The organism is Klebsiella sp. GB_Kp047 (genome assembly GCF_040065235.1).
In the GTDB taxonomy this organism is placed as follows: Bacteria; Pseudomonadota; Gammaproteobacteria; order Enterobacterales; family Enterobacteriaceae; genus Klebsiella; species Klebsiella quasipneumoniae.
This window is the reverse complement of sequence record NZ_JBEAJG010000040.1, coordinates 1-115,088: the sequence shown is the minus strand read 5'-3', so window position 1 is coordinate 115,088 and position 115,088 is coordinate 1. Positions and strand designations below refer to the sequence as shown.

Below are 115,088 nucleotides of genomic sequence, written 5' to 3'. Positions count from 1 at the left end.
CCGAAGAAATCGACGGTGTAGCCGACGATGGCGCTCGCGGCCACGGAGCCGCCGAGATAACCGAACAGACCGGTGAAGCCTGCCGCGGTGCCGGCAGCTTTCTTCGGCGCCAGCTCCAGCGCATGCAGACCAATCAGCATCACCGGGCCGTAGATCAGGAAGCCGATAATAATCATACAGGCCATATCCACGCCCGGGTTACCCGCCGGGTTCAGCCAGTACACGATGGTAGCGATGGTCACCAGGGTCATAAAGAACACGCCGGTGGCGCCGCGGTTGCCTTTAAACACCTTATCCGACATCCAGCCGCACAGCAGGGTGCCCGGGATCCCCGCGTACTCGTACAGGAAGTAGGCCCAGGAGGATTTATCCAGCGCGAAGTGCTTCACCTCTTTCAGGTAGGTCGGCGACCAGTCGAGAATGCCGTAGCGCAGCAGATAAACGAAGACGTTGGCGACCGCGATGTACCACAGCAGCTTGTTCGGCAGAATGTACTGCATAAAGATCTGCTTCGCCGTCAGCTCTTGTTCATGCTCTTCGCTGTAATCGTCCGGGTAGTCATTTTTATATTCTTCGATTGGCGGCAGGCCGCAGGATTGCGGAGTATCGCGCATCATCGCAAAGGCGAAAATCGCCAGCAGGATAGCGGCGAACGCCGGCATATAGAGCGCCGCGTGCCAGTCGTTAAACCAGGCCATACCCAACAGGAACAACAGCGGCGGGATCCCGCCGCCGACGTTATGCGCACAGTTCCACACTGAAACAATTCCGCCACGCTCTTTCTGCGACCACCAGTGGACCATGGTACGGCCGCACGGCGGCCAGCCCATCCCCTGGAACCAGCCGCAGAGGAACAGCAGCACGAACATGATCATGATGCTCGAGGTGGCCCACGGTACGAAGCCCATCACCAGCATCACCAGCGCGGCGAGGATCAGCCCCGCCGGCAGGAAAATGCGCGGATTCGAACGGTCAGAGACCGATCCCATGATGAATTTCGAAAATCCGTAGGCAATGGAGATGCCGGAAAGGGCGAAACCGAGGTCGCCGCGGGAGAAACCCTGCTCGATAAGATAGGGCATCGCCAGGGCAAAGTTCTTACGAACCAGATAGTAAGCGGCATAACCAAAGAAGATGCCGATAAAAATCTGCCAGCGTAACCGACGATAGAGCGGGTCGATCTCCGCGGCTGGCAAACGCGCTTTATGCGCGGCGGGTTTAAAAATACTTAACATATCAGCCTCCGTGGCCCTTGCTGTTTTTTACTGACGTCACGACAACAATCCCAGATTAATCACTAACTTCGAATCTGGCCGCGATGGTAGGCAATACGTAGAGCTGATACTGTGAAACATCGCACAATTTGTTACAGAAATATGACAAAAGGTTCCAATGTGAGCACGAAATCACATAACACGCTCAAATAACGCTCGAATGTGCTCGAAATCAAACAATAACCTTATAGACTGTGGCTAAATGGTGTTAAACGAAAGCAAAGGAGCTGAAGATGACGGGACGTCTGGATAGCGAGGTCATAATCATCGGCGGCGGAGCAACCGGCGCCGGTATCGCCCGCGATTGCGCCCGGCGCGGATTACGCACACTGCTCATTGAGCGTCATGATATCGCCACCGGGGCCACCGGCCGTAATCATGGGCTGTTGCACAGCGGCGCCCGCTATGCGGTGACTGACAACGAATCCGCCCGCGAATGCATCAGTGAGAACCGCATCCTGCGCCGCATCGCCCGTCACTGTATCGAACCTGCCGGCGGTCTGTTCATAACCCTGCCTGAAGACGATCTGGCATATCAGCAGACCTTTATCGCCGCCTGCCAGCAGGCTGGCATAGAGGCCACGCCGCTCTCTGCGCAGGAGGCGCTGCGCCGCGAGCCCGCCGTCAACCCGGCGCTGCTGGGGGCGGTGCAGGTTCCGGACGGCACCATTGACCCGTTTCGCCTCACCGCGGCCAATATGCTCGACGCCCGCGAACACGGCGCGCAGATCCTCACCGGCTGCGAAGTCACTGGCCTGCTGCGCCAGGGCGATCGCGTCTGCGGCGTCCAGGTGTACGACCGTCAGCTTCACCAGACCCGCACGCTGCACGCCGGGGTAGTGGTTAATGCCGCCGGGATCTGGGGGCAGCGCATTGCGGAATATGCCGACCTGCGCATCACCATGTTCCCGGCGAAGGGATCGCTGTTGATCCTCGACCACCGGATTAACAACCTGGTGATCAACCGCTGCCGTAAGCCGGCCGATGCCGATATTCTGGTGCCCGGGGATACCATCTCGCTGATCGGCACCACCTCGATGCATATTCCTTATGACGAAATTGACGACAACCGGGTCACGACCGCGGAAGTCGATACCCTGCTGCGCGAAGGCGAAAAGCTGGCGCCGGTCATGGGCCGCACCCGGATCCTCCGCGCCTACTCCGGCGTCCGCCCGCTGGTGGCCAGCGACAACGATCCCAGCGGACGCAGCGTCAGCCGCGGCATCGTCCTGCTCGACCATGCTCAGCGTGACGGCATGGAAGGCTTCATTACCATCACCGGCGGCAAGCTGATGACCTATCGCCTGATGGCCGAGTGGGCCACCGACGCCGTCTGTCGTAAGCTGGGAAACACTATCCCCTGTACCACGGCCGAGAGCCCGCTGCCCGGCTCACAGGAGCCGACGGAAAGCACCCTGCGAAAAATTATCTCCCTGCCTGGCCCGCTGCGCGGCTCTGCCGTCTACCGCCATGGCGATCGCACTCCGGCCTGGCTTGGCGACAGCCGCCAGCACCGTAGCCTGGTCTGCGAATGCGAAGCCGTCACCGCTGGTGAAGTGAAATACGCGGTGGAAAATCTGGCGGTCAACACCCTGCTCGACCTGCGCCGCCGTACCCGGATTGGCATGGGGACCTGCCAGGGGGAACTCTGCGCCTGCCGCGCCGCCGGGCTGCTGCAGCGCTTTAACGTCACCACCCCCGCGCAGTCGTTGGCCCAGCTGTCGGCGTTTCTCAATGAACGCTGGAAGGGCGTGCAGCCCATCGCCTGGGGCGACGCGCTGCGCGAAAGCGAATTCACCCGCTGGGTCTACCTCGGCCTGTGCGGACTGCCACAGGAGCATCAGGATGAAATTTGACTGCGCGATTATCGGCGGCGGACTGGCCGGTCTGCTGTGCGGCCTGACGCTGAATCAGTCCGGCCTGCGCAGCGTTATCATCAGCCGCGGGCAAAGCGCGCTGCATTTTTCCTCCGCGTCGTTAGATCTGCTCTCGGCGCTGCCGAACGGCGATAACGTCACTGACCTCGCGCAAGGTCTGCAGCAGCTCGCTGAACTGCTTCCTGAGCACCCTTATTCCCGGCTCGGTGCCGGGGCGGTGCTCGAATACGCTAAACAGACTGAAGCCCTGCTGACCACCTGCGGGGCGGTGATGCAGGGCGACGCGCACCACCCGCACCGGCGAGTAACGCCGCTGGGGACGCTGCGCGCGGCGTGGCTATCGCCGCAGGAGGTTCCTGTCGCGCCACTCCCCCGACAAGGGGTCTGCCTGGTGGGGATCAGCGGCTTTGCCGATTTTCAGCCGCATCTCGCCGCCGCCGCGCTCGGGCAAACCGGCGTTACCGCCGTGGCGGCGGAAATCGAGTTACCGCTGCTGGATGTGTTGCGTGACAACCCCACCGAATTTCGCGCCGCCAATATCGCCCGCCTCCTCGACGATGAAAACCACTGGCCTGCCCTGCACGCGGCGCTGCTGCCCCTGGCGCAGCAGCATGAGCTGCTGATCATGCCCGCCTGCTTTGGTCTCGCCGACGATCGCCTGTACCACTGGCTGCAGGCGCGCCTGCCCTGCCCGCTGCGTCTGCTGCCGACGCTGCCGCCTTCGGTTCCCGGGATGCGCCTGCACAGTCTGCTGCAGCGGCAGTTTATTCGCGGCGGCGGCACCTGGCTTGCCGGCGATGAAGTGGTGAACATCAGCCATCGACAGGGCGCCGTCGAGGCCGTCTGGACGCGAAATCACGGCGATATTGCGCTGCGTCCGCGTTTTACCGTGCTGGCCAGCGGCAGCTTTTTCAGCAACGGTCTTGTCGCCACGCGGGAGAGCGTGCGCGAACCCATTCTTGGTCTCGATCTGCAACAGACCCTGCCGCGCGACGACTGGTACCAGCGGGACTTCTTTGCCTCCCAGCCGTGGCAGCGCTTCGGGGTGAAAACCGATGCCCTGCTGCGTCCCCTGCTGGGCGGGCAGCCGTTCAGCAATCTGTTCGCCATCGGTTCGCTGCTCGGCGGGTTCGATGCCATTCAGCTCGGCTGCGGCGGCGGGGTCTGTGCCGTCACCGCGCTGCACGCCGCCAGACAGATCCACGCTCTTGCCGGAGGCCGGCCATGAACGATACCCGTTTTGAAAGCTGCATTAAGTGCACGGTCTGTACCACCACCTGTCCGGTAAGCCGGGTCAATCCGCGTTATCCCGGGCCGAAACAGGCGGGGCCGGATGGCGAACGCCTCCGCCTGAAGGATGGCGCGCTTTACGATGAGGCGCTCAAGTACTGCATCAACTGCAAGCGCTGTGAGGTGGCCTGCCCGTCGGATGTGAAAATTGGCGATATCATTCAACGCGCCCGGGCACAGTACGGCCAGCAAAAGCCGACCCTGCGCGACGCCATCCTCAGCCATACCGACCTGATGGGCACCCTTTCCACCCCCTTTGCCCCACTGGTTAATGCCACCACCGGCTTAAAACCGGTACGCCGCCTGCTCGACGCAGCGCTCCATATCGATCATCGCCGCACGCTGCCGAAATATGGCTTCGGTACCTTCCGCCGCGCTTACCGCCAGCTCGCGGCCCACCAGACGCAGTACCCTGAGCAGGTGGCCTTCTTTCATGGTTGCTACGTCAACTATAACCACCCGCAGCTGGGCAAGGACCTGATTCGCGTCGTCAATGCGCTGGGCACCGGCGTGCAGTTGTTATCAAGGGAAAAATGCTGCGGCGTGCCGCTGATCGCCAACGGCTTTTTTGACAAAGCGCGTAAGCAGGCGCTGAGCAACGTCGCCGCGATGCGGGAAAACGCGCTGCCGATCATTGCCACCTCTTCGACCTGCACCTTTACCCTGCGCGATGAATACCCTCACCTCCTGGATGTTGACAACAGCGACCTCCGCGACCGGGTGGAACTGGCCACTCGCTGGATCTGGAAACAACTGGATAGTGGCAAAACGCTGCCGCTGCGCCGGCTGCCGCTGAAGGTGGTCTATCACACCCCGTGCCATATGGAGAAAATGGGCTGGTCGCTGTATACCCTCGAACTGCTACGGCTGATCCCCGGCCTGCAGCTGGAGGTGCTGGATTCCCAGTGCTGCGGCATCGCCGGCACCTACGGCTTTAAGACTGAGAATTACGCGGTATCACAGGCTATCGGCGCCCCGCTGTTCCGTCAGATTGAGGAGAGCGGAGCCGACATCGTCGTCACCGACTGCGAGACCTGCAAATGGCAGATAGAAATGTCCACCAGCAAACGCTGCGAACATCCGCTGACGGTGCTGGCGCAGGCGCTCGCCTGAGTCCGGCGCCAGCCTGCGCCGTCAATAGCTCGCTTTCCCCTGCGGCTGAGCGCTGGCGGATTTAAACATCGCCAGCCGGCGGTCCAGCGCCTCGGTGTAGAGCATGGTATCGACCCCGACGGCGACGAAATTGGCCCCCCAGGCGAGACATTTTTCCGCCATCGCCGGGTCGACCGCCAGAAATCCGGCCGCTTTTCCCGCCGTGCGAATGCGCCGGATGCTCTGCTCAATCACCCGCTGCACGTCAGGATGGCCGGCATCGTCCGGGTGCCCCAGCGAAGCGGAGAGATCCGCCGGACCGATAAATACGCCGTCAATGCCCTCCACCTCGAGGATAGCGTCCAGATTTTCCAGCGCGGTTCGGCTCTCTACCTGAATCAGCAGACAGAGTTCGTCATTCGCCTCCGCCATATAATTCTCCACTCTGCCCCAGCGTGCCGCCCGGGCCACGCCGGCGCCCACGCCGCGGCTACCGACGGGAGGATAACGGGTTGCCGAGACGACTTCCCGCGCCTGCTCGGCGGTATCGACCATCGGCACCAGCAACGTTCTGGCGCCAATATCCAGCACCTGTTTTATCAGACTGCGGCTGCCCTCCACCGGTCGGATCACCGGCTGACTGGCATAGGGAGCGATGGCCTGGAGCTGATGATAAAGGTCCTGAATGGTGTTCGGGGCATGCTCGCCGTCGATCAGCAGCCAGTCATATCCTGAGGTGGCGGCAATCTCCGCCATATAGGAGGAGGTCGAGCTCAGCCACAGGCCAATTTGCGTCTCACCGCGTAATAATCCACGTTTGAAGGGGTTAGATAACAGTGCGTTCATAGCGATTCCTTTAATCAATGCTGTACGCTGCCGCGCTGAGGAACCGCGCGGGTGAGGCTTAATGAGAAGATGATGATCACCCCGACGATGGCCACACCGGCCAGGGTTAACAATCCGGCGGCGCTGCTGGCGAACAGCGTTTCGGCCTGCACGCGAACGATTGGCGCCAGAAAGCCGCCGATGGCGCCAAACAGGTTAACGAAGCCAATCCCGGCGGCCAGCGCCGTGCCGGAGAGCAGCTGCGTCGGCATCGTCCAGAAGACCGGCTGCACGGCAATCACCCCAACCGCCGCCACGCACAGCGCGATGATAGCCAGCACCGGCGCCACCAGTCCGGAAACCGCAATCCCGACCGCTGCCGCCAGCAGCGTCAGCGCGGCAATATTGCGCCGCTCGCCGGTGCGATCGGAGTAGCGAGGGATAAGCCAGGTGCCGAACAGCGCCGCCACCCATGGGATAGCCGTCACCACCGACGCAATGAAGCCGACTTTGGTGCCCAACAGCGCGGCGACCTGAGTAGGCAGGAAGAAAATCAGGCCATAGACCGCCACCTGAATGGTCATGTAAATCAGCGCCAGCTGCCAGACCCGCCCGTTACGCAGCGCATCGGACAGGCGCGAGGTGACCTTTTTCTCCTCCTCTCGCGCCAGCTCGCCGATCAGCGCCTGTTTCTCCGCAGCGCTCAGGAAGCGGGCATGCTGCGGCGAATCGTCCAGCCAGAAGAAGGTGAACGCTCCCGCGGCGACAGCAAGCAGGCCTTCAATCACAAACATCCAGAACCAGCCGGGATGGCCCATAAACCCATGCATCTCCAGCAGCGCGCCGGATAAAGGCGAACCGAGCGTCAGCGCCAGCGGCGCCCCCATATAAAAAAGCCCCATAATGCTGGCGCGGTTTTGCTGGGGAAACCACTGTGAAGTGAGGTAGATCATGCCGGGGAAGAAGCCCGCCTCCGCCGCGCCCAGCAGGGTGCGTACCAGCAGGAATTTCGCTTCCGTATCCGCCCACGCCATCGCCGCCGACAGCACGCCCCACAGCAGCGTGGTGCAGCCGATCCATTTTCTGGCGCCGAATTTGCGCATCAGCAGGTTGGCCGGTACCCCGAGAAAGGCATAGACCACAAAGAAAATCCCCGCCCCCAGCGCATAGGCTTCGTTGCTGAGGCCCGTATCCAGCTGGTAGGTCTCTTTGGCGAAACCGATATTCGAACGGTCAAGAAACGCCAGCACGTACAGCGCCAGCATAAAGGGGATTAAGCGGGCGCGGTTTTTCTTCACCACGCTCTCCAGCAGTGTGTTGCTCATCATAATATCCTCAGGCGTGGGCCGCCGGGCGGCCCGGGGGATCAGTGTTGATAAGGACGTTTCAGGTTGCAGTCGCGATTGAGCTCGACGCCAAAGCCGGGTTTATCCAGTACCGATTTATGAATGCGCCCCCTCTCAGGCACCGGCTCGCCGAGCAGGATCGGGTCGAACTGCGGACGCAGCGTGGCGCAGTCCGGACTGGTCATCAGAAACTCGCTGAACGGCGTGTTGGTGAAGGTGATCACCGCATGATGGGAGTACACCGACGAGCCGTGCGGCACCACCAGCTGCCCGCGCGCTTTAGCAATAGCCGCTATCTCCACCAGCGTGGTTAAGCCGCCGCACCAGCCGACGTCGGGCTGCATAATATCAATCCCGGTCTCCGACAGGGTGCGGAAGGACTGCAGGGTGCCGTGGTGCTCGCCGCTGGTCACCATCATCCCGGCCGGCGCCTGGCGCTTCAGCTCGCGATAACCTTCATACTGCTGCGGCGGCAGGCACTCCTCGATCCACTTAAGGTTGTAAGGGGCGCAGGCATGGGCAAGTTTGGTGGCATAGTTAACGTCCTGGCTCATCCAGCAGTCCAGCATTAACCAGAAATCCGGGCCGCATTTTTCGCGCATGTCCGCCACCATGGCGACGTCTTTGCGGATCCCGGCGTCGCCATCGTGCGGCCCCCAGTGGGTGGGCATTTTGCCGCCGATAAAGCCCATCTCCTGCGCCAGATCCGGACGAGCGCCGGTAGCATAGAACTGGATTTCGTCACGCACCGCTCCGCCCAGCAGTTTGTAGACCGGCAGGCCAACCACTTTCCCGAACAGATCCCACAGCGCGAGGTCGACACAGGAGATAGTGTTCATCACCAGACCGCCGGATCCTGCGTAGTAGAGGGTGGCGTTAAGCATCTGGTCATGGATCAGTTTGATATCGCTGACGCATTTGCCTTCGATAAAGCGGTTGAGATGTTTCTCCACGATAAAGCAGCCCATCTCTCCGGCCGTCGACACGGCAAAGCCGGTCTGCCCGTTGTCAGCCTCCACTTCCACAATCAGCGTGCCCAGCACGTTGATGCCAAACGACTGGCGGGACTGCTCATACTGTTTATATTTGCTCATCGGGGTAGCGATATGATCGTCAATCCAGTGGTTAGCCCCCTGATCGTGGTAATCGCCGCCGCCGACGCCCTGCTCTGCCGTGGCGCCGCCGGTAAACCAGGCACGGACGTGTTTAATTTTCGGTAGGGTCATGGTGTTCTCCTTATGATGAGGCGAGTTGTTCGAAGGGGCTTTTCCACCCCAGCAGTCGTGAAATATCTTTCGCGCAGGCAATCGCCTTACCGGCCAGATAATCGCGATTGTCTTCATTGATTTGCAGACGGGTGCCCACCACCGAGATGGCGGCGGTCAGGTCGTTATTGGCGTTAAACACCGGGGCGGCCACGCAGCGCACGTCCGGGTAGTCCTCGCCATTATCAAAGCTCCAGCCCCGGGCGCGGATCCGCCCCAGCTCCTCCCGCAGCTGTTGAGCATTGCTGATGGTCGTTGGCGTAGCCCGCTCCCACTGCAGTTCATCGATAATGAATGCCTGAACCCCGGCGGGCTGCCAGGCCAGCAAACATTTGCCGATCCCGGAGCGGTAAAGCGACAGGCTCTTTCCTTCGTGCGAACGCACGCTAATGGTGGCGGGTGATTCAATTTTCAGAATGTAGTAGGCGTTACCGTGATCGATAATGCCCAGATGGCAGAGCAGGCCGCACTCATCCATCAGCCGGGTCAGGCGTGGCCGCGCCAGCTCGCGCAGGTCCATTTTGCTTAGCGCCTGCCCGGCCAGCTCCACCAGTTTGGTCCACAGGCAGTAGTTATCCTGATTATCCATACTGATGAAGCGCTGCTTTTTCAGCTCGCCCAGCAGCAGATAAACCGTGCTTTTCGGGATCCCCAGCTCCGCTATTATCGTCGCCGCGCTGCAGGGTCCGATGCGGCCAATTAAATTGAGGATCTCAATCGCGCGGGTCAGCGCCGGGACTTTCGTTGATTCCAACATACTGGACTCCAATCCTGAATACTGGAATCAGTGTTGCGGTTGTCCGGGCGGTAAAGTGTGAGCGACATCGCGGGGCAATCGCTTTCCCGTATGCTGGACCGTTCGCAGCGGAAAATTGCGACTTAACGCACAGAATTTTTTCAGGAGAGTACAACAGGCTGGACAACCGGCGCCAGGGAGAAGCCCGTGCGCCGGGAAACGACTTACAGCGAGAGGGAATCCACCACGTTAATCCAGCCATGTTCGCTGGCCAGCGGTTGGCCATTCAGCCAGCGACGCAGCAGGTTTAATGCCATCATGGCGCAGACTTCCTGGCGTACCGCCAGGCTGTGGCGGGTGACGCTGAACTTCACCCGCAGCGCGAAGGTGCCGTCCGGGGTGGCCAGGGCCACGTTAAGATGATCGTTCTCCTGGCCGCTCACCGCCAGGGCCAGGCCGGCAAAATGGTTTATGCGCCGCTCGGCCGCCCAGCGGGCCGCCTGCGCCAGCGTCTCCTCCTGCGCCGGGACCACTTCGCTGGCCAGCAGCGGCGCGCCGGCGCGGGACAGCTGGAGCGCCAGCAGACCGCCGGTAAACTGCTCGCTGAGCGTCAGGCTCAGCTGCCGCTCCTGCAGGGAGCGTGCAATCTGCGCCGGTAACCCTTCAGTGCCTTCGAAAATCAGGCTGTCGCCAGCCACTTTACGCACTTCCGGCCACAGAGCCAGCATGGCGTCACGCTGCTCAGCCGGTCCGGTCAGCTTCAGCTCAATGATCGGCATCGACGAGCGGTAGCCCATCACGACGCCAGGCGGTAACGTCAGCGGATTGAGGTTTTGCGCCAGCTCGCTTTCCGAGCGGCCAAAAGTGGTCAGCCGCAGGCATACCGGCGGTTCCGGCAGCGTAAAGCGCTGGCGCAGGCGCGGTAAAATCTCCTGCTCGACCATCACTTTGAATTCAGAGGGAACGCCGGGGGTGAAAAACATCAGGCAGCGATTGAGCTGGATGGCAAAGCCGCAGGCCGTGCCCACCGGGTTATTGATCATCTCGGCGCTGGCGGGGATTTCCGCCTGCTTACGGTTGCTTTCCGCCATCGGCCGCCCGCGTTCAGCAAAGAAGCGGGTCATGGTATCCAGCCACTCCGGATGCAAAATAAGCCCTTCGCCTTTCGCGGTGGCCGCGGCCAGCGCGCTCAGGTCGTCGCTGGTGGGGCCGAGGCCGCCATTGACGATCAGCACATCCGCCTGTTCGCTGCGTTCGCGCAGAATCGCCACCAGCGCATCGAGATCGTCGCCGACGGTATGACGGCGCGTTAACGGTAAACCCTGATTAAAAAAGAAATCCGCCAGCCATGCTGCATTGGTGTCAACGATTTGACCATGCAACACTTCATCGCCAGTGGACAGCATTTCCACATTCAACATTGCTCACTCCTTGCCTGCCAGGTGGCAAATACTATAACGCAAAGCGGGAGGCTGACGAGGAGGAAAATCTGGCGCGGCAAGAAGAGACCGCGCCGGAGGAGATTAGAAGCTGGCGCTGGCGCCGATGTACGGGCCGTCGGCGATGGTGTTATCGCGGTTGCCATCTTTACCCGCCAGGTTCAGATAGCGATAGCCCGCCTGGATGCTGAGCGGACGCATAATGGTCCAGCTGGCGCCGACGTTGGCTTCCTGATAGCTGTCAATACCGCTGGAGAGGGAATCTGGAGAATAGTAGTAGTCGCCATACAGACGGAAGCTGTCGCCGATTTTCCACTGCAGGCCGCCGCCGACCGCGGCCGCATAACCTTCATCACCCTGTTTCGGGTTGGTGTATACCCCTTTACCGCCAACGGTCGCGAGGAACGGCCCCAGCGGAATATTCAGGCCCAGGCCTAAACCCGCGGCGTCGCCATCGTTATCGCTGTGCAGCCAGTTACCCGAAACAGCCAGACCGGTGGACTCGGTGCCGAAGCCGACCCCAAGGTTGGTGTAATGCTCGCCTGCTTCGCCGGTAACGCTGATCGCATGGGCCGCCGAAGAAACCAGCATGACGCCAGCCAGCGCCATAAAAATGCTTTTTTTCATTATTTACTCTATCCAGAAAATTAAAATCAAAGAAGTCCCGAAAAAACTCGAAAATTCTACTGCGCACTCGTCAGGAATCAATGACCTGGCGAAATGATTTTTCACAAGAGTGTAACCAGTTGCGTCTTTTTACAGCAATACCGCCGCGCATTTGCGAAAGAAAGTAAATTTCATCGCATTCAAATTCAGTGGAATTATATTTAATTAGGTTGTATTGATTAAATAAATCTATATTTACCTGCGCAGTCGCCGTCGCGCAGGCTGTTTGAAGGAAGCAGAAAAATTAATGGGCGAGCAGGGCCAGGCGCTCCGGCGCAAGCCCCGTCAGCTTCGCCACCAGCGCCAGATCAAGCCCGTTTTCCAGCATCGCCTGGGCAATACGTTGCGCAGCCAATTGTTCTCCCTGTTCAAGACCTTGCTGCAGGCCCTGCTCAAGGCCCTGCTGATGGCCGCGTTGTTCCAGAAACTGGGCAATGTTCATTAGCGTCTCCTTATGCAGCCGCCTGGGGACATTTTGCGCAAGATTACGTAAAAAGGCGACCGGATCGGCGGCATTTCCTGCCTGCAATAAATAGTGAAGCAGCGTCCTGAGCTGTCTGCGGCTAGTGTATCCCAGCGCTAACAGGCTGGCTAGTTGCTCCTGCAGTTCCATCATATCGCGTTGCCGGATATGCTTTTGCAGCAACTCAAGCATCGCGACCCGTCGGTGCTGCATTATTGTATCGTCAGGAAGCACCGTGATATCGATTAAGTGAAAATCCTGATTGTATACTTGCCGCGCGGTTTGCGGATGAGCAAATCCTTCCAGCCAGCACATGGGATACGGCCAGGGCGAGACTTGCCCATGATAAAAAAGCAGCGGGATCACCAATGGCAGTTGCGTATGTCCTTTATCCAGATGGCGCTGCATCGCTGCTATCGCATAACGCATCAGGCGAAATGCCATATGACGGTCCGCAGAGCTTTGATGTTCGATAAGCAGATAGATATATCCGTCCCCCGCCTGGGTTTGCAGCGAGTAAAGAATATCGGAATGGCTGGCGCGCAGGTCTTCATCGATAAAACTTCCGGACTCCAACTGCAGCGTTTGCAGATTGCATAATTCTCGCAAATGTTCAGGAAGGTGAATGTCCAGAAAATCCCGCGCCGTCGCCCGATGCGACAGTAGGTGTTTAAACACGGCGTCATGTGGGGAATGGGTGGTCCTTTCCATGGTGGCTCTCCATACGATAATTTTCGCTTAACTTATCACTCTGTAAAGCCAGCGCCGTATTTCCCTTGCGGTTTGCCGAGGCGCCTCGCAAACTGTTTCCTCGATACCCGGCCCGACTTACTGCGAAGGAGAAAAATCATGCGTCAAAGGACGATTGTTTGCCCGCTAATCCAAAATGATGGCCATTACCTGTTGTGCAAGATGGCTGCCGACCGCGGGGTTTTTCCCGGACAGTGGGCGCTGGCCGGCGGCGGCGTGAAGCCAGGGGAACGTATCGAAGAGGCGCTGCGCCGGGAAATCCGCGAAGAGCTCGGCGAAAAACTCATCCTTACCCATATTGCGCCGTGGAGCTTCCGCGATGATACCCGCGTTAAAACTTACCCCGACGGGTGCCAGGAAGCGATCTATATGATCTATCTGATCTTCGACTGCGTCAGCGCCAATCGTGACGTGACGATCAACGAGGAGTTTGACGATTACGCCTGGGTGAAAGCGGATGAGCTTAAAAACTACGATCTCAACGCCGCTACCCGCCTGACCCTGAGCATGAAGGGGCTACTCTAACGCCACGGTCGGCAGGCGCAGCGTCGCCTTCAGTCCGCCCAGGCTTTCGCTGCGCGAAAGCTGCAGGTGGCTACGATGCAGACGCGCGATATCGTTTACCAGCGCCAGCCCCAGACCGGCGCCGGGTATCGCGCCCGCGTTATCGAGGCGGCGAAACGGCATCAGCGCCTGGTGTACCTGCTGGTCGTCAATTCCCGGGCCGCTGTCTTCCACGCTGAGCAGCACGGCGTCGCCGTCGCGATGCAGGCTAAGCGTGACCGAACCATATTCCGGGGTATAGCGAATGGCATTGTCGAGCAGGTTAGCGCACAGTTCCCCCAGCAGAACGCTATCGCCTGCCACCTGTACCGCCGACTGCTCGCCCTCATAGCCAAGATCGATATGTTTGCTCCGCGCTTGCGCAATACGCGAAAAGCAGCTGTTGCACACAATTTCCGGCAAGTTAATCACCGCAAACGCCTGATCCCGCTGTTTTACCGTCGCCAGCTGCAGCAACCGCTCCGTTAACAAGACCGTATCGTCCAGCGTGGCGCGCATCGCCTGCAGGCTTTCGCGCCACAGTTGCGTATCGTCGCTGGCCAGCGCAACCGAAGCCTGCGTTTTCAGCACCGCCAGCGGCGTTTTCAGCTGATGGGACGCATCGGCGCTGAAGCGCTCCTGACGGGAGATCATCACCCGCAGGCGGTCGATATAGCGGTTGAACGCGACAATCAGCAGCCGCGTTTCTGACCAGGGCAGCAGCTCCGGCAGCGGCGTCAGCAGGCCGGGTTCACGGCGCACCATCAGCGCGGAGAGCTGGCGCATGGGCCGCAGCACGCGGCGCAGCAGCCAGGCTGCCAGCACCAGCGTCAACAGGACCAGTAACCCCTGCGACACCCAGGATGAAAAGAGTAACTGTCCAGCCAGCCAGCGGCGGGACTGCAGCGTTTCGGCAATATAGATCTCCGCCATGCCCACGATGCCCCCTTCGTTGATGGGCTGCAGCAGGCGCGCCACGCGAATTGCCTGACCGCGATATTCGGTATGATAAAACCATGCCAGCGCCGGATAGAGCTGAGTTCGCGAGGTGGATGGCGGCATCGCGGGCAGATCGTCATAGCCGGAAATAACCTTCCCCTGCGGGTCAAGCACCTTGTAATAGAGGCGATCGTTCATGTTGAGCTCGAAGCTGTCCAGCACCACCCAGGGCACATTCACCTCCAGTTGCCCTCCGCGCACCACCAGCCGCTCGGCCACCGTCCGCGCCGACGACAGCAGGGTACGATCGTAGGCTTGCGTCGCCGCCTGCAGCGCGCTGACGTAGCTATTAAACGCGGAGAGTCCCCACAGCAGAACCAGCGGCAGGCCGAGAAACAGCAACAGTTGGGCATAGAGCGATTGCGGCTTACCCCATCTCATTGCACTCGCACTCAAGCAGATAGCCTAACCCGCGCAGGGTGGTTATACGCACATTGCTCGCCTGAAGTTTCTTGCGCAGGCGGTGAATATAGAGTTCGATGCTTTCCGGACTGACGTCGTCGCTGAGACTGAACACCTGTTCGAATAACTGCTGGCGCGAAACCGGGCGGGTGCGGCGAAACATCAGCACCTTCAATAACGCCAGCTCACGCGGCGTCAAAGACAGCATCTGGCCACGGAGTAAAAAATAGCCTTCGTCACAATACGCCAGCTCACCAAGCTGCTGCACCTCATGCACCTGCCCTTCGCTGCGCCGGAGCAGCGCCCGCAGGCGGGCGTCGAGCTCTTCCAGCTCAAAGGGCTTGGGTAAATAGTCATCCGCGCCGGCATTTAAGCCCTTCACCCGGTCCGCTACCGCGCTGCGGGCGGTCAGCAACAGCACCGGCAGGGTCTGCCCGCGCTTGCGCAGCCGCTGCACCACTTCAAGGCCATCGAACCCCGGCATACCGATATCCAGCACCGCCAGCGCATATTGCTCACTTTGCAGCAGATGGTCGGCCGCACGCCCGTCAGCGACGCAATCTACGGCAAAACCGCCCTGCACCAGCGCTTTTTCCAGCCAGTGAGCCAGCTCACGATTATCCTCGGCTAATAAGAGACGCATATCACATCCTGTAACGTTGCTGCCGCATTGAAAGGGAAATGAAAGGTAACTGTTTTAACAATCATGCAACCGAATCGCCATATGTCGGTTCACATAATCAAAAAAACCTGCCCTGTACCTGCTGAGGAAGCCTATGAAAACGCCATTTTTCCGCCATCTGAGCGCCATCGCGCTGTGCCTTTGCACCACATCCGCCTTCGCCGCAGAGGCCCCGTCCCGCACCGAATGTATCGCGCCCGCTAAACCCGGCGGCGGCTTTGACCTGACCTGTAAGCTGATTCAGGTGAGCCTGATGGAAACCGGCGCTATCGAGAAACCGATGCGCGTCACCTATATGCCCGGCGGCGTGGGCGCGGTAGCCTACAACGCCATTGTCGCCCAGCGCCCGGCAGAGCCGGGGACCGTCGTCGCCTTCTCCGGCGGCTCGCTGCTGAACCTGTCGCAGGGTAAATTCGGCCGTTACAGCGTCGATGACGTGCGCTGGCTGGCGAGCGTCGGCACCGACTACGGCATGATCGCCGTGCGCGCCGATTCGCCATGGAAAGATCTGAAGTCGTTTATGACCGCGATGGAGAAAAATCCCTCCAGTATCGTGATTGGCGCCGGGGCCTCCATCGGCAGCCAGGACTGGATGAAAGCGGCGCTGCTGGCGCAAAAAGCCAACGTCGACCCGCATAAAATGCGCTACGTCGCCTTTGAGGGCGGCGGCGAGCCGGTGACCGCGCTGCTCGGTAACCATGTGCAGGCAGTCTCCGGCGATCTCAGCGAGATGGTGCCCTATCTGCAGGGCAATAAAATCCGCGTGCTGGCGGTCTTCTCCAGTGAACGGCTGCCGGGGGCGCTCGCCGATGTCCCCACTGCAAAAGAGCAGGGCTACGACCTGGTCTGGCCGATTATTCGCGGCTTCTTTATGGGCCCGAAAGTCAGCGACGCCGAGTACCAGTGGTGGGTCGATGAATTCACTAAACTGCAGCAAACCGAAGCGTTCAAAAAGCAACGTGAACTGCGCGGCCTGTTTGAATTCAATATGAACGGCAAGGCGCTCGATACCTACGTTAAGCAGCAGGTCAGCGACTACCGCGAACAGGCGAAAGCCTTTGGCCTGGCAAAATAAACCGCGGAGGCGCTCATGAGCGATCGTATTTTTGCCGGAGTATGGCTGTTGTTATGTACTGGCGGTCTGTTTATCGCCTGGCAGATCCATAGCGAATACTCCTATGAACCCGTCGGCCCGCGCCCCTTCCCGCTCGGGATCATCGGCCTGATGCTGCTGTGCTCGGCGTTAATGCTGTTGCGTCGCCCGGACGCCGTCGAGTGGCCGGGACGGCATGTGCTGCAGCGTCTGCTGACCATGGTCGTGGTGCTGGTGGTGTACGCCTGGGGGTTTGAATGGCTCGGTTTTCCGTTGGCCACCGCGCTGCTGACGGCGATCATTGGTCTGCTGTTCGGCGCGACGCTGCCGGCGGCGGGCATTGCCGGCGTCGCGATGGGCGTGTCGTTATGGTACGCCTTCGACACCCTGCTCGATGTCACCTTGCCCCTCGGCATCTGGTTTAATTAACGGAGGCGTTTATGGATACCTGGATCTATCTCTCGCAGGGCTTCGCCGTCGCCATGACGCCGGAGAACCTGTTGATCGCCCTGATCGGCTGCTTTGTCGGGACTATCGTCGGCCTGCTGCCGGGGCTGGGCCCTATCAACGGCGTGGCGATCCTGCTGCCGCTGGCTTTCGCCCTGCATTTACCCGCGGAGTCGGCGCTGATCCTGCTGGCGACGGTCTATATCGGTTGCGAATACGGCGGGCGTATTTCATCGATTCTGCTGAACGTGCCCGGCGATGCCGCCGCCATTATGACCGCCCTCGACGGCTATCCGATGGCCCAGCAGGGTCGCGGCGGCGTTGCGCTGTCGATTTCCGCCGTCAGTTCCTTCTTTGGCTCACTGATCGCCATCGGCGGCATTATTTTGTTCGCGCCGCTGCTCGCCCAGTGGTCGCTGGCGTTCGGTCCCGCGGAATACTTCGCGCTGATGGTCTTCGCCATCGCCTGTCTTGGCAGCATGATGGCGCAGAACCCGCTGAAGTCGTTCCTCGCGGCGTTAATCGGCCTGGGTCTGGCGACGGTGGGCGTAGACGCTAATACCGGGGTTTACCGCTTCACCTTCGACAGCGTCCATCTCTCCGACGGCGTACAGTTTATTGTGGTAGTGATCGGCCTGTTCTCGGTTTCGGAGATCCTGCTGATGCTGGAGAGCACCAGCGGCGGACAAACCCTGGTGCGGAAAACCGGACGGATGCTGTTTAACACCAAAGAGGCCGCACAGTGCGTCGGCGCGACGCTGCGCTCCTCGGTGGTGGGTTTCTTCGTCGGTATTCTGCCCGGCGCCGGGGCGACCATCGCCAGCGCCATTACCTACATGACGGAGAAAAAACTCAGCGGTAACAGCGATAACTTCGGCAAGGGAGATATTCGCGGCGTGGCGGCGCCGGAAGCGGCCAATAACGCCTCCGCCTGCGGTTCCTTTATTCCCATGCTGACGCTCGGCGTGCCGGGGTCCGGCACCACCGCGGTGATGATGGGCGCGCTGACGCTGTATAACATTACGCCCGGCCCGGCGATGTTCACCGAACAGCCGGATATCGTCTGGGGGCTGATTGCCGCCCTGCTGATCGCTAACGTGATGCTGCTTATCATGAACATTCCGTTGATCGGCCTGTTCACCCGTATGCTGACCATTCCGCTGTGGTTTCTGGTCCCGGCCATCGCCGCGGTCTCCGCCGTCGGCGTTTACGCGGTACACAGCACCACTTTTGACCTGTTGCTGATGGTGGGGCTTGGCGTGCTTGGCTACATCATGCGCAAAATGCACTTCCCGATGTCGCCGCTGATCCTTGGCTTCGTGCTGGGGGAGATGCTGGAGCAGAACCTGCGTCGCGCGCTGTCCATCAGCAACGGCAACCTGGCGATCCTGTGGCAAAGTGGAGTGACCAAAACGCTGCTGGTGCTGGCCATCGCCGTGCTGGTGGTGCCGCCGCTGCTGCGTCTGCGGCGTAAACAGCGCCAGCGTCGCGCCGAAGCCAATATCGGCTAAGCCGGCGAATTGACCCATTCGCGCAGCGCCCGGCGCGAGATCTTAATCCCACCGTTCTTTAACGTTTCCGGCAGCCGCAGCCAACGCACCGGCTGCTGGAAACGCGCCAGCCGCTCCGCGCTCCATGCCGCCAGCACGCTCATCTCGCAGCCGTCATCGCATTCCACCACCGCGACCGGACGCTGGCCATATTCCGCATCGTCCAGCGGCACGACAAACGCCTGTTGTATCTGCGGATGCGCCACGATGATCCGTTCCACCTCCTCAGGCTGGATCCCTTCCCCACCGCTGAAAAAGAGATTATCCAGGCGCCCGAGGAGAGTGAGCCGTCCATTGATGATCTCGCCGCGATCGCGGGTGGCAAACCACCCTTCGTCGTTGGTCAATGGCAACAATTGACCGTCGCGCCAGTAGCCCGCGGCCATACTCGCCGCCCGCAGCCAGACCTCGCCGGCAACGATTTTCATCTCCCGCCCCGGCAACGGCGCGCCCACATCCGCCGCGCCGTCGGCCTCTTTGGCGCAGACGGTGGAAGCAAATTCGGTCAGGCCATAGCCGCAGTAGGTGCGTACCCCCTGCCCCCGCGCCCGCTCGGTCAACTCGACCGGGATCGCCGCGCCGCCAAGCAGCACCGCCTTGAGGGAGAGCGCAGCACCGTCATTCAGCAGGCGCCACAGCTGAGTCGGCACCAGCGAAGCGTGGGTGCAGCCCTGCAGCATCTGCGCCAGCGGCTGTTTATCGCGCACCGTCAGCCGCGCGCCGGCCAGCAGCCAGCGCCACATAATCCCCTGTCCGGAGACATGAAACAGCGGCAGCGACAGCAGCCAGTCATCTTCTGCGGCAAACGGCATCAGCGCCAGCACGCCGGCGGCGCTGGCCAGATGGGCGCTGGCATCATGCACTGCCGCCTTCGGCAGACCGGTCGACCCCGAAGTCAGCGTCATTGAAGCGAAACGATCCCCGCGCCACGGCACAGCATGGGTTCCCGCTGCCGCCTGCAGGGTTAACGCCGGTAAATCCCCCGGCAGCGCATCGCCGTTAAGCACCAGCTGATGCTGGACGGTCAACGCTGGCAGCAGTTCCTGCAGCAACGCTGCGGGCAGCTGCGGATTCAGCGGCAGCACCCGCGCACCGCACTGCAGCAGCGCCAGCCAGGCCAGCAGCGTCGCCGGCTGGTTAAAAGCCTGCAGCGCCACCCCGTGACCTGCCGTTACGCCCTGCGCGGCAAAGCCGGCCGCCAGCGCGTCAACGTGGGCGCACAGGTCGCGCCAGGTCAGCGGCTGGTCATTCAGGCGCAGCGCCTGCGCCTCTCCGCGCCGCTGGCGCCAGTGGCGCCAGGGCCAGTCGTGAAAGGTCACAGCAGTGGCTCCAGCGTATCCATGTTGATCATCGGCAGGGTGCTTTCCGGCCACGGCCGCACCAGCTGGGCGCCCATCAGCGACAGGGTGTCCAGTCCGGGGATGGTCTGCGGCGTCAGCCAGGCGGCAACCCGCGCCAGCTGGGTTAACCCGAGGCTGGACTCGATTGACGAGCTGATCACCGCGCTCAGCCCCAGCGCATGGGCCGCGGCGACCTGCTGCTGAACCTGTTGTAAACTGCCGGTTAGCGTCGGCTTGATCACCACCGCGCGCACGCCCGGCTCGGCGACGAAGCGAAAATCCGCCTCGCGCAGGCTTTCATCCCAGGCGATAGCGATCCCGGTTTCGCGGCTAAAGGCTCGTGAGTCCTCCGGCGTTTTACAGGGCTCCTCAATAAACGCAATGCGCTGGCGATACGCCGGATCGACATATTTCGCAAACTGCTGCGCTTTCAGCGGCGTCCAGGCCCGGTTGGCATCCAGACGCAGCTGCAGGTCGGGGATGGCTTCCAGCAGCAGATTAACCACCATGCCGTCGCGGACCGCCTCCCAGAGCCCCACTTTCACCTTAGCGACTTTCTCGCCGGGCATCGCCGCCAGTCTGGCGAACAGCTCATCCGGATCGCCGGAGCAGAGCGGCGCTGCGCGATAATCCGCGGCCAGCGGCAGCTCGCCGTTGAGCTCCGCCTGCGCGCAGCTGATGCCAAACGCGACAGAAGGCAGCGCAGGAAGCGCCGGCTCCGCGCCGTCGCGCCAGGCCTGCGCCCACGCCAATAGCGCCGCCTGCGCCTCCTCCAGGGTCTCTGCGCTGAATCCCGGCAGGGGAGATATTTCCCCCCAGCCCTCCCGTTCACCCTCCCGCAGGTGGATGAACAGCCCATCGCGGGTTTTTAACCGCCGTTCGCGCAGCACCACGCCCGCGTCCATCGGTATCTGCCAGCGGTAAACCTGCGATACGCGCATTAGGGATTCCGTTTAAATTTGCTGAAGTCCGGCTGACGTTTCTGGTTGAAGGCATTGCGGCCTTCCTGCCCCTCTTCCGTCATGTAGAACAGCATGGTGGCGTTGCCGGCCAGCTCCTGCAGACCGGCCTGGCCGTCGCAGTCGGCGTTCAGCGCCGCTTTCAGGCAGCGCAGCGCCATTGGACTGTTCTGCAGCATTTCCCGACACCAGCGCACCGTCTCTTTTTCCAGATCCGCCAGCGGCACCACGGTGTTCACCAGCCCCATATCCAGCGCCTGCTGGGCGTCATACTGACGGCAGAGGAACCAGATTTCCCGCGCTTTTTTCTGCCCGACGATGCGCGCCATATAGGAGGCGCCCCAGCCGCCGTCGAAGGAGCCGACCTTCGGCCCGGTCTGACCGAAGATGGCGTTTTCCGCCGCGATGGTCAGATCGCACATCATGTGCAGCACATGGCCGCCGCCGATAGAGTAGCCGGCCACCATCGCCACCACCGGTTTCGGGCAGGTGCGGATCTGGCGCTGAAAGTCGAGTACGTTGAGATGATGTACGCCGGAGTCATCCTGATAGCCGCCGTAATCGCCGCGAACTTTCTGATCGCCGCCCGCGCAAAAGGCTTTCTCACCTTCGCCGGTCAGGACAATCACCCCGATATTGTCGTCATAACGGGCATCCGCCAGTGCCTGGATCATTTCTTTGACGGTCAGCGGGCGGAAGGCGTTGCGCACCTGCGGGCGGTTGATAGTGATTTTGGCAATGCCGTCGGCCGATTTGTGGTAGCGAATATCGGTATAGCCTTCGGAACAATCGTGCCATTCAACAGGGGCATAGAGCATTGCTTCATCAAGAGAGATCATAGAATGTCCTTCAGTTAACTTGCCAAAATCTGCGCCAGACAGGCAATCACCGCCGCCGGGTTGTCCCGGTGCGCGTTGTGTCCGGCATGGTGAATAAGATGGAGATCCGCCGCGAGCGCCTGGGCGATGGCGTGAAACTTCGCGTCGTGCTCGCCGCACAGGTAATGAAAGGGGAAATCGCGCGCCTGCAGGGATGCGCGCAGATCGGCCTGCCCGGCAAGGGAGGTTGCCTGCAACATCGCCGCCAGCGTCGCGCCGTTGTTCCGGCTGCGTAAGGCGACCAGCGCCGCGCGCTGCCCGGCGTTCAGTGAAGCGAAGACCGGCTGCTGATACCAGTCGGCAAAGACCTGCGCCAACGGCTCATGGCGAAAACGGTCCGCCCAGGCGCTGTCGTTGCTGCGCCTCGCCCGCCGCGCTTCGGCATCCTGCAGGCCAGGATGGCCGCCTTCGACGATCAGGCCGCGCAGACCCGCGCGCGGCTGGCAGGCGAAGTTCATCGCCACCCGGCCCCCCAGCGAGTAGCCGATCAGCCAGTAGTTAAGTATGTTGTAACTATTAAGCGTAGCCTGCAGCAGAATATTGACCCCGGCAAAGTCCTGCACTGCGATATTCGCGGAGCCGCCGTGGCCCGGCAGATCGAGATACAGCCGCGGCCAGGCGCGAAACGCGTCGCCCACTTCCCGCCACTCGTTGCGGTCGCCGGAAAAACCGTGCAGAAAGACCAGCCAGGGATAACCCGGCTGGCCATGTTCGACAGCCGCGCTGAGAGTCACAGGCGGCTTACCTGCGCCAGCAGCTGCTGGAGGGTCTGTGTGCCGTCGGTCTCATTGACCGCCAGCTCAATCACCGTCGCCCCTGCCCTGCGCCAGGCGCCGGCCAGCGCCTCATCCAGCGCCTGCCAGTCAGCCGGGCGATGATAGGCCAGGCCGAACATCGCCGCCGCGTGGCTGAAATCAACATCCTGCGGCATTAAGTAGAACTGGCGCCGCTCATCCTGCGGCGTCGGCAGCATGGAGAAAATCTGCCCGCCGTTGTTGTTCACCACGATCAGCACCAGCGGCGCCGACGCCTGTCGCAGTAGGGCCAGCGAGTTGAGATCGTACAGCGCCGAAAGATCGCCGACGATGGCCAGGGTTGGCCGGGCGCTGGCGCGCTGCACGCCGGCGGCGGTGGCGATCAAGCCATCAATGCCGCTGGCGCCGCGGTTGCTGTAAACCGGGTAGCCGGCCGGCAGCTGCGCCAGGGCGTCGATCAGGCGCACCACCAGGCTGTTGCCGACAAACAGTTGCCCCTGTTCCGGCAGATAGCGGCGAATTCGCTGCGCCAGCTGCGCTTCGCCAAAGGGGTCGTTGCTGGCGACCGCCGCCTCCCACGCCTGACGGGCCAGTTCAGGAATGGCCGTCGCCCACGGCTGGCGTTTCTCCGCCGGGTGCAGCTCAAGCCAGCGGTCAACGCTGGCGAGCAGACGGCGGCCGCGGTGCTGTGCCGGATCGAGACGACCGGCCAGATTATCCACCAGCCAGTATTCATCAGGCTCGCAGGTGGCCTGCCACTGCAGAACCCGCTTGCCGGTCAGGCTGCTGCCGAGCTGAACCACGATCTGCGCCTGCGCCAGCTCGCTCACCGCTTTGCCATTACCCAGCCACAGGTCAGCGCACGGCAGCGGCTGCCCGGTCTGCGACAGGACATCGCCGATCAGCGGCCAGCCGAGGGTTTGGGCCCACTCGGCCACTTTTTTCCCTTCAGCAGCGCTCATTCTGCCCGCCACGACCACGCCGCGCTTTTGCCGCCAGAAGAACCAGTCGCGCTGTTTCTCACTTTCCCTCTGCAGCGCCTGACGTAACCAGGGCTTATCGCTCTGCCACCAGCTGCCGAGCTGCTGCTGCCACTCCACGCCGGTATCATCCATATCGCCATACAACGGTTCGGCGAACGGGCAGTTGATATGCACCCCGCCGGCGTGCAGCTCGCCCAGCGCCTGGTCGATGGTCGAGACCAGCCAGCGGGCGGAAATATCCTGCGAGGGACGCGGCAGAGAAATCGTCTGCGACGGATGGGAGGCGAACATCCCCGGCTGACGAATCGCCTGATTGGCGCCGCAGTCGATCAGCTCCGGCGGACGGTCGGCGGTCAGGAGAATCAGCTTTTCCCCGGTGAGACCCGCCTCAATCAGCGCCGGATAGAGATTCGCGGTGGCGGTCCCGGAGGTCACAATGACCGCCACCGGCTGACGACTGGCTTTCGCCAGACCGAGCGCCAGGTGGCCGAGGCCGCGTTCGTCAAAATGGGTATGATGGATAAAGGCGCGGTTTTCCGCCGCCGCCAGGGTTAAGGGTGTCGAGCGCGAGCCCGGCGCGATGCAGATATGCTGCACGCCGTGGCGCGTTAAAGCTTCCAGGATCACTGCCGCCCAGCGTCGGTTAAATGCGCTTACTGACATGAAATTGTCCGGTATCAAATATTGATGCTAAGTATAGATAAGGCAATGTGACGGCGTTTTGATATGCATCGTCATTCCCGCTTATGGACAGAGTAGCGAGCGCAGCCCGGCCGCTTTGTTGTCAATCTCCTGCCACTCCTGCAGCGCATCGGAGCCGCTGACGATCCCCGCCCCGGCATACAGTCGCAGGGTGTCGTTGTCCACTTTCGCCGAACGCAGCGCCACGCAAAACTCGCTTTGCGCCAGCGACAGATACCCGGCGGAACCGGCGTACCATTCACGGGAAAAAGGTTCATGGCGCTGAATGAATGCCAGCGCCGCCCGCCGCGGCAGGCCGGCCACCGCGGCGGTAGGCTGCAGCTGCAGCAGACAGCGGCTGTCGTCAGGCTCCGCCAGCTCGGTCCAGATGCAGCGTCGAAGATGCTGTACCTTGCGCAACCTCACCACCTGCGGCGGCAGAACGTCCAGCGTCGAGGCCTCACTCTGCAGGCGCTGGCAGATATCCTCCACCACCAGCATGTTTTCCCGCTGATTTTTGTCGTCTTTCATCAACCAGTCGGCCAACTGCTGCGCCTTCGCGTCATCCTGATGATTAGCGACGGTGCCCGCCAGCGCTTCGGTGCGCAGCAGCGCGCCGCGCCGGCGCCACAGCCGCTCCGGCGTGGAGCCGAAAAACGCCTGACGGGCATTGAACGCCATCAGGAAATGAAAACAGTTAAGATTGCGGCTGCGGCTGGCGGCCATGATGCTCACGGCATCCAGCGGGGCGGCAAACTGCAGGTCGGTTGCCCGCGCCAGCACCACTTTATCCATGTCGCCGGCGGCGATGGCCTGCGTCGCCAGGTCTATCATTGCCTGCCACAGGGGATAATCGGAGGAGTGGCGCTCGCTCAACAGCGGCGGTACGCCGCCAGGGGTCGCCTGGGCGGTGGTCAGGCTGGCGAGAAAATCACGCGCCGTCATGGCATCGTCGCGCAGTGAGAGGTCGCTGTGCAGCACCAGCCGCATCACGGCCCTGCCGCCGCACCGACGCCATTCCAGACGCGGCAGCACCAGCCGGCCTTGCTGCGGGGCAAACGCATTCAGGCCGCAGATGCGCAGATCCTGCCGTCCGGCCTGGTGTAAAAAGCGGTTCGCGGCGTCGAGCGAGGGAAAGCTTTTTACCGCCCCCAGCGCCGCCATCTCCTCGTCGCCATTGCGCTGTTGCCAGTAGAACTGCGGCCACTGCGGCTGCTGGCCGCACCATAGCAGCGGATCGAAGGCATCATTCAGCGGAAAGGCAATATCGATAATTCGCGTGCCGGGTGAGTCAGGAAAGGGCTCACTCAGGCCGTCACGTAAACGGGCCAGCGCAGTGGAAACAGACAGCACGCAAACCTCCACGGTAGTAAAACCCCACATTATAAGGGGTTCGACGGCGGAATAGCAGTACCCATGACGAGGGAGCGGGTTTTATCTCACCTGCTCGCCGGCCCGGAACAGGGTTGGAATATGAGTGTTGAGGGGTCAAACAGCGCGGCTTTCCCGCGCCATGCCGATGTGCGGAATGCCATCCTCATCATAGACCTCAGTCACCGGCGTAAAACCGAAGTGGGCGTAAAAAGCTTGCAGGTGCGCCTGCGCCCCAAGGTAAATCGACTTTTGCGGCCAGTGCCGCTGACAGCTGGCCAGCGCCTGCGCCATCAGCTGATGGCCAAGCTTTTCGCCGCGCGCGGCGGGGCTGACGATAACCCGGCCAATCACCACCGGATCGTACATCTCTTCGCTTTTAAGGATCCGCGCATAAGCCACCAGTTCGCCATCGCGCCAGCCGAGAAGATGGCGATTTTCCCCAACCAAATCATCGCCGTCGACATCCTGATAAGCGCACTGCTGCTCCACGACAAAGACTTCGCTGCGCAGCTTCAGCAGCGCATACAGCTGGGGAACGGTGAGTTCACTATGATGGAGATCCTGCCAGGTCATCATCTGCTGCTCCTTATTGATATACTGATGTTTTGCGACTCGCCCTGAGGACACTGGACGATGGAATTAACTTTTTTGGGGACATCCGCCGGGGTGCCGACCCGCACGCGTAATATGACGTCGATAATACTCAATTTGCAACAGCCAACCCGCGCCGAAATGTGGTTGTTTGACTGCGGCGAAGGGACCCAGCATCAGTTTCTGCATACGCCCCATCATCCTGGCAAACTGAATAAGATCTTTATTACCCATTTGCACGGCGACCATCTGTTCGGCCTGCCCGGGCTGCTGTGCAGCCGCTCGATGCAGGGGAATTCGCTGCCGCTGACGGTCTACGGACCAACAGGAATAAAAGAATTCATTGACACCGCGCTGCGCCTCAGCGGCTCGTGGACCGACTATCCTCTGACCATCATCGAAGTCGGCCCCGGTCTGGTGTTCGACGAAGAGGGCTATCGGGTCACCGCGTTCCCGCTTAGCCATCCGGTGGAGTGCTACGGGTATCGCATTGAGCAACACGACAAGCCCGGCGCCCTCGACGCCGCCCAGCTGATTGCCGACGGCGTGCCTCCCGGGCCGCTGTTTCACCGCCTTAAGCGCGGTGAACAGGTGACGCTGGCGGATGGCCGGGTGATCGACGGCAGCCGCTACCTGGGGCCCGCCACGCCGGGTAAAACGCTGGCCATCTTTGGCGATACCGCCCCCTGCCCGCAGGCGCTGGAGATGGCGCGCGGGGCGGATGTGATGGTCCACGAGACCACCCTGGAGCAGGCGATGGCGGAGAAAGCCAATAGTCGCGGCCACTCCTCCAGTCAGCAGACCGCGACGCTGGCTAAAGAGGCAGGCGTCGGCACGCTTATCGCCACCCACTTTAGCTCACGCTACGATGCCAAGGGCTGCCTGCGGATGCTGGCGGAATGCCGGGAGATTTTCCCGGACACCCTGCTGGCGGAAGACTTTATGGTTTACACGGTGGCGTAACATTCCGGGCATAAAAAAACCGCCATTCCGGCGGTTTTTTTATTGAGTCAATCCACTTACATCAGCGGCGTCGCCAGCTGCACGATGCTAATCAGCGGCTGCGGCCAGATACCGAGCACCAGCACCAGCAGGGCAGAGATCAGCACCACGATACCGCCAGCGCTGTACTGCCAGTTCGACGGCGCATCACGGTTCAGCTGCTCCGGCGCGCTCAGGTACAGGCTCACCGCCACGCGCAGGTAGTAGTAGAGACCGATCGCCGAGCCGACAACTACCGCAGCAACCAGCCACCACAGATGGGCGTGAACACCGACGGCCAGCACGTAGAACTTACCGATAAAGCCAAGAGTCATTGGGATACCGGCCAGGGAGAGCATCATCACCGTCATCACCGCCGACAGGATCGGACGGTGCCAGAACAGACCGCGGTAGGAGAACAGCGAGTCCGCGTCCGGGCCACGGTATGGGCTGGACATCAGGCTGACCACGCCGAACGCGCCGAGGCTGCTGAACAGGTAGCCGGCCAGGTAGACGCCAACGGCTTCCATCGACATTTCGCCGCTTTGCAGGGCGATCAGCGCCACCAGCAGATAGCCGAGGTGGGAGATAGAAGAGTAACCGAGCAGACGTTTGATATTGGTCTGGCTCAGCGCCATCAGGTTACCGAAGATGATAGAGGCGAAGGCGATCAGCCCCAGCACCACGCGCACCGCTTCGCTGTTGCCCACCGGCATGTACAGGAACAGACGCATCACCACGCCGAAGATGGCGATCTTGCTGGCGGTCGCCAGGAAGGTGGAGACCGGCGCAGGCGCCCCCTGGTAAACGTCCGGCGTCCACAGGTGGAACGGCACCAGCGACAGCTTAAAGCCAAGACCGACGATCATCAGGCCGAGACCCGCCAGCAGCAGCGGCTCGTGCAGCGTGTTGTCCGCCAGGCTCTTGCCCAGCGCAAGGAAGGACAGGTTGCCGGAGTTCGCATACACCAGCGCCATACCGAACAGCAGGAAAGAGGAGGCTGCCGCGGAGAGGATGGTGTATTTGATGCTCGCTTCCAGCGAACGCTTCTGGCGGAAGGCGTAGCCGACCAGGCCGAACAGCGGCAGCGAGATTAACTCAATGCCGAGGAACAGCGCCGCCAGATGATTCGCACCGGCCAGCAGAATGCCGCCCAGGGCGGCGATCAGCACCAGCAGGTAGAACTCTTCTTTGTTGTCCTTGTAACCCTCAAGCCACGGATAGGCGAAAGTACAGGTGGCGAGACTCGCCAGCAGCACCAGCCCAGTGTAGAGCATCGCGTAGCCGTCAACGCGGATCAGCGGCGTGACGTCCATTGCCCCATTCTGGCCGACGAACCAGAGCGAGACCAGCGCGGCATTAAGCCCGAGAACCGACAGCGTGGCATTGAGAAAATGATTGCGTCGCCACGCAATGGAGAGCATCACAACCACCACCGTCAAGCCGACGATCAGCAGCGGTAGCAGTGCGATCAGTTGTTGTGGAGTTATTGTCATGGCGAATTACGGCCTTGTAGTAGAAACAGAATTAACAAACCACTGCTGAATGTTGCTCATCGCAGCATGCGAGGTGTCGAGGATCGGCTGTGGGAAGAAGCCCAACAGCACCAGCAGCACCACCAGCAGCAGGATGATAGACAGTTCACGCAGGGACATCCCCGGCAGCGCTTTCGCCGCGATTTCGCTTTTCGCTTTACCGAAGTAAGCGCGATGCAGCATCGACAGCGAGTAAACGGACGCGAATACCAGACCAAAGGTCGAGATCACGGTGATCACCGGCACCACTTTATAGCTGCCGAACAGGATCATAAATTCGCCGACGAAGTTACCGGTGCCCGGCATCCCCAGGGTGGCGACGGCGAAGAACATCGACATCGCCGGCAGCCATTTGATTTTGCTCCACAGACCGCCCATCTGACGCATGTCACGGGTATGTAGACGTTCGTACAGCTGGCCGCAGAGAATAAACAGACCCGCCGCGGAGAGACCGTGAGCAATCATCTGGATCACCGCCCCCTGATACGCCAGCTGGCTGCCGGTGTAGATAGCAATCAGCACGAAGCCCATGTGGGACACGGAGGTGTAGGCGATGAGACGTTTGATATCAGTCTGGGCAAAGGCCATCCACGCGCCGTAGAAGATCCCGATCACGCCCAGCCACATGGCGATAGGCGCAAACTCGGCGGAGGCGTTCGGGAACAGCGGCAGCGCAAAGCGCAGCAGACCGTAGGCCGCAGTTTTCAGCAGGATCCCCGCAAGGTCGACGGAACCGGCGGTCGGCGCCTGGGAGTGGGCGTCCGGCAGCCAGCCGTGCAGCGGCACCACCGGCATTTTCACCGCGAAGGCGATGAAGAAGCCGAGCATCAGCAGATATTCCACGCCGTGGGACATCGGGGTTTTCAGTAGCTCTTCATAGTTGAAAGTCCACACGCCGGTGGCGTTGAAGTGGACGAATGCCAGCGCCAGAATGGCAATCAGCATCACCAGGCCGCTCGCCTGGGTATAGATGAAGAACTTGGTGGCCGCCGTGATACGCGTTTTACCATCAGAGGCTTTGTGGCCCCACAGCGCAATCAGGAAGTACATCGGCACCAACATCATTTCCCAGAAGAAGAAGAACAGGAACATGTCGATGGCGAGGAACACGCCGATGACGCCGCCCAGGATCCACATCAGGTTGAGGTGGAAGAAGCCCTGGTATTTTTCGATTTCGCGCCAGGAACAGAGCACCGCCAGCACGCCGAGCAGGCCGGTCAGCACTACCATCAGCAGCGACAGGCCGTCGATCGCCAGATGAATGCTAATGCCGAAGCGTGGGATCCACGGCAGCACGAACTCAGACTGCCACTGCGGAATACCCGCGGATTGCGTCAGAGAATAGCCGCCCTGCATCCACAGCTGCAGGCCAAGCACCAGCGTCAGTCCCATGGTAATCAGCGCGATCCAGCGCGGCACTTTCACGCCAAAGCGTTCGGTCTGCCAGCACAGGAAGCCGCCGATAAAGGGGATTAATATCAACCAAGGCAATAACATGGTGATTTTTATTCCTTATTTAAGTCCGGTTCAGGCTATCTTACTCGTCATAACGAACTCCGGCTGTGCTCACAATCCTCACGTACTTTAGTACGCTCCGATTGCTCCGCGCAGGCGGCGTCCACTTTGACTTCGCCGATAACGCCTGTCCTTTACGACCTGATTTTCAACGAATTCTCACAGAAAATTCACTTCGGTTTGAGGCTTGTTTTGTCGGGTGGAGCTAATGCTAACCCGACCTACGCTCCCGTAGGCCCGGCAAGCACCGGGCCGCCGGGCAACACAATCGTTCTCAAACTCAACGCAATACCATCAGCAGCGCCAGCACCACCACCGCGCCAATGCTCATTGACGCCACATACCAGCGCAGATAGCCGTTCTCGCTCACCAGCAGGCCTTTACCTGCGAAGCGGGAGAGGAGCGCCGGGATATTCATCAACGAGTTCAGCGGATCGCTCTTCAGCAGCCAGGCAATGCCGAGGAATGGCTTAACGAATACTTTGTCGTATAACCAGTCGAAGCCCCAGGCATGGAACCACCAGGTACCGAAGAAGCGGCCAGGCGCGCTGTTGGCGATAGAGGTCACCAGGGTGCGTTTGCCCAGCCACAGCCATGCGGCGATCAGGATGCCGGCAATAGCGATGATCCCGGAGGCAATCTCCAGCGTCATCACGCTGCCGTGCGCCAGTTCAGTGGTCTGCGGTAAGACGCCTTCCAGCGGCGGCACGATCAGCGCGCCAACGAAGGTGGACAGCACCAGCAGCACAATCAGCGGCAGATGATGGGTGATCCCCTTCCCTGCGTGCGCGTGAATTTGCTCTTTACCGTGGAACACAATGAAAATCATGCGGAAGGTGTACAGCGAGGTCATAAAGGCGCCGACCAGGCCCGCCACCATCAGGTTGATATGACCGTTGGCCATCGCCCCCGCCAGGATCTCATCCTTACTGAAGAAGCCTGCGGTAATGAGCGGCAGAGCGGACAGCGCCGCGCCCCCCACCAGGAAGCAGACGTACACCAGCGGAATAGATTTGCGCAGGCCGCCCATCTTGAAGATGTTCTGTTCGTGATGGCAGGCGAGAATCACCGAACCAGACGACAGGAACAGCAGCGCTTTAAAGAACGCGTGAGTCATTAGATGGAAAATCGCCGCGTCCCATGCCTGCACGCCCAGCGCGAGGAACATGTAGCCAATCTGGCTCATGGTGGAGTAAGCGAGAACGCGTTTAATGTCGGTCTGCACCAGCGCGGCGAAGCCCGCCAGCACCAGTGTAACCGCCCCGACGATCCCGACCAGATGCAGCACTTCCGGCGTCATCAGGAACAGACCGTGGGTACGGGCGATCAGGTAGACGCCCGCGGTGACCATGGTCGCGGCGTGGATCAGCGCGGAAACCGGCGTCGGACCCGCCATCGCATCGGCAAGCCACGTTTGCAGCGGCAGCTGGGCGGATTTACCGACCGCGCCGCCGAGCAGCATCAGCGTCGCCCACTGCAGCGTGGTGCTGCCGTTAGCAAAGTGCTGCGGCGCCAGCTCAACCATTTCGCGGAAGTTGAGGGTACCCAGTTCGTTGTAGAGGATGAACAGCGCGAAGGCGAGGAACACGTCGCCGACGCGGGTCACCACAAACGCTTTCATCGCTGCGGCGCCGTTCTTCGGATCGGTGTAGTAGAAGCCGATCAGCAGGTAAGAGCAAAGACCCACCCCTTCCCAACCCAAGTACATCAGCAGCAGGTTGTCGGCCAGTACCAGAACCACCATGCTGGCGATAAACAGGTTGGTGTAGGCGAAGAAGCGGGAGTAGCCCTCTTCACCGCGCATATACCAGGAGGCGAACATGTGGATCAGGAAGCCGACGCCGGTCACCACGGAGAGCATGGTCAGCGACAGGCCGTCCAGCACCAGGTTGAAGCCGATGTTGAAATCCCCTACCGACATCCAGGTCCACAGCGGCACGCTGACCGCCTGTTTGCCGTTAGCGAAAAAGTCGACGCCGACATAGGCGGTGACCAACGCCGCCAGGCCTACCGAGCCCATGCCAACGGTGGCGGAAAGGTTTTCCGACCAGCGCCCGCGGGAGAAGGCCAGCAGCACAAAGCCAATCAATGGCAAAAGAATGGTTAAGGCAAGCATGTTCATCCACGCAACTCACTTACTGAATCGATGTTCAGGTTCTGGCGGCGACGATGGAGCTGCAGCAGCAGCGCCAGACCGATACTCGCTTCCGCAGCCGCAAGGCTGATGGCGAGGATATACATAATCTGACCATCTGCCTGGCCCCAGTAGCTGCCCGCCACCACAAAGGCCAGCGCGGCGGCGTTAATCATGATTTCCAGGCTGATCAACATAAACAGCAGATTGCGGCGGATCACCAGCCCCGTCAGACCAAGCACAAACAGGATGGCCGCGAGGATCAGTCCATGTGTTAAGGGGATCATGCGTGTTCCTCCGTTTTTCTTTTGTCGCTGTCGTTCACGCGGTTGCTCAGCACCTCGCCGGCGCGCTCTTCGCGACCGATGTGGAAGGCGACCACCAGGCCCGCCAGCAGCAGCATGGAGGCCAGCTCCACCGCCAGGACGTACGGCCCAAACAGCGCAATACCCACTTCTTTAGCGTTGATTGCCGCGCCGTCGATACCCTGGTCGTTAATCCCCAGAATGGCGTAAACGATAACCACCAGCAGCACTGCGGAGAGGATGGCCGGGCCAATCCAGATCCCCGGCTGCAGCCATTTGCGTTCCTGTTCGATTTCGCTGCCGCCCAGGTTGAGCATCATCACCACGAAGACGAACAGCACCATAATGGCCCCAGCGTAGACGATAATCTCCAGCGCCCCGGCGAAGTACGCGCCCAGCGAGAAAAACACCCCGGCAATCGCTAACAGCGAAATGATCAGGTACAGCAGCGCATGCACCGGATTGGTGTGGGTGACGACCCGCAAGGTTGCGAGGATGGCGATCAGGCCACAGATATAAAAAGCGAATTCCATTGCCCTCTCCTTACGGTAACAGGCTCTTGACGTCGATCGGCTTAGCTTCGTTTTCCGCTTCGCCCTTATCTTTGCCGTCGATTGCCATACCCGCCATCCGGTAGAAGTTATATTCCGGGTATTTGCCCGGACCGGAAATCAGCAGATCCTCTTTTTCGTACACCAGATCCTGACGTTTGTATTCACCCAGCTCGAAGTCAGGGGTCAACTGGATCGCCGTGGTCGGGCACGCTTCTTCGCACAGACCGCAGAAGATGCAGCGTGAGAAGTTGATGCGGAAGAACTCAGGGTACCAGCGGCCGTCTACCGTCTCTGCTTTCTGCAGCGAAATACAGCCCACCGGGCAGGCTACCGCACACAGGTTACAGGCGACGCAGCGCTCTGCACCGTCCGGATCGCGCGTCAGCACGATGCGGCCGCGATAACGCGGCGGCAAATAGACCGGCTCTTCCGGGTACATCCGGGTTTCACGTTTGGCGAAGGCATGCAGGCCAATCATCCAGATACTCCGGACCTGGGTGCCGAACCCCACCAATAATTCTTTTAAGGTCATGTTCAATTCACCCCTTATTGCGCCTGCCAGAGAATGACAGCCGCCGTTACCAACAAGTTGACCAGCGTTAACGGCAGGCATACCTTCCAGCCAAAGGACATTACCTGGTCATAGCGCGGACGCGGTAATGATGCGCGGATCAAAATGAACATCATCATGAAGAACGCGGTTTTCAGCGCGAACCAGATGAAAGGAGGTAACCACGGGCCATTCCAGCCGCCGAAGAACAGCGTGACGATCAGCGCTGAAACGGTGACGATACCGATGTATTCACCCACGAAGAACAGACCGAACTTCATGCCGGAGTATTCAATGTGGTAACCATCGGCCAGCTCCTGCTCCGCTTCCGGCTGGTCGAACGGGTGACGGTGACACACCGCCACGCCGGCGATGGCGAACGTCACGAAGCCGAAGAACTGCGGGATAACGTTCCACAGATGCGCCTGGTTGTTGACGATATCGGTCATATTGAATGACCCCGCCTGCGCCACCACGCCCATCAGGGAGAGGCCGAGGAACACTTCGTAGCTTAGGGTCTGCGCGGAAGCACGCATCGCCCCCAGCAGGGAGTATTTGTTGTTGCTCGACCAACCGGCGAACAGCACCGCGTAAACCGCTAGGCCTGCCATCATCAGGAAGAACAGGATCCCGATATTCAGGTCAGCCACCACCCACGTCGGGCTGACCGGTACGATAGCGAAGGCCAGCAGCAGCGAGGTAAAGGCGATAACCGGCGCCAGAGTAAAGATCACGCGATCGGAAAAGCGCGGGATCCAGTCCTCTTTAAAGAACATCTTGATCATGTCGGCGACCAGCTGCAGCGAACCGCCCCAGCCCACCCGGTTTGGCCCGTAGCGGTTCTGGAACAGACCGAGCAGACGACGCTCGCCGAAGCTCATGAACGCGCCGCAGGTGACCACCACCAGCAGAATGACCACGGCCTTCAGGATGCTTAACAGAATGTCGATAAGATCCGGCGTTAACCAGCTCATGCTTTCGCCTCCTGCAGTGAATCAATACGCGATCCGGTCAGTACCGGCGCAATGCCCGGCATGCCCATCGGTAAGCCAACCTGTCCTGCGGTCAGACCTTCAGAGATAACCAGCGGCAGACGCAGGGTCTGGCCTTCCACGCTAAAGGAGAGCATCGCCCCGGCGTTGACGCCAAGCTTCGCGGCATCCGCCGGGTTCAGCTTGATGTACGGCTCAGGCATCCGGCTCTGGAACACCGGCGCGCGCTGTGACAGCTCATCGCTGCCAAACAGGTGATAATAAGGTGCGATACGCCATTTCCCCTCTTCCGCCTGGAAGCTGGCCGGCACCGCCGTGAAGTATTCCAGCCCGCTGGCGGAAGCTTCAAACAGGCGGACGCCCGGATCGCCATGGCGCAGTTTCCCGCCCACTTCATCCTGGAACTTGTTCCATGCCTGCGGGGAGTTCCAGCCCGGCGCCCAGGCGAACGGGATCTGCGAACGCGGGGCAGACGGCTGGTTGTTCCCTTCCATGGAGAAGGCGAACATCGTGTCTTTATCCTGCGGCTGACGCGGCTCGTGGACGCTGATGTTAGCGCGCATCGCCGTGCGGCCGCTGTAGCGGTGCGGTTCACGCGCCAGTTTCTGCCCACGAATGCGGAAGGTCGCATCCGGCGCGGCATCTTTTATGCCCGCCAGCTGCGGCAGTGCGGCAATCGCGGCATCGATAACGTGGTCCAGCTGCGTCCAGTCAACCTGACGGTTGTTAACGGTGCTGTGCAGAGAATGCAGCCAGCGCCAGCTTTCCAGCATCACGGTTTTCGCGTCGTAGTAGGCCGGGTCGTAGACCTGGAAGAAACGCTGGGCGCGGCCTTCGTTGTTCACCACGGTGCCGTCGCTTTCCGCAAAGCTTGCCGCGGAGAGCACCAGGTGCGCTTTGTCCATAATCGCCGTGCGCTGATGGTCAACCACCATCACCAGCGGCGCTTTGGAGAGCGCTGCGTCGACGCGGGCGGCGGAAGCATGACGGTGAAGGTCGTTTTCCAGCACGATAACTGCGTCTGCGGCGCCGCTTTCCAGTTCGTCGAGCGCCTCCTCGAGCGAGCCGCCGCCGATCATACCCAGACCGACGCTGTTCACCGCGCGGGCAACCATGGTCACGCCGACGTCGGCGCCACGGCCTTTCAGGGCTTTCGCCACGTTAGCAGCGGCCTGGATGATCTCCATGCTGCCGGCGTTGGTCCCGGAAATAATCAGTGGTTTTTTCGCCCCGGCCAGCGCCTGGACGATGACATCGACTTTACCCTGCAGTTCGCGGCTCAGGCCGTCAACCGCCGGCGCGCTGTCGTCCAGCGCATGGGCGATGGCGAAGCCGAGACGCGCCTGATCTTCTACCGGCGCGCGGTAGGTCCACGCGGCGATGTCATCCAGGCGGGTGTCATCGATGTTGGTGACGAATAGCGGGTGCTTGGCGCGCTGGCCGATGTTGAGGATCGCCGCAATCTGCCAGTCGGCCACTTTCTGTGCCGCCGCCATTTCGCGTGCTTTCCCTTTCACCGCCTGACGCACCGCCAGCGCGACGCGCGCGCCGGTCTGGGTAATGTCTTCGCCCAGCACCAGTACCGCGTCGTAGGATTCGATATCGCGCAGGCTCGGGGTGTGGATCCCACCTTCGCGCAGCACTTTCAGCATCATCTGCAGGCGCGCTTGTTCGCCTTTGGCGATGCCGGTATAGAAATTGTCGGCGCCCACCAGCTCGCGCAGCGCGAAGTTGCTTTCAATGCTGGCGCGCGGGGAGCCGATGCCGATCACTTTCTTCGACTGGCGCAGAATATCCGCCGCGCCCTGCATCGCCTGCTCGGCGTTGAGGGTAATCAGATCGTCGCCGCGGCGCTGAACCGGCTGACGCGGACGGTCTTTCAGGTTCACGTAGCCATAGCCGAAACGACCGCGGTCGCAGAGGAAGTAGCGGTTAACGGTCCCGTTATAGCGGTTTTCGATACGACGCAGCTCGCCATAGCGTTCGCCCGGGCTGATGTTGCAGCCAATGGAACACTGCTGGCAGATGCTCGGCGCAAACTGCATGTCCCACTTACGGTTATAACGCTCAGAGTGCGTTTTATCAGTGAAGACGCCGGTCGGGCAGACTTCCACCAGGTTGCCGGAGAATTCGCTTTCCAGGGTGCCATCTTCCGGGCGGCCGAAGTAGACGTTGTCGTGGGCGCCATAGACGCCCAGATCGGTGCCGTCGGCATAATCTTTGTAGTAGCGCACGCAGCGGTAGCAGGCGATGCAGCGGTTCATTTCGTGAGAAATAAACGGCCCCAGATCCTGGTTGCGGTGGGTACGCTTGGTAAAACGATAGCGGCGGAAGCTATGGCCGGTCATCACCGTCATATCCTGCAGGTGGCAGTTGCCGCCCTCTTCGCAGACCGGGCAGTCGTGCGGGTGGTTGGTCATCAGCCACTCCACCACGCTTTCGCGGAACTGCTTCGCTTCGCCGTCGTCGATAGAAATAAAGGTGCCGTCGGATGCCGGAGTCATACAGGACATCACCAGGCGACCACGCGTGTCTTCCGCGTTCTGATATTGCTTCACCGCACACTGGCGGCAAGCACCGACGCTCCCTAGCGCCGGATGCCAGCAAAAGTAGGGAATATCAAGCCCAAGAGAGAGACAAGCCTCCAGCAGGTTGTCCGCTCCGTTGACCTCGTATTCTTTGCCGTCTACATGAATCGTAGCCATTAGCGTGCTTCCAAAAATAAAAAAACCTTTAGATTACCAGCGCGTCTTAAGCAGGTTCGGCTGAATCCCGTTGATTGCATGGGTATTGCTGAACTGCTGCTTAATGCCAGCCTCGAATTCTTCGCGGAAATATTTAATCGCGCTCTGCAGCGGCTCAACCGCGCCCGGCGCGTGCGCGCAGAAGGTTTTCCCTGGGCCCAGGAATCGACACAGTTGCTCAAGCGTTTCGATATCGCCAGGCTGACCTTCGCCGCGCTCCAGGGCGCGCAGGATCTTCACGCTCCACGGCAGACCATCGCGGCACGGCGTACACCAGCCACAGGACTCGCGGGCAAAGAACTCTTCGAGGTTGCGCACCAGCGAGACCATGTTGATCTCGTGGTCAACGGCCATCGCCAGCGAGGTGCCCAGACGGCTGCCCGCTTTACCAATGCTTTCGAACTCCATCGGCAGATCGAGGTGCGCTTCGGTGAGGAAGTCGGTCCCTGCCCCACCCGGCTGCCAGGCTTTAAACTTCAGGCCATCGCGCATACCGCCGGCGTAATCTTCAAGGATCTCGCGGGCCGTGGTGCCGAACGGCAGCTCCCAGACGCCCGGGTTCTTCACGCGGCCGGAGAAGCCCATCAGCTTGGTGCCGGCATCTTTACTGGTGGAGATGTTCTGGTACCACTCGACGCCGTTAGCCAGAATCGCCGGCACGTTGCACAGGGTTTCCACGTTGTTGACGCAGGTCGGCTTACCCCACACGCCGGAGCTCGCCGGGAACGGCGGCTTGGAGCGCGGGTTAGCGCGGCGGCCTTCCAGGGAGTTGATCAGCGCCGTCTCTTCGCCGCAGATATAGCGTCCTGCCCCGGTGTGGACAAACAGCTCGAAGTCAAAACCAGTGCCGAGGATATTTTTCCCCAGCAGGCCCGCCTCGGTGGCTTCGGCAATCGCGCGGCGCAGATGCTGGGCCGCTTCGATATACTCTCCGCGCAGGAAGATGTAGCCGCGATAAGCCTTCAGCGCAAAGGCGGAGATCAGCATGCCTTCCACCAGCAGGTGCGGGAGCTGCTCCATCAGCAGGCGGTCTTTATAGGTGCCCGGCTCCATCTCATCGGCGTTACACAGCAGGTAACGGATGTTCATGGATTCGTCTTTCGGCATCAGGCTCCACTTCAGACCGGTGGAGAAGCCCGCGCCGCCACGCCCTTTCAGGCCAGCGTCTTTTACCGCCGTGACGATCTCGTCCGGCGCCATGCCGGTCAGCGCTTTTCGCGCCCCTTCATAGCCATTTTTGCTGCGATACTCGTCCAGCCAGACCGGCTGCTTGTCGTCGCGCAGGCGCCAGGTGAGCGGATGCGTTTCCGCAGTACGAATTACGGTTTTCATTTGTACTGCTCCAGCAGGTCAGGAATTGCCTCCGGCGTCAGATGGCTGTGAGTGTCCTCATCAATCATCATGGTCGGTCCCTTGTCGCAGTTGCCCAGGCAGCAGGTCGGCAGCAGGGTAAAGCGGCCATCAAAGGTGGTCTGCCCTGGCTTGATGTTCAGCTTCTTCTCGATGGCGGCCTGAATCCCCTGATAGCCGGTAATGTGACACACCACGCTGTCGCAGTAGCGGATCACGTGACGGCCAACCGGCTGGCGGAAAATTTGGCTATAGAACGTCGCCACGCCTTCGACGTCGCTGGCCGGGATGCCCAGCACATCGGCAATGGCGTAGATCGCGCCATCCGGCACCCAGCCGCGCTGTTTCTGAACGATTTTCAGCGCTTCGATGGACGCCGCACGCGGGTCTTCGTAGTGGTGCTTCTCGTGCTCAATAGCCTCACGCTCTGCCGCACTCAGCTCAAAAGCCTCGGTTTGTGGTTGTTGATTCTCGTGCATAATTAGCGGTCCACGTCTGACATAACAAAATCGATACTACCCAGATAGACGATCAGGTCGGATACCAGGCTGCCGCGGATCGCCGACGGGATCTGCTGCAGGTGCGCAAAGCTCGGCGTGCGGACGCGGGTACGGTAGCTCATGGTGCTGCCGTCGCTGGTCAGGTAGTAACTGTTAATCCCCTTGGTCGCCTCAATCATCTGGAAGGATTCGTTGGCCGGCATGACCGGGCCCCACGATACCTGCAGGAAGTGGGTGATCAGGGTTTCGATATGCTGCAGCGTGCGCTCTTTCGGCGGCGGCGTGGTCAGCGGGTGATCCGCTTTGAACGGCCCTTCCGGCATATTGTCGAGGCACTGCTGAAGAATGCGCAGGCTCTGGCGCAGCTCTTCGACTTTCAGCATCACGCGGGTGTAGCAGTCAGAAACGCCACCGCCGGTCGGGACTTCGAAGTCGAAATTTTCGTAGCCAGAATAAGGACGCCATTTACGCACGTCGAAGCCGATACCTGTGGCGCGCAGGCCTGCGCCGGTGGTGCCCCACTCCAGCGCCTCTTTGGCGGTATAGGCTGCCACGCCGACGGAACGGCCCTTCAGAATGGTGTTGCGCAGGGCGGCTTTTTCATAGGAGTCCAGACGCTTCGGCATCCACTCGAGGAACTCACGCAGCAGACGATCCCAGCCGCGCGGCAGATCGTGCGCGACGCCGCCGATGCGGAACCACGCCGGGTGCATACGGAAACCGGTGATCGCTTCCACCAGATCGTAGATTTTCTGCCGATCGGTAAAGGCGAAGAAGACCGGCGTCATCGCGCCGACGTCCTGAATAAAGGTTGAGATATACAGCAGGTGGCTGTTGATGCGGAACAGTTCGGAGAGCATCACGCGGATCACGTTGACGCGATCCGGCACGGTGATCCCGGCCAGTTTTTCTACGGCCAGCACGTACGGCATCTCGTTGACGCAGCCGCCAAGGTATTCGATACGGTCGGTGTACGGGATGTAGCTGTGCCAGGACTGGCGCTCGCCCATCTTCTCGGCGCCGCGGTGGTGGTAACCGATATCCGGCACGCAGTCGACGATCTCTTCGCCATCCAGCTGCAGAATAATGCGGAAGGCACCGTGCGCGGACGGGTGGTTCGGACCGAGGTTGAGGAACATGAAGTCCTCGTTGTCGGTGCCGCGTTTCATGCCCCACTCTTCCGGTTTGAAAGTCAGCGCTTCCATCTCCAGATCCTGTTTGGCTTTGGTCAGCTCAAACGGATCGAATTCGGTGGCGCGCGCCGGGTAGTCTTTACGCAGCGGGTGGCCTTCCCAGGTCGGCGGCATCATGATGCGACGCAGATTTGGGTGGCCATCGAAGGTAATACCAAACATTTCCCAGGTTTCACGTTCATACCAGTTGGCGTTGGGGAACAGTTTGGTGAAGGTTGGCAGATGCAGATCGTTTTCAGACAGCGCCACCTTGAGCATGATGTCGCGGTTGCGGTCGATGGAAATCAGGTGATAGAAAACGGAAAAATCCGCGGCGGGCAGGCCATCGCGGTGCGTGCGCAGACGTTCGTCCATACCGTGCAGGTCAAACAGCATCACGTAAGGCTTCGGCAATTTCTTCAGGAAATCACCCACCTCAAGCAGCTGCTCGCGCTTGACCCATACCACCGGTACGCCGGTGCGGGTTGGCTGAACGGTAAAGGCATCCGGCCCAAAGCGGTTGCGCAGTTCGCCGATCACCGGGTCATCAAGGTGATCGCGGGTTTGCCAGGCTGGTGCGGCGTCATGCGCGGTTAAATCGGTCATATTGTTCACCATTGCAAAAGGTCCGTGGTGACTGCCGGGCGAGACTTCGCGCTGTTGTAGATTGATTTGCGAAGTGTTTCTCCCGCCCGCAGGCGCAAATTAAATCTCGTCCGGCGTCCGCAGATTGGTCACTGCAATACGTTCGCCGCGTTTACGCTCGCGTTCCGACTGCATATTGGCGCGATAGACGCCCTGATCGCCAACCACCCATGAGAGCGGACGACGTTCTTTACCAATGGACTCCTGCAGCAGCATCAGCGCCTGCATATAGGCCTCCGGACGCGGCGGGCAGCCCGGGATGTACACATCGACCGGGATGAATTTATCCACGCCCTGGACGACGGAATAGATGTCGTACATGCCGCCGGAGTTCGCGCAGGCGCCCATGGAAATCACCCACTTCGGCTCCAGCATCTGATCATAGAGACGCTGAATCACCGGTGCCATTTTGGTGAAGCAGGTTCCGGCGACCACCATCAGGTCCGCCTGACGCGGAGAGGCGCGCAGAACTTCGGCCCCAAAGCGCGCAACGTCATGCACCGCAGTGAATGACGTCACCATTTCCACATAACAGCAAGAAAGGCCGAAGTTATACGGCCAAATTGAGTTCTTACGGCCCCAGTTCACCATGTCATGCAGCGCGTGTTCGAGTTTCCCCATATACACGCTTTTGTTGACTTCCTGCTCCAGGGGGTCGGTAACGATCTCCTGTTTCTGCAGGGGGTAACGGTCGTTCTCACCGTTAGGATCTATGCGGGTGAGCGTATAATCCATCTTATTGCCTCGCTTTTACTGCATATGACGGTTAGTGGGACTGTCTGTTTCCGGGTTAACCAGCGTGCGACGGGAACGCGCAGGCGTCCAGTCCAGTGCGCCGATGCGAACGAGATAAACCAGACCAGCCAGTAGCACTAAAATGAAAATTGCGGCTTCCACAAAGCCGACCCAACCGCTCTCGCGGATGGAGGTCGACCATGCGTAGAGATACAGGGCTTCCACGTCGAAGATAACGAAGAACATGGCAACCAGATAAAACTTCGCAGAAAGACGTAAGCGGGCCGAACCAACGGAGTCGATCCCCGATTCAAACGGCGTGTTTTTGCTACGCGCGCGCGCGCGACCGCCAAGGTACCAGCCGCCGACGAGCATCAGGCAGCACAGGCCGATAGCGATGATGAGAAATATAGCGAATGCCCAGTGATGAGCGATGACTTCAGTGGATGTTGACATACGCATTGCTTAACCAAAAAGTGTAGCGCCAAAACCCTCTGCTCTTACTGGCAGATGAACGCCACAGCGTTTCACGGGAGGAATAAAAAATAACCGTGCAAAAAAGCGTCCCTGGAAGATGTGAGAAGCCCAGATGCCGTGGCTTTTTACCCCTTTCTTTAACCTTTTGTCAACTTTAACAAAAGTTTTCATAACATTAATTTACATTGGAATCTTTTCATTAACATTAAATGCCCTTTTATGCGAAATAACCTTGCATACTGTTCGGTTTTAGTGTTGTTGAATCGTGTCCGTTTCCGTCGTAAATCAAAAATCCCTGCTATTTTGACAGGATTTAGCCTCGATTCCTCCCCCCAAAGAGGGGTATTTTCTTGATCTGCGACACGGTTTTGTTAATTACCCCAGGAAATCGGCAACAATCCATCCGGTTTTTTAACATTAGCAGGAAGTGTTGAAAGTGCTGGGAAAAGTCGGCAAGGTGAGCGCCAGGTCACGCCAATATGCTGATTTTCTTGCAAAGAAATAAAAAAAAGATTCAAAACATCAATAATAGTGCAAAAAAAAGAGCCACCAGACGGGAAACCCACCCTTGAGGCTCTTTTTGGGCACTTACATTCTGTTACCAGTTTTTGTGATCTTTGTTAGCAAAATAACCTCACAAAATGAAGGTGCTTCCTCCCTCTTCCGGAGTAAGTGCCGGCCCGGCGCGCCAGGGATCGCTCTCCTGGCTCAGAGATTGAAAAATCGCCTGCGGTAGTTCGCCCACCGTCTGCGGATTGCAGCTAACGACGTACCGGGTATCCGGCAGGACCGGCAGGCCATCGCTGATGCCGGCCACGCGCAAATCCGGGCTCATCATTTCGACCGGACGCGCGGTGACCCCAAGCCCGGCTTTCACCGCCGCTTTCACCCCGGAGAGCGACGAGGCGCCGTGAGCCAGATGCCAGGAGACGCGGGCAGCCTCCAGCGCGGCGATGATGTCCTCACGGAACGGGCCAGGCTCTTCGAGCAAGATGAGGGGGATCGATTCCCCTTTCGCCAGCACGTAGTCCGCTGCACAGTACCAGAGGGTAGGCGACGTTCTCAGCGTGAAAGCGGTAAAACCGGGAAGCTGATGGGTGGTTAATGCCAGATCGACCTCTCCCGCGCTCAGCATCGCCATGATGACGGCATGGGGATGGACTTTAATCTCCAGCGTCATTCTGGGATAGAAGCAGCCGATGCGGTTTAACAGAAACGGCAGGATAGTATCAGCGGTTTCTTCCGACGCGCCGATGGTCAGTCCCCCCTGCAGGCTGCCATACATCAGCGACATGCAGGCTTCATCGTTAAAGCGCAGGATTTTGCGGGCATAGCCCAGCAGCTGGATGCCCTGCTCGGTCAGCAGTTTATTGCGTCCGTGACGAGCGAAAAGCTCCTTGCCAACCAGTTGCTCCAGGCGTTGCATTTGCTGGCTGACCGCGGACTGGGTACGACACACTGCGGCGGCGGCGGCAGCGAAGGTGTTCAAATCAGCGACTGCTACAAAGGTGCGCAGCAGATCGAGATCGAGGTTGAGTATCGGACGTGTTGTATTAATCATCTTTCTTCACTTACAGGTGGCTAACGCTGACCTGCCTTGTTGATGCTTTACGCCAGGTTTCCGGCTATTCCCTGAGCCTCGTGCTCACCGTCTGATGGCGGATAAACAACTGGACGAACGTTATTACATGCCAAAGTACTCGTCTGAGCAAATGCGCAGAACACCGGAGTAATATATTGTTCGTATTTCTCATTATTATTTATTACCACGGCCAGCCAGGCGTCTTACGTCGCCCCGGAAAATCGCGCAGTAGTGGTGAGAAAGCCTCTCTTTCGCCGGACTTCTTTTTGGCGAACAACGAACAATAAAATCCTGTAATAACAATATATTAAATGTCAATTCAGCCATAATTCATGCCGACTACCACTGATATTAACGGCGATATTCTAACCGATTCCCATCCTTTTTATAAGCCTTAATAAGGATTAACTGAGATAATTTTAAATTTTTTTTCAGCATTTTATATAAATTAACAAACCTCAGATTATTACCTGTCAAAAATAATAATAATGCGCTTGCGCGCAGTTTTTTATTAAAATTATTTAACATCAAAATTACAAATCAACCGCTATGAGATTAAGAATAGCGTTTTCTAACGGTCACCCATTCTCCAGCTCCCCGTTTACCTAACCAACAAACCAGATAAATGATGGTAAAAAAGGCACTACATCAACATAGACGACCGAAAAAATGCCATGAAAAGGCATAAACCATAGGAAAAACCAGCAACCAACAGATAAATCAATTACGCTTAAAATCCTGCATTAGCAAAATCTTCTCCTGCAAAGCCTTCAAAACAGCGGGGAGGCGGAGTACATTGTTCCGTGCTGACTTCCACGGCAGGGAGTGGCGATAACAGCTAAAAGGTCAAGATTCATGTCCCCCATCGAAAAATCCAGCAAGTTAGAGAACGTCTGTTATGACATCCGCGGACCGGTTCTGAAAGAAGCGAAACGTCTTGAAGAAGAAGGCAATAAGGTTCTGAAACTGAACATCGGCAACCCGGCGCCCTTCGGCTTCGAGGCCCCTGACGAGATCCTCGTCGACGTCATCCGCAATCTGCCTACCGCCCAGGGATACTGCGATTCGAAAGGATTGTACTCGGCGCGTAAAGCTATCATGCAGCATTACCAGGCGCGGGGAATGCGCGATGTCACCGTGGAAGATATTTACATCGGCAACGGCGTGTCCGAGCTGATTGTGCAGGCGATGCAGGCGCTGTTAAACAGTGGCGATGAGATGCTGGTTCCCGCTCCGGACTACCCGCTGTGGACGGCGGCGGTGTCTCTTTCCAGTGGTAAAGCGGTGCACTATCTGTGTGACGAATCCTCTGACTGGTTTCCGGATCTTGACGATATCCGCGCCAAAATCACGCCTCGCACCCGCGGGATCGTGATCATCAACCCCAACAACCCCACCGGCGCGGTCTACTCCAAAGAGCTGCTGCAGGAGATCGTGGAGATCGCCCGCCAGCACAACCTGATTATTTTCGCCGATGAGATCTACGACAAGATCCTCTACGACGAAGCCCAGCATCACTCGATTGCCGCTCTGGCGCCGGATCTGCTGACGGTGACCTTCAACGGACTGTCGAAAACTTACCGCGTCGCCGGCTTCCGTCAGGGCTGGATGGTGCTGAATGGCCCGAAAAAACACGCGAAAGGCTATATCGAAGGACTGGAAATGCTGGCCTCGATGCGTCTGTGCGCCAACGTGCCGGCCCAGCATGCTATCCAGACCGCGCTGGGCGGCTACCAGAGTATCAGCGAATTCATCATTCCCGGCGGGCGTCTGTATGAACAACGCAACCGCGCCTGGGAGCTGATCAACGATATTCCGGGCGTCTCCTGCATGAAGCCAAAAGGCGCGCTGTACATGTTCCCGAAAATTGACGCCAAACGCTTCAATATTCACGACGACCAGAAAATGGTGCTCGATTTCCTGCTGCAGGAGAAAGTGCTGCTGGTGCAGGGTACTGCCTTTAACTGGCCGTGGCCGGATCACGTGCGTATTGTGACCCTGCCTCGCGAAGACGACCTGGAGATGGCGATCTCCCGCTTTGGCCGCTTTCTCTCCGGCTACCATCAGCTTTAGTCGTGCTGCCGCCGGCATTTGCATCCGGCGGCGATCCCTGCGCACAATGGAACCCGATGTTGTCACTGATTAAGGGTCCCTATGAGTCAGAGTCATTTCTTTGCCCACCTCTCCCGTCTGAAACTGATTAACCGCTGGCCGCTGATGCGCAACGTGCGCACCGAAAATGTCTCCGAGCACAGCCTGCAGGTGGCGATGGTCGCCCACGCGCTGGCGGCGATTAAAAACCGCAAATTTGGCGGCCAGGTCAACCCAGAGCGTATCGCCCTGCTGGCGATGTACCACGACGCCTCCGAGGTTTTAACCGGTGATCTCCCTACCCCGGTGAAATATTTTAATTCACAGATTGCTCAGGAATATAAGGCGATTGAGAAAATCGCCCAGCAGAAGCTGGTGGATATGGTGCCTGACGAGCTGCGCGATATTTTCGAACCGCTGATTGACGAGCATCATTACAGTGAGGAAGAGCAGTCGATCGTCAAACAGGCTGACGCCCTCTGCGCCTACCTGAAATGCCTCGAAGAGCTGTCGGCGGGCAACAACGAATTTCTGCTGGCCAAAGGCCGTCTGGAAAAAACGCTGGCGTCGCGGCGCAGCGCGGAGATGGATTATTTTATGCAGGTGTTTGTCCCGAGCTTCCAGCTGTCGCTGGATGAAATCAGCCAGGATTCGCCGCTGTAATTTTTCAGGCTGGGCAGCGGTCGCCCCCTACCCGGCCTGCATATCTTAAAACGGGAAGAGCACCGGGATCAGCAGAACGTAGACCACCATCACCAGCACGGTAAAGGGCACGCCGATTTTGACAAAATCGCTAAATGAGTACTTACCCGGGCCAAGCACCAGAGTATTAACCGGCGAAGAGACCGGGGTCATAAACGCCGCCGAAGCCGCCATCGCCACCACCATGGCAAAGGGATACGGCGACACACCCATCGACTTCGCCGCCGCCAGGGCAATAGGCGCCATCAGCACCGCGGTGGCCGTGTTAGAGATAAACAGGCCTATCGCCGCGCACATCACAAACAGGCAGCCGAGCATCAGATAAGGCCCCTCGCCTCCGGCGACGTCCATTAGTCCCTTAACCACCAGATCCACCCCACCGGTTTTCTGCAACGCCAGGGCGAACGGCATCATCCCGACAATCAGAATGATGCTCGGCCAGTGGATCGCCTTGTAGGCGCTTTCGGCGTTGATACAGCGGAATTTGCCCATCAGCAGACAGGCGATGATCGCGGCGATGGGGTTGGGGATTTCATCCGTCAGCATCAGGGCCACCATCAGCACCAGACAGAAAATCGCGTGCGGAGCCTGGCTGTGGGCCGGCGAAGCGTCATCGACCTCAACCGGCATATTGAGCACCACGAAATCCCGGCCGCGCTTCGCCAGCAGGGCAATTTGCCGCCAGTTGCCGACCACCAGCAGAATATCGCCGAGCTGCAGCGGCTCATCGACCACGGAACCATCCATCGCTTTGCCATCGCGCTTCATGCCGACGATATTGAGACCAAACCGGGTGCGGAAGGCTATCTCACGCACCGTTTTGCCTATCATCTCTGAATCCGGGATCAGCGCCACCTCCGCCATCCCCACATCCAGCGCCTGATCGGCAAAATACTCCCCGCGCAGCACCATCGGCTCGAGCATTTGCTCGCCGCAGAACTGGCGCAAGTCGACATCGGAGGCAGACATATCGATTAGCAGGACGTCGCGGGCGCGAAATTCCGAGACCCCATTGACGTTAACAATCACCCGACGGAACCGCCGCCAGCGCTCAACGCCGATGACGTTGGCACAGTAGCGCTCACGCAGCTTTAAATCATCCAGTCGCTGACCGATCATCGGCGAACCGGGTCGGATCGCCAGCCGGCGGGCGCGGCCGGTGAGGTGATATTCGCGGATCAAATCGCGAAAGGTACTTCTTTTTCGCCCATCGCGCGCGGAATCGCCATTATCCGTCTTCAGCATAAAGCGCACCGCCAGCATATAGACGATGCCCAGGATCAGCACCACCAGGCCAATCGGCGTGACGCTGAAAAAACTGAAGCCGTGCAGTCCTTCGCGCAGCAGTTCACTGTTGACCACCAGGTTGGGCGGCGTCGCCACCAGGGTCATCATCCCGCTGATAAGCCCGGCGAAGCTCAGCGGCATCATCAGCCGCGAGGGTGAGGTATTCATCCGCGCCGAGACGCTGAGGACCACCGGAATGAAAATGGCGACCACGCCGGTGGAGCTCATAAACGCGCCCAACCCGGCGACGGTGAGCATCAGGTAGATCAGCATTTTGGTTTCGCTGTTGCCTGCCACGCTCACCAGCCAGGCGCCCATCTTGGTGGCCACCCCGGTACGCACCAGGCCGTCGCCGATAATAAACAGGGCGGCAATCAGGATCACGTTAGGATCGCTGAACCCGGAAAAAGCTTCAGTCAGCGTCAGCGTGCCGCTGAGGACAAAGGCGACAATGACCATCAGGGCGATAGCATCCATGCGCACCTTACCGGTAGCAAACAGCACAACCGCGATGGCCAGGAGGGATAAAACCCAAATCAATTCACCGTTCACAACGTTTCCTTGTCACAAGTGGGAGTCGACATAGTGGCATAAAAAAGCCCCGACGACGCGGGGCGAAATCATGGGTTTACGCTTTAAGACGCACATTTATCACGCCGTCAGTCTGGCGTTCAACCACCAGATCTTCCAGGCTGCTCAGCACGAGGTCGGCTTCATCCCGACGGGGGGCATCGGCGGGCACGTTGACCGCGATAGTGCGACAGCCGGCCGCCAGTCCGGAGAGGAGCCCCGCCGGCGCATCTTCCACCACCGCGCACTCCCCGGCAGGCAGACCCAGCCGCTCGGCGCCCAGCAGATAGGCGTCCGGCGCCGGCTTGCCATGCTTCACCTGCTCAGCGGTGACAAACACCTCCGGCATCGGCAGGCCCGCCGCGCGGTGACGCGCATGGGCAACCGGAATCGAGCCGGAGGTGACAATCGCCCACGGGATCCCGGCCTCATTGAGCGTATTCAACAGGGCTAACGCCCCCGGTAGAGCGACGATGCCTTCGATATCAGTGGCTTCCATCTGCTCGAGATAACGGAATTCGGCCTGGATATCCTCCTCGCTGCGACCCGGCATAAAATGGCGAATGGAGGTAATGGCCTGCTTGCCGTGAATAAAACTGAGAATTTCATCATGGTCAATGGCGAAACGATCTCCCCACTTGCACCATGAACGCTCCACCACCGGCAAGGAATCCACCAGCGTCCCGTCTAAATCGAACAGGAAACCTTTACACTGCACGGGCACCTCCCTCAGGCATTGATGATTTGGTTAATTTCGTTACTGCTCAGATGATACTGGCGTGGGCAGGCGTGCCAGACGCTCAGCATCCGCTGATATTTCTCCCACATCGGGGTCTGCGAGTTAAAGCCATGGGTGCCGGCGTCAAAGTGGCTGTAACGGCCTTCAACGTTGACCATAAAGCGCACGTAGCCGAGAAAACGCGCTTCGGTGGCGGCATCAAATCCGAGGAAGGTGACCCGACGCTCGTCGATACCCGCCGCATCTTTCAGGTTGGTCCAGGAGACGTGTAGCGCGTGGTACATCTCCATGATGTCGATTACGGTACGGCAGGTTTCTTCCGTCAGCTGGCCGAACTCGCGGTCCAGTTCACGCATCTGCAGCCCATACCCACGCTCAATGATGGTTTGCAGACGACGGTAGCGCTCCGCATTGTCCGGGTCGAGCATCGTCATCATCTTGTACTGATTGGATAAAATCAGACGCTGCGCATTGGTCATTTCCATGTTGTGACTCCTGTAGCACGGTAGGGCGTGAAATAAAGAAGGCGCATAAATCATGCGCCTTCTTTTATATGCGTTTTCCGTAGTGAATTACAAATCATCAAGGAAAGTTTTATCGAGTTGTTTGAAGGCGCGCTTAAGCGTGTCAGCCAACGCCTGATAATCGGGCTTGCCTTCGACAGGCGCCAGCGCCTGCCCCGCCTCCTGCAGTTTGCCGCGTACTTCGTAGAACCAGTTAAGAATGGAAGGCGGCAGCGGCGTCACTGAACGTTTACCCAACCACCATAACCCCTGCATCGGCAGGCTCAGTGCAAACAGCGCGGTGGCCACGGCGGGCCCCAGCTGGCCGCCCAGCGCTATCTGCCAGCAGAGGGTGAAAATGGCGATCGGCGGCATGATGCGGATGGCGTAGCGGGTGGCACGAATGATGCGGTTTTCAATAAATACCGGCGCGAGGCGCTTGTCGAGAGGCCAGGTCTTCGCGTAGTGCTGCCCGCGGTTGAACAAGCTAAAGAAGCTAACGGGGCGTTTCTCAGGGGTCGACATGGCTTTACCTCAACTTTACATATAAAACTTAAAAAATTCGTGCAAAACACCAACTATGCATGACATCGTTCAAAAGATTTTGGCAAAGGATGCCGCAATCAGGTATCCTGTGCCCGCCTGAAAGGGCGGATAGACTCTTTTGCCAGGCTAGTCAAATTATCGCATATTCTGCCATTGGCTGAAAATTATGCAAAATGGCATAAAATCAAATGTACTTATCTCATCGTGCCTGAAAACAGAACAAGGCATGATGTTAATCATAAATGTCGAGGTCATCCTGCGCTACGCTAATGACACACTGACGTTTTTTTAGCCACGTATCATAAAAAGGTACTTCCATGTCGAGTAAGTTAGTACTGGTTCTGAACTGCGGTAGCTCCTCTCTGAAATTTGCTATCCTTGACGCCGTTAACGGCGACGAATACCTGTCCGGTTTAGCGGAATGCTTCCACCTGCCAGAAGCCCGTATCAAATGGAAAATTGACGGCGGCAAACAAGAAGCCGAATTAGGCGCGGGCGCCGCGCACAGCGAAGCACTGAACTTTATCGTTAACACTATTCTGGCACAAAAACCAGAACTGTCTGCTCAGCTGACCGCAATTGGCCACCGTATCGTCCACGGCGGTGAAAAATACACCAGCTCCGTCGTCATCGACGAGTCCGTGATTCAGGGCATTAAAGACGCGGCGTCCTTTGCACCGCTGCACAACCCGGCACATCTGATCGGCATCGCTGAAGCGCTGAAATCCTTCCCGCACCTGAAAGACAAAAACGTGGCAGTATTCGATACGGCGTTCCACCAGACCATGCCGGAAGAATCCTATCTCTACGCCCTGCCGTACAGCCTGTACAAAGAGCACGGCGTTCGTCGTTACGGCGCACACGGCACCAGCCACTTCTACGTGACTCAGGAAGCCGCTAAGATCCTGAACAAGCCGGTTGAAGAGCTGAACATCATCACCTGCCACCTTGGCAACGGTGGTTCGGTTTCCGCTATTCGTAACGGCAAATGCGTTGACACCTCCATGGGTCTGACCCCGCTGGAAGGCCTGGTGATGGGTACCCGCTCCGGCGATATCGATCCGGCAATCATCTTCCATCTGCACGACACCCTGGGCATGAGCGTTGACGCCATCAACAAAATGCTGACCAAAGAGTCCGGCCTGCTGGGCCTGACCGAAGTCACCAGCGACTGCCGCTACGTGGAAGACAACTACCAGGAAAAAGCCGACGCTAAACGCGCGATGGACGTCTACTGCCACCGCCTGGCGAAATACATCGGCTCCTACACCGCGCTGATGGACGGCCGTCTCGACGCCGTGGTCTTCACCGGTGGCATTGGTGAAAACGCCGCGATGGTGCGTGAGCTGTCGCTGGGCAAACTGGGCGTACTGGGCTTCGAAGTTGACCATGAGCGTAACCTGGCTGCCCGCTTCGGCAAGTCTGGCTTCATCAACAAAGAAGGCACCCGTCCTGCCGTGGTTATCCCGACCAACGAAGAGCTGGTCATCGCGCAAGACGCCAGCCGTCTGACCGCATAATTCCACACCGCCAGCCCTGACCCGCAATACTTCGCGCTGCAGGAAGGCGGCGACACAGCAGATCCCCGGCGCATACGCGACCGGGGTGAGCAAGTAGAGCCAACGCACGTGCAACGTGGAGTATGACGGGTCGCTGGTGGTGCTGTTTTGTATCCCGCCTGATACTGGCGGTAACGAAAGAGGATATACCGTGTCCCGTACTATCATGTTAATTCCTACCGGTACCAGCGTAGGTCTGACCAGCGTCAGCCTCGGTGTGATCCGCGCTATGGAACGCAAAGGCGTTCGTCTGAGCGTATTTAAACCTATCGCCCAGCCGCGCTCCGGCGGCGATGCCCCGGACCAGACCACCACCATCGTTCGCGCCAGCTCCTCCACCACCACCGCTGCTGAACCGCTGAAGATGAACCACGTTGAATCTCTGCTCTCCAGCAATCAGAAAGATGTGCTGATGGAAGAGATCATCGCCAACTATCACGCGAACACCCAGGACGCGGAAGTGGTGCTGGTGGAAGGCCTGGTGCCGACCCGTAAGCATCAGTTCGCTCAGGCGCTGAACTTTGAAATCGCCAAAACCCTGAACGCGGAAATCGTCTTCGTCATGTCGCAAGGTACCGATACGCCAGAACAGCTGAACGAGCGTATTGAACTGACCCGCAACAGCTTTGGCGGCGCGAAAAACACCAGCATCACCGGCGTTATCATCAACAAACTGAACGCGCCGGTCGACGAGCAGGGCCGTACCCGTCCTGATCTGTCGGAAATTTTCGACGACTCATCCAAAGCGAAAGTCGTGAAGATCGACCCGGCTCAGCTGCAAAAAGGCAGCGCGCTGCCGGTGCTGGGCGCCGTACCGTGGAGCTTCGATCTGATCGCCACCCGCGCGATCGACATGGCCCATCACCTGAATGCGACCATCATCAACGAAGGCGATATCAACACCCGCCGCGTGAAATCCGTGACCTTCTGCGCGCGCAGCATCCCGCACATGCTGGAGCACTTCCGCGCAGGTTCGCTGCTGGTTACTTCCGCAGATCGTCCTGACGTGCTGGTTGCCGCCTGCCTGGCAGCGATGAACGGCGTGGAAATCGGCGCCATCCTGCTGACCGGCGGCTATGAAATGGACGCGCGCATCAGCAAGCTGTGCGAACGCGCCTTCGCCACCGGCCTGCCGGTGTTTATGGTCAACACCAACACCTGGCAGACCTCCCTGAGCCTGCAGAGCTTCAACCTCGAAGTACCGGTTGACGATCACGAGCGCATTGAGAAAGTTCAGGAATACGTTGCCAACTACATCAACGCCGACTGGATCGAATCGCTGACCGCGACCTCCGAGCGCAGCCGTCGTCTCTCTCCGCCAGCCTTCCGCTACCAGCTGACCGAGCTGGCGCGTAAAGCCGGCAAACGCGTCGTTCTGCCGGAAGGCGACGAGCCGCGTACCGTGAAAGCCGCAGCCATCTGCGCCGAACGCGGGATCGCCACCTGTGTGCTGCTGGGCAACCCGGATGAGATTAACCGCGTTGCAGCAGCGCAGGGCGTTGAGCTGGGCGCCGGTATCGAAATCGTCGACCCGGAAGTGGTGCGCGAAAGCTACGTGGCTCGCCTGGTCGAACTGCGTAAGAACAAGGGCATGACCGAAGCCGTCGCCCGCGAGCAGCTGGAAGATAACGTGGTTCTCGGCACCCTGATGCTGGAACAGGACGAAGTCGATGGCCTGGTGTCCGGCGCGGTACACACCACCGCCAACACCATTCGTCCTCCGCTGCAGCTGATCAAAACCGCACCGGGCAGCTCGCTGGTCTCTTCCGTGTTCTTCATGCTGCTGCCGGAACAAGTTTATGTTTACGGCGACTGCGCGATCAACCCGGATCCGACCGCAGAGCAGCTGGCGGAAATCGCGATTCAGTCCGCTGACTCCGCGATTGCCTTCGGCATCGAACCGCGCGTGGCGATGCTCTCCTACTCCACCGGTACTTCCGGCGCGGGTAGCGATGTAGAAAAAGTCCGCGAAGCGACCCGTCTGGCGCAGGAAAAACGTCCTGACCTGATGATCGACGGCCCGCTGCAGTATGACGCCGCGGTGATGGCTGACGTCGCGAAATCCAAAGCGCCGAACTCGCCGGTAGCTGGCCGCGCGACCGTGTTCATCTTCCCGGATCTGAACACCGGTAACACCACTTACAAAGCGGTACAGCGCTCTGCCGACCTGATCTCCATCGGGCCGATGCTGCAGGGTATGCGCAAGCCGGTCAACGATCTGTCTCGTGGCGCGCTGGTTGACGATATCGTCTACACCATCGCACTGACCGCGATCCAGTCAGCTCAGCAGCAGAAGTAATCGCCCGCTGAGAGAAAGCAAAAGGCAGCCAGATGGCTGCCTTTTTTGTCAGGAGGCGAACAGCAGTTGCTGCCACGCGTTAGCGCGTTTATTCGCGCTCGCTCTCTTCCGCGTCATCATACTCGTTGCCGGCGTTACGGGTCATCCACAGCGCCAGCGCTTTCAGCGAGTCGGGCGTGAACTCATCGCAGCGGGCGGTGATCTCTTCCGGCGTTAACCAGCACACCTCGCTCACCTCCTCTTCCTGCAGGGCAAACGGCCCGTGGGAGACGCAGCTGAACAGGCTTCCCCAGACGCGGCAGAATTTATCTTCGTAGTAGAACTGGCCGTGATCGGCAAACGGCACCCCGGCGATGCCTAACTCCTCTTCCGCCTCGCGACGGGCCGACTCCAGCAACTGCTCATCAGCCTGCACGACGCCGCCGGCGGTGGCATCCAGCATGCCCGGATGAAAGTCTTTTGTCTCGGTGCGTCGCTGCACCAGAATTTTCCCCATTCCGTCGTGAACGACGATATAGGTCGCCCGGTGGCGCAGGCACTGCGCGCGCATCTGCTCGCGGCTGGACTGTGCTATCACCTCATTGTTTTCATTAACAATATCGACCCATTCTGTGCTTGCCAAATGATTCTGTTCCGCCATCAGGAAACCTTACTTTAAAAGCGCTCTTGCGGCGCGTCTTTATGATTGAGGGCTAAATTACGGGTAAATTGCGACCTCTGCAATAACCTGATTATCATTGAGTGCTAAAACCTGCAGACGCCCCTCATCCAGTAGCCCATAGCTGGCGGAATATCCCCCTTTTGGGATACTCACTGAGCCTGGATTAAACAGAGAGAACGCCCCGCGTTTTTCAGCAACCGGAATATGAGTATGGCCATACGCCAGGACATCGCCAGCGGCAAGTGGCGGCAAATTGTCCGGGCTATAAAGATGACCGTGGGTCAGAAACAGGCGGTAGCCTTCGCCAAGCACCTGCTGCCAGGGCGCGGTCATGGGAAAACGAAGCAGCATTTGATCCACTTCGCTGTCGCAGTTACCGCGAACCGCAATGATGCGCTCCGCCACGCTGTTCAGCCGCTCGGCCACCTCCGCCGGCGCATAGCCTTCCGGCAGCGCGTTGCGTGGCCCGTGATTAAGCACATCGCCGAGGATGATCAGCCACCTGGCGCCACTTTGCGCGAACCGCTCAAGCACGCGTTCCGTCGCAGGTAGCGAACCATGAATATCGGAGGCAAACATCAGCTTCATAGGTTCCATCTCCACTGGTTACGATGCCTCTATGATAGCGGAAGCGCGGCGGGTTATCAGCCTCCGCGTTTGGCGGAAAGCGCCGCGTAACGCTGGATTGAGGCCCGCTGCCACTGGAAAGTCGCATAATCCGCCAGCGCCTCCGGCACCTCATCGCCATTGAGAACCAGACGATTGAGCATCAGCGCCAGGTCGGCATCGGCAATAGACCATTCGCCGAATAAATTTTGCCCGCCGTGGGCCAGCAGCGTGGTAGCGGTGGCAAACAGTTTTTCCGCCGACCGCTTGCCTGCCTCGCTGAGCGCCGGCATTTTCACCCCGCCAAACACCACGGCGGTGGATCGCTCTTCACGAATGGGCACCAGATCGCTGCGTAGCCAGGCCTGGATCTGCCGGGCGCGGGCCCGCTTTTGCAGATCGTGTGGATAAAGGCGCTCCCACTCAGGCGGCGCGAAACGCTCATCCAGATATTCGGTAATCGCCGAAGACTCGCTCAGCGCGAAATTGTCAACCTCCAGCAGCGGTACGCGACGGGTGGCGGTATAGCCCGTCCAGCCGGCCTGCAGATGTTCGCCGCTGCCCAGGTCGATGGTTTTAAGGCTAAAAGGCAGGCTCTTTTCCTGCAGCGCGACATAAACAGACATCACGTACGGTGAGAAAAAATCGGCATCGGACCACAGGGTAATCACAGGCTGGCTCATAACTTCCTCAGGGTTGGTAGACAGGGCAATAAACCAACATAGCCTGTCTTACCGGCGATGTCACTGCTCGTCCGCTGCGTGGCTGGCGCCCCGCTCGCGGATTTTTTCCCGGGTCGCGCAGCTTCACCTATACTCGATCAGTTTGCGACCCACGACGGCGGGAAATATTATGATCGATCTCTACTATGCACCCACCCCAAACGGCCACAAAATCACCCTGTTTCTCGAAGAGGCGCAGCTGGCCTATCGGCTAATTCGGGTCGATATTGGCAAAGGGGAGCAGTTTCATCCGCAGTTTCTGGCGATTTCGCCGAATAACAAAATTCCAGCTATCGTCGACCACATGCCTGCCGACGGCGGCGCGCCGTTGAGCGTCTTCGAGTCCGGCGCCATCCTGCTCTATCTGGCGGAAAAAAGCGGCAAGCTGCTGAGCGGGGAGCTGCGGGCGCGCTATACCACCCTGCAGTGGTTGTTCTGGCAGGTCGGCGGCCTGGGGCCGATGCTGGGGCAAAATCAGCATTTTTCCCACTCAGCGCCGCAAACCGTGCCCTACGCGATTGAGCGTTTTCAGGTGGAAACCCAGCGACTCTATGGGGTACTGAATCACCGCCTGGGATCCAGCCCGTGGCTGGGCGGGGACCACTACAGCATCGCCGACATCGCCGCCTGGCCCTGGGTGAACTGCCATGTCCGCCAGCGGATCGATCTGGCGAACTATCCGGCGGTGCATAACTGGTATGAGCGCATTAAGCAGCGGCCGGCGACGGTGGAAGCGATGTTAAAAATTCAGCCTTATTAACCCCCTGCTCGCCCGTCGCGCTTTGTTGTATGATTGCAGGACTTAAACCACGGAGGAAGCCTGCAATGTCTCAACCAGACGCCATTATTCGTATTAAGAACCTGCGCCTGCGTACTTTTATTGGTATTAAAGAGGAAGAGATCGCCAACCGCCAGGACGTGGTAGTGAATGTGGCCATTCACTACCCTGCCGATAAAGCGCGCGACAGCGAGGACATTAATGATGCGTTGAACTACCGCACCATTACCAAACGCATCATTAGCCATCTTGAGAATGGTCGTTTCTCGCTGCTGGAAAAATTAACTCAGGATGTGCTGAATATCGCATGCGAACATCACTGGGTCACATATGCTGAAGTGGAGATCGATAAACTTCACGCGCTGCGCTATGCCGACTCGGTATCCATGACCATGAGCTGGCGGCGCTAACCATGTCAGGGAGGTGGTATGAAGATCCTGCTTACTGGTGGTACCGGCCTGATTGGCCGACATCTGATACCCAGACTGCTGGAGCTTGGGCATAGCGTCACGGTCTCCACCCGACATCCGGATACCGCCCGCGCCCGTCTCGATCCGCGCGTCACGCTGTGGCGCGATTTCGAGGGCCATCACCACCTCAATGGCATCGATGCCGTCATCAATCTGGCGGGCGAGCCCATCGCCGATAAACGCTGGACCGCCGAGCAGAAACAGCGCTTATGCCATAGTCGCTGGGATCTCACTCAGCGGCTGGTGGGCTTGATCCACGCCAGCGACACCCCTCCCTCCGTGCTGATCAGCGGGTCAGCCACCGGCTATTACGGCGACCTCGGCGAAGTGGTGGTGACTGAAGAAGAGCCGCCGCACAATGAGTTTACCCATAAGCTCTGCGCCCGCTGGGAGCAAATTGCCTGCGAAGCGCAAAGCGAGCGCACCCGCGTCTGTCTGCTGCGCACCGGCGTGGTACTGGCGCCGCGGGGCGGTATTCTTGGCAAAATGACCCCGGCCTTTAAGCTCGGCCTCGGTGGGCCTATCGGCAGCGGCAGACAGTACCTGGCCTGGATCCATATCGACGATATGGTTAACGGCATTCTGTGGCTGCTGGATAACGATCTGCGCGGCCCATTCAATATGGTTTCGCCCTATCCCGTGCATAACGAGCAGTTCGCCCACGCGCTGGGTCATGCGCTCAATCGACCGGCGATTTTCCGCGTTCCCGCCGCCGCCATCCGCCTGCTGATGGGCGAATCCGCTGTGTTGGTGCTCGGCGGCCAGCGCGCGCTGCCTAAGCGACTGGAAGCCGCCGGCTTCGCCTTCCGCTGGTACGATCTCGACGAAGCGCTAAAGGATGTGCTGAGTTAATGGCTGACACAGGGGAGCATTGGCTCCCCTGATTCCATTCTGCTGGCTCATGCTCCACGCCTGGATGGCCTCAGCCTGGCGCTGCAGCATCGCCATATCCCGGACAGCCAGCGCCCTGAAGCGCCTGAGTTCATCGCCAGCCGGCCGGTTCGCCGGTGTTACCTGGCGAAGCAAAGTGCTAAGGTAGGCCTTTCCTTCTTCGAATTGACTGCTTTATGACGACCATCACCACGCCTCGCCTTTCGCTTACCCGCTTTGTTACCGATGACTGGCCCTTTTTTCTGCGCCTGCGCCAGGATCCGCAGGTGATGCGTTTTATGGGCGAAGTGTTAAGCGAGGAGGCGTTGCGCAGCGTGTTCGCCAGTCGCTGCGCCGATCCCGGCGTGTATGTTCTGCGTAATAAGCGCGGCGATGCGCTGGGCGATATTGGGCTTCGCATCAGCCCTAAAAATCCGCACGAGGCCGACGTCGGCTATGCGCTGCTGCCCGAGGCTCAGGGAAAAGGCTATGCCAGCGAAGCGCTGCGGGCGATCTGCGATTATGGTTTCAGCACGCTGGGGGTACAGGCCATCAATGCCTGGGTGTTGGGAGAGAATCGTGGATCATCGCGCCTGCTGGAGAAGCAAGGCTTTGTGCGCACGCAGGTGCTGGAGAAAGCCTATCATCTGAACGGCGTCGATTACGATGACTGGATTTACCGGCTGGAGCGTGAATCCCACCCGGCGCCCGCAGACGCCGGGTAAGCCGTTTATTTCAGCGAACCTTTCAGAAACTGCTGCAGGCGCGGGCTTTTCGGCGCGCCGAACAGCGCGTCCGGATGCCCTTCCTCTTCGATTTTTCCCTGATGCAGGAAAATGACATGCGAAGAGACGTGGCGGGCAAAGCCCATTTCGTGGGTCACCACCACCATGGTTTTCCCCTCTTCCGCCAACTGCTGCATGATGCGTAACACTTCGCCCACCAGCTCCGGATCCAGCGCGGAGGTCGGCTCATCGAACAGCAGCACTTCCGGCTCCATCGCCAGCGCGCGGGCAATAGAGACACGCTGCTGCTGGCCGCCGGAAAGATGCACCGGGTATTTCGCCTGCTGACGTTCGTCTATCCCGACCTTGGCCAGGTATTTTACCGCCCGTTCGCGCGCTTCCTGTTTGCTTAAGCCCAGCACCTGAATCGGCGCCTCCATGACGTTCTCCAGCACCGTCATATGGCTCCACAGATTGAAATGCTGAAACACCATGGTCAACCGGGTGCGCAGCAGGCGCAGCTGGTTCTTGTCGGCCACCTTCAGCTGACCGTCTTTATCCCGTACCAGGCCAATATTCTGGCCGCTGACGACGATCGTGCCTTCGCTCGGTTTTTCAAGGAAGTTAATACAGCGTAAAAAGGTACTTTTCCCGGAACCCGATGAACCGATGATACTGATAACGTCCCCGGCTTTCGCCTGCAGCGAGACGCCCTTCAGCACCTCGTGTTCCCCATAGCGTTTATGCAGATCGATAACGTTTAATTTATTGTCGGACATGGCGTTCTCAATGCGTCGAAGAAGGTTTGATATGCTGCAACCAACGCTTTTCCGCTTTGCGGAACAAGCTAATCAGCACATACGAGATAATTAAATAGAGCACCGCGGCGATGCCAAAGGCGGTGAACGGCTGATAGGTGGCCGAGTTGATATCGCGGGCGATTTTCAGCAGATCCGGCACCGTAGCGGTAAACGCCAGCGCCGTCGAGTGCAGCATCAGGATCACTTCGTTACTGTAGGCCGGCAGCGCAATCCGCAGCGCGGAAGGCAGGATGATGCAGCGGTACAGTTTGACCGAAGAGAAGCCGTAGGCCCGCGCCGCTTCAATTTCGCCCGCCGGTACCGAGCGGATCGCGCCGGCGAAAATTTCGGTGGTATAAGCGCAGGTGTTCAGGGTCAGCGCCAGCACCGTACAGTTTAGCCCGCTGCGGAAAAAGGCGTTCAGCAGTTCAGTGCCTTTGACGATTTCCAGGGTGTACATACCGGAGTAAAAGACCAACAGCTGCACATACAGCGGCGTGCCGCGAAATATGTAAGTAAACAGCCAGATGGGAAACTGGATGAACTTATTGCTCGAAACGCGGCCGATTGCCAGAAAGACCGCCAGGATGCCCCCCATGACCACCGAAGAGATCAGCAACCATAAGGTAATCGCCACGCCGGTAAAGCGATAGCCGTCGGTCCACAGCAGGGATTTCCAGTATTCCTGAATAATTTCAATCACAGGTCAGCCCTCTTGACGCCAACGGTATAGCGGCGTTCGAGCAGCAGCAGTACGCCATTAGAAAGGGTGGTAAATACCAGATAAATCAGGCCGCAGACGATGGCGAAGTAGAACGGCTGCCAGGTGCTTTTGCCCGCCAGCTGCGTGGCTTTGACCACATCCTCCAGCCCCAGCAGCGAGACCAGCGCCGTCGCCTTGAGGATAACCTGCCAGTTGTTGCCGATCCCCGGCAGCGCGTAGCGCATCATCGCCGGGAACAGGATGCGCCGGAACGTCTGCCCGCCGCTGAAGCCAAAGGCGGTGGCCGCTTCGATATGCCCCTTCGGCACCGCCAGGTAGGCGCCGCGGAAGGTTTCCGTAAAATAGGCGCCATAGATAAAGCCAAGGGTAATAATCCCGGCGATCATCGGGTCAATATCAAACTGCGCCATGCCCAGCGCGTCGGTAACGCTGTTAAGCGCAATCTGCAGGCCGTAGAAAATCAACAGCATCAGCACCAGGTCGGGGACGCCGCGGATCAGTGTGGTATAGCCTTCAAATACCAGCGCCAGAGGACGATTGCTCGATAGCTTTGCGCCAGCGCCCGCCAGCCCAATCAGGACGGCGAGAACGACCGAGCTGAGCGCAAGCTCCAGGGTGACAAGCGCACCCTGCAAAATAACCTGTGAAAACCCATACAGCATGCTGCCTACCCTGTCTGTCATCCACCATTGCGCGTGAATCGGACGCGCAATGGTGAGGCGTGAGAATTATTCGCCGTATACGTTAAAATCGAAATATTTTTTCGCCAGCTTGTCGTAGGTGCCGTCCTTACGCATCTCTGCAAACGCTTTATTCAGCGCTTCGCGCAGTTCGTTGTCTTCCTTACGCAGCCCCATACCGGTGCCGACGCCGAACAGCTTTTCGTCCTTAATCGACGGACCGCCAAACTGATAATCTTTACCGATAGGCTGTTTCAGGAACCCTTCGCTGGCCGCGACCTCATCCTGGAAAGCGGCGTCAATACGGCCGGCGGTCAGGTCGGAATAGATATTGTCCTGCCCCTGATAGGAGACAATTTCGATACCTTTCGGCGCCCAGTGCTCATTACCGTAAGTTTCCTGCGTCGTACCCTGCAGCACGCCCACGCGCTTACCCTTCAGGGTGGCGAGATCCGGCGTCACGGGACTGCCCTTTTTCACCACCAGACGCGAATCAGCCGCATACAGTTTGTCGGTGAAAGCGATTTCCTGCTGACGCTTTTCGGTAATCGACAGCGAAGACATAATCGCGTCGATTTTCTTCGCTTTTAAAGAGGGGATCAGCGCATCCAGCGGGTTTTCCACAAAGGTACATTGGGTATTAATACGCTTACACAACTCTTTTGCCAGATCGATATCAAAACCCACCAATTCCCCCTGCGCATTCTTCGATTCGAAGGGAGCATAAGTCGGATCGGTACCGATACGAATTTTTTGCGGAATAGCGGCAAAGACCGTGGAAACGCTGGAAAGGGCCAGCGCTAAAGAGAGAGACAACGCCAGTTTTTTCATAACTATCCTCGACAGACTGTCATTCTAACGGGTTTATTAGAACTATTAACACCAGTTATCGTGCCATTATTCGCCCCTTGAGGGCAAAGATTTATGCACCAGAAAGGCCATTTTTTTGCATCACAAACGCTTAACTATGCATTTTTTAGCCACAAAAGCGCCTGCCTTTGCACTAAAATGATCCACAGCGTCTGGCGATGCACCTTTTCAGGGCTTTTACACGAGCATGGCGGCAGGCCCACCCGATAGCGCGGGCCTGCGGCAGTCTTAGTCGCCGTAGACGTTAAAATCGAAGTATTTCTTCGCCATTTTGTCGTAGGTGCCGTCTTTGCGCATCTCGCCCAGCGCTTTATCAAACGCGGCTTTCAGCTCGGCGTCGTCCTTACGCAGGCCGATACCGGTGCCGTCGCCAAAGTACTTTTTGTCTTTAACGGACGGGCCGGCAAAGGCGAAATCTTTCCCGGCAGGCTGCTTCAGGAAGCCTTCGCTGGCGGCGACTTCATCCTGCAGCGCCGCATCCAGACGACCAGCGGAGAGGTCGGAATAGATCAGGTCCTGGTTCTGATATGCCACCACGTCAACGCCCTGGCTGCGCCAGCGATCGTTAGCATAGGCTTCCTGCGTGGAGCCCTGCAGCACGCCGACGTGCTTACCTTTCAGCGCCTCCAGCGTCGGCTGGATCGGCGAGCCTTTGGCCGCGATCAGCCGGGAGTCGGCGGCATAAAGCTTGTCAGAGAAGGCGATCTCTTGCTGGCGCTTCTCGGTGATGGAGAGCGAGGAGATGATGGCGTCAATTTTCTTCGCCTTGAGGGAGGGGATCAGGGAGTCAAAATCACTGCCGACCCAGGTACATTTCACCTTAATACGGGAGCACAGTTCATTGCCTAAATCGATATCAAAGCCAACAAAGTCCCCTTTCGCGTCTTTCGACGAAAAGGGCGCATAGGTCGCGTCAGTGCCAATGCGAATGCTCTGCGGCAGAGCAGCAAACACACTGGCCGTGCTGCTCATTCCCACGAGTAAAGAGAGAGCCAGAATCGTCTTCTTCATACAGTACCCTTAAGTGTCGTGATGTGGTGCGTTGCTTGTTATGGTGATTGCCGATCAATCCTGCAGTTTTTGTGCCATCTTCCCGGTGCGTGCCGGGAACAGGGTTAAATTTGTTAAAATAAAGTTGCAGGATTGTCTTAAAAGGGAAGATACCAGCATTACTGGCGAAACCGCAGCGCCTGAGCGCAAAAAGACGAAATAAATGTCGAGGATTTGATCGGGACGACAAATTTGCACCAGCGCAGCGCAAGCGTACATTTCACGCACCTATTTGGTGCAATCCTGTGACCCTTGCCAGCGCGTAAATAAGTCTTGTTCCAGGCTAATGTCGAACTGATCGAGTACCCGGTTGACGGTCTGGTTGATAACATCATCCAGGCTTTGCGGCCGATGGTAGAAGGCCGGCACCGGCGGCATAATCACCGCCCCCAGCTCCGCAGCCTGCACCAGCAGTCGCAGATGGCCAAGATGGAACGGAGTCTCCCGCACGCAGAGCACCAGCGGACGACGCTCCTTCAGCACCACATCCGCCGCCCGCGTCAGCAGACCATCCGTGTAGCTATGGACAATACCCGAGAGCGTTTTCATTGAGCAGGGTAAAATCACCATCCCGGCGGTTTTAAACGAGCCGGAGGAGATACTGGCGGCGATGTCGCGGGCATCATGCACCACATCAGCCAGCGCCTGCACTTCACGCACGGTAAAGTCGGTCTCCATCGCCAGCGTCTGGCGCGCCGCCTGACTGAGGATCAGATGGGTTTCAATATCCGGCACATCCCGCAGCACCTGCAGCATCCGCACGCCATAGATGGCGCCGCTGGCGCCGGAAATGCCAATAATCAGTCGTTTCACGTTCTGTTACCCCTTGCGCGTCGTGCCGCAGACTTTGCCGGATTATAGCCGTTGGCGCAACCATTGACGCACCGTTGCCGGGCGAAAAAAAGGCCCGCCGTCCATCAGGAACGGCGGGCCCGCGACGCGTGAACGGCTTAACCCTCGTTGTGCATCTCGAGGTTTTCGACTTCGTTCTGCAGCTGAACCGCTTTGGCATCATCGTTACGCAGGGAATCGAGGTAGTCGAGGTACTGCTGGTCGACATCCCGGGTGACGTACACGCCGTTGAACACAGAACATTCAAACTGCTGAATATCCGGATTTTCCGCGCGCACCGCCTCGATCAGATCGTTGAGATCCTGGAAAATCAGGCCATCGGCGCCGATGATCTGGCGGATCTCATCCACTTCGCGGCCATGAGCGATAAGTTCGTTGGCGGTCGGCATATCGATACCGTACACGTTCGGGAAACGAATTTCCGGCGCGGCTGAGGCCAGATACACTTTTTTCGCCCCTGCTTCGCGCGCCATCTCGATGATCTGCTCCGAGGTGGTGCCGCGAACGATGGAATCGTCCACCAGCAGCACGTTCTTATCGCGGAACTCCGCACGGTTGGCGTTGAGCTTGCGGCGCACAGACTTACGACGCAGCTGCTGGCCCGGCATGATAAATGTGCGACCGACGTAGCGGTTCTTCACGAAGCCCTGTCGATAAGGCTTGTCGAGGATGCGGGCGATCTCCAGCGCGATATCGCAGGAGGTCTCCGGGATCGGGATAACGACGTCAATATCCAGATCTTCCCACTCGCGGGCAATCTTCTCGCCCAGCTTGGTCCCCATATTAACGCGGGCGCTGTAGACGGAAATTTTGTCGATAAACGAGTCCGGACGGGCAAAATAGACGTACTCGAACAGGCACGGGTTGCTGACCGGGCTATCGGCGCACTGACGGGTAAACAGCTGGCCCTTCTCGGTAATATAAACCGCTTCGCCCGGCGCCACATCGCGCAGGAATTCAAAGCCAAGGGTGTCAAGCGCCACGCTTTCCGAGGCCACCATATACTCGGTGCGGCCATCGCCTACGTCACGTTTGCCCAGCACCAGCGGACGAATGCCGTTCGGGTCGCGGAAGGCCACCATGCCATGACCGATGATCATCGCCACGCAAGCGTACGCGCCGCGGATCAAGCGGTTGGTCGCCGCAATCGCGGCAAAGATGTTATCCGCTTCCAGTGGGTAGTGACGGAAGTTATCCAGCTCACTGGCGAAAATATTGAGGAGGATTTCGGAATCTGAGGTGGTATTGATGTGGCGGCGTTTTTCTTCAAACAGCTTTTTACGCAGCTCATGGGCGTTGGTCAGGTTGCCGTTATGCGCCAACGTGATGCCATACGGCGAGTTGACGTAAAACGGCTGCGCTTCGGAGGCGCTGGAGCTGCCCGCCGTGGGGTAACGCACGTGGCCAATCCCCATATTGCCCTGCATACGCTGCATATGGCGGGCTTCGAATACGTCGCTTACCAGCCCGTTAGCCTTACGCAACCGGAAGCAGTTGTTGGCATCAATGGTGATGATGCCAGCGGCATCCTGTCCACGGTGCTGGAGCACCGTTAGCGCATCATAAATCGACTGGTTAACCGGCATAACACCGGCGATACCGACAATACCGCACATACGTCTTTTCCTCGTTCAGCAACGACCTAAAGTCTATACTTTAGGCAAGAAACTTGACGAGCTTTGCAGGTATTCAAAAAACCATCTGATGACGGGGGTAAAATAGGGAATAAACTGCGACTGATGCCAGTCATCGCTCTTCGCCATCCCGGTAAAGGTGTCAAGGAAGAACAGAATAGCGGCGATGATCAGCACCCCACGTAGTGCGCCGAAGCAGATCCCCAATACCCTGTCGGTACCTGACAAACCGGTCTTCTCCACCAGCTGGCCTATCACATAGTTCACGATAGCGCCAACGATGAGCGTCACGATAAACAGCGCCGCAATAGCAATCCCATTTCGAACCCGTTCATCCTCAAAGCCCGTAAACCAGACAGACAGATCAGCGTAGTAGTGGCTGGCGACATAAAACGCGCAACCCCACGTGACTAACGATAAAGCTTCGCGAACGAAGCCGCGGATCAGGCTGACCAGGCAAGAAAGACCCAGCACCGCCATAATGGCGTAATCAATCCAGACCATATACGTCCCACGATTTTACGCCCTGTCGTCCAGTTCGGGGCGCATTCTAACAGAAAAAGAAAACGTTTGCGTAGGGATTTCCTTGCCCTACAGAAATAAAAATGGCGCTGAAAAAACATTCAACGCCAGACTGTCTTTCGCCTCTTCAGGGCGGCTGAGACAGGGTTTACGGGGCGTTTAGCCCCGCCGCGTTCTTTCCGCATCGTGGAAAAAACAATCAGTTCGGGGTGAAGCCCATCACTACCCCGCTGAGCCCGGAGATCTGTTGCAGATCGCCCAGCTGGCCCTTGAGCTTGTCTTTTGACGCATCCGGCCCGACGAGGATACGGGTAATTTTACCCTGTACCGGCGTCGAAGGCGACGTATAGACTTTGAAGCCCGACGCCCGCAGTTTACCAACGATCTCGTTCACCTTATCGGCGTTCTTCAACGCGCCCAGCTGAACCACATAGGCTTTGCCGGTCGGCGCCGGCAGGGCCGCCTGCTGCTGCGGTTGTTGCTGCTGTGGCTTAGCAGGCGGCGGCGTTGGCGTCGCGGCCTGCTGTTGCGGCTGCGGCTTCGGCTGAGGTTTAGGCTGGGGTTTCGCGGCCACTACCGGCTCCTGAACGTCATCGAAGCTGTTGCTGTTCACCGGGATACGCGACGGATCTAACGATGGCGCGGCGGCATCGCCCGCCCGCACCTCTTCCGCCGCCCCTTCCGGCGGCTGCGAAGGCAGCGCCTGAGTCGCCGCCGGCAGCATATCCGGTTCATCACGATCGCCCGGTTTCGGCACCAGCGGGATCGCGGCAAACTCATCCTGGTAATGCTTTTTCTGCCCGTCCAGCAGCCCTGGCAGGATAATCACCCCCAGCGCCACCAGCACGATTGTCCCGACTAAACGGTTCTGAAACTTACTCGCCACCGATTCTCCCCGCGTCTATCTCTTCCATAACCTGTGCGACCGTGTGAAACGAACCACACACCAGCACGGTATCTTCCACTTTAGCGTCAGCCATGGCCGCATGCCACGCCTGCGCCACGCTGCTATAGACTGTGCCGCCACGCAAATGTTCCACCAGCTGCTCCGCCGTCGCCCCGCGCGGCCCTTCCAGCGGCGCGCAGTACCAGGCGTCGACTTCCGGGGCCAGATTGGCCAACGTGCCGGCAATGTCCTTATCATGCAGCATACCAATAACCGCCAGCACGCGTCCCGTTTTCGCTAACGTTTTGAGACGCCCGGCGAGATAAGCCGCCGCGTGCGGGTTATGCGCCACATCGAGGATCACCCGCGGGGCGTCGCTGATTATCTGAAAGCGTCCCGGCAGCATCGCGTCGCGGATCCCCGCGCGCAGGATAGCGTCATCCACGGCAAGGCCGCGGGCGCGCAGCGCCGCCACGGCCGTGGCGGCGTTCGGCAACGGCACCTGAGGCAGAGGCAGGCGGCTTAACGCCCCGCCCGCGTCGCGGAAAGACCATGTCTCGCCTTCCACCTCATAGCGCCAGTCGACGCCGCGGCGCTGGAGCAGGGCGCCCTTCTCGCTCGCCACTTCAGCAATGGTGTGCGGCATATCCGGCTCCCCTACTACCGCCGGTTTTCCGGCACGGAAGATACCGGCTTTCTCCCGGCCGATACTTTCGCGATCCGGTCCCAGCCAGTCGGTATGATCGAGAGCGATGCTGGTAACCACGGCGACATCGGCATCCACGATATTAGTGGCGTCGAGACGGCCGCCGAGCCCCACCTCCAGGATCACCACATCCAGCTGCGCCTGCTTAAACAACCATAGCGCAGAGAGCGTGCCGTATTCAAAGTAGGTCAGCGAGATGTCGCCCCGCGCCGCTTCAATCTCCGCAAACGAGGCCGTATGCGCCGCCTCCGGCAGTTCCGCTCCCTGAATGCGCACGCGTTCGGTGTAACGCACCAGATGCGGAGAGCTGTAGACCCCCACTTTATAGCCGGCCGCCATCAGGACGGTTTCCAGCGTGCGGCAGGTGGTGCCTTTGCCATTGGTACCCGCGACCGTAAAGACGAACGGCGCCGGTTTGACGATATCCATCTGCCGCGCGACCTCGCTGACGCGCGCCAGCCCCAGGTCGATGGTTTTACTGTGCAGATGTTCCAGATAAGAAAGCCACGTAGCCAGGGGCGACGTGGCCTGAGGAATAGGATCTTTTTCCATGATGCCCGCAAGAATTGACGGTTAACGCGTATGAATAAAAAAGGGCAGCGCCGCCAGGCCCTGCCCTCTGCTTTATCAGGCCTCGGGTTCCTGATCCGGTGCCGGCGGCACCACCACGCCTTCATGAGGCGTTTCCGAAGCGGCAACCGGCGCCGGCAGGTTCATCAGCTTCGCCAGAATGCTGGCCAGCTTGAGACGCATTTCCGGACGGCGAACGATCATATCGATCGCCCCTTTTTCAATCAGGAACTCACTGCGCTGGAATCCCGGCGGCAGCTTCTCACGTACGGTCTGCTCAATGACGCGAGGACCGGCAAAGCCGATCAGCGCTTTCGGCTCGGCAATGTTCAGGTCACCCAGCATCGCAAAGCTCGCCGATACGCCGCCCATGGTCGGGTCGGTCAGCACAGAGATGTACGGTAATCCGCGCTCCTGCATTTTCGCTAGCGCCGCGGAGGTTTTCGCCATCTGCATCAGCGACATCAGCGCTTCCTGCATACGGGCGCCACCGGAGGCGGAGAAGCAGATCAGCGGGCAGTTATCTTCCAGCGCCTGCTCCACCGCGCGCACAAAGCGTGCGCCAACGACGGAACCCATCGATCCCCCCATAAAGGAGAATTCAAAGGCGGCGGCCACAACCGGCATCGCGTAGAGCGTACCTTTCATTACCACCAGCGCGTCTTTCTCGCCCGTCTCTTTTTGAGCGGACGCCAGGCGGTCTTTGTATTTTTTTGAATCGCGGAACTTCAGCACATCTTTTGGCTCAAGTTCGCTACCCAGTTCCACCAGAGAACCTTCATCCAACAGGCTATGCAGGCGATTACGCGCCGACATGCGCATATGGTGATCGCACTTAGGACAAACCTCCAGGTTGCGCTCCAGCTCGGCGCGGTAGAGTACCTGACCGCAGCTGTCGCACTTGGTCCATACACCCTCAGGAATGCTCGCCTTGCGGGTGGGAGTGATGTTGCTTTTAATTCGTTCAATCCAGCTCATTGATAACCTTTCTGCCTGAACCTGGTCGATGCCAGTTTTGTCGTAAGGGGCGCATAATGCCATTTTTGCCTCTTACAGACCATGAATGTTGCACATTAAATCATATCATCCCGGAACATGGGATAAAAAAGTGGTCAAACCGCTGCGCGTGACGCTCTGCACCGTCACGCGCAACACAGGCTAAACTACTTCGCCTGCTTCGCCGCCGCCCGCTTATGGCGAATAATCTCAATCACGCCCGGCAGGACGGAAAGCACGATGATCGCCACGATCAACAGCTTAAGGTTCTCCTGCACCACCGGCAGATCGCCAAACAGATAGCCGGCGTAGGTGAACAGCAGCACCCACAGCAGCGCCCCGACGACGTTATAGGCCGCAAAATGACGATAGGACATATGCCCCATTCCCGCCACAAACGGCGCGAAGGTTCGGACTATCGGCACAAAGCGCGCGAGGATAATGGTTTTTCCGCCGTGACGTTCGTAGAAGCTATGGGTTTTATCCAGATAGCTGCGACGGAAAATCTTCGAGTTCGGATTGCTGAACAGCTTTTCGCCGAACAGCCGGCCAATGGTGTAGTTGACCGCATCGCCGACGATAGCCGCGATAACCATCAGCAATACCATCAGATGGACATTAAGATCGTTGGTGGGCAGGGCCGAGAGCGCGCCCGCGACGAACAGCAGGGAATCTCCCGGCAGAAACGGCGTCACCACCAGCCCGGTTTCGCAGAACAGAATCAAAAACAGAATGGCATAAACCCAGACGCCGTACTGGGCGACCAGCTCGGCCAGGTGCACATCAATATGCAGGATGAAATCAATTAAAAAATGAATCAAGTCCATGTTTGTCTTTACCCTTAATGACCCTATTAGTCCGCCAGAAACAGCGGGCCCATTGGCAGCACCGGTAAATCATAATGGGCCGGGTAATCCACCGACACCAGATACAACCCTTCCGCTTTTGCCGTTGCCGCAGCGAGCGTCCTGTCTTTTGCTGCCAGCAGTTCTGCCATCCAGCTCTCCGGCTGATTTCCGGCGCCGATTTCCATCAGGCTGCCCACAATATTCCTGACCATATGATGTACAAAGGCATTCGCTTTGATATCCACCACCACATAAGCGCCGTAGCGGGTAACGTTAATGTGCATCACGTTGCGCCACGGGGTTCGCGACTGGCACTGCACTGCGCGAAACGAGGTAAAGTCATTCTCCCCCAGCAGACACTGCGCGGCGCGCTGCATGCGCGCGGCGTCGAGCGGCTGGTGAAAATGCGTGACGCCATGACTCAATACCGCCGGACGCAGGCGATGATTATAGATGACGTAACGATAGCGGCGCGCCGTGGCGCTGAACCGGGCATGAAAATCCGCCGGTACATGTTTGACCCAACGCACCGCGATGTCACCAGGTAAATTCGCATTTACCCCCAGCGTCCAGGCGGCATCTTTACGCTGCGCCCGGGTTTCGAAATGCACCACCTGGCCGGTGCCATGGACACCGGCGTCGGTGCGGCCGGCGCAAAAGACGGTAATCGGTTCGTTCGCCACCTGCGAGAGCGCCTTTTCCAGCTTCTCCTGCACGCTGCGCACTTCGTTTTGCCGCTGCCAGCCGTAATATTTGCTACCGTCGTACTCGATGCCCAGCGCGATTTTAGAGACCGGCTGTTGCTCCATCTCAGACATCAGTACAGGTACTCCTCAATCAGCTTCTCGGCGATCTTCACCGCCATCAGCGCGCCGCCGAAGCGGACGTTATCCGCCACCGACCAGAACTGGACCTGCTCCGGCATGCCGTAGTCATTATGCACGCAGCCGATGGAGAGACGGGCGTTACCGGAGGCGTCGCCAACCTGAGTGGGGAATTCGCCCTCTTCAGACAGTTCGATCTCCTCGCCGCGGGTAAAGGCGTCACGCGCCTCTTCCGCCGCCAGCGGACGCATCGCTTCAAAGTTCACCATCTGCGCATGGCCGTAGAAGACCGGCGACTGGACGACGCTGGCGGAGATCATCAGCCCGTCATCCTGCAGAATTTTGCGCGCTTCATCGACGATACGGCGCTCTTCGCGCACGCTACCTTCACGATCCGGCAGCAGCGGCAGCATGTTGAACGCCAGCTGGCGGCCAAAGAAATCGTCTTCATCGATGGGGATGCCGTTCAACAGCTTGGCGCTCTGCCCTGCCAGCGCATCCACCGCTTTTTTCCCCTGCCCTGAGGCGGAGAGCAGGTTAGTGACGCTAATGCGCGACAGTCCACCCTGATCGATAAGCGGCTTGAGCGCCGTCAGCAGCTGGCTGGTCAGACTGTTGGGCACCGCAATCAGATTGCGGTTGCGGTAATCGCCTAACACAAACGGGTTCACGTCCGGCACCACCAGCGGTACGTCCGGCTCCAGCGCAAACAGGCCGCTGAGATCGATAACCAGACACCCGGCGTTTGTCGCATCTTCGACATACGCCGCACTGGCTTCTGCGCCTGCGGCAAAGAAAGCCAGCTGGGCCTGGGTCCAGTCAAACTCGGCGGCGTCCTTGACGATCACCGACTTGCCACCAAAACGCAGATGTTCGCCCGCGCTTTCATTGCGCGCCAGAGCAAAAATCTCCCCCACCGGGAACTGGCGTTCAGCAAGAGTTTCGAGCAGGGCTTCGCCTACGGCGCCCGTTGCGCCCAGTACGGCAATATTCCAGCCTTCAGACATGGTGGTTTACTCCAGAAATAAAGCGGCCCTGCCGGAGTATCCGGCAGGGGCATTAAGAAGACATTAACGAACAGGATGATGCACGGCGTTAAAACCGAGCTGGCGCAACAGGGCCGCCGCCTGCTCATCGCTGCACTGCACGTACAGCGAAGACCATTCGCGACGTTCCTGATAATTTTTACGCAGCTTGTCGAATTCACCGGCGACGCCCGCCACCTTCCGCAGCGGCGCATCATCGCGGCGCACATCATACACCAAATGAACCAGTCTTTTCAGCGTCGGCTGATCGAGCGGGCCATGCAGGGTGATGCGGCCAAACTCCGGGGCCGGCAACAGGGTATCCAGCGCCACCTGCTGCGGATGGCCGATAAAGGCGCTATAGGCTTCGAACACCTGCGTCGTCCCGCGCGCCTTCCCTTCAAGGGTATAGCCGGCGATATGCGCCGTGCCGATATCCACTCGCTTAAGAAGCTCTACGTTGAGATCCGGCTCCGGCTCCCAAACGTCCAGCACCACGCTCAGGGACTGACCGGCTTCCAGTCGTTTCAGCAACGCAGCGTTATCCACCACCGGCCCGCGGCAGGCGTTGATCAAAATCGTTCCGGGCTTCAGGCGGCTAATCAGCGCCTCATCCGCCAGATGCAGGGTTTTATATTGCCCTTCTTTATACAGCGGGGTATGGAAGGTGATGACATCAGCTTGCTGGACCAGATCGTCGAGGGAGCGGAAGTCGCCTTCGTCGCCGCGGTCGGCACGCGGGGGATCGCAAAGCAGGGTTTTGATACCCAACGCCTCCAGGCGCTTTTGCAGCCGCCCGCCGACGTTACCGACGCCGACGATCCCGACGGTGCGATCGCGCAGCGCGAAGCCGTCACGTTCGGCCAGCATCAGCAGCGCTGAAAAGACATACTCCACCACCGCGATAGCGTTGCAGCCGGGCGCCGCGGAGAAACCAATCCCCGCCTGCTGCAGCCACGCCTGATCGACATGATCGGTGCCTGCGGTCGCGGTGCCGACGAACCTGATGGCCTTGCCGGCAAGCAATGCTTCATTGACCCGGGTGACCGAGCGCACCATTAAGGCATCCGCATCGGTCAGGGCATCGGCCGGAACCGGGCGGCCCGGGATCGCCTGCACGTCGCCTAAACGGCTAAAAAGCTCACGGGCATAGGGCATATTTTCATCAACGAGGATTTTCACAGTTCAGTACCTGTCTGAGAACGAGAGTTAACCGGGGAAGTGTGCCATAATCTGGCCGCCAGGCATACTCATCACCTGGTTCCAGTACCGCGATATCGAAAGGATGAATCATGACGCACCCCCTTGCAGATATGCCAGACCGTCCTCCTGGGCGAGGCCCATCAGGCACTGCCGCCACCGGCGAACTTTCGCTTTCCATGCAGCAACGCACCGTCCTGGAGCGATTGATCACGCGCCTGGTGGCGCTGACCTCGCAGCAGAATGCGGAAGTGTGGGCCTGCGTCAAACATGATCTCGGACTAAAAGGCGACACGCCCCTGCTGGCCCGCCATTTCAGCGCCGCAGAGGCCAGTCTCAACCAGCGCTTAGCCGCCGCGCAGGACAATCATCATCATCGCCAGACCCTGGCGCAGCTCAGCGATCTGCTCGGCCAGGGCAATAACCGCCAGGCGGTGAGCGATTATATTCGTCAGCATTATGGGCAAACGGCGCTGCATGCCCTCAGCCAGACGCAACTGGAGCACATTCTGCATCTGCTGCAGCGTGGTCAGCTGTCTATCCCGCAGCCGCAGCAGCGCCCGCCGACCCTCCGCCCGCTGTTGCCAGCCGAGCACAACACGCTCAATCAGCTGGTGACGAAGCTGGCGGCCGCCACCGGCGAACCAAGCAAGCTGATTTGGCAGTCCATGCTGGAACTTTGCGGCGTCAAGTCCGGGGAGCTGATCCCGGCGACGCACTTCACGCCGCTTTCCTACTGGCTACAGGCGCGGCAGACCCTCAGCGCGCAAACCGCGCCGACGCTGACCTCGCTGCAGGGAGCGCTCAAGCAGCCGCTGGAGGCCGCAGAGTGGCAGAAGATTGTCGATTTTGCCCGTCGCAACTGGCAGGTTACGCCGCAGACCACGCTGAGCCCGGCGCAGATCCTGGCGCTGTTGAACAAGGTGTTTGTGCTGCGGGTAGCCCGCGCCCAGGAGACGCTGGCGATCCCGCAGGAGGAGCCCGTGACCCGGCGGACATGGGCCGCTAAGCCCTGGCAGCTGGCGCTGGGCGCGGTTGTCCTGCTCCTGGTGCTGTGGCTCCTGCTGTAGCCCAGCAGGCACAGGTGGCGTTCACGGCTCCCTTTCATGCCAAACGCCACGGTGTTGACTACAGCGGTTTCAGGCCGGACAACAACCTAGCGGCGAAATGAGATGAGGGTGACGAGGATCCCCAGCGCCGCGCAGAGGGCGCCGGCAAGAAATACCGACGAGTAGCCCAGCGAAGTGGCCAGTAGACCGGTCAGCGGCCCGGTCAGGCCATAAGAGATATCCTGAAAGGCCGCATAGCCGCCGAGCGCAGTGCCGCGCACCTGCGCCGGGACGCGCTTCACCACCTCCACGCCAAGCGACGGGAAAATAAGCGAACAGCCGCATCCGGTCAGCGCCGCGCCGGCCAGCGCTACCCAGACGCCCGACGCCAGCCCCAGCAGCGTCAGACCGACCGCCTCTATCAGCAGCGAGACCATCGCCACTTTAACGCCGCCAAACCGATCCGGCATCCAGCCGAACAGCACCCGCATCAGCACAAAAGCGCCGCCAAACGCCGTCAGGGTAAAGCCGGCCATCGGCCAGTGATGGCTGGCAAAATAGAGGGAGACGAAGGTGCCGATCACCGCAAAGCCGACGCCCTGCAGGCCCAGACCAATCCCCGGCCGCCAGATCATGCCGATGACGCTCCACAGTGAAGGCCGCTCGCCTCCGTGCGCCGCCACTTTGCGCACCGTCCCGTTGATGAGCCAGGCGACGAGCGGCAGTGCCATGGTGACGCCGGCGAGGACCGCCACGCCAAAATGGCTATATATTAACAATCCCAGCGGGGCGCCCACCGCCAGCGAACCGTACATCGCCATACCGTTCCATGACATCACTTTGCCGGAGCGGGCCGGACCCACCAGTCCCATCCCCCAGCTCAGGTTGCCGGTCAGCAGCTGGCTTTCGCCAAACCCGAGGATCAGGCGGCCCAGCAGCAACAGGCCCAGCTTCGCGAACACCGGCAGCGGCAGCAGCGCAGCGGCCAGCCAGGCCGCACCGGCCAGGGCGCAGGCCAGCATCCCCTGCAGGACGGAACGTTTGGCGCCGTACTGGTCTGCCAGACGCCCGGCGTAGCCGCGGGTAAGAACGGTGGCGAGGAACTGGATCCCCACCGCCACGCCGACCACAGTGTTACCAAATCCCAGCTCCTGATGGACAAACAGCGGGATCACCGGCAGCGGCAAACCGACGGTCATATAGGTCAAAAAGACGGCGAATGTAATGCGAAAAAGCGAAAAATTCGCGGAAGAATGAGATGTTGTTTCAGTGACTGCGGACATGCATTACTCCAGATTCGCAGAGTAAGGCGAGCAAAGCGACACGCCCCCTCCACCTGACTATCAGGGTTAAGGCGCGTTGGTTGACGTTAAACGCTTACGCATTAGTGGAGAGACTAATGGATTCGCCAGCAGTGTGCCTGCGGGACCTTACCCTGTCAAGATGACAAAAAAGGGGAGCCGGTGGCTCCCCTCAGTGCATCGCGTGCTGATTAGGCGTTGTATTTACGCATCACCAGCGTGGCGTTGGTGCCGCCGAAGCCGAAGCTGTTGGACATCACGGTGGTCAGCTTAGCGTCAGTCGGTTTGGTGACGATGTTCAGGCCGGCTGCCTGCTCGTCCAGCTCTTCGACGTTGATGCTCGGCGCGATAAAGCCGTGCTCCAGCATCAGCAGGGAGTAGATAGCTTCCTGTACGCCCGCCGCGCCCAGCGAGTGGCCGGTCATCGCTTTGGTCGCCGAGATAGCCGGGCTGTTATCGCCGAACACTTCGCGGATCGCGCCCAGCTCTTTCACGTCGCCGACCGGCGTGGAGGTGCCGTGAGAGTTCAGGTAGTCGATCGGGGTATCCACGCCGTGCATCGCCATCTGCATACAGCGCACTGCGCCTTCACCCGATGGAGCTACCATGTCTGCGCCATCGGAGGTTGCGCCATAGCCGACGATTTCGGCATAGATGTGCGCGCCGCGTGCCAGAGCATGTTCCAGCTCTTCCACCACGACCATACCGCCGCCGCCGGCGATAACGAAGCCGTCACGGTTGGCGTCATAGGTGCGGGAGGCTTTTTCTGGAGTGTCGTTGTATTTGGTGGACAGCGCGCCCATGGCGTCGAACTCGCAGGCCATTTCCCAGCACAGTTCTTCGCCGCCGCCGGCAAAGACGATATCCTGTTTGCCCAGCTGAATCTGCTCTACCGCATTACCGATGCAGTGTGCGGAAGTGGCGCAGGCGGAGCTGATGGAGTAGTTAACGCCGTGGATTTTAAACGGCGTGGCGAGGCAGGCGGAAACGCCGGAAGCCATCGCTTTGGTGACCACATACGGACCCACGGCTTTCAGACCACGCGGGCTACGCATGGCATCAGCGCCGAAGACCTGGAATTTCGGGGAGCCGCCGCCGGAGCCTGCGATCAGGCCGACACGCGGGTTATTCTGGTATGCTTCCGGCGCCAGACCTGCGTCGGCAACGGCCTGTTCCATGGACAGGTAAGCATAGATGGAGGCGTCGCTCATGAAGCGCACTACTTTGCGGTCAATGAGGCCAGTGGTATCCAGTTTAACGTTGCCCCATACGTGGCTGCGCATCCCTGAATCTTTAAGCTCCTGAGAGAAAGTGATCCCTGAACGTCCTTCACGCAGAGATGCCAGGACTTCCTGCTGGTTATTACCGATGCTGGAAACGATGCCCAAGCCAGTAATCACTGCACGTTTCATTAAATACCTCTGTAAGTCGCACTATTTTAAGTTTCGTGTCGCACAATAGCGTACACTTGTACGCCGAACAAGTCCGATCAGACATTTTGTGTATAAATTTGCGCCCTCAGGCACACATCGCTAAGATCGCGCTACGCCTTGTGATTCGAGTAACTTACGTGAAACAAAACGCTATACAACCCGCCAACCTGGAATTCAATGCTGAGGGTACACCTGTTTCCCGAGATTTCGACGATGTTTACTTTTCCAATGACAACGGTCTGGAAGAGACGCGCTACGTCTTTCTCGGCGGTAATCGCCTGCCGGAGCGCTTCTCCAGCCACCCTCGCCCGCTGTTGATCGTCGCGGAGAGCGGCTTCGGCACCGGGCTCAATTTCCTCACCCTCTGGCAGGCGTTTGACGTTTTTGTTCGCGATAACCCGGACGTTACCCTGCAAAGGTTACATTTCATCAGTTTTGAGAAATATCCGCTGAAGGCGGAAGATCTCCGCCTGGCGCACCAGCGCTGGCCAGAGCTGGCCCCATGGGCAGAACAGCTGCAGGCGCAATGGCCTTCGGCCTTCGCCGGGTGCCATCGTCTGCTGCTCGACGGCGGACGGGTGACGCTCGATCTGTGGTTTGGCGATATCAACGAGCTGACCAGAGAGCTGGATGATTCGCTGAATCAGCAGGTGGACGCCTGGTTTCTCGACGGCTTTGCCCCGGCGAAAAATCCCGACATGTGGACCCAGGATCTGTTCAATGCCATGGCGCGCCTGGCGCGTCCCGGCGGAACGCTGGCCACTTTTACCTCCGCCGGTTTTGTCCGCCGCGGTCTGCAGGAAGCCGGATTTACCCTGCGTAAAACCAAGGGCTTTGGCCGCAAACGGGAGATGCTGACCGGCGAGATGGCGCAAACGCTGGCCTTTCCGGCGCGCGCGCCCTGGTTCGCCCGCCGCGGCAGCGAGGCCCGCGAAGCGGCCATCGTCGGCGGCGGTATCGCCAGCGCCCTGCTCTCCCTGGCGCTGCTGTGTCGCGGCTGGCAGGTGACCCTCTACTGCGCGGACGACGCCCCGGCGCAGGGCGCCTCCGGTAATCGCCAGGGCGCGCTCTACCCGCTGTTAAGCCAGCACGATCCGGCGCTGGCGCGCTTTTTCCCCGCCGCCTTTACCTTCGCCCGCCGCACCTACGACGCGCTGCCGGTGCTGTTCGATCATCAATGGTGCGGGGTCACCCAGCTTGGCTGGGATGAAAAAAGCGCGCACAAAATCGCCCAGATGCTGGCCCTGGAGTTGCCCCCTGATATCGCCTGCGCGGTGACGGCGGATCAGGCCGCGGAGCTGACCGGCGTCGAGACCGGCTGCGGCGGCATAACCTATCCGGCCGGCGGTTGGCTGTATCCACAGCAGCTCACCGCCGAGCTGCTGGCGCTGGCGGCAACTCGCGGTCTGCACGTGCATTATGGTTATCAGGTCGAGACGCTGAGTGTGGAAGGCGATGGCTGGCTGCTCAACCACCAGCGCTATCATCAGGCGGTCGTGCTGGCCAACGGCCACCGCATCGCGGATTTTGCGCAAACCGCGCCGTTGCCCGTCTATCCCGTGGCTGGCCAGGTCAGCCATATACCCACCACCCCGCGGCTTTCCGCCTTGCGCCAGGTGCTGTGCTACGATGGCTACCTGACGCCGCAGAATCCGCAAAACCAGCAGCATTGTATTGGCGCCAGCTACCATCGCGGCAAAACCGACACCACCTTCAGCGAAGAAGATCAGCAGCACAACCGGCAACGGCTGATTGACTGCTTCCCGGGCGCGGAGTGGCCGCAGGACGTGGATATCAGCGCCAGTGACGCCCGCTGCGGCGTGCGCTGCGCCACCCGCGATCATCTGCCGATGGTCGGCAACGTCCCGGACTATGCGGCGACATTGACGCAATACGCCAACCTCCACGAACGGCAGGATAGCGCCGGTAGCGCGCCGGTCTTTCATAACCTGTTTATGCTTGGCGCCCTCGGATCGCGAGGCATTTGCACCGCGCCGTTAAGCGCTGAGATACTGGCGGCGCAGATGAGCGCTGAACCGCTGCCGCTGGATAGCGACACCCTGGCGGCGCTGAATCCGAATCGGCTATGGGTGAGAAAACTGCTGAAGGGAAAAGCGGTGAAATAAAACCATGAGGGCAGGCAATTTCCCGGGTACGGCTGACGCCTGACCCGGGCTACAACATGGCTCAGGCCTGATTTTTCGCCTGCAGATACAAGTTTTCCCACATGCCCTGCACCAGAATTTGGTCCGGCGGCGACAGCTCGCCAGCGCCGATGGCTTTCTCCAGGCTATGGCTGACTTTGCTGTGTACCGCTTCAGCTGAATGCTCACCCTCACCTTCCAGCTCAGCCACCGCCAGCGTCAGGTGGCCGCGCAGATAACCGCCGGCAAACAGTTCATCATCACTGGCGTGGTCTACCATGTTGTCAATCAGCGCCAGAATGCGTGATTCAAACTCCGCGATCATCGTCTTACCTCTTGTCATGTAATGTGTGGCCTTAGTGCAGGTCTTCCGGCCACGGAAAGTGTTCTGCCGTCAATGGCGGCGTTTGATAATAGTGTTGTAGTGCGCGAATAAGACGCGCCGGACGTTCGGGGATCCCTTGTTCAAGCAGAGTCATCACCTGGGCATGTACCCGGCGCTGAAAGGCGATGCGATCGGGTTCGACGTCACCTTCCAGATTGTCACAGCTGACGTTAAACGGAAATCCCGCCGCCACGCAGAACAGCCACTCCAGGGCCTGCGGTTTCACCTCGACGTCCTCAAACTGGCTTTGGGTCATTGCATCGCGACCGTCCGGGCAGTACCAGTAGCCGAAATCCACCAGCTCGCGGCGGGCTTTGCCGGCGATACACCAGTGGGAGATCTCGTGCAGGGCGCTGGCAAAAAAACCGTGCGCGAACACGATACGGTGATATGGCGTGTCATCGTCTGCCGGAAGGTAGATCGGCTCATCGTCGCCTTTCACCAGGCGAGTATTAAAATCTGCGGCAAAGCAGCTATCGAAGAGATCGATCAGCTGCTGATAATGGTGTTGCTGTTGCATTAATGAATTCCCAACCACTGCAAAATCTCCGCCCCGTGGCTGTCGTAGAGAAGCTTCGCGCTCATCACCGCCGAGACGATAACGATCATCGGTCGGATCAGCGATTGCCCTTTACTCAGCACCAGCCGGGAGCCGGCGCGGGCGCCAATAAACTGTCCGGCCATCATCACAAAGCCGGTGGCCCAGATAACCTTCCCGCCGATAATAAACAGCAGCAGGCCGCCGACGTTAGAGGTGGCGTTGAGCAGTTTGGCGTGGGCCGTCGACTTCGCCAGGTTAAACCCGGCGAGGGTGACAAACGCCAGCGCATAAAACGAACCGGCGCCGGGGCCGAAAAAACCGTCGTAAAACCCGACGCTGCCGCCGGCGACCAGCGCAAACGGCAGACCGTAGAGCCGACGCTGCCGGTCCGCTTCGCCCAGTTTCGGCATCAGCAGAAAATAGAGACCGATGCCGATCACCAGCAACGGCAGGATCTGCTTAAGAATATCGGACTGCACGTGCTGGACCAGCAGCGCGCCGGCGGTTGAACCGATAAAGGTCATCAGAATATTCAGCTTCTGATCGGCGAGATTGACCACCTTGCGCCGGACAAAGTAGAGGGTCGCCGACAGCGATCCGCCGCAGGCCTGCAGCTTATTGGTCGCCAGCGCCTGGGCCGGCGGCATGCCTGCCGCCATAAGCGCCGGCACGGTCAGTAAGCCCCCGCCCCCGGCCAGTGAATCAATAAAACCGGCCAGGATGGCGACAAAAAAAAGCACCACCAGCACCAGCGGCGATACGGAAAACAACTCGATAAAACTATCCATTACAGCACATGCTCATCCAGTAGCGCCTGGCAGGAAGGCGGCAACGGCGGCGGCGTCTTCTTCACAGGTGGGGTAGACCCGGGTTTAGGTGGCTCGAACCAGCTCTGCAGCTCCGCTCCGCAGCCATCGCCGGCCGGCGGTGGCGCCTGATCTTCGCACTCCAGGCTGCCTGCCGGGCAGCGCAGACGGACGTGCATATGGGCGCGATGCTGGAACCAGGGACGAACTTTGCGCAGCCACTGGCGGTCGCTTCCCGCGTCCAGGCACAGCTGCTGTTTAATCGCCGGGTTGACGAAGATGCGGGTCACCTCGCTATCTTCCGCCGCCAGCTTGATCAGCTGGCTGATTTGCGGACTCCACAGCGACGGTACCACGCGTTTGCCATCGCTGGCGACCAGATCCAGGGCCTGCGGCTTCAGCAGCTGGGACGATGTCCAGCGCGTCTGCGGCAGCTGGAGGAAGATATCGACATCGAGGCCCGTCTGATGGCTGGCGTGGCCGCCGTTAAAACGGCCGCCTGCCGGCATCCCCATGTCGCCAATCAGCACGGTCCCCATGCCTTTATTGTGCACCTGATTGCTCAGGCGCTGAATAAACTGAATCAGATCCGGATGACCGAAGTAGCGCCGCTGATCGGTACGCATCACCTGATAGCCGACAGCGTTCAGCGGCAGCGCCTCGGCGCCAACGATACAGCCATTGGAGAACGCGCCAATCGACTGCGCGCTGCCGCCGATTGGCTGGGATATCTTCTGCCATGGCGTGGCGGCCAGGCTGCCGGCGCTGGCCAGCAGCGCCAACAGGGCGATAACGGTGTTTTTCATGGTTACCAGCGTGGAATTGTCGTCGTCACGTCGCCATTCTGAGCGCGCTGACGCATAAAATGATCCATTAAAACGATCGCCAGCATGGCCTCAGCGATCGGTACGGCGCGAATGCCGACGCACGGATCGTGACGCCCTTTGGTGATCATCTCCACCTCTTCGCCAAAGCGGTTAATGGTATGACCGGGAACGGTAATACTGGAGGTCGGCTTCAGCGCGATGTTGGCAACGATCTGCTGACCGCTGCTGATGCCGCCAAGAATGCCGCCGGCGTGGTTGCTCTGGAATCCGGCTTTGGTGATCTCATCGCGGTTTTCGCTGCCGCGCAGCTTCACCACCTCGAAACCGTCGCCAATCTCCACGCCTTTCACGGCGTTGATGCTCATCAGCGCATGGGCGATATCGGCGTCAAGGCGGTCAAAGACCGGCTCGCCAAGGCCCGGCGGTACGCCGTCGGCGACGACGGTAACTTTGGCACCAATGGAGTCGCCCTCTTTTTTCAGACCGCGCATCAGTTCATCGAGAGCGTCGATTTTCTCCGGATCCGGGCAGAAGAAGGGATTCTGTTCAACCTGTTCCCAGTCCTTAATGGCCAGCGGAATGTCGCCCATCTGCGTCAGGCAACCGCGAATGACGATGCCGAACTTCGCGGCGAGGAATTTTTTGGCAATCGCCCCGGCCGCCACGCGCATCGCGGTTTCGCGGGCGGAGGAGCGACCGCCGCCACGATAGTCGCGTAGACCATACTTTTGTTCGTAGGTGTAATCCGCATGGCCAGGACGAAACAGATCTTTGATCGCGCCGTAATCCTGCGAACGCTGATCGGTGTTCTCAATCAGCAGCCCGATACTGGTCCCGGTGGTGACGCCTTCGAAGACGCCGGAGAGGATTTTGACCTGATCCGGCTCGCGACGCTGCGTGGTGTAACGCGAGGTGCCCGGGCGACGACGATCGAGGTCGTGCTGCAGATCGGCTTCGGTCAGAGGAATGCCCGGCGGCACACCATCAACGATGCAGCCAAGCGCCAGGCCGTGCGACTCGCCGAAGGTGGTGACGCGAAAGAGTTGTCCAATTGTATTTCCTGCCATCACGGCTCCATTATTTGTCGTTATGTTGGCGTGTTGTTTTTTTTAGTCTTTATAAATACCGAAGTGCGCGCGAGCGTCAATCAGCTGTTGTTTGGTCAGCATAAAGACGCCGTCGCCGCCGTTATCAAACTCAAGCCAGGTAAACGGCACGTCCGGATACTGCTCCATCAGATGTACCATGCTGTTACCGACTTCACAAATCAGAATGCCGTCGTCGCTGAGATAATCCGGCGCATTGCCGAGGATGCGGCGCGTCAGCTTCAGGCCATCGCTTCCGGAGGCCAGACCCAGTACCGGCTCATGCTCATACTCTTCCGGCAGGTCGGCCATGTCCTCTTCATCGACATACGGCGGATTAGTGACGATCAGATCGTACTGTAGCTTCGGCAGATCGCGAAACAGGTCGGAACGGATCGGGGTCACGTGATGGATCAGGCCATGGGATTCCACGTTGTGCTCGGCGACGGCCAGCGCGTCCGGGGAGATATCCACGGCGTCGACTTCGGCTTCCGGGAAGGCATAGGCGCAGGCGATGGCGATGCAGCCGCTGCCGGTGCACATATCAAGGATATGCTGCGGCTTATGGTTAATTAGACCGGCAAACTGGTTATTGATCAGTTCGCCGATCGGGGAGCGCGGCACCAGCACCCGCTCATCAACGTAAAACTCATGGCCGCAGAACCACGCTTTGTTGGTCAGATAGGCGACGGGAATACGCTCGTTCACGCGGCGAATCACCCGCTCTACAATGCGGTGTTTCTCGCTGGAGGTCAGGCGCGCAGTGCGCATATCTTCCGGGATATCCAGCGGCAGATACAGCGAAGGCAGCACCAGTTGTACCGCCTCGTCCCACGGGTTGTCAGTCCCGTGACCGTACCAGATATTAGCAGCGCTGAAACGGCTTACCGCCCAGCGCAGCATGTCCTGAATGGTATGCAGCTCATTGACTGCCTCATCAACAAAAATTTTATCCACGACATCCTCCAGGGCACACTCTGCTATAAATTCGGCGGCTAGTGTGCCATGAAGACGGCGATAAATCAGCATTCTTGCGTGGGGTGGCGGGGGAAAAAACAGGTTTTCCTTGCCCGAAGGGATATTGAGTCGGGTAAACTAGCGCAAAGTATTAATGAGAGCGGACAATGAAAAAGAAGACATCGCTTAGCGAGGAGGATCAGGCGCTGTTCCGTCAGCTGATGACCGGCACGCGGCAGATCAAACAGGACACCATCGTGCACCGCCCGCAGCGCAAGAAAATCACCGAGGTTGCCCCTAAGCGTCTGTTGCAGGAACAGGCCGACAACAGCCACTATTTTTCCGATGAGTTTCAGCCGCTACTGAATACCGAAGGCTCGACGAAATATGTCCGCGCCGACGTCAGCCATTTTGAGCTGAAAAAGCTGCGCCGTGGGGATTATTCGCCGGAACTGTTTCTCGATTTGCATGGGCTCACCCAGCAGCAGGCCAAACAGGAACTGGGCGCGCTGATTGCCGCCTGCCGCCGCGAGCATGTGTTTTGCGCCTGCGTGATGCACGGGCACGGCAAGCACATTCTCAAACAGCAAACCCCGCTGTGGCTGGCGCAGCATCCACACATCATGGCTTTTCATCAGGCGCCAAAAGAGTACGGCGGTGACGCCGCACTGCTGATTCTGATAGAGGTCGAGGAGTGGCAACCACCGGAACTGCCTTGACGGCGAGCTCCGGGGCCGTCAGATGGCGTTGGCCATTTTGAGGTTGCAGGGGCTTTTCTGCCAGAGGTATTCACCCTTGCCGTCGGCGTCCAGATTGACGCAGGCGATAGCCGAGGTGGTGAACATCGGGGGCGTTTCCCCCGGGCACAGCTCTGAGACGAGGTACCCCACCAGCGGCAGGTGGGAGACGACCAGCGCCGTCGCCACGCCTTCATTTGCCAGCGCCTGCAGATAGGCGCTCACCATACCTACATCGCCGCACGGCGTGAGTTCCGGCATCACGTCGACATGTTTCGGCAGGTTCATGCACTCCCCAACAATATCCAGCGTCTGTTCCGCACGCAGATAGGGACTGACAAGAACGCGCTCAATATCCACTTTTTGACCTTTCAGCCAGGTTGCCATCTGACGAGACTCATCACAACCGCATACGGTTAATGGACGAACCGAGTCGCTGGCTGCATCGAGGGCAGCGTCGCCGTGACGCATAATAAAAACTTGCATATTGCACCGCTTTTGTTAACCAGAAGCACCGAAGTTTAGCCTGCGAAGACAATACGCAGGCAACCCGGTGGCCGGGCATTGTGCCTGATCCATTCAACGAATGAAACGCTGTTTTTTACCTCAATGGCGTAAGTATAGTCAATGATTGTTTACAAAACAGCCAATCAACAGCGTCATCCGCAGCCGGATTTACCTTCTTTGACCACAACTTAGGTCAGCCGTTCATCCGCTGGCCAAAAGGTGGTCCCCTGTTCGGCCATGCGTAACAAAGTGTCACAGGGTGTAAAACGTGGGCCGTACTGGGCGGCCAGGCGCTGCAGGATCGCGGCAACTTCACCCGCGCCGATAGTATCCATATACCGGAACGGGCCGCCAAGAAATGGCGGAAACCCTATACCAAATACGGCGCCGATATCACCATCGCGCGCGCTACGGATGATCTGCTCATCAAAGCAGCGCGCCGCCTCGTTAAGCATCAGCATCACACAGCGCTCAGCCACCTGCTGCGCGGACAACCGCGACTGCGGGCGGTCGATGCCCAGCAGCGGATAGACTGCCGGGTCGGGCCGTTTTTTGCTTTTACGCCCTTTTATCTCATAAAGATAGAAACCACGATTATTTTTTCTACCTTTGCGATCGTCCTTCAAAATCGCGTCAATGATGTTTGCAGGCGGGCTAAAACGTTCTCCAAAGGCATTCTCCAGTACGGGAATAATTTTGGTGCCGGTATCGATACCCACCTCATCCAGCAGTTGAACCGGTCCCACCGGAAAACCGAATTTCACCAGGGCCTTATCAATCACCTCAACCGGTTCTCCCTCCACCAGCAGACGCATCGCTTCATTTATATACGGCGCGAGAATGCGGTTCACATAGAAGCCCGCTTTGTCCGCCACGACGATCGGCGTTTTCCCCTGACGTTTAGCCAGTTGCACCACCGTGGCAATGGTCTGCGGATCGGTTCCCTTATGCGGGATCACCTCAACCAGCGGCATTTTCTCCACCGGACTGAAAAAGTGCAGGCCGACCACCCGCTCAGGGTGGCTGGCATGGGCGGCTATATCGCCTATCGGTAACGACGACGTATTCGAGGCAAAGATAGTCTGCGGCCCGCCGTTTTGCTCCACTTCACTGACCATCCGCTGTTTCAGCGCCAGGTCTTCGAATACCGCCTCAATCACCACGTCGCGATGGGCAAAGCCCTGATAGTCGGTAGTGCCTGTGATCAGCGCCAGCTGACGATCGCGCTCGCTGGGGCGCAGTCGGCGCTGGCGAACCTGTTTGTTCAGCAGATCCCAGCTGTACTTTAAGGCGTGGTTGATCCCGCTCGGCTGAATATCTTTAATTCGCACCGGCAGTCCGCATTTACAGGCGGTCACATAGGCGATCCCCCCGCCCATCAGGCCGCCGCCCAGGACTGCAACGCTTCTCAGCGGAGCGGGTTCCGCCTCGGCGCCACGGTCTTTTTTCAGATCGGTACTGGCAAAGAAGATCGATCGCAGCGCCTGCGACTGCGGGGTCATCGCCAGTTCGCCAAACGCGCGGGCCTCTTCGGCGTAACCGCTGCTGCAGCCGTGGGCCAGACCATTCTCGACGACCTGCAAAATTCGCTTCACCGCCGGGTAGTTGCCCTGGGTCTTGCGCTGCGTTTGCTTGCCGACGTACTGAAATAACAGATGGCGACCGAGGGGGCCCGCCAGCACGCGTTCGCGAACCGGCACCTCGCGGCTGGTCGGGCGTCCCTTCAGCGCCAGCTCCACCGCCGCCTGCAGTAAAATTGTCTGCGGCACCACCTCGTCCACCAGACCGGCCTTCAGCGCCTGGCGCGGCCGTAATTGCCTGCCGGTGAGCATCATATCCAGCGCCGTGCTGACGCCGATTAGCCGCGGTAAACGCTGCGTCCCACCGGAACCCGGCAGCAGACCAAGCTGTACCTCCGGCAACCCGAGTCGGGTTTTTTCGTCATCGCTACAGATGCGGCCATGGCAGGCCAGCGCCAGCTCCAGTCCGCCGCCCAGACAGGCGCCATGGATGGCGGCAATGACCGGAATCGACAAGCCATGGATTTCGGCCATAATCTGCTGCCCCTGGCGCGCCAGCGCTTCCGCCTCCTGCGCGCTGCGGCAGCGGGCAATCATGTTGATGTCTGCGCCGGCGATAAAGTTATCGGCTTTGGCGGAGATAAATACCACGCCGCGCACCGACTTATCGTCGCGTATCTGGCGTATCAGTCCCCGCACCTGATTGCCGAACTCGGCCTTCAGGGTATTCATTTTTTCACCCGGAGCATCAATGGTGATCACCGCGATTTTGTCCTCACGGACCTCAAGCTTAAAAGCGGAAACAGTATCCATTATTCAGCCTCCACAATCATCGCCGCGCCCAGACCGCCTGCCGCGCAGGCCGTCACCAGACCAAATCCCCCTCCCCGTCGCCGCAGCTCATGCAGCGTCTGGGTGATCATCCGCGCGCCGGTGGCGGCAAAGGGGTGACCGTAGGCGATAGAGCCGCCGAGGACGTTAAATTTACTCTCATCCACCTCACCGGTGGCCTGCGCGCGGCCCAGCACCTCGCGGGAAAAGCGGTCGCTTGCCAGACACTGGAGATTGGCCAGCGTCTGCGCGGCGAAAGCTTCGTGCATATCGATAAGCGTGAGATCAGCCAGCGTCAGGCCAGCGCGCTCCAGCGCCAGCGGCGTGGACCATGCGGGCCCCAGCAGCATATCCTGCCAGACATCGATGGCGGTAAAGGCATAGCTGCGCAGATAACCCAACGGCGTCAGACCCAGCTCTTTGGCCCGCGACTCGGTCATCAGGATCACCGCCGCCGCGCCATCCGTCAGCGGCGTGCTGTTGGCGGCGGTAACGGTGCCATGTTTACGGTCGAAGGCCGGACGTAACTTTTGGTAATCCGCGAGGGTTGAATTTTTACGGATATTGTTATCCTGCTCCAGCGGTTCGCGGAAGGGAGAAGCATAGGCGGTCATCACCTCTGCGGACAGCTTGCCCTCCTCCCAGGCTTTCGCTGCCAGCTGGTGTGAACGATGTGCCAGCGCATCCTGTTGTTCCCGGGTGATCCCCCAGCTTTTCGCCATCTGCTCGGCGGTATCGCCCATCCGTAAGCCGGTTGAATATTCAGCAACCGCCGGGGGAACCGGCAGCAGGTCGCGCGGCCGCAGGCGGGAAAACAGCTTCAGTTTCTGGCTCAGCGTGCGGGCTTTGTTCGCATCTACCAGCGCGCGGGCCAGCGTTTTGCTGACGCCGATAGGCAACACAGAGGAGGAGTCGGCACCGCCGGCGATACCGGCGCGGATGGTGCCGGCCATCAGGCTTTCGGCGACATTCGCCACGGCCTGGAAGCTGGTGGCGCAGGCGCGACTGACGCTGTAAGCGTCGGTGTGCACGCTCATTCCGGTACCGAGCACAATTTCCCGGGCGATATTCGGCGCCTCCGGCATCTGCACGACCTGACCAAAGACCAGTTGCTCAATGGCTTGCGCAGGAATGTCGCTGCGCGCCAGCATTTCGCCAACCACCATTTTTCCTAAATCAACGGCGGGAATGCCATGAAATGCCGTCGCCTGACGCGCAAACGGCGTGCGTAACCCTGTGACAATGGCAATGCGATCGCCCTGCCGGGTGATAAGCGGTAATGCCTGACTCATAACTCTCCCCTGTTAACCAAGACAAACAAGTGGTCTGACCTGATAGCATTGTTAACTAATTTTTTACATTAAGCCAATCGGGGAAGCGAAAAATTGCGAGCCAAAACACATTGAACGGAAAAGATAACGCCCCTTTCACGGGGCGTTAAGCGGAGGGATTAACGCAGACCCAACTGGAAGATCAGGGATTCGGCCTCACAGCTAAACACAAAATCGATATCCAGCTGTACGCCGCCGTCAACGTCGGCGAAGACGGGATTAATCTTGCACGGTTCAGATTCCACACTGCGGGCTTTTTCGCTCAGCGCGGCGAGCATTTGCTCTGCTTCCGCACGGTTGGCGAATACGCGGCTGTATGAGGCGGTGCAGTCGGTGTTGTCGACAATGGTCCCAACATCCATACAGCAGCAAACCGGGGTTTCATCAGCGCTACATTTACTCATCGTAGATTTCCTCTGGATATGCACCTGCGGTGCCAGACAATTTATGTGCCTATTTTACGCCCGCTCCCTGGTCTGCCTCCAGCCGATAATCGCCATCGCGGCGTTAAGTGACAGAAATCACACTTAAAAATGATCTAAAACAAAAATCACCTTTTCTCTCTCTCCTTCCCCCCGACAATTTTGCCAGCTGGATCGCGTTTCTGTTATCACAATTGAAAAACTTCATAAACAAACTTGCAACAACTCATCTGGTCAGACCTATACTCAGCGCACTGGTCTGATTTCTCTGTTGTACCGCAGACCCTACACTTCCGCGCTTCTGTTACGGCATGTAACATAGTTTAAAAAAAAATAACTCAATGAGGTTATGGGCATGAGCCAGAAAACCCGCTTTACCCAATCTGCCCTTGCAGTGGCTGTCGCACTTGTTTCCACCCAGGCCTGGTCAGCAGGCTTCCAGCTCAACGAATTCTCTTCATCAGGGCTGGGTCGGGCCTATTCCGGTGAAGGGGCTATCGCAGACGATGCAGGCAATGCCAGTCGTAACCCGGCATTAATTATGATGTTTGACCGTCCGACCATGTCGGCGGGCGCCGTTTTTGTCGACCCGGGCGTCAATGTCTCCGGGACTTCACCCACCGGCAAAAGCCTGAATGCAGACAATATCGCCCCGACGGCGTGGGTACCTAACTTCCACTTTGTCGCGCCGATTAACGATCAGTTTGGTTGGGGGGCGTCCATCACCTCCAACTACGGCCTGGCAACCGAATACAACGATGACTATGCCGCCGGCAGCATGGGCGGGAAAACCGACCTGACCACCGCGAACTTTAACCTGAGCGGCGCCTACCGTCTCGACAGCAACTGGAGCTTCGGCTTAGGCTTTGACGCGGTCTACGCTAAGGCGAAGATCGAGCGCTATGCTGGCGATCTGGGGCAGATTGTCGCTGGCTCGGGCGCGCTGCCGCCGGCGCTGGCGGGCCAGGTAGCGAAGATCCCGGCCGACACGCAGATCGCCCATCTTAACGGCAACGCCTGGGGCTTTGGCTGGAACGCCGGTATCCTCTACGAGCTGGATAAAAATAACCGCTACGGTTTAACCTACCGTTCCGAGGTCAAGATCGACTTCGACGGTAACTACCGCAGCAGCCTGCCGGCAGCCTATAACCAGATCCTCGGCAACTTCGGTCTGCCAGCAGGTACTAATGGCCAAACCACCGACGGTTCACTGACCCTTAACCTGCCGGAAATGTGGGAGCTGTCGGGTTATAACCGCGTAGCGCCGCAGTGGGCGGTCCACTACAGTCTGACCTACACCAGCTGGAGTCAGTTCCAGGAGCTGAAAGCCACCGGCAGCAACGGCCAGACGCTGTTCTATAAAGAGGAAGGCTTTAAGGACGCCTACCGACTTGCGTTGGGGACCACCTATTATTATGACGATAACTGGACCTTCCGCACCGGTATCGCCTTCGATGACAGCCCGGTACCAGCCAACAATCGCTCCATTTCCATTCCGGATCAGGATCGCCTGTGGCTGAGCGCGGGTACCACCTACGCGTTCAACAAGGATGCGTCGGTTGACGTCGGGATTTCCTATATGCACGGGCAGCATGTTGAAATCAAGGAAGGCCCGTATACCTTCCGCTCCGAAGGGACCGCCTGGCTGTACGGCGCCAACTTCAACTACCGCTTCTGATAAGCGGCACACAACAAAAAAGGGTGAACATCATGTTCACCCTTTTTTTTCTTTGCCGATTACTGTGAATCGATATCTTTCAGTTCATCCTGAATGGCCTGGGCGTTCGGATTGTCCGCCGGGGTCAGCTTACCGCCGTTGGCGATAAAGTCATGACGCTGGAAGTAAGCTTCACGCACCATAATGTAAGGATCGGAAGACTGGCGCAGCAGGCCATCGGAATCCAGCAGCTGAGCGCGTGTTTCAATGCCTTCCACCGCCCATTTGCCGATCGACATCGGCCAGGTCAGCCAGGAGAGCACCGGATAGAGGCCATCGGCCATATCGCCGCCTTCGTCGCGCAGGGTAAAGCTGCCGTAGAATGGCAGTTGCACATACGGACCATAGCCGACGCCATAGTGGCCAAGCGTGCTGCCGAAACGATGCGGTTCAACGCGCTGCAGCTGCGGATTAGCCATCCCGGCGACATCGATCAGCCCCCCCATCCCGAGGATGGTGTTCAGGAAGAAGCGGGTAAAGTGGACCATCCCTTTATAGGGGTCGCCCTGCAGGAAGGAGTTCACCATCACCGCCGGCTCTTCCAGGTTGCTGGTGAAGTTACTTAAGCCATTGCGCGCCGGCTGCGGAACATAGTCACGCCATGCCACCGCGACGGGACGAAGCACGTAAGGATCAACCACGTTAAAGTTGAAATTGAACATCGTGCGGTTAAACCCTTCTAACGGGTCTGAGCGCCCCTGCGGCTGATCGCCAGAGCTGGAACTGGCACATCCCACCAGCAATGTGGCGCCAAGCGCAAGCGCCGACAGGCGATAATTCATAGATGTCTCCCTGGTTTTTATGGCTATCGCGAGTTGCCATCCATGACGGAAAGACAACGTTTCCGCCCGTAAAGATGTGAGCGATTGTAACAGCACGTTGAACGATGTCTATATCACCCAAGTTGTTGATTTGATCATAGCCTGGGAATAACGAGATCGCGGGGCTCCTATTCTAGCGGAGCGATAAAAATCTGGCGTAACCATTTTTGCGATTTAAGAGTATCCCCAGCCAGTCGCCGGGGAAAGCCGCTACGCTTTAACTAGATAAATTGTCAGCGAGGGCCGTGAAATGGATGAACCAGACGATAACAAATTAAAGCCTGCGGATGACGAACGCGAGGTCGAAAGTGAAGAAAAACAGCGCGGTGAAGAGATAGAAGTTGACGAAGATCGCCTTCCCTCTCGGGCGATGGCGATCCATGAACATATTCGCCAGGAAGGGGAAAAAGAGATGGAGCGCGATGCGCTGGCCCTGCTGTGGTCGGCGATTGCGGCCGGTCTGTCGATGGGCGCCTCCCTGCTGGCGAAAGGGATTTTTCACGTCAAGCTGGAGGGGATCCCTGGCGGATTTTTACTCGAGAACCTCGGGTATACCTTCGGCTTTATTATCGTGATTATGGCCCGCCAGCAGCTGTTCACGGAAAACACGGTCACCGCCGTACTGCCGGTGATGCACAATCCCACCCCCGGAAACGTCGGTTTGCTGATGCGGCTATGGTCGGTGGTACTGGCGGGCAATCTCATCGGCACCGCGGTGGCCGCATGGGCCTTCAATTATATGCCTGTTTTTGATGAGCCGACCCGCCAGGCCTTCGTCAGCATCGCCGAAGATGTGATGAAAAACAGCCCGACGGAGATGTTCGCCAATGCGATTATTTCCGGCTGGCTGGTCGCCACCATGGTCTGGATGTTTCCCCTCGCCGGCGCCGCCAAGATCGTGGTGATCATTCTGATGACCTGGCTTATCGCCCTGGCGGATACCACCCATATCGTGGTGGGCTCGCTAGAGATCCTCTATCTGGTATTTAACGGAAGCCTGCCCTGGAGCGACTTCATCTGGCCCTTCGCCCTGCCGACGCTGGCGGGAAATATCTGCGGCGGAACCTTCATCTTCGCGCTGTTGAGCCATGCGCAGATCCGTAACGACATGAGCAACAAGCGAAAAGCAGAAGCCCGCGCGCAGGCCGCCGGAAAAGCCAAAAACGCCGACCGGGCATAAAAAAAGCGCTCAGAATGGCGAGGGTTTAAGCAGTCAGACGGTATGGCACTTACTCAGGCGGGCGAAAAACGCTATACTCGTGCCGCCTTGTCCCCTTAGTTAAATGGATATAACGAGCCCCTCCTAAGGGCTAGTTGCAGGTTCGATTCCTGCAGGGGACACCATGCCCCTCCTGTTTTATGTCGGATCCACGGCGATTTTTGATGATTTTTCTGCAGCTCCGGTAGATAGTTCACTCAAGCTAGTACCGACCTGATCATCAATGCCCCTCCCTGTTAACGCACAAAGTGATTTATTTATAGATATAAAACCCGTTGCGCCATTCCTCTTTTTAAAAAGAGGAAAACACCAGTGATCATTTTACAAATAAAATGAAAGACTCACAGGAAAAGAAGAGTTGTAAAACGTAATGACATCTTCAGCAGCAACCGCACGAAAAGCATACTGCTCACTCCTGACCGTCATTCACAATATTGATATTCACGATCATAACAACATAGTTTTCTTACCCTGACAGGTATGACCTAATGAACAGGCCTTCAGCCTCATCAACGCTCCGGACACCGTTGTTTTTTATAGTATCTATACTGGCGCTATTTTGCTTAATTAATTTTACCACAACCTACATTAACACGATAACGACCCCAGCGCCGTTGTTGTTTTACGGCATGACCCTTATTATTCTGATATTTTACTTTTTAATATCAATAACTATCGCTTTAAAATACTTAAGTGATAAACGCTGTCTGTTTCTCATACCAGTAGCCTGTGCCTTTATTGGCTCTGCCATAATGATGATTCTTGCGTTACATAATTACAGCAAACTGTTTTATTGCAATCTCAACGACTCAATCTCATACAATGAATTTCTGCGATATTACTTTTACCGCAACGCCTTAACACTCACCCAAATCATCACCGCGGCATTAGTATACAGATTTCGTTCTCATCGCCTGCTGGCCTCCCATAATCACATTATTATTACCTTTGCCTGCATAAGCCTTACTTTAGCTATCGTCCTGATTGTTGGATTTTCCTCAATGCACTTGTATGAACCAACGATACGCTTAGCCAGTAATATAATGGTTTACATGTGGACGCTCCTCTTTTTCACGACGATTGCATTAACCCGCTTCAGAAATATATTCTGGACAGGAATCTATTTTTACTGCTTCGTTTATATCTTAACCTTCTCTTTCTTAACAACCGCAGATGTCGCTAGCGAAAACACATGGTATAAAGCGAGGCTTTTCGAAACGCTGGGCACCCTGATCTTTATTATTATTATTTTCCTTAATGCGTTTAAGCTTTATCAATTATCCAACAATAAATATGAGAATGCCTATCAGAACTCGATTCGTGATTATCTGACGCAGCTGTACAACCGTCGCTATTTTTACCTTGCGCTGACAAAAAAAATGCAACGGGTCTCTGTGCAAAAACCATTGTCTATCTTGTTATGCGACATCGATCATTTCAAACGCATAAATGACAAATATGGCCACTTTCAGGGAGATCTTGTTATTCAGTATGTAGCCTGGGTTCTTCAGGATCAGGTTCGAAGAGATGATATTGTGGCCAGAACAGGCGGCGAGGAATTTGCACTATTACTGCCTGACGTTGGCCAACAGCAGGCGCAACTCATCGCCGAGCGGATTCGCCAGGCTATTATCTCCCCAGGCGACGTCAGCAGCAGGGTTAAACTCCCCGAGAGCGTCACGATCAGTATCGGCCTTGCCACTACGGAGGATCCTAAAACGGTAGAGACTGAATTACTTAACCGCGCCGACGACGCCCTGTACCGGGCAAAAAAAGCAGGAAGGAATTGTGTGGTTGCCTGGCAGAAGTCCTCCTGTACTCGATAGCCTCGACAATTAACCGACAGCAACACACTTTCTGCGTACAATATCGCGTGGCCTGGGCGTCAACCTGCCGCCCTGCCGATTCAACACTCTCTGGACAACAAAGGAGCCAGGCGTTGGTATGAAACAGATCACCCTTAGCGATATGCAGCAGCAGAGCGAAGCGGCAGCCACTTCCCCGCGCTTACGTGCCCATCGCAATTTTCACCCTGAGCTGAGCGATCCGGTGCAGCGCCTGGCTATCGCTATGGAACCCGGCACCTATATCCGCCCGCACCGGCACCGACATACTTTTGAACTTTTGCTGTCGCTGAAAGGCCGCTTTGTGGTGCTAAATTTTGATGACCATGGCGTGATTACTAACCGGGTGGTGCTGGGTGAAACCTGCACGGCCCTGGAAATGGAGCCCGGCACCTGGCATACGGTGCTCTCACTTGACGCAGGAGGAATGGTATTTGAAGTTAAACAAGGCGATTATCAGCCGCTTGCTGAAATCGACACTATGGACTGGGCGCCAGCTGAAGGGCAGCCGGGAACCGCGGAGATGATGGCCTGGTATGCCATCGCGCAGCCGGGGGATCGCTATCCCTCTGTCAGCCGATAAGCATGGCCGCCGCAAACGGATGCCGAGAGCGTCCGTTTGCGTTATCCCTGTCGTCATGGCATTTATCTCGAGAGCCGCGTTTTCCTCATGCTGTGTTCTCCCTCGTCGGAGTCATTAATAAAAAATAACAAAAAAGTGTTGTATTCAGGCGTTAAGCAAACTATTTTTCTCGAGCGAAATAAATGATAGGATAACGCAGTCAAGTTAATATCTGACGTAACAATAAGAATAATCAACTTATCGATATAATATTCTCAACGTGAATGCATTTCATTAATCAGGTCATTAAACCCAGGCAATAAAACGTGGCTGTTAGATGATTACGCCCAATACTAACCGCTATTTTTTCAGCAACAAAAAAACCTTATGAATATAACAGAACGGAATATCTGGAAATTAAATAATTTACCGCCAATGGAGTATTGTTCTCTCCCCCGGGCGCAAAAATTACTAAACTGCGAAATTGAAGACATTCTTCACTGGCATGATATCGGCGCGATCAATCTATGCCTGAAGCTTAACCCAACGCGGGGAACATTAAAACTCGCCGTCCTTTCTCATCAGGAAAAAGAAGTAACCAGCACATTTAATCCACTCAATTCATCGGAGACGGTGGAGACCTTCTTGTCGCCACACTCTCATATCCATAGCATTCTGCGGCTTGATGGCGATATTCCCGTCATGGAAACCCTGCGCGGGAATACCGTCACGCAGTTCAACGTCAAGGTCACTGCGTCAGGACTCTGGCATCCGCACAGCCGGAATTTAATGGCGTTACTGGAGGCGCCTGACGATATTCATCATGAAAACAGGCTCAGCATGATGCTGCCTGAGAAACCGTTTGTATATTGTCACTTCATTCCGCAGGAGGCAGAAAACCCCACCCTGTCATTGAACCGGCTCTATATCACCAGTCAGGCAATTGAGAAAATATTTGCCCATAGCATTAGCGCCCGACCGATGGATGTCACAAAAAATCCGCTATGGCAACAAACCGGTTATATCCATCAGGAATTAACCTCCCTTCCGCAAAGTGAGGTACTGCTGGAATTTATCCACGATCTAATTCAGTCCCATACTTTATTTAATGTGAAATTGCAGAAGATGGCTGAGCCAGACAAGACCCAGCTCTTTCATCACGTGCTGGAAAGGCTTAAGGAGGAAGTCATGCTGAGAGAGGATGTCCTGCCCGATGAGGCCGACTTCAGCAGCGCAACCCACCGTTAGTCCAGGCTCGCCGCCGAGCGACGCAGGCCTTCAGGCAGGAGGCAGGCGGTTTTCCTGCTCAAGCGTTAGCGCAATCTCCCGCGCCAGGGTGATAAATTCGCGTGCCGCGGCGCTCTGCCATGCATCCCTGCGCTGTAGCAAACAGGCCGTGCGCTGCAGCAGTGCAGGTTCGAGCTCAATAGCCACTACATCATCAAACTGCCCGGCGATCGCCGCCGGCAGCAGTGTCGCAAGGGGCGTGCGCCGAATGACCGACAGAACGGCGCCGATAGAGTTGGCCTCCATCCGCACGTCAGGTTCGAGCCGATGACGACGGCAATAACGATCGATCTGCTCCCGGGTGGCAAACTCGCTGCTCAGTAAAATCAGCGGCTGCGCGTCGAGCGCCTGCAGCCGGAGCGCGCTCTCTCTGGCCAGAGGATGACTGCGGCTCACCACCAACGCGAGGGTTTCCGTCAGCAGCGGATGAACGACAATATCCCGGGAGCGGCTTTCGTCAAAGGCAATGCCGACATCCAGTTCATCCTGCAGCAACATCGTTTCCATGCGCTCCTGGTTCATCTCCTGAATCAGCAATTTCACTCCGGGGTAGCGTCGATAGTAGTTTTCCACCAGCGGTCCCAGCATATAGGTGGTGAAGGTCGGCGTCATGGCAATGCGGAGTTTGCCACGCTGCAGATCCTCAGCGTCATGCAGAGCGCGCCGCCCTTCCTCAAGATCGCTTAACGCCCGGCGGGCATACTCCAGCCAGATCTCTCCGGCATCGGTTAACCGGGTATAACGGCCAGAACGATCGAAAAGCTGAACCTCCAGCATGGCTTCAAGCTGGCGGATCTGCTGTGACAGCGCAGGCTGGGAGACGTGCAGCGCCGCGGCGGCGCGAGTAAAGCCACGGTGTTCTGCCACGGCGATAAAGTAGGAAAGATGGCGCAGGAGCATCCGCTTACCTATAAGTAATTCAACTAGGGTTAATCATAAATAAGTCTTTTAACTTATGAAACAAGTTACGTACCCTCTACGCACGACCCGTTGCCTTTTTTTCCCTGAACAGCATCTTATGCAGGAGTGACTATGTCCGCTCACGATCGCTATCTCCAGCGCGCCCTAACGCTGGCAAACCACAACATCAGCCACGGCGGTCGTCCCTTTGGCGCCGTGCTGGTGCGCCATGACGAGGTTGTCGCCGAAGCCGTCAATACCTTTCATCTAAGCGGCGACCCAACGGCGCATGCCGAACTGAATGCCGTCCGCGATATTGCCGCCAGGCTGGGGAGCGAGGTTCTGCGCGAATGCGTTATCTACGCCAGCGGACAACCTTGCCCGATGTGTCTTAGCGCCCTCTATTTAACCGGCGTGCGGGAAGTGTTTTTCGCCAACAGCAATCAGGACGGAGAACCTTTCCAGCTATCTACCGCCGCGATTTATCAGCAGTTGCAGCAGCCGCTGGCGCAGCAGACGTTGCCGATCCATCATCGCCCGCAGCCGGAGGGGCTGGCAGTTTATCAGCGGTGGGCGGAACAGCAGCCATGAAAGCCGTATTGCGACAGAATCTGACGCTGGGGATCCTGGTGCTGATCGGCATAAATATGCGACCGCTGCTCACCTCCATCGGCCCTTTGCTTCCGGAGATCCGCGCCGCCAGCGGGATGAGCTATACCCTGGCCGCGCTACTGACCGCCCTGCCGGTGATAGCGATGGGCGTGCTGGCGCTGGCCGCCGGTTCGGTCGATCGTTATGTCGGTCAAAACCGTAGCATTGCGCTAAGTCTGCTGATTATCGCGGCGGGCGCCCTGCTGCGGGAAATCGCTCCGAATAGCGGCCTACTGCTCACCAGCGCCCTGGCCGGAGGCGTTGGCATCGGCATAATCCAGGCTGCCATCCCGGCGGTAATTAAGCGCTTGTTCGCCCGCCGGACGCCGCTGGTGATGGGGCTATGGTCAGCGGCGCTAATGGGCGGTGGCGGGTTAGGCGCCGCGTTTACGCCATGGCTGGCGTCGCATAGCACAGCATGGCGGGATGCGCTGGCCTGGTGGGCGCTCCCCGCCCTCCTCGCCCTGTTCAGCTGGCTGGCGATTTGTCGGCACCTGCCCCGCGCCCCGCATCAGACCAGCGCCGCGCCCCGGGTGGCGATTATTGGCCAGCGCCGCGCCTGGACGCTGGGACTCTATTTCGGACTGATCAACGCCGGCTACGCCAGTCTAATCGCCTGGCTGCCGCCCTACTATATGCAGCTTGGCGACAGCGCCCAGTACAGCGGCTCGCTGCTGGCGCTGCTGACGGTTGGGCAAACCGCAGGCGCGCTGCTGCTGCCGGCGCTGGCTCGCCAGGATGACCGGCGCCAGCTTCTGCTGCTTGCTCTGGCGCTACAGCTGATTGGGTTCTGCGGCTTCATCTGGCTGCCGCAGCACTTCCCAGCGCTTTGGGCCCTCGCCTGCGGCGTGGGTCTGGGCGGCGCGTTTCCCCTGTGCCTGGTGCTGGCCCTCGATCACGCCGGGCAACCGACGGTGGCCGGCCGGCTGGTAGCCTTTATGCAAGGTATCGGATTTATCATCGCCGGCCTGTCGCCCTGGCTTTCCGGCCTGCTGCGTAGCCTGAGCGGGAACTACACCCTTGACTGGTCCTGGCATGCGCTTTGTGTCCTGTTACTCATGGCGCTCACGCTGCGCTTTATCCCAGCGCACTACCCGGCCGAGTGGCGACAGCGCGCCTCTGATCTGCATTAAACCGGCGGCGCGTGGCAACCTGAATGCCGCGCGCCAAGCCTGACTAGCCCCGCGAATATCACTAACGAGAAACCCGTTTTGGTAGCGTCGCTGGCGCTAAATTTATTACCGGGCGAAATTAATGTGTCGCCGAATCACGACACTCGTAAGTAACTAAAAATTAATAAAAAAATGCCCCTTGTTTCCCTGATTTTTTAGGCGTACATTAGCGCCATCTGGAGCACTAAACGCACAGAATTGCGAGCTGCCGCAGGGTGAGATTTCACCGGCGACAGCCCTTGAAAAACAGAACAATTAATTCATTTGAACGTCGCATAAGCGCGTGGAGTGATGAGTCGTGAAATACTTCTTTATGGGTCTCTCTTTTATGGTCATCGTTTGGGCCGGTACTTTTGCCCTGATGATCTAGACTGCAGCGGTGTCAAAAAAACGGGAGCCCACAGGCTCCCGTTTTTGTTATAGCGTATTCGCCGAAGCGCTAGCTCGCAGCGGGCAGTAAGCCATCAGCGCGGAACATCGCCTTGATGCCGCGGATCGCCTGACGCGTCCGGTCCCGGTTCTCGATCAGCGCGAAGCGGACATGGGTATCGCCATAATCGCCAAAGCCAATCCCCGGAGAGACGCAAACCTTAGCTTCGTTAAGCAGCTTTTTCGCAAACTCCAGCGAGCCCATGTCGGCATAAGGTTCCGGAATTTTCGCCCAGACGTACATGGACGCCTTCGGACACTCAACCATCCAGCCGGCCTCGTGGAGCCCTTTCACCAGCACATCGCGGCGGCGCTTATACTGTTCCGCGATATCCCGCACGCATTGCTGATCGCCCTCCAGGGCCGCTATCGCCGCCACCTGCAGCGGCGTAAACGTGCCGTAGTCATGGTAGCTTTTGATGCGGGCGAGCGCGTTCACCAGGGTCTTATTGCCGACCATAAAGCCAATTCGCCAGCCGGCCATGTTATAGCTTTTCGACAGGGTAAAGAACTCGACGGCGACATCGCGCGCGCCAGGCACCTGCATAATGGAGGGCGCTTTCCAGCCGTCATACACGATATCGGCATAGGCCAGATCGTGGACGACCAGGATGTCATACTGCTTCGCCAGGGCGACAACCTTTTCAAAGAAATCCAGCTCGACGCACTGCGCGGTCGGATTCGAGGGAAAGCCAAGGATCATCATCTTCGGCTTCGGATAGCTCTCGCGGATGGCGCGTTCCAGTTCGTTAAAGAAATCCACCCCTTCCACCAACGGCACCGAGCGCACCTGCGCCCCGGCAATTACCGCGCCGTAGATATGGATCGGATAGCTGGGGTTCGGCACCAGCACGGTGTCGCCATGATCCAGCGTCGCCAGCATCAGGTGCGCCAGCCCCTCTTTCGAACCAATGGTGACAATCGCTTCCGATTCCGGATCGATATCGACGTTATAGCGTTCTTCATACCAGCGCGAAATAGCGCGACGCAGGCGTGGGATCCCCCGCGAGGTAGAGTAACCATGGGTGTCAGGCCGCTGCGCGACGGTGCAGAGTTTTTCCACGATATGCGGCGGCGTCGCGCCATCGGGATTGCCCATACTGAAATCGATAATATCTTCGCCGCGCCGGCGCGCAGCCATTTTCAGTTCGGCAGTAATATTAAAAACGTACGGGGGGAGACGATCGATACGCGTAAAACGGCGTTCAGGACTGGATTCAGCCATAGGTTCCTCTGATTAACGTTAGCGCCCGGACCGTCCGAGCGACGCTGCCGCTGTTGCGGCTCGTTTAGAAAATAACCTGAAAAAAAACACGTTGTCGAGTGCCCTGACGAAAAATAATCACTGGCGTTAAAAACGGGTATCGTCTGCGCTAAATACGGCAGTACGCCGCGGGATGAATACCGTTTTGTATGCAAGTGGTAACATATTGATATCTTTTCTATCACGGGTATTTATCGTTTCCTCTGGCGTCTAGCGGTTTGTCGCCTTGCCATGATTCAATCCCCTTTTAAAAGTGTGCCTTTTCCTCATTATTTTTCTGCGGCTGGTCTTCTGTCGTCAGGTTTTTTATCATGTCCTTTTCTGGCCACTGACGCGGCGCACCCATGCACGAAATCTTTACTATGATGCTGGCGGTCTATGATCGTGCGGCCCTGATGCTTATTTGCCTGTTTTTCCTTATTCGCCTCCGCCTGTTCCGCGAACTGCTGCATAAATCAGCGCATACGCCGAAAGAGCTGCTGGCTGTCACCGCCATCTTCTCGCTGTTCGCGCTCTTCAGTACCTGGTCCGGTGTGCCGGTGGAAGGATCGCTGGTAAACGTGCGCATCATCGCCGTGATGTCCGGCGGGATCCTGTTTGGCCCATGGGTGGGAGCCATTGTCGGGGTGATTGCCGGTGTGCACCGCTATCTGATTGATATTGACGGCGTGACCGCCGTACCCTGCTTTATCACCAGCATCATCGCCGGTCTGCTGTCGGGGTTGATTAACCGCAAGGTGGCCCGCGATCAACGCTGGAAAATCGGCATTCTGGCCGGCATGGTCTGCGAGACCCTGACCATGATCCTGGTGATAGTCTGGGCGCCCTCTCTGAGCCTCGGCCTGGATATCGTCTCGAAAATTGGTATCCCGATGATCCTTGGCAGCGTCTGCATCGGCTTTATCGTGCTGCTGGTGCAGAGCGTGGAAGGTGAAAAGGAGGCCAGCGCCGCGCGGCAGGCGAAACTGGCGCTCGACATTGCCAACAAAACCCTGCCGCTGTTCCGTCAGGTCAACAGCGATTCTCTGCGCCAGGTTTGCGACATCATCCGCCGCGACATTACCGCCGACGCGGTGGCAATCACCAATACGGAACACGTGCTGGCCTACGTGGGCGTCGGTGAAGCCAACTATCAACACCATGACGATGTCATCAGCCCCACTACCCGACAGGCCATTCGTTATGGAAAGATCATTATAAAAAACAATGACGAAGCCCACCGCACGCCGGAGATCCACTCCTTAATGGTCATCCCGCTGTGGGAAAAGGGGGTGGTCACCGGCACGCTAAAAATCTATTACTGCCACGCCCATCGCATCACCTCGACGCTGCAGGAGATGGCGATAGGCCTGTCACAAATCATCTCCACCCAGCTGGAGGTTTCCCGCGCCGAACAGCTGCGGGAGATGGCCAACAAAGCGGAGCTGCGCGCTCTGCAAAGCAAGATTAACCCGCACTTTTTATTCAATGCCCTGAACGCGATCTCCTCCTCGATTCGCCTTAATCCGGACACCGCGCGCCAGCTCATTTTTAATCTGTCGCGCTATCTGCGCTATAACATCGAATTAAAAGACGATGAGCAGATCGATATCAAACGAGAGCTGTATCAGATCAAAGATTACATCGCCATTGAACAGGCGCGATTCGGCGACAAACTGACGGTCATCTATGATATTGACGACGACGTCAGCTGCGTGATCCCGAGCCTGCTTATCCAGCCCCTGGTGGAAAATGCCATTGTGCACGGCATTCAGCCGTGTAAAGGGAAAGGGGTGGTGACGATCGGCATCAATGAGTGCGGCAATCGGGTTCGCATCAGCGTTCGCGACACCGGCAACGGCATCGATCCCGCCGTGGTCGCCCGCGTGGAAGCCGATGAAATGCCAGGTAACAAAATCGGCCTGCTCAACGTTCATCATCGGGTGAAACTGCTCTACGGCGAGGGGCTGCATATCCGCACCCTGACGCCAGGAACGGAAATCGCCTTTTATGTCCCCAATCACTCTACGCCGCAGGCGCTGACGGAGTCTCTGTTGTCATGAGCGGAGAAAAGATGAAAGTTATCATTGTGGAGGATGAGTTTCTGGCCCAACAGGAGCTCTCCTGGCTTATCAACACCCACAGCCAGATGGAGATCGTCGGCAGCTTTGACGACGGTCTGGACGTGCTGAAATTTCTCCAGCACAACAAGGTCGACGCCATCTTTCTCGATATCAATATTCCGTCGCTGGACGGCGTTCTGCTGGCGCAAAACATCAGCCAGTTCGCCCATAAGCCTTTTATCGTTTTTATCACCGCGTGGAAAGAACACGCCGTGGAAGCCTTTGAGCTGGAGGCGTTTGACTACATCCTCAAGCCCTACCAGGAGTCGCGCATCATCAATATGCTGCAGAAGCTGACCGCCGCCTGGCAGCAGCAAAATAACGCCGCCTCCGGGCTAGCCAGCGCGGCGCCTCGGGAAAACGACACCATCAATCTGATAAAAGATGAGCGGATCATCGTCACCAGTATCCATGATATCTATTATGCAGAGGCGCACGAGAAGATGACCTTCGTCTACACTCGCCGGGAGTCTTTCGTCATGCCGATGAACATTACCGAATTCTGCAGCAAACTGCCCACCGCACATTTCTTTCGCTGTCACCGCTCGTACTGTGTGAATCTCAGCAAAATTCGTGAAATTGAGCCATGGTTTAACAATACCTACGTGCTACGTCTGCGCGACCTGGAGTTTCAGGTTCCGGTCAGTCGCAGTAAAGTGAAAGAGTTTCGCCAGCTGATGAATCTGTAGACGACGGGGAGCCCCGCCTTGCCGGGCTACGGCGGTAGCCCGGGAGGAATGCGCTTACAGCACCTGACCCAGCGTCTGACGCAGATGCGCGCCGGAGCCCAGCAGGCCTGGGTTGTCATGCACGATCAGGTAAACCGGGATATCCTGGACATAGGCTTTAAATCGGCCTTTGTCCTCAAAACCGCCGCGGAAGCCGGAGGCTTTAAAGAACTCCAGGAAGCGCGGCACGATGCCGCCGGCGATATACACGCCGCCAAACGTCCCCAGGGTCAGCGCCAGGTTTCCACCGAAGCGCCCCATAATGACGCAGAACAGCGACAGCGCCCGGCGACAGTCGGTGCAGCTATCCGCCAGCGCCCGCTCGGTGACCTCACGCGGCTGCAGGTTCTCCGGCAGTCGACCATCCGATTTGACTATCGCGCGATAGAGGTTGACCAGACCAGGCCCCGAGAGCACGCGTTCTGCGGAGACGTGCCCCAGTTCAGCGCGCAGCTCTTCCAGAATAATGCCCTCTTCTTCACTGTTCGGCGCAAAATCGACATGGCCGCCTTCGCCAGGCAGGCTGACCCAGCGCTTATCAACGTGCACCAGATGGGCTACGCCCAGCCCGGTTCCGGCGCCATAAACGGCGATCGGTTTGCCGGCTACCGGCGCGCTGCCGCCGAACTGAATCAGGTGCTCAGCTTTCAGCATCGGGATGGCCATTGAAACGGCGGTGAAATCGTTAATAATCTCCAGGTGCGCAAAGCCAAGGTTGCGCTTCATCTCGGCGATGGAGAAGGCCCAGGTATGGTTGGTCATCGCCACCCAGTCGCCGGTGATCGGGCAAGCGATGGCGATACAGCCTTCGCTGACCGTCACCTGATGCTCCTCGAGATAGACGCGCACCACCGCCTCCAGACTGGGGTAATCGAGCCCGGAATAGGTCTTTGCACGAGAGATCTCTCCGCTCGCCAGATCACACAGCGCCAGGCGGGCGTTGGTCCCCCCGACATCTCCTACTAAAGCAAATTTTGTCATTCCGTTACGGCTCCGCTAAAGTCAAAATAAATCTTTTGGCACACTGTAAATTCATGGCGGCTTAACAACAACGTCCAACTCGCGGACGCCCCTTGTTTAGCGACACAGGTCACATTTAGTTTGTAATCAATGCAAAGTAGCCTATTAACGAGGCCACGGGTATCAGACGCCGCCTTAACTTTATCGTTTCAGCACCATTTGCATCGACGGTCCCCGTCGACAAAGGCAAAGTAGTGCTCCTGAACTTTAACAAGGACATTTTCATGCTCCATCCTCGCGCCAGAACAATGCTGATCCTGTCGGTGCCAGCTATCCTGATTGGCATCGCCTCCAGTTTGATCCTGATCGGCGCGATGAAAGTTGCCGCGTTGCTGCAGCGCATCCTGTGGAGCAATCTGCCTGTGCAGTTTGGGGTGAGCGCCGACAACCCGCTGTGGATCATCGCCATTCTCACGGCGACGGGGATCGCGGTGGGCCTGGTCGTCCGTTACAGCCCGGGGCACGCCGGGCCGGACCCGGCGACCGAGTCGTTAATCGGCGCGCCTATTGCCACCGGCGCGCTGCCCGGGCTGCTGGCGGCGCTGATCCTTGGCCTCGCCGGCGGCGTCAGCCTGGGCCCGGAGCATCCAATTATGGTGGTGAATATTGCGCTGGCCGTCGCCGTCGGCTCCCGACTGTTCCCCCGGGTCAGCTCTCTGGACTGGACCATTCTCGCGGCCTCAGGCACCATCGGCGCCCTCTTCGGCACCCCGGTGGCCGCCGCGCTGATTTTTTCGCAAACCCTGAACAGCAGCAACGAGTCGCCGCTGTGGGATCGTCTGTTTGCCCCGATGCTTGCCGCCGCCGCGGGCGCGCTGACGACCGGGCTGTTTTTCCACCCCCACTTCACGCTGCCGATCGCGCACTATAGCCAGATGCACTTCGTCGATATCGTCAGCGGTATGATCGTCGCCCTGATCGCTATCGCTGTCGGTATGGTCGCCGTCTGGTGTCTGCCGCGCCTGCACACGCTGATGCATCGCCTGAAAAACCCAATCCTGACGCTGGGCCTCGGCGGCTTGCTGCTAGGGATCCTTGGAACCATTGGCGGACATTTAACGCTGTTTAAGGGGCTGGATGAGATGCAGCAGTTGGCCTTCAGCCAGACGCTGACCGCCTCGGATTATCTGCTCATTGCGCTGGTCAAACTGGCTGCGCTGGTTCTCGCCTCGGCCTGCGGCTTTCGCGGCGGGCGGATTTTCCCCGCGGTCTTCGTCGGCGTGGCGCTGGGGCTGATGCTGCATGCCCACGTGGACGCCGTGCCGGCGGCAATTACCGTCTCCTGCGCGATCCTCGGCATGGTGCTGGTCGTCACCCGCGACGGCTGGCTGAGCCTGTTTATGGCCGCTGTGGTGGTTCCGGACACCACGCTGCTGCCGCTGCTGTGCATTGTGATGCTCCCGGCCTGGCTGCTGCTGGCCGGGAGGCCCTTAATGATTGCCAGACGCCATACCGACTAAACGCGGCTGTTTCGTTCCTCCAGCGCCTGCGTCACCGCGCGCAGGAAATCGGGGATATCCATTTTCGGCAGCATCACTTCCACCAGGGTGAGAGTATCGGAGGTGATACTCTCCGCCATCGCCTCCCGTAGCTCAGCAGTGTGCGTAACCCGCCAGCAGCGCGAGGCAACGTCCGGGGCGAAGGCTTCCGGCAGGCGCCGCCAGTCCCACAGGGCAATATCATTGTAGCGCTGCTCCGGACCGTGAATCGCCCGTTCTACGGTATACCCTTCGTTATTCAGCAGCAGAATAAGCGGCTTTTGTTTATCGCGCAGCATAGAGCCCATTTCCTGAATCGTCAGCTGGGCGGCGCCATCGCCGACGATCAGCACCACCCGCCGCTCTGCCGCCGCGGTTTGCGCGCCATAGGCGGCCGGGAGGGTAAAACCAATCGATCCCCACAGCGGCTGGACGATCAGCGATGCCTCAGAGGGGAGCTTAAGCGCCGCGATGCCAAATGCCGCCGTCCCCTGATCGGCGAGGATAATATCGCCGGGGCGCAGCGCATCTTGCACTGTCGACCAGAAATTCTTCTGGGTTAACTCGCCTTCGCCCTCCTCTTCCACTTCCGGCGCCACGACCTGAGGCGCCGCCCACTCCGCCGCCAGCGGGGCGGAAAGCGTCATTAATGCAGCCAGGGCTTGATCCATTGGCACGCCGCTGAACCAGTGATCGCCCACCCTGACGGCGAAGGGCTGGATCTCAATGGTCTTCTCCCGCGCCAGATGCTGGGTGAACCCTGCGGTGATAGTGTCGGTGAAGCACGTCCCAATGCAGATGATGGTGTCGGCGTTTTCGATAGCCTCCCGGGTCTGCGGCGCGCTGGCGATGCCGCTGTAGGTGCCGACAAAACCTCTCTGCTGCTCATCGAACAGCCCCTTGCCCATGAGCATGGTGGCGTGGGCGACGGGGGTTTTCGCTACCCACTCCCGGAGCGTGTTCTGCAGGCCATAGCGTTGCGCGAGGAAGTCCGCCAGCAGGGAAATGCGTCGACTGCCCCGCAGCAGGCGGCTGGCATGTTCGCAGAATCCGGCGAGCTGGTTTTGATCCGCCGGAGCGGCCTCCGCCAGCAAGCGCTGCGCTGGGGCAATCGCTGCCGCTCTGGCGACATCGGCCGGCAACATCAGATAGCCAGGTCGATGATGCGTCAGCATATCGCGCAGAACACGGTCGATCTCATGGCAGGCGTTGCCAGCGGTCAGCAGCGCCTGGCTACAGGTGATCTGCTCGCTCATTCGCGCAAAATGGCGGAAATCGCCGTCACCCAGGGTGTGATGCAGCAGTTCGCCGCGCTGCTGAGCGCCAGTGGAGGGCGCACCGACGATATGTAATACCGGAATATGCTCCGCATAGCTTCCCGCCACGCCGTTCAGGGCGCTTAGTTCGCCGACGCCGTAGGTTGTTAGTAACGCGCCGGCCCCCTTAATGCGTGCATAACCGTCAGCAGCATAGGCCGCATTCAGCTCGTTGGCGCAGCCGACCCACCCCAAGGCGCTGTGCGCGATGACGCGATCGAGAAACTGTAAGTTGTAATCTCCTGGTACGCCGAACAAGCGGTCAATACCGCAGTCAACAAGGCGATCCAGCAGATAATCCCCAATAGTGTAGGTCGGTTGCATGTCCATTATCCTCATTTTGGTGCAGGTGTAATTTGAGTATTGAATAAGCGATCCGCCTGTCCAGAAGGGGGACGATAAAGCCGGTGTAAAGCAATAGTTACGCCTAAAAAGCGGTGTACTCCACGCAAAACATTGATTAGTGTAAACGTATACACACCTTGTTTTATCTGCGGAGGAAGAATGGTTTACCAGGCAAGCACCACGCGATATCAAACGATGGCCTATCGTCGCTGCGGGAGCAGCGGCCTTCAGCTCCCGGCTATTTCTCTCGGTCTGTGGCATAACTTTGGCGATGAAACGCGGGTGGAAACCAGCCGGCAGATGCTCCTGCACGCGTTTGACCTCGGCATTACCCATTTCGACCTGGCCAATAATTATGGGCCGCCGCCGGGCTCGGCGGAGAGCAATTTTGGCCGCATCCTTAAAGAGGCCCTCCTGCCCTATCGCGATGAGTTGATCATCTCCACCAAAGCGGGTTACACCATGTGGGACGGCCCTTACGGCGACTGGGGTTCACGCAAATACCTGGTGGCCAGTCTGAACCAGAGCCTGCGGCGCATGGGGCTGGAGTATGTCGATATTTTTTATCATCACCGCCCGGACCCGGAGACACCGCTGACGGAAACGATGCGCGCGCTCGATCATCTTGTCCGCCAGGGTAAAGCGTTGTACGTCGGCCTCTCTAACTATCCGCTCGCACAGGCGCGAGAAGCGGTGAAAATCCTTAACGACCTCGGCACCCCCTGCGTCATTCACCAGCCTCGCTACTCCATGTTTGAACGCGGTGTGGAAGAGGGATTACTGGATTTTTTGCAGACCGAAGGGGTGGGAAGTATAGCGTTTTCACCGCTGTCCGGCGGCCAGCTAACCGACCGCTATCTTAACGGCATTCCGGCAGACTCACGCGCCGCCAGCAGCAGTCGTTTTCTGCAGCCGGAGCAACTGACCCGCGCCAAATTAGAAAAAATTCGTCAGCTGAATACGCTGGCGGAAGCCCGCGGGCAGAAGCTGTCGCAGATGGCGCTGGCCTGGGTGCTGCGCGAGGAGAAAGTCACCTCCGTGCTGATCGGTGCCAGCAAAACCGCCCAGCTGGATGATGCGGTAGGGATGCTGAAAAACCGTCATTTCAGCGCCGGGGAGTGCGCGGCGATTGATGCCATCCTGGCGCTGTAAAGCAAATGTTACTTTAGCAAAAAGTGCTCTTTTCTGCGCTTTCGGAGTTCGTCCGATGCGACGGGTCTTTACCGGCCCGTAATATCAGGTTAACAGGCCGCTTACGGCCCCGATCGTGAAGGAGAAGAGTATGTTCAGGTCACTGATTCTGGCAGCAGTACTGCTGGCCGCAGCGCCATTAGTCGCTAACGCTGGTGAAATCACCCTGTTGCCATCGATAAAATTACAAATTGGCGATCGTGACAATTACGGTAACTACTGGGACGGTGGCAGCTGGCGCGACCGTGATTACTGGCGTCGTCACTATGAATGGCGTGATAACCGTTGGCATCGTCATGACAACGGCTGGCACAAAGGCTGGTACAAAGGCAGAGATAAAGCCTGGGAGCGCGGCTATCGCGCGGGCTGGAGCGACCGCGACGACCATCGCGGCGGCTGGGGACGAGGTCCCGGCGGACGCGGTCACGGTCATGGACATGGCCATCACTAACAGACGAAAAGGGGAGCCCATCGGCTCCCCTTTGCTTTATTCCGCAGCAGGAAGTCATCAATCCACCCCGAGCAGCGATCCCACAATTAACCAGCCGTTCAGGCTCACCACGATGGCGACTATCGCCCAGCCGATGCCTCTCACCCAACGGGTATTCACCAGGTCTCCCATTAGCTTTGCATTGCTGGTAAATATCAGCAGCGGCACCAGGGCAAGCGCAATACCAAAGCTGAGCAACACCTGACTCATCACCAGAATACGCGTTGGATCCAGTCCCAGCAGAATGACGACAAACGACGGCAGCATGGTCACCGCCCGGCGAAACCACAACGGAATATGAAAGCGGATGAAGCCCTGCATGACCACCTGGCCTGCGAGAGTCCCCACCACCGTCGAGGATAAACCTGCAGCGACCAGGCTGAGGCCAAAGATAGTCGCCGCCGCGTGGCTCAGCAGTGGCTCAAGCGTTCTGTAAGCCTGATCGAGATCGGCGACGCCGGTATGGCCGTTGAAGTGGAATGCCGCCGCGGCGGTCGCCATCATCGCCAGGTTAACGAACCCCGCAATGGTCATGGCGATCGCCACATCCCAGCGGGTCGCGTTATAGCGTTCTTTTCGCGTCCCGCCGTGCAGATGCTGGGTAAGCGAGGAGTGTAAGTAGATCACGTGCGGCATAATAGTGGCCCCCAGCACCCCGGCGGCTAAGAATACCGCCTCGCCGTTGGGCAGCGTAGGGATCGCCAGCCCTTTGGTCAGGGGAGCCAGCGCGGGCTGGGAAAAGATCAATTCAACGACATAGGCGACGGCAACAAACAGCAGCAAGCCGCCAATCACCTTCTCCAGCGGTTTTTGCCCGCGCCGCTGCAGCATCAGGATCAGGAAGGTCGCCACCCCGGTCAGCACCGCCCCTTGCAGAAGCGATACGCCCAGCACCAGCTTAAAGCCAATCGCAGCGCCGATAAATTCGGCCAGATCGGTGGCCATGGCGATGATTTCCGCCTGTACCCAGTAAAACCACACGACCGGGCGCGGGTAATGGTCGCGGATCTGCTCGGCCAGGTTTTTACCGGTGGCAATGCCCAGTTTGGCAGAGAGCACCTGGATCAGCATCGCCATCAGGTTGGCCCATACTACGACCCACAGCAGCTGATAGCCAAAGCTGGCGCCAGCCTGAATATTCGTGGCGAAATTACCCGGATCGATATAGCCAATGGCAGCGACGAAAGCGGGCCCCATTAAGGCGAGCTTCACCTTGCGCGCGGCGCGACTACTGCTATTCTCAACGCGACTGCTAGTCATCTTCTGCCTCTGGAAATATAGCCTTTGCTATGTTTCATGCTATCAAAATGCGAATGATTATCAAGTTCATTTAGAATGGAGATAATAATTGCTGTGATAGGAGGGAACAATTGCTGGCCGGATATGGAAAAGGGCGTCAGAAAACCCGATCGCGCCAAATATTAAGAGTAGTACAAGAATGCAACTTTTAAAACCTTTACGTAACATAACAAAAGTGGATGTTTGATCACTATTTTTGCCATTGGTCACAGTTCCTTGCAATAGTGTGCAATTGATCTCGTTTTCTTTAAAGCCGTTGCATAGAATGTGCACGGAAATTTAACCTGCCTCATATTTGGAGCAACTATGGACCGCGTCTTGCATTTTGTCCTCGCGATCGTTGTGGTGGCTATACTGGCCCTGTTGGTTAGTCATGACCGTAAAAAGATCCGTATTCGTTATGTTGTTCAACTGCTTGTCATTGAAGTCCTGCTGGCCTGGTTCTTCCTGAACTCCGATATTGGTCTGGGTTTTGTGAAAGGCTTCTCCGAGATGTTTGAAAAACTTCTCGGCTTTGCCAACGAAGGGACAAACTTCGTGTTCGGCGGTATGAACGATAAAGGTCTGGCCTTCTTCTTCCTTAAGGTTCTGTGCCCTATCGTCTTCATTTCCGCTTTGATCGGTATTTTGCAGCATATTCGCATCCTGCCGATTGTTATCCGCGCCATCGGTACCGTGCTGTCGAAAATCAACGGCATGGGCAAACTGGAGTCCTTCAACGCCGTCAGCTCGCTGATCCTCGGCCAGTCGGAAAACTTTATTGCCTATAAAGATATTCTCGGCAAAATGTCGCGCAACCGTATGTACACCATGGCGGCGACCGCGATGTCCACCGTATCGATGTCCATCGTCGGCGCGTATATGACCATGCTGCAGCCGAAGTACGTCGTCGCGGCGCTGGTGCTCAACATGTTCAGCACCTTTATCGTGCTGTCGTTGATTAACCCGTACCGCGTGGAAGAGAGTGAAGAAAATCTGCAGATGTCGAATCTGCACGAAGGTCAAAGCTTCTTCGAGATGCTGGGCGAATACATTCTGGCGGGCTTTAAAGTCGCGATTATCGTGGCGGCGATGCTGATCGGCTTCATCGCGTTGATCTCCGCGCTGAACGCCCTGTTCGCCACCGTGACCGGCTGGTTCGGCTACAGCATCTCCTTCCAGGGGATCCTTGGCTACATCTTCTACCCGGTCGCCTGGGTGATGGGTGTGCCGGCAAGCGAAGCGCTGCAGGTGGGTAGTATTATGGCCACCAAGCTGGTCTCCAATGAATTCGTCGCCATGATGGATCTGCAGAAAATCGCCTCGACGCTCTCCCCGCGTGCGGAAGGCATTATCTCTATCTTCCTGGTCTCCTTCGCCAACTTCTCGTCTATCGGCATCATCGCCGGGGCGATCAAGGGTCTGAACGAAGAACAGGGCAACGTGGTTTCACGCTTCGGTCTGAAGCTGGTTTACGGCTCCACGCTGGTCAGCGTACTGTCTGCTTCAATTGCGGCTCTGGTTCTGTAACAGGCGCCAGTCCTCTGAGCCGGGCAATGCCCGGCTTTTTTTTACCCGTCATTCGCCCAGCGGCTGGGGCTTGCCCACCAGGTAGCCCTGCAGATAATTCACCCCCAGCTCCAGCAAGCGCGCTTTTTGCGGTTCGCTTTCGACATATTCCGCCACCACGCTCATCTGTTTCGCCCGCGCCATCTCGACAATCGATTTCACCATAATGGCGTCCAGCGGGTCAGTGAGGATGTCGCGAACGAAGCAGCCGTCAATCTTGATGATATCGGCCTGCAGATGCTTCAGCCGTTCATAGTTCGCATACCCGGTGCCAAAGTCATCAATGGCGATGGCGCAGCCAAACGCGCGCAGCGCTTCAAGATTTTGCTGGCTGATGTCGGCATTGGAGAAGGCCTGCTCTTCAGTGACTTCAATAGTGATAAGGTCTGGTGAGACCGCATAGCGCTGAAACAGCGCGATAATCTGCACGGCACTGTCCTTTTGCATCAGAGTTGCAGGCAGCAGATTGACCGAGAATCGCTGGCCAGGGTGCTGATGAAGCACGCTGAACAAGGTCTCAAGCACCAGCATGTCGAAACGTTGGCTGAGGTTAAACTGCACAATCAACGGGATAAACTGATCGGGCATAATGACGCTATCGCCACAGCGCATGCGGGTGAGGATCTCATGATATCCCTCCCCTTCCCTGTTCTGAATCGGCTGCGCATAGAGCATCAGCGCCCGCTCTTTGAGCACCTGCTTGACGCGCATGAGGAGGCGCACCTGCTCGGTGGTTTGATCCACCACCAGCTCCTGCTCCTCATCCAGGGCCAGCACCCGACGTTCGCTACCCGCCTGTTCGGAAAGCCAGCTTAGCTGACCCAGCATCTGGTGAAGTCCCTCGCGCTGACCGTCGTCGCGGCCCCACGCCGCGCCAAACTCCAGATCCAGCGGCTGATTGTGCCAGCTGAATTTTTTGTGATTGAGAACCGCGACCATATGATGCAAACGGGACGAAGGCTCCGGTCCGTCAAGCACGAGGATCAGTTCGCTGCCCGGCACCTGGAAAACTTTATCCGTCGCCCCCAGCAGCGGTTGCAACGCCCGAATAATCTGCCGTTTACAGTCCACCCCCATCATCAGGCCATAATGCCTGCTGAGAAAGTCGAGATTATGAATACGCAGGCTGCAGATAACCTGCTGCGGACAGCTCTGTAAATGGCTCTCCAGCGCGCGCAGGTTAGGCAAGCCAGTCAGCGGATCTTCTTCCGCCTGACTACGCCAGCGGCGTTTATTGCGGTCGCTACGGGCATAGGTGTCTGCCATATAAAACAAACAGATAGTAAAGGAGATCAGCACTGAGAGCACAAAGGATAATGAATACTCGCTTTGGACGCCCTGGAGAAAGTTTTTGTTATACACCACCAGTAAAAAAGCCGAGACCGACCATGAAATACGCAGCAGCGCATGACCAATTCGGCTAATCCCGATAAAGTAGACGATAAAAATCACCGGAACTAAATAACCGGCAATAAATTCAGACTGATACGGCGCACACAATAGCGTTAATATCACCGCCAGCGCAATAAACCAATATAGCGTAAAGGAACGATATTTTGCTGCCAGCCACGGTAAACATTCCTGCCGCCAGAAACGTCGGGCGTAGCGTGGATTGATAATCATCCGCATTGGATAATATAAAAAAGTGGTAAAAATTAATGCCGCGCTGATTAAACTTTGAATATCTATTACGGTATAAATCAATGGCATACTGCCAAAATAGCTGGTAATAGATAAGGGAAAAGCAAAATATTGCCCGGCAAGGTACATGGTGAGTTTCAGCAGCACCGGCGCGAAGAAGCCGCCCCAGAAGATCCGCGCTCCCATATGTTTTGCCGTCGGGCCACAGCGCCAGCGCTTACCCACCATCAGTCTTAGAATAGCGCAGGAGAAGAACACCGCAAACAGCTGACAAAAGAGTAAGATAAGCGCCTGCGGTAGCGTTAATTTAATAAGAAAGCAATTGGTGATGGCAAATGCGAGGATTAATGGCGCAATCGCATAGCGGCCAAAGATAAAAATAACAGAAAACATCACGCTAATGGGCAGCCAGGCAATATAAATAAGATTGCCATCAATAACCGTTTGCGGTGAAATAAAACGAGCCAGCGGAATAGCGACTAAACAGACGATAAAGGCCAACAGAGTTTTTTTGATATTAATGTTAATTTTATCAACCATTATTGTTAATTAAAACTCCGGCAACCTCATTACGTTTAATGGGGGAAATGTTATGTTGCTTATTTAGGGCAGGCAAGGTGATTTATCAGGAAAAAGTCTGAAATTACTTTCGATTTTAATTGCTGGAGATTAACTGACTTAAGCAGAAAATGCTTTACATGAAAATAGATAAAAACAAAAACCCCCGCCGAAGCGAGGGTTCTGAATTTTGGTGGAGCTAAGCGGGATCGAACCGCTGACCTCTTGCATGCCATGCAAGCGC

The 115,088-nt window shown here is 58.3% G+C and carries 108 protein-coding genes and 1 tRNA gene (1 of these 109 running past the window's edge); 35 read left to right on the top strand and 74 right to left on the bottom strand.

Going from position 1 to position 115,088, the window contains the following annotated elements; translation table 11 throughout:
- A protein-coding gene (gene glpT, locus ABLV76_RS19620; RefSeq protein WP_004201695.1) for a glycerol-3-phosphate transporter crosses the window boundary here: on the bottom strand, positions 1-1,235 show its 5' portion. The gene continues 112 nt to the left of window position 1, outside the view; only the first 1,235 of its 1,347 coding nucleotides appear in the window; it begins with the start codon at positions 1,233-1,235; its stop codon lies off the left edge, out of view.
- A 272-nt stretch (positions 1,236-1,507) separates the two neighbouring features.
- On the opposite strand from glpT, the gene glpA reads away from it, so the two are divergent.
- From glpA to glpC, 3 genes are read left to right on the top strand one after another with little or no spacing between them, the layout of a single operon-like run.
- Complete coding sequence (gene glpA / locus ABLV76_RS19615; RefSeq protein WP_053810123.1) at positions 1,508-3,130, top strand: anaerobic glycerol-3-phosphate dehydrogenase subunit A; 1,623 nt, start codon at positions 1,508-1,510, stop codon at positions 3,128-3,130.
- On the top strand, positions 3,120-4,379 hold the full coding sequence (gene glpB / locus ABLV76_RS19610; protein WP_048295233.1) for a glycerol-3-phosphate dehydrogenase subunit GlpB: 1,260 nt from the start codon (positions 3,120-3,122) through the stop codon (positions 4,377-4,379). Before glpA ends, glpB begins: the two co-directional genes overlap by 11 nt.
- Positions 4,376-5,554 carry an anaerobic glycerol-3-phosphate dehydrogenase subunit GlpC gene (gene glpC / locus ABLV76_RS19605; protein WP_023318771.1) on the top strand — a complete coding sequence of 393 codons (1,179 nt, stop codon included), beginning with the start codon at positions 4,376-4,378 and terminating at the stop codon, positions 5,552-5,554. The genes glpB and glpC overlap by 4 nt, the downstream gene beginning before the upstream one ends.
- Positions 5,555-5,575: 21 nt before the next feature.
- Here the strand turns inward: glpC and yfaU are convergent, their stop codons facing one another.
- The 7 genes from yfaU to ABLV76_RS19570 all read right to left on the bottom strand — a co-directional run bounded on the left by yfaU (position 5,576) and on the right by ABLV76_RS19570 (position 12,984).
- Positions 5,576-6,379, bottom strand: a complete 804-nt coding sequence (gene yfaU / locus ABLV76_RS19600) for a 2-keto-3-deoxy-L-rhamnonate aldolase (RefSeq protein ID WP_048325201.1) — start codon at positions 6,377-6,379, stop codon at positions 5,576-5,578.
- A 14-nt stretch (positions 6,380-6,393) separates the two neighbouring features.
- Positions 6,394-7,683, bottom strand: a complete 1,290-nt coding sequence (locus ABLV76_RS19595; RefSeq protein WP_004201705.1) for an MFS transporter — start codon at positions 7,681-7,683, stop codon at positions 6,394-6,396.
- Positions 7,684-7,724: 41 nt separating this feature from the next.
- Positions 7,725-8,930: an L-rhamnonate dehydratase gene (gene rhmD, locus ABLV76_RS19590; protein ID WP_053810122.1), complete on the bottom strand. Its 1,206-nt coding sequence runs from the start codon at positions 8,928-8,930 to the stop codon at positions 7,725-7,727.
- A 10-nt stretch (positions 8,931-8,940) separates the two neighbouring features.
- Entirely contained in the window at positions 8,941-9,726 is a 786-nt protein-coding gene (locus ABLV76_RS19585; protein WP_053810121.1) for an IclR family transcriptional regulator, read from the bottom strand.
- 203 nt (positions 9,727-9,929) lie between these two features.
- Complete coding sequence (locus tag ABLV76_RS19580; protein WP_049004647.1) at positions 9,930-11,126, bottom strand: nicotinamide mononucleotide deamidase-related protein YfaY; 1,197 nt, start codon at positions 11,124-11,126, stop codon at positions 9,930-9,932.
- 102 nt (positions 11,127-11,228) lie between these two features.
- On the bottom strand, positions 11,229-11,771 hold the full coding sequence (locus tag ABLV76_RS19575) for a YfaZ family outer membrane protein (protein ID WP_004201712.1): 543 nt from the start codon (positions 11,769-11,771) through the stop codon (positions 11,229-11,231).
- A gap of 283 nt (positions 11,772-12,054) precedes the next feature.
- On the bottom strand, positions 12,055-12,984 hold the full coding sequence (locus ABLV76_RS19570; RefSeq protein WP_032453563.1) for an Rpn family recombination-promoting nuclease/putative transposase: 930 nt from the start codon (positions 12,982-12,984) through the stop codon (positions 12,055-12,057).
- 138 nt (positions 12,985-13,122) lie between these two features.
- Here ABLV76_RS19570 and nudI point away from each other — a divergent pair, with 138 nt between their 5' ends.
- Positions 13,123-13,548: a nucleoside triphosphatase NudI gene (gene nudI, locus ABLV76_RS19565; RefSeq protein WP_053810120.1), complete on the top strand. Its 426-nt coding sequence runs from the start codon at positions 13,123-13,125 to the stop codon at positions 13,546-13,548.
- On the opposite strand, the gene ABLV76_RS19560 is transcribed toward nudI, so the two are convergent.
- Together ABLV76_RS19560 and tctD are read right to left on the bottom strand one after the other, a co-directional pair.
- Complete coding sequence (locus tag ABLV76_RS19560) at positions 13,540-14,946, bottom strand: sensor histidine kinase (protein ID WP_348878430.1); 1,407 nt, start codon at positions 14,944-14,946, stop codon at positions 13,540-13,542. The genes nudI and ABLV76_RS19560 overlap by 9 nt on opposite strands.
- Positions 14,933-15,610, bottom strand: coding sequence for a transcriptional regulator TctD (gene tctD / locus ABLV76_RS19555; protein ID WP_053810118.1), 678 nt, complete (start codon positions 15,608-15,610; stop codon positions 14,933-14,935). The genes ABLV76_RS19560 and tctD overlap by 14 nt, the downstream gene beginning before the upstream one ends.
- A 133-nt stretch (positions 15,611-15,743) precedes the next feature.
- On the opposite strand from tctD, the gene ABLV76_RS19550 reads away from it, so the two are divergent.
- Genes ABLV76_RS19550 through ABLV76_RS19540 form a run of 3 tightly spaced genes read left to right on the top strand, consistent with a single transcriptional unit; the run spans position 15,744 to position 18,700 of the window.
- The gene (locus ABLV76_RS19550; protein WP_053810117.1) at positions 15,744-16,724 is read left to right on the top strand and encodes a tripartite tricarboxylate transporter substrate binding protein; all 981 of its coding nucleotides are present in this window, start codon (positions 15,744-15,746) and stop codon (positions 16,722-16,724) included.
- Positions 16,725-16,739: 15 nt separating this feature from the next.
- On the top strand, positions 16,740-17,171 hold the full coding sequence (locus tag ABLV76_RS19545) for a tripartite tricarboxylate transporter TctB family protein (protein WP_004201725.1): 432 nt from the start codon (positions 16,740-16,742) through the stop codon (positions 17,169-17,171).
- A gap of 11 nt (positions 17,172-17,182) precedes the next feature.
- On the top strand, positions 17,183-18,700 hold the full coding sequence (locus tag ABLV76_RS19540; RefSeq protein ID WP_004201726.1) for a tripartite tricarboxylate transporter permease: 1,518 nt from the start codon (positions 17,183-17,185) through the stop codon (positions 18,698-18,700).
- Here ABLV76_RS19540 and menE read toward each other — a convergent pair.
- The 7 genes from menE to ABLV76_RS19505 all read right to left on the bottom strand — a co-directional run bounded on the left by menE (position 18,697) and on the right by ABLV76_RS19505 (position 26,285).
- Positions 18,697-20,058 carry an o-succinylbenzoate--CoA ligase gene (gene menE, locus ABLV76_RS19535; protein WP_043520253.1) on the bottom strand — a complete coding sequence of 454 codons (1,362 nt, stop codon included), beginning with the start codon at positions 20,056-20,058 and terminating at the stop codon, positions 18,697-18,699. The two genes, ABLV76_RS19540 and menE, sit on opposite strands and share 4 nt — an antisense overlap.
- Positions 20,055-21,020 carry an o-succinylbenzoate synthase gene (menC, locus tag ABLV76_RS19530; RefSeq protein ID WP_348878429.1) on the bottom strand — a complete coding sequence of 322 codons (966 nt, stop codon included), beginning with the start codon at positions 21,018-21,020 and terminating at the stop codon, positions 20,055-20,057. Before menC ends, menE begins: the two co-directional genes overlap by 4 nt.
- The gene (gene menB, locus ABLV76_RS19525; RefSeq protein WP_004201730.1) at positions 21,020-21,877 is read right to left on the bottom strand and encodes a 1,4-dihydroxy-2-naphthoyl-CoA synthase; all 858 of its coding nucleotides are present in this window, start codon (positions 21,875-21,877) and stop codon (positions 21,020-21,022) included. Before menB ends, menC begins: the two co-directional genes overlap by 1 nt.
- A gap of 14 nt (positions 21,878-21,891) precedes the next feature.
- The gene (gene menH, locus ABLV76_RS19520) at positions 21,892-22,650 is read right to left on the bottom strand and encodes a 2-succinyl-6-hydroxy-2,4-cyclohexadiene-1-carboxylate synthase (RefSeq protein ID WP_017899281.1); all 759 of its coding nucleotides are present in this window, start codon (positions 22,648-22,650) and stop codon (positions 21,892-21,894) included.
- Positions 22,647-24,317 carry a 2-succinyl-5-enolpyruvyl-6-hydroxy-3-cyclohexene-1-carboxylic-acid synthase gene (menD, locus tag ABLV76_RS19515; RefSeq protein WP_348878428.1) on the bottom strand — a complete coding sequence of 557 codons (1,671 nt, stop codon included), beginning with the start codon at positions 24,315-24,317 and terminating at the stop codon, positions 22,647-22,649. The genes menH and menD overlap by 4 nt, the downstream gene beginning before the upstream one ends.
- A gap of 81 nt (positions 24,318-24,398) precedes the next feature.
- Complete coding sequence (menF, locus tag ABLV76_RS19510) at positions 24,399-25,688, bottom strand: isochorismate synthase MenF (RefSeq protein ID WP_049004650.1); 1,290 nt, start codon at positions 25,686-25,688, stop codon at positions 24,399-24,401.
- 135 nt (positions 25,689-25,823) lie between these two features.
- Positions 25,824-26,285 (bottom strand): GNAT family N-acetyltransferase, encoded by a 462-nt coding sequence (locus ABLV76_RS19505; RefSeq protein ID WP_004201734.1) that lies wholly within the window; start codon positions 26,283-26,285, stop codon positions 25,824-25,826.
- A gap of 57 nt (positions 26,286-26,342) precedes the next feature.
- On the opposite strand from ABLV76_RS19505, the gene rnz reads away from it, so the two are divergent.
- Entirely contained in the window at positions 26,343-27,263 is a 921-nt protein-coding gene (gene rnz / locus ABLV76_RS19500) for a ribonuclease Z (RefSeq protein ID WP_064150944.1), read from the top strand.
- A gap of 56 nt (positions 27,264-27,319) precedes the next feature.
- Here the strand turns inward: rnz and nuoN are convergent, their stop codons facing one another.
- From nuoN to ABLV76_RS19430, 14 genes are all read right to left on the bottom strand, one after another.
- Positions 27,320-28,777, bottom strand: coding sequence for an NADH-quinone oxidoreductase subunit NuoN (gene nuoN / locus ABLV76_RS19495; RefSeq protein WP_004201737.1), 1,458 nt, complete (start codon positions 28,775-28,777; stop codon positions 27,320-27,322).
- A 6-nt stretch (positions 28,778-28,783) separates the two neighbouring features.
- A complete protein-coding gene (gene nuoM / locus ABLV76_RS19490; RefSeq protein ID WP_004201738.1) occupies positions 28,784-30,313 on the bottom strand; it encodes an NADH-quinone oxidoreductase subunit M in 1,530 nt (509 codons plus the stop codon).
- A 298-nt stretch (positions 30,314-30,611) separates the two neighbouring features.
- On the bottom strand, positions 30,612-32,453 hold the full coding sequence (gene nuoL, locus ABLV76_RS19485) for an NADH-quinone oxidoreductase subunit L (protein WP_004201740.1): 1,842 nt from the start codon (positions 32,451-32,453) through the stop codon (positions 30,612-30,614).
- The gene (nuoK, locus tag ABLV76_RS19480; RefSeq protein WP_002913148.1) at positions 32,450-32,752 is read right to left on the bottom strand and encodes an NADH-quinone oxidoreductase subunit NuoK; all 303 of its coding nucleotides are present in this window, start codon (positions 32,750-32,752) and stop codon (positions 32,450-32,452) included. Before nuoK ends, nuoL begins: the two co-directional genes overlap by 4 nt.
- The gene (gene nuoJ, locus ABLV76_RS19475) at positions 32,749-33,303 is read right to left on the bottom strand and encodes an NADH-quinone oxidoreductase subunit J (RefSeq protein ID WP_004201743.1); all 555 of its coding nucleotides are present in this window, start codon (positions 33,301-33,303) and stop codon (positions 32,749-32,751) included. The genes nuoK and nuoJ overlap by 4 nt, the downstream gene beginning before the upstream one ends.
- Before the next feature lie 10 nt (positions 33,304-33,313).
- Positions 33,314-33,856 (bottom strand): NADH-quinone oxidoreductase subunit NuoI, encoded by a 543-nt coding sequence (gene nuoI, locus ABLV76_RS19470; RefSeq protein WP_002913152.1) that lies wholly within the window; start codon positions 33,854-33,856, stop codon positions 33,314-33,316.
- A 14-nt stretch (positions 33,857-33,870) separates the two neighbouring features.
- Positions 33,871-34,848, bottom strand: coding sequence for an NADH-quinone oxidoreductase subunit NuoH (nuoH, locus tag ABLV76_RS19465; RefSeq protein ID WP_002913156.1), 978 nt, complete (start codon positions 34,846-34,848; stop codon positions 33,871-33,873).
- A complete protein-coding gene (nuoG, locus tag ABLV76_RS19460; protein WP_004201744.1) occupies positions 34,845-37,571 on the bottom strand; it encodes an NADH-quinone oxidoreductase subunit NuoG in 2,727 nt (908 codons plus the stop codon). The genes nuoH and nuoG overlap by 4 nt, the downstream gene beginning before the upstream one ends.
- A gap of 33 nt (positions 37,572-37,604) precedes the next feature.
- A complete protein-coding gene (nuoF, locus tag ABLV76_RS19455) occupies positions 37,605-38,942 on the bottom strand; it encodes an NADH-quinone oxidoreductase subunit NuoF (protein WP_002913158.1) in 1,338 nt (445 codons plus the stop codon).
- Entirely contained in the window at positions 38,939-39,439 is a 501-nt protein-coding gene (nuoE, locus tag ABLV76_RS19450) for an NADH-quinone oxidoreductase subunit NuoE (RefSeq protein ID WP_002913160.1), read from the bottom strand. Before nuoE ends, nuoF begins: the two co-directional genes overlap by 4 nt.
- 2 nt (positions 39,440-39,441) lie before the next feature.
- On the bottom strand, positions 39,442-41,250 hold the full coding sequence (gene nuoC / locus ABLV76_RS19445) for an NADH-quinone oxidoreductase subunit C/D (RefSeq protein WP_004201746.1): 1,809 nt from the start codon (positions 41,248-41,250) through the stop codon (positions 39,442-39,444).
- A gap of 87 nt (positions 41,251-41,337) precedes the next feature.
- Positions 41,338-42,012 (bottom strand): NADH-quinone oxidoreductase subunit NuoB, encoded by a 675-nt coding sequence (nuoB, locus tag ABLV76_RS19440; protein ID WP_002913178.1) that lies wholly within the window; start codon positions 42,010-42,012, stop codon positions 41,338-41,340.
- Between the two features lie 15 nt (positions 42,013-42,027).
- The gene (nuoA, locus tag ABLV76_RS19435; RefSeq protein ID WP_002913181.1) at positions 42,028-42,474 is read right to left on the bottom strand and encodes an NADH-quinone oxidoreductase subunit NuoA; all 447 of its coding nucleotides are present in this window, start codon (positions 42,472-42,474) and stop codon (positions 42,028-42,030) included.
- Positions 42,475-43,123: 649 nt separating this feature from the next.
- Positions 43,124-44,050, bottom strand: coding sequence for a LysR family transcriptional regulator (locus ABLV76_RS19430; protein WP_004201747.1), 927 nt, complete (start codon positions 44,048-44,050; stop codon positions 43,124-43,126).
- Between the two features lie 876 nt (positions 44,051-44,926).
- Here ABLV76_RS19430 and alaA point away from each other — a divergent pair.
- Both alaA and yfbR read left to right on the top strand, forming a co-directional pair.
- Positions 44,927-46,144, top strand: a complete 1,218-nt coding sequence (gene alaA / locus ABLV76_RS19425; protein WP_004201748.1) for an alanine transaminase AlaA — start codon at positions 44,927-44,929, stop codon at positions 46,142-46,144.
- 81 nt (positions 46,145-46,225) lie between these two features.
- Positions 46,226-46,825, top strand: a complete 600-nt coding sequence (yfbR, locus tag ABLV76_RS19420) for a 5'-deoxynucleotidase (RefSeq protein ID WP_004201749.1) — start codon at positions 46,226-46,228, stop codon at positions 46,823-46,825.
- Positions 46,826-46,870: 45 nt separating this feature from the next.
- Here yfbR and ABLV76_RS19415 read toward each other — a convergent pair whose 3' ends face one another.
- The 4 genes from ABLV76_RS19415 to yfbV form a co-directional block, all read right to left on the bottom strand.
- Positions 46,871-48,703 carry an SLC13 family permease gene (locus ABLV76_RS19415; protein WP_348878427.1) on the bottom strand — a complete coding sequence of 611 codons (1,833 nt, stop codon included), beginning with the start codon at positions 48,701-48,703 and terminating at the stop codon, positions 46,871-46,873.
- A gap of 76 nt (positions 48,704-48,779) precedes the next feature.
- The gene (locus ABLV76_RS19410; RefSeq protein ID WP_156234136.1) at positions 48,780-49,439 is read right to left on the bottom strand and encodes a sugar phosphatase; all 660 of its coding nucleotides are present in this window, start codon (positions 49,437-49,439) and stop codon (positions 48,780-48,782) included.
- An 11-nt stretch (positions 49,440-49,450) separates the two neighbouring features.
- Positions 49,451-49,945: a YfbU family protein gene (locus ABLV76_RS19405; protein WP_004201754.1), complete on the bottom strand. Its 495-nt coding sequence runs from the start codon at positions 49,943-49,945 to the stop codon at positions 49,451-49,453.
- An 87-nt stretch (positions 49,946-50,032) separates the two neighbouring features.
- Complete coding sequence (gene yfbV / locus ABLV76_RS19400; RefSeq protein WP_002913194.1) at positions 50,033-50,488, bottom strand: terminus macrodomain insulation protein YfbV; 456 nt, start codon at positions 50,486-50,488, stop codon at positions 50,033-50,035.
- Positions 50,489-50,826: 338 nt separating this feature from the next.
- Here yfbV and ackA point away from each other — a divergent pair, with 338 nt between their 5' ends.
- Positions 50,827-52,029 (top strand): acetate kinase, encoded by a 1,203-nt coding sequence (gene ackA, locus ABLV76_RS19395; RefSeq protein WP_004201756.1) that lies wholly within the window; start codon positions 50,827-50,829, stop codon positions 52,027-52,029.
- Between the two features lie 190 nt (positions 52,030-52,219).
- Positions 52,220-54,367, top strand: coding sequence for a phosphate acetyltransferase (gene pta, locus ABLV76_RS19390; RefSeq protein WP_004201759.1), 2,148 nt, complete (start codon positions 52,220-52,222; stop codon positions 54,365-54,367).
- Positions 54,368-54,455: 88 nt separating this feature from the next.
- Here pta and yfcD read toward each other — a convergent pair whose 3' ends face one another.
- Genes yfcD through yfcF form a run of 3 tightly spaced genes read right to left on the bottom strand, consistent with a single transcriptional unit; the run spans position 54,456 to position 56,317 of the window.
- Entirely contained in the window at positions 54,456-55,007 is a 552-nt protein-coding gene (yfcD, locus tag ABLV76_RS19385) for an NUDIX hydrolase YfcD (RefSeq protein ID WP_002913197.1), read from the bottom strand.
- Positions 55,008-55,064: 57 nt separating this feature from the next.
- Complete coding sequence (yfcE, locus tag ABLV76_RS19380; RefSeq protein ID WP_004201761.1) at positions 55,065-55,616, bottom strand: phosphodiesterase; 552 nt, start codon at positions 55,614-55,616, stop codon at positions 55,065-55,067.
- A 56-nt stretch (positions 55,617-55,672) separates the two neighbouring features.
- On the bottom strand, positions 55,673-56,317 hold the full coding sequence (gene yfcF, locus ABLV76_RS19375) for a glutathione transferase (protein ID WP_032456432.1): 645 nt from the start codon (positions 56,315-56,317) through the stop codon (positions 55,673-55,675).
- 169 nt (positions 56,318-56,486) lie between these two features.
- On the opposite strand from yfcF, the gene yfcG reads away from it, so the two are divergent.
- From yfcG to ABLV76_RS19360, 3 genes are all read left to right on the top strand, one after another.
- Positions 56,487-57,116, top strand: a complete 630-nt coding sequence (gene yfcG / locus ABLV76_RS19370; protein WP_004201763.1) for a GSH-dependent disulfide bond oxidoreductase — start codon at positions 56,487-56,489, stop codon at positions 57,114-57,116.
- Positions 57,117-57,181: 65 nt separating this feature from the next.
- Positions 57,182-57,544, top strand: coding sequence for a dihydroneopterin triphosphate 2'-epimerase (folX, locus tag ABLV76_RS19365; protein WP_002913200.1), 363 nt, complete (start codon positions 57,182-57,184; stop codon positions 57,542-57,544).
- 18 nt (positions 57,545-57,562) lie between these two features.
- Complete coding sequence (locus ABLV76_RS19360; protein WP_288466131.1) at positions 57,563-58,456, top strand: TIGR01777 family oxidoreductase; 894 nt, start codon at positions 57,563-57,565, stop codon at positions 58,454-58,456.
- Here ABLV76_RS19360 and ABLV76_RS19355 read toward each other — a convergent pair.
- Entirely contained in the window at positions 58,436-58,552 is a 117-nt protein-coding gene (locus tag ABLV76_RS19355) for a hypothetical protein (protein ID WP_032425776.1), read from the bottom strand. The genes ABLV76_RS19360 and ABLV76_RS19355 overlap by 21 nt on opposite strands.
- Before the next feature lie 119 nt (positions 58,553-58,671).
- Here ABLV76_RS19355 and ABLV76_RS19350 point away from each other — a divergent pair, with 119 nt between their 5' ends.
- On the top strand, positions 58,672-59,199 hold the full coding sequence (locus ABLV76_RS19350; RefSeq protein ID WP_017899517.1) for a GNAT family N-acetyltransferase: 528 nt from the start codon (positions 58,672-58,674) through the stop codon (positions 59,197-59,199).
- 5 nt (positions 59,200-59,204) lie between these two features.
- On the opposite strand, the gene hisP is transcribed toward ABLV76_RS19350, so the two are convergent.
- From hisP to argT, 5 genes are all read right to left on the bottom strand, one after another.
- A complete protein-coding gene (gene hisP / locus ABLV76_RS19345; protein WP_002913206.1) occupies positions 59,205-59,978 on the bottom strand; it encodes a histidine ABC transporter ATP-binding protein HisP in 774 nt (257 codons plus the stop codon).
- A 7-nt stretch (positions 59,979-59,985) separates the two neighbouring features.
- A complete protein-coding gene (gene hisM, locus ABLV76_RS19340) occupies positions 59,986-60,702 on the bottom strand; it encodes a histidine ABC transporter permease HisM (RefSeq protein WP_002913207.1) in 717 nt (238 codons plus the stop codon).
- A complete protein-coding gene (locus tag ABLV76_RS19335; RefSeq protein WP_004201769.1) occupies positions 60,699-61,385 on the bottom strand; it encodes a histidine ABC transporter permease HisQ in 687 nt (228 codons plus the stop codon). The genes hisM and ABLV76_RS19335 overlap by 4 nt, the downstream gene beginning before the upstream one ends.
- 66 nt (positions 61,386-61,451) lie before the next feature.
- Positions 61,452-62,234 (bottom strand): histidine ABC transporter substrate-binding protein HisJ, encoded by a 783-nt coding sequence (gene hisJ, locus ABLV76_RS19330; protein WP_002913209.1) that lies wholly within the window; start codon positions 62,232-62,234, stop codon positions 61,452-61,454.
- A gap of 267 nt (positions 62,235-62,501) precedes the next feature.
- Positions 62,502-63,284 (bottom strand): lysine/arginine/ornithine ABC transporter substrate-binding protein ArgT, encoded by a 783-nt coding sequence (gene argT / locus ABLV76_RS19325; protein ID WP_004180753.1) that lies wholly within the window; start codon positions 63,282-63,284, stop codon positions 62,502-62,504.
- Positions 63,285-63,324: 40 nt separating this feature from the next.
- Between argT and ABLV76_RS19320 the strand changes: the two genes are divergently transcribed.
- Positions 63,325-63,486, top strand: a complete 162-nt coding sequence (locus tag ABLV76_RS19320) for a hypothetical protein (RefSeq protein WP_004140952.1) — start codon at positions 63,325-63,327, stop codon at positions 63,484-63,486.
- Between the two features lie 65 nt (positions 63,487-63,551).
- On the opposite strand, the gene ABLV76_RS19315 is transcribed toward ABLV76_RS19320, so the two are convergent.
- From ABLV76_RS19315 to pdxB, 10 genes are all read right to left on the bottom strand, one after another.
- Positions 63,552-64,136 (bottom strand): UbiX family flavin prenyltransferase, encoded by a 585-nt coding sequence (locus tag ABLV76_RS19315; RefSeq protein WP_004180755.1) that lies wholly within the window; start codon positions 64,134-64,136, stop codon positions 63,552-63,554.
- Positions 64,137-64,273: 137 nt separating this feature from the next.
- A complete protein-coding gene (gene purF, locus ABLV76_RS19310) occupies positions 64,274-65,791 on the bottom strand; it encodes an amidophosphoribosyltransferase (protein ID WP_348878426.1) in 1,518 nt (505 codons plus the stop codon).
- Positions 65,792-65,824: 33 nt separating this feature from the next.
- Positions 65,825-66,313, bottom strand: coding sequence for a colicin V production protein (gene cvpA, locus ABLV76_RS19305; protein ID WP_002913214.1), 489 nt, complete (start codon positions 66,311-66,313; stop codon positions 65,825-65,827).
- A 217-nt stretch (positions 66,314-66,530) separates the two neighbouring features.
- On the bottom strand, positions 66,531-67,217 hold the full coding sequence (gene dedD, locus ABLV76_RS19300) for a cell division protein DedD (protein WP_004201770.1): 687 nt from the start codon (positions 67,215-67,217) through the stop codon (positions 66,531-66,533).
- Positions 67,207-68,475, bottom strand: coding sequence for a bifunctional tetrahydrofolate synthase/dihydrofolate synthase (gene folC, locus ABLV76_RS19295; RefSeq protein WP_348878425.1), 1,269 nt, complete (start codon positions 68,473-68,475; stop codon positions 67,207-67,209). The genes dedD and folC overlap by 11 nt, the downstream gene beginning before the upstream one ends.
- Positions 68,476-68,550: 75 nt before the next feature.
- Positions 68,551-69,471 (bottom strand): acetyl-CoA carboxylase, carboxyltransferase subunit beta, encoded by a 921-nt coding sequence (gene accD, locus ABLV76_RS19290; RefSeq protein ID WP_004201773.1) that lies wholly within the window; start codon positions 69,469-69,471, stop codon positions 68,551-68,553.
- A gap of 185 nt (positions 69,472-69,656) precedes the next feature.
- Entirely contained in the window at positions 69,657-70,316 is a 660-nt protein-coding gene (locus tag ABLV76_RS19285) for a DedA family protein (RefSeq protein WP_002913221.1), read from the bottom strand.
- Positions 70,317-70,342: 26 nt separating this feature from the next.
- Entirely contained in the window at positions 70,343-71,155 is an 813-nt protein-coding gene (gene truA, locus ABLV76_RS19280) for a tRNA pseudouridine(38-40) synthase TruA (protein WP_017899513.1), read from the bottom strand.
- The gene (locus ABLV76_RS19275; RefSeq protein ID WP_004201776.1) at positions 71,155-72,168 is read right to left on the bottom strand and encodes an aspartate-semialdehyde dehydrogenase; all 1,014 of its coding nucleotides are present in this window, start codon (positions 72,166-72,168) and stop codon (positions 71,155-71,157) included. Before ABLV76_RS19275 ends, truA begins: the two co-directional genes overlap by 1 nt.
- A gap of 63 nt (positions 72,169-72,231) precedes the next feature.
- Complete coding sequence (gene pdxB / locus ABLV76_RS19270; protein WP_004201779.1) at positions 72,232-73,368, bottom strand: 4-phosphoerythronate dehydrogenase PdxB; 1,137 nt, start codon at positions 73,366-73,368, stop codon at positions 72,232-72,234.
- A gap of 110 nt (positions 73,369-73,478) precedes the next feature.
- Between pdxB and flk the strand changes: the two genes are divergently transcribed.
- Positions 73,479-74,456: a flagella biosynthesis regulator Flk gene (gene flk, locus ABLV76_RS19265; RefSeq protein ID WP_205439981.1), complete on the top strand. Its 978-nt coding sequence runs from the start codon at positions 73,479-73,481 to the stop codon at positions 74,454-74,456.
- A gap of 86 nt (positions 74,457-74,542) precedes the next feature.
- On the opposite strand, the gene ABLV76_RS19260 is transcribed toward flk, so the two are convergent.
- Together ABLV76_RS19260 and fabB are read right to left on the bottom strand one after the other, a co-directional pair.
- Positions 74,543-75,718, bottom strand: coding sequence for an MFS transporter (locus tag ABLV76_RS19260; RefSeq protein ID WP_049092826.1), 1,176 nt, complete (start codon positions 75,716-75,718; stop codon positions 74,543-74,545).
- Positions 75,719-75,927: 209 nt separating this feature from the next.
- Entirely contained in the window at positions 75,928-77,148 is a 1,221-nt protein-coding gene (fabB, locus tag ABLV76_RS19255; RefSeq protein WP_002913291.1) for a beta-ketoacyl-ACP synthase I, read from the bottom strand.
- Positions 77,149-77,306: 158 nt separating this feature from the next.
- On the opposite strand from fabB, the gene mnmC reads away from it, so the two are divergent.
- A complete protein-coding gene (mnmC, locus tag ABLV76_RS19250) occupies positions 77,307-79,295 on the top strand; it encodes a bifunctional tRNA (5-methylaminomethyl-2-thiouridine)(34)-methyltransferase MnmD/FAD-dependent 5-carboxymethylaminomethyl-2-thiouridine(34) oxidoreductase MnmC (protein WP_135683401.1) in 1,989 nt (662 codons plus the stop codon).
- Positions 79,296-79,356: 61 nt separating this feature from the next.
- Here the strand turns inward: mnmC and ABLV76_RS19245 are convergent, their stop codons facing one another.
- The 6 genes from ABLV76_RS19245 to prmB are packed head-to-tail and all read right to left on the bottom strand — an operon-like array spanning position 79,357 to position 83,914.
- Entirely contained in the window at positions 79,357-79,638 is a 282-nt protein-coding gene (locus ABLV76_RS19245) for a YfcL family protein (RefSeq protein ID WP_004201785.1), read from the bottom strand.
- Between the two features lie 31 nt (positions 79,639-79,669).
- A complete protein-coding gene (locus tag ABLV76_RS19240) occupies positions 79,670-80,218 on the bottom strand; it encodes an elongation factor P hydroxylase (RefSeq protein WP_032456437.1) in 549 nt (182 codons plus the stop codon).
- Positions 80,218-81,027 (bottom strand): sulfite exporter TauE/SafE family protein, encoded by an 810-nt coding sequence (locus ABLV76_RS19235; RefSeq protein WP_004201787.1) that lies wholly within the window; start codon positions 81,025-81,027, stop codon positions 80,218-80,220. Before ABLV76_RS19235 ends, ABLV76_RS19240 begins: the two co-directional genes overlap by 1 nt.
- Positions 81,027-81,851, bottom strand: coding sequence for a penicillin-insensitive murein endopeptidase (mepA, locus tag ABLV76_RS19230; RefSeq protein ID WP_004201788.1), 825 nt, complete (start codon positions 81,849-81,851; stop codon positions 81,027-81,029). The genes ABLV76_RS19235 and mepA overlap by 1 nt, the downstream gene beginning before the upstream one ends.
- 2 nt (positions 81,852-81,853) lie before the next feature.
- Entirely contained in the window at positions 81,854-82,939 is a 1,086-nt protein-coding gene (gene aroC, locus ABLV76_RS19225; protein WP_017899506.1) for a chorismate synthase, read from the bottom strand.
- A 42-nt stretch (positions 82,940-82,981) separates the two neighbouring features.
- On the bottom strand, positions 82,982-83,914 hold the full coding sequence (gene prmB / locus ABLV76_RS19220; RefSeq protein ID WP_002913346.1) for a 50S ribosomal protein L3 N(5)-glutamine methyltransferase: 933 nt from the start codon (positions 83,912-83,914) through the stop codon (positions 82,982-82,984).
- A gap of 167 nt (positions 83,915-84,081) precedes the next feature.
- On the opposite strand from prmB, the gene smrB reads away from it, so the two are divergent.
- The gene (gene smrB, locus ABLV76_RS19215) at positions 84,082-84,633 is read left to right on the top strand and encodes an endonuclease SmrB (protein WP_017899504.1); all 552 of its coding nucleotides are present in this window, start codon (positions 84,082-84,084) and stop codon (positions 84,631-84,633) included.
- An 18-nt stretch (positions 84,634-84,651) separates the two neighbouring features.
- Here the strand turns inward: smrB and sixA are convergent, their stop codons facing one another.
- The 4 genes from sixA to ABLV76_RS19195 form a co-directional block, all read right to left on the bottom strand.
- Positions 84,652-85,137: a phosphohistidine phosphatase SixA gene (sixA, locus tag ABLV76_RS19210; protein ID WP_004201794.1), complete on the bottom strand. Its 486-nt coding sequence runs from the start codon at positions 85,135-85,137 to the stop codon at positions 84,652-84,654.
- A gap of 209 nt (positions 85,138-85,346) precedes the next feature.
- Positions 85,347-87,491, bottom strand: a complete 2,145-nt coding sequence (fadJ, locus tag ABLV76_RS19205; protein WP_135683402.1) for a fatty acid oxidation complex subunit alpha FadJ — start codon at positions 87,489-87,491, stop codon at positions 85,347-85,349.
- Positions 87,491-88,801, bottom strand: a complete 1,311-nt coding sequence (gene fadI, locus ABLV76_RS19200) for an acetyl-CoA C-acyltransferase FadI (RefSeq protein ID WP_017899503.1) — start codon at positions 88,799-88,801, stop codon at positions 87,491-87,493. Before fadI ends, fadJ begins: the two co-directional genes overlap by 1 nt.
- Positions 88,802-88,959: 158 nt before the next feature.
- Complete coding sequence (locus tag ABLV76_RS19195; RefSeq protein ID WP_004201797.1) at positions 88,960-89,244, bottom strand: YfcZ/YiiS family protein; 285 nt, start codon at positions 89,242-89,244, stop codon at positions 88,960-88,962.
- A gap of 373 nt (positions 89,245-89,617) precedes the next feature.
- On the opposite strand from ABLV76_RS19195, the gene fadL reads away from it, so the two are divergent.
- The gene (fadL, locus tag ABLV76_RS19190) at positions 89,618-90,940 is read left to right on the top strand and encodes a long-chain fatty acid transporter FadL (RefSeq protein WP_004201798.1); all 1,323 of its coding nucleotides are present in this window, start codon (positions 89,618-89,620) and stop codon (positions 90,938-90,940) included.
- Between the two features lie 59 nt (positions 90,941-90,999).
- On the opposite strand, the gene mlaA is transcribed toward fadL, so the two are convergent.
- Entirely contained in the window at positions 91,000-91,761 is a 762-nt protein-coding gene (gene mlaA / locus ABLV76_RS19185; protein ID WP_004201799.1) for a phospholipid-binding lipoprotein MlaA, read from the bottom strand.
- A gap of 289 nt (positions 91,762-92,050) precedes the next feature.
- Here mlaA and ABLV76_RS19180 point away from each other — a divergent pair, with 289 nt between their 5' ends.
- From ABLV76_RS19180 to ABLV76_RS19160, 5 genes are all read left to right on the top strand, one after another.
- On the top strand, positions 92,051-92,980 hold the full coding sequence (locus ABLV76_RS19180) for a formate/nitrite transporter family protein (protein WP_135683403.1): 930 nt from the start codon (positions 92,051-92,053) through the stop codon (positions 92,978-92,980).
- A gap of 89 nt (positions 92,981-93,069) precedes the next feature.
- Positions 93,070-93,144 (top strand) — tRNA-Arg (locus tag ABLV76_RS19175).
- Between the two features lie 363 nt (positions 93,145-93,507).
- Positions 93,508-94,845: a sensor domain-containing diguanylate cyclase gene (locus ABLV76_RS19170; RefSeq protein ID WP_135683404.1), complete on the top strand. Its 1,338-nt coding sequence runs from the start codon at positions 93,508-93,510 to the stop codon at positions 94,843-94,845.
- Between the two features lie 118 nt (positions 94,846-94,963).
- Positions 94,964-95,446, top strand: coding sequence for a WbuC family cupin fold metalloprotein (locus ABLV76_RS19165; RefSeq protein ID WP_348878424.1), 483 nt, complete (start codon positions 94,964-94,966; stop codon positions 95,444-95,446).
- Positions 95,447-95,812: 366 nt separating this feature from the next.
- The gene (locus ABLV76_RS19160) at positions 95,813-96,673 is read left to right on the top strand and encodes a hypothetical protein (RefSeq protein ID WP_048326431.1); all 861 of its coding nucleotides are present in this window, start codon (positions 95,813-95,815) and stop codon (positions 96,671-96,673) included.
- 30 nt (positions 96,674-96,703) lie between these two features.
- Here ABLV76_RS19160 and cynR read toward each other — a convergent pair whose 3' ends face one another.
- Positions 96,704-97,612 (bottom strand): transcriptional regulator CynR, encoded by a 909-nt coding sequence (gene cynR, locus ABLV76_RS19155; protein ID WP_348878423.1) that lies wholly within the window; start codon positions 97,610-97,612, stop codon positions 96,704-96,706.
- A 132-nt stretch (positions 97,613-97,744) separates the two neighbouring features.
- Between cynR and ABLV76_RS19150 the strand changes: the two genes are divergently transcribed.
- The 3 genes from ABLV76_RS19150 (at position 97,745) to ypdK (ending at position 99,805) form a co-directional block, all read left to right on the top strand.
- Entirely contained in the window at positions 97,745-98,203 is a 459-nt protein-coding gene (locus ABLV76_RS19150; RefSeq protein ID WP_004202034.1) for a nucleoside deaminase, read from the top strand.
- Entirely contained in the window at positions 98,200-99,396 is a 1,197-nt protein-coding gene (locus ABLV76_RS19145; protein ID WP_004202032.1) for a CynX/NimT family MFS transporter, read from the top strand. Before ABLV76_RS19150 ends, ABLV76_RS19145 begins: the two co-directional genes overlap by 4 nt.
- A 337-nt stretch (positions 99,397-99,733) precedes the next feature.
- Positions 99,734-99,805 carry a membrane protein YpdK gene (gene ypdK, locus ABLV76_RS19140; RefSeq protein WP_099119320.1) on the top strand — a complete coding sequence of 24 codons (72 nt, stop codon included), beginning with the start codon at positions 99,734-99,736 and terminating at the stop codon, positions 99,803-99,805.
- 69 nt (positions 99,806-99,874) lie between these two features.
- On the opposite strand, the gene alaC is transcribed toward ypdK, so the two are convergent.
- The gene (alaC, locus tag ABLV76_RS19135; RefSeq protein ID WP_004202031.1) at positions 99,875-101,089 is read right to left on the bottom strand and encodes an alanine transaminase; all 1,215 of its coding nucleotides are present in this window, start codon (positions 101,087-101,089) and stop codon (positions 99,875-99,877) included.
- A 286-nt stretch (positions 101,090-101,375) separates the two neighbouring features.
- On the bottom strand, positions 101,376-101,474 hold the full coding sequence (locus tag ABLV76_RS19130; protein ID WP_032428955.1) for a hypothetical protein: 99 nt from the start codon (positions 101,472-101,474) through the stop codon (positions 101,376-101,378).
- On the opposite strand from ABLV76_RS19130, the gene ABLV76_RS19125 reads away from it, so the two are divergent.
- Positions 101,473-103,170: a sensor histidine kinase gene (locus ABLV76_RS19125; protein WP_017899496.1), complete on the top strand. Its 1,698-nt coding sequence runs from the start codon at positions 101,473-101,475 to the stop codon at positions 103,168-103,170. The genes ABLV76_RS19130 and ABLV76_RS19125 overlap by 2 nt on opposite strands.
- 11 nt (positions 103,171-103,181) lie before the next feature.
- Complete coding sequence (locus ABLV76_RS19120; protein ID WP_004202028.1) at positions 103,182-103,919, top strand: LytTR family DNA-binding domain-containing protein; 738 nt, start codon at positions 103,182-103,184, stop codon at positions 103,917-103,919.
- 54 nt (positions 103,920-103,973) lie between these two features.
- Here ABLV76_RS19120 and glk read toward each other — a convergent pair whose 3' ends face one another.
- A complete protein-coding gene (gene glk, locus ABLV76_RS19115; protein WP_004202027.1) occupies positions 103,974-104,939 on the bottom strand; it encodes a glucokinase in 966 nt (321 codons plus the stop codon).
- Positions 104,940-105,202: 263 nt separating this feature from the next.
- Here glk and ABLV76_RS19110 point away from each other — a divergent pair, with 263 nt between their 5' ends.
- Positions 105,203-106,438, top strand: coding sequence for an ion channel protein (locus ABLV76_RS19110; protein ID WP_108451030.1), 1,236 nt, complete (start codon positions 105,203-105,205; stop codon positions 106,436-106,438).
- Here ABLV76_RS19110 and ABLV76_RS19105 read toward each other — a convergent pair.
- The gene (locus tag ABLV76_RS19105; RefSeq protein ID WP_348878422.1) at positions 106,435-108,096 is read right to left on the bottom strand and encodes a thiamine pyrophosphate-binding protein; all 1,662 of its coding nucleotides are present in this window, start codon (positions 108,094-108,096) and stop codon (positions 106,435-106,437) included. The genes ABLV76_RS19110 and ABLV76_RS19105 overlap by 4 nt on opposite strands.
- A gap of 180 nt (positions 108,097-108,276) precedes the next feature.
- On the opposite strand from ABLV76_RS19105, the gene ABLV76_RS19100 reads away from it, so the two are divergent.
- Positions 108,277-109,269: an aldo/keto reductase gene (locus tag ABLV76_RS19100; protein WP_065802936.1), complete on the top strand. Its 993-nt coding sequence runs from the start codon at positions 108,277-108,279 to the stop codon at positions 109,267-109,269.
- A gap of 130 nt (positions 109,270-109,399) precedes the next feature.
- Positions 109,400-109,759, top strand: a complete 360-nt coding sequence (locus ABLV76_RS19095; RefSeq protein WP_065903341.1) for a DUF2502 domain-containing protein — start codon at positions 109,400-109,402, stop codon at positions 109,757-109,759.
- 57 nt (positions 109,760-109,816) lie between these two features.
- Here the strand turns inward: ABLV76_RS19095 and ABLV76_RS19090 are convergent, their stop codons facing one another.
- On the bottom strand, positions 109,817-111,058 hold the full coding sequence (locus tag ABLV76_RS19090; protein ID WP_004202021.1) for an Nramp family divalent metal transporter: 1,242 nt from the start codon (positions 111,056-111,058) through the stop codon (positions 109,817-109,819).
- 345 nt (positions 111,059-111,403) lie between these two features.
- Between ABLV76_RS19090 and nupC the strand changes: the two genes are divergently transcribed.
- Entirely contained in the window at positions 111,404-112,606 is a 1,203-nt protein-coding gene (gene nupC, locus ABLV76_RS19085) for a nucleoside permease NupC (protein ID WP_004202020.1), read from the top strand.
- 48 nt (positions 112,607-112,654) lie between these two features.
- Here nupC and ABLV76_RS19080 read toward each other — a convergent pair whose 3' ends face one another.
- The gene (locus tag ABLV76_RS19080) at positions 112,655-114,826 is read right to left on the bottom strand and encodes an EAL domain-containing protein (protein WP_004202018.1); all 2,172 of its coding nucleotides are present in this window, start codon (positions 114,824-114,826) and stop codon (positions 112,655-112,657) included.
- Between the last annotated feature and the right edge of the window lie 262 nt (positions 114,827-115,088).

Bases quoted from the DNA above. Each gene is read 5' to 3' on its own strand.
- ABLV76_RS19170 (WP_135683404.1), top strand. From the start codon at position 93,508: ATGAACAGGCCTTCAGCCTCATCAACGCTCCGGACACCGTTGTTTTTT.
- hisP (WP_002913206.1), bottom strand. From the start codon at position 59,978: ATGTCCGACAATAAATTAAACGTTATCGATCTGCATAAACGCTATGGG.
- fadL (WP_004201798.1), top strand. From the start codon at position 89,618: ATGAGCCAGAAAACCCGCTTTACCCAATCTGCCCTTGCAGTGGCTGTC.
- ABLV76_RS19245 (WP_004201785.1), bottom strand. From the start codon at position 79,638: ATGATCGCGGAGTTTGAATCACGCATTCTGGCGCTGATTGACAACATG.
- yfcG (WP_004201763.1), top strand. From the start codon at position 56,487: ATGATCGATCTCTACTATGCACCCACCCCAAACGGCCACAAAATCACC.
- yfbR (WP_004201749.1), top strand. From the start codon at position 46,226: ATGAGTCAGAGTCATTTCTTTGCCCACCTCTCCCGTCTGAAACTGATT.
- ABLV76_RS19160 (WP_048326431.1), top strand. From the start codon at position 95,813: ATGAATATAACAGAACGGAATATCTGGAAATTAAATAATTTACCGCCA.
- glk (WP_004202027.1), bottom strand. From the start codon at position 104,939: ATGACAAAATTTGCTTTAGTAGGAGATGTCGGGGGGACCAACGCCCGC.
- ABLV76_RS19130 (WP_032428955.1), bottom strand. From the start codon at position 101,474: ATGGGTGCGCCGCGTCAGTGGCCAGAAAAGGACATGATAAAAAACCTG.
- yfbV (WP_002913194.1), bottom strand. From the start codon at position 50,488: ATGTCGACCCCTGAGAAACGCCCCGTTAGCTTCTTTAGCTTGTTCAAC.
- ABLV76_RS19165 (WP_348878424.1), top strand. From the start codon at position 94,964: ATGAAACAGATCACCCTTAGCGATATGCAGCAGCAGAGCGAAGCGGCA.
- nuoC (WP_004201746.1), bottom strand. From the start codon at position 41,250: ATGGTGAACAATATGACCGATTTAACCGCGCATGACGCCGCACCAGCC.
- nuoF (WP_002913158.1), bottom strand. From the start codon at position 38,942: ATGAAAACCGTAATTCGTACTGCGGAAACGCATCCGCTCACCTGGCGC.
- glpC (WP_023318771.1), top strand. From the start codon at position 4,376: ATGAACGATACCCGTTTTGAAAGCTGCATTAAGTGCACGGTCTGTACC.
- ABLV76_RS19150 (WP_004202034.1), top strand. From the start codon at position 97,745: ATGTCCGCTCACGATCGCTATCTCCAGCGCGCCCTAACGCTGGCAAAC.
- ABLV76_RS19320 (WP_004140952.1), top strand. From the start codon at position 63,325: ATGGTGATTGCCGATCAATCCTGCAGTTTTTGTGCCATCTTCCCGGTG.
- ABLV76_RS19235 (WP_004201787.1), bottom strand. From the start codon at position 81,027: ATGGATAGTTTTATCGAGTTGTTTTCCGTATCGCCGCTGGTGCTGGTG.
- ABLV76_RS19145 (WP_004202032.1), top strand. From the start codon at position 98,200: ATGAAAGCCGTATTGCGACAGAATCTGACGCTGGGGATCCTGGTGCTG.
- yfcE (WP_004201761.1), bottom strand. From the start codon at position 55,616: ATGAAGCTGATGTTTGCCTCCGATATTCATGGTTCGCTACCTGCGACG.
- ABLV76_RS19195 (WP_004201797.1), bottom strand. From the start codon at position 89,244: ATGAGTAAATGTAGCGCTGATGAAACCCCGGTTTGCTGCTGTATGGAT.
- ABLV76_RS19120 (WP_004202028.1), top strand. From the start codon at position 103,182: ATGAAAGTTATCATTGTGGAGGATGAGTTTCTGGCCCAACAGGAGCTC.
- ABLV76_RS19095 (WP_065903341.1), top strand. From the start codon at position 109,400: ATGTTCAGGTCACTGATTCTGGCAGCAGTACTGCTGGCCGCAGCGCCA.
- ABLV76_RS19550 (WP_053810117.1), top strand. From the start codon at position 15,744: ATGAAAACGCCATTTTTCCGCCATCTGAGCGCCATCGCGCTGTGCCTT.
- alaA (WP_004201748.1), top strand. From the start codon at position 44,927: ATGTCCCCCATCGAAAAATCCAGCAAGTTAGAGAACGTCTGTTATGAC.
- nuoM (WP_004201738.1), bottom strand. From the start codon at position 30,313: ATGTTATTGCCTTGGTTGATATTAATCCCCTTTATCGGCGGCTTCCTG.
- fadJ (WP_135683402.1), bottom strand. From the start codon at position 87,491: ATGGATACTGTTTCCGCTTTTAAGCTTGAGGTCCGTGAGGACAAAATC.
- ABLV76_RS19180 (WP_135683403.1), top strand. From the start codon at position 92,051: ATGGATGAACCAGACGATAACAAATTAAAGCCTGCGGATGACGAACGC.
- yfcD (WP_002913197.1), bottom strand. From the start codon at position 55,007: ATGGCGGAACAGAATCATTTGGCAAGCACAGAATGGGTCGATATTGTT.
- ABLV76_RS19355 (WP_032425776.1), bottom strand. From the start codon at position 58,552: ATGGCGATGCTGCAGCGCCAGGCTGAGGCCATCCAGGCGTGGAGCATG.
- ABLV76_RS19080 (WP_004202018.1), bottom strand. From the start codon at position 114,826: ATGGTTGATAAAATTAACATTAATATCAAAAAAACTCTGTTGGCCTTT.
- menD (WP_348878428.1), bottom strand. From the start codon at position 24,317: ATGTCAGTAAGCGCATTTAACCGACGCTGGGCGGCAGTGATCCTGGAA.
- nuoJ (WP_004201743.1), bottom strand. From the start codon at position 33,303: ATGGAATTCGCTTTTTATATCTGTGGCCTGATCGCCATCCTCGCAACC.
- ABLV76_RS19240 (WP_032456437.1), bottom strand. From the start codon at position 80,218: ATGCAACAGCAACACCATTATCAGCAGCTGATCGATCTCTTCGATAGC.
- ABLV76_RS19125 (WP_017899496.1), top strand. From the start codon at position 101,473: ATGCACGAAATCTTTACTATGATGCTGGCGGTCTATGATCGTGCGGCC.
- tctD (WP_053810118.1), bottom strand. From the start codon at position 15,610: ATGCGTCTCTTATTAGCCGAGGATAATCGTGAGCTGGCTCACTGGCTG.
- sixA (WP_004201794.1), bottom strand. From the start codon at position 85,137: ATGCAAGTTTTTATTATGCGTCACGGCGACGCTGCCCTCGATGCAGCC.
- truA (WP_017899513.1), bottom strand. From the start codon at position 71,155: ATGTCTGAGATGGAGCAACAGCCGGTCTCTAAAATCGCGCTGGGCATC.
- ABLV76_RS19260 (WP_049092826.1), bottom strand. From the start codon at position 75,718: ATGTCCGCAGTCACTGAAACAACATCTCATTCTTCCGCGAATTTTTCG.
- ABLV76_RS19545 (WP_004201725.1), top strand. From the start codon at position 16,740: ATGAGCGATCGTATTTTTGCCGGAGTATGGCTGTTGTTATGTACTGGC.
- ABLV76_RS19360 (WP_288466131.1), top strand. From the start codon at position 57,563: ATGAAGATCCTGCTTACTGGTGGTACCGGCCTGATTGGCCGACATCTG.
- hisJ (WP_002913209.1), bottom strand. From the start codon at position 62,234: ATGAAAAAACTGGCGTTGTCTCTCTCTTTAGCGCTGGCCCTTTCCAGC.
- alaC (WP_004202031.1), bottom strand. From the start codon at position 101,089: ATGGCTGAATCCAGTCCTGAACGCCGTTTTACGCGTATCGATCGTCTC.
- mepA (WP_004201788.1), bottom strand. From the start codon at position 81,851: ATGAAAAACACCGTTATCGCCCTGTTGGCGCTGCTGGCCAGCGCCGGC.
- ABLV76_RS19560 (WP_348878430.1), bottom strand. From the start codon at position 14,946: ATGAGATGGGGTAAGCCGCAATCGCTCTATGCCCAACTGTTGCTGTTT.
- nuoL (WP_004201740.1), bottom strand. From the start codon at position 32,453: ATGAACATGCTTGCCTTAACCATTCTTTTGCCATTGATTGGCTTTGTG.
- rhmD (WP_053810122.1), bottom strand. From the start codon at position 8,930: ATGACCCTACCGAAAATTAAACACGTCCGTGCCTGGTTTACCGGCGGC.
- folC (WP_348878425.1), bottom strand. From the start codon at position 68,475: ATGGAAAAAGATCCTATTCCTCAGGCCACGTCGCCCCTGGCTACGTGG.
- cynR (WP_348878423.1), bottom strand. From the start codon at position 97,612: ATGCTCCTGCGCCATCTTTCCTACTTTATCGCCGTGGCAGAACACCGT.
- yfaU (WP_048325201.1), bottom strand. From the start codon at position 6,379: ATGAACGCACTGTTATCTAACCCCTTCAAACGTGGATTATTACGCGGT.
- fabB (WP_002913291.1), bottom strand. From the start codon at position 77,148: ATGAAACGTGCAGTGATTACTGGCTTGGGCATCGTTTCCAGCATCGGT.
- ABLV76_RS19090 (WP_004202021.1), bottom strand. From the start codon at position 111,058: ATGACTAGCAGTCGCGTTGAGAATAGCAGTAGTCGCGCCGCGCGCAAG.
- ABLV76_RS19105 (WP_348878422.1), bottom strand. From the start codon at position 108,096: ATGCAACCGACCTACACTATTGGGGATTATCTGCTGGATCGCCTTGTT.
- purF (WP_348878426.1), bottom strand. From the start codon at position 65,791: ATGTGCGGTATTGTCGGTATCGCCGGTGTTATGCCGGTTAACCAGTCG.
- nuoI (WP_002913152.1), bottom strand. From the start codon at position 33,856: ATGACCTTAAAAGAATTATTGGTGGGGTTCGGCACCCAGGTCCGGAGT.
- folX (WP_002913200.1), top strand. From the start codon at position 57,182: ATGTCTCAACCAGACGCCATTATTCGTATTAAGAACCTGCGCCTGCGT.
- ABLV76_RS19110 (WP_108451030.1), top strand. From the start codon at position 105,203: ATGCTCCATCCTCGCGCCAGAACAATGCTGATCCTGTCGGTGCCAGCT.
- ABLV76_RS19405 (WP_004201754.1), bottom strand. From the start codon at position 49,945: ATGGAAATGACCAATGCGCAGCGTCTGATTTTATCCAATCAGTACAAG.
- yfcF (WP_032456432.1), bottom strand. From the start codon at position 56,317: ATGAGCCAGCCTGTGATTACCCTGTGGTCCGATGCCGATTTTTTCTCA.
- ABLV76_RS19285 (WP_002913221.1), bottom strand. From the start codon at position 70,316: ATGGACTTGATTCATTTTTTAATTGATTTCATCCTGCATATTGATGTG.
- ABLV76_RS19540 (WP_004201726.1), top strand. From the start codon at position 17,183: ATGGATACCTGGATCTATCTCTCGCAGGGCTTCGCCGTCGCCATGACG.
- accD (WP_004201773.1), bottom strand. From the start codon at position 69,471: ATGAGCTGGATTGAACGAATTAAAAGCAACATCACTCCCACCCGCAAG.
- cvpA (WP_002913214.1), bottom strand. From the start codon at position 66,313: ATGGTCTGGATTGATTACGCCATTATGGCGGTGCTGGGTCTTTCTTGC.
- nuoN (WP_004201737.1), bottom strand. From the start codon at position 28,777: ATGACAATAACTCCACAACAACTGATCGCACTGCTACCGCTGCTGATC.
- glpB (WP_048295233.1), top strand. From the start codon at position 3,120: ATGAAATTTGACTGCGCGATTATCGGCGGCGGACTGGCCGGTCTGCTG.
- nuoK (WP_002913148.1), bottom strand. From the start codon at position 32,752: ATGATCCCCTTAACACATGGACTGATCCTCGCGGCCATCCTGTTTGTG.
- nuoE (WP_002913160.1), bottom strand. From the start codon at position 39,439: ATGCACGAGAATCAACAACCACAAACCGAGGCTTTTGAGCTGAGTGCG.
- nudI (WP_053810120.1), top strand. From the start codon at position 13,123: ATGCGTCAAAGGACGATTGTTTGCCCGCTAATCCAAAATGATGGCCAT.
- argT (WP_004180753.1), bottom strand. From the start codon at position 63,284: ATGAAGAAGACGATTCTGGCTCTCTCTTTACTCGTGGGAATGAGCAGC.
- mlaA (WP_004201799.1), bottom strand. From the start codon at position 91,761: ATGAATTATCGCCTGTCGGCGCTTGCGCTTGGCGCCACATTGCTGGTG.
- menB (WP_004201730.1), bottom strand. From the start codon at position 21,877: ATGATCTCTCTTGATGAAGCAATGCTCTATGCCCCTGTTGAATGGCAC.
- smrB (WP_017899504.1), top strand. From the start codon at position 84,082: ATGAAAAAGAAGACATCGCTTAGCGAGGAGGATCAGGCGCTGTTCCGT.
- ABLV76_RS19100 (WP_065802936.1), top strand. From the start codon at position 108,277: ATGGTTTACCAGGCAAGCACCACGCGATATCAAACGATGGCCTATCGT.
- ABLV76_RS19505 (WP_004201734.1), bottom strand. From the start codon at position 26,285: ATGATGACCTGGCAGGATCTCCATCATAGTGAACTCACCGTTCCCCAG.
- ackA (WP_004201756.1), top strand. From the start codon at position 50,827: ATGTCGAGTAAGTTAGTACTGGTTCTGAACTGCGGTAGCTCCTCTCTG.
- ABLV76_RS19580 (WP_049004647.1), bottom strand. From the start codon at position 11,126: ATGTTGAATGTGGAAATGCTGTCCACTGGCGATGAAGTGTTGCATGGT.
- glpA (WP_053810123.1), top strand. From the start codon at position 1,508: ATGACGGGACGTCTGGATAGCGAGGTCATAATCATCGGCGGCGGAGCA.
- fadI (WP_017899503.1), bottom strand. From the start codon at position 88,801: ATGAGTCAGGCATTACCGCTTATCACCCGGCAGGGCGATCGCATTGCC.
- nuoA (WP_002913181.1), bottom strand. From the start codon at position 42,474: ATGCGTATGTCAACATCCACTGAAGTCATCGCTCATCACTGGGCATTC.
- aroC (WP_017899506.1), bottom strand. From the start codon at position 82,939: ATGGCAGGAAATACAATTGGACAACTCTTTCGCGTCACCACCTTCGGC.
- menC (WP_348878429.1), bottom strand. From the start codon at position 21,020: ATGCGCGTATCGCAGGTTTACCGCTGGCAGATACCGATGGACGCGGGC.
- ABLV76_RS19585 (WP_053810121.1), bottom strand. From the start codon at position 9,726: ATGTTGGAATCAACGAAAGTCCCGGCGCTGACCCGCGCGATTGAGATC.
- ABLV76_RS19595 (WP_004201705.1), bottom strand. From the start codon at position 7,683: ATGAGCAACACACTGCTGGAGAGCGTGGTGAAGAAAAACCGCGCCCGC.
- nuoG (WP_004201744.1), bottom strand. From the start codon at position 37,571: ATGGCTACGATTCATGTAGACGGCAAAGAATACGAGGTCAACGGAGCG.
- ABLV76_RS19335 (WP_004201769.1), bottom strand. From the start codon at position 61,385: ATGCTGTATGGGTTTTCACAGGTTATTTTGCAGGGTGCGCTTGTCACC.
- ABLV76_RS19430 (WP_004201747.1), bottom strand. From the start codon at position 44,050: ATGATTAATACAACACGTCCGATACTCAACCTCGATCTCGATCTGCTG.
- nuoB (WP_002913178.1), bottom strand. From the start codon at position 42,012: ATGGATTATACGCTCACCCGCATAGATCCTAACGGTGAGAACGACCGT.
- ABLV76_RS19570 (WP_032453563.1), bottom strand. From the start codon at position 12,984: ATGGAAAGGACCACCCATTCCCCACATGACGCCGTGTTTAAACACCTA.
- nupC (WP_004202020.1), top strand. From the start codon at position 111,404: ATGGACCGCGTCTTGCATTTTGTCCTCGCGATCGTTGTGGTGGCTATA.
- ABLV76_RS19275 (WP_004201776.1), bottom strand. From the start codon at position 72,168: ATGTCTGAAGGCTGGAATATTGCCGTACTGGGCGCAACGGGCGCCGTA.
- flk (WP_205439981.1), top strand. From the start codon at position 73,479: ATGACGCACCCCCTTGCAGATATGCCAGACCGTCCTCCTGGGCGAGGC.
- ABLV76_RS19575 (WP_004201712.1), bottom strand. From the start codon at position 11,771: ATGAAAAAAAGCATTTTTATGGCGCTGGCTGGCGTCATGCTGGTTTCT.
- nuoH (WP_002913156.1), bottom strand. From the start codon at position 34,848: ATGAGCTGGTTAACGCCGGATCTTATCGACATTCTGTTAAGCATCCTG.
- rnz (WP_064150944.1), top strand. From the start codon at position 26,343: ATGGAATTAACTTTTTTGGGGACATCCGCCGGGGTGCCGACCCGCACG.
- ABLV76_RS19350 (WP_017899517.1), top strand. From the start codon at position 58,672: ATGACGACCATCACCACGCCTCGCCTTTCGCTTACCCGCTTTGTTACC.